The organism is Roseburia sp. CLA-AA-H209, assembly GCF_020687575.1.
In the GTDB taxonomy this organism is placed as follows: Bacteria; Bacillota; Clostridia; order Lachnospirales; family Lachnospiraceae; genus Roseburia_C; species Roseburia_C amylophila.
Window position 1 is genome coordinate 1 of the sequence record NZ_JAJEQU010000003.1, and the last position, 115,343, is coordinate 115,343.

105 protein-coding genes, 8 pseudogenes and 1 riboswitch (1 of these 114 running past the window's edge) are annotated in these 115,343 nt (G+C 40.2%); of the genes and pseudogenes, 87 read left to right on the top strand and 26 right to left on the bottom strand.

Features of this window, described 5'->3' with window-relative positions:
• Nucleotides 1-98: 98 nt before the first annotated feature.
• The 4 genes from LKD41_RS03725 to murC all read right to left on the bottom strand — a co-directional run bounded on the left by LKD41_RS03725 (nucleotide 99) and on the right by murC (nucleotide 5,075).
• Nucleotides 99-1,286, bottom strand: coding sequence for a ribose-phosphate pyrophosphokinase (locus tag LKD41_RS03725; protein WP_022243630.1), 1,188 nt, complete (start codon nucleotides 1,284-1,286; stop codon nucleotides 99-101).
• A 71-nt stretch (nucleotides 1,287-1,357) separates the two neighbouring features.
• Nucleotides 1,358-2,350 (bottom strand): ATP-binding protein, encoded by a 993-nt coding sequence (locus tag LKD41_RS03730; protein ID WP_022243629.1) that lies wholly within the window; start codon nucleotides 2,348-2,350, stop codon nucleotides 1,358-1,360.
• A 33-nt stretch (nucleotides 2,351-2,383) separates the two neighbouring features.
• A complete protein-coding gene (locus LKD41_RS03735; RefSeq protein ID WP_022243628.1) occupies nucleotides 2,384-3,412 on the bottom strand; it encodes a DnaD domain protein in 1,029 nt (342 codons plus the stop codon).
• 283 nt (nucleotides 3,413-3,695) lie between these two features.
• Entirely contained in the window at nucleotides 3,696-5,075 is a 1,380-nt protein-coding gene (murC, locus tag LKD41_RS03740) for a UDP-N-acetylmuramate--L-alanine ligase (RefSeq protein ID WP_227700436.1), read from the bottom strand.
• 292 nt (nucleotides 5,076-5,367) lie between these two features.
• Here murC and LKD41_RS03745 point away from each other — a divergent pair, with 292 nt between their 5' ends.
• From LKD41_RS03745 to LKD41_RS03790, 10 genes are all read left to right on the top strand, one after another.
• Entirely contained in the window at nucleotides 5,368-6,642 is a 1,275-nt protein-coding gene (locus tag LKD41_RS03745) for a glucose-1-phosphate adenylyltransferase (protein ID WP_022243626.1), read from the top strand.
• On the top strand, nucleotides 6,639-7,757 hold the full coding sequence (gene glgD, locus LKD41_RS03750; protein WP_227700437.1) for a glucose-1-phosphate adenylyltransferase subunit GlgD: 1,119 nt from the start codon (nucleotides 6,639-6,641) through the stop codon (nucleotides 7,755-7,757). Before LKD41_RS03745 ends, glgD begins: the two co-directional genes overlap by 4 nt.
• 39 nt (nucleotides 7,758-7,796) lie before the next feature.
• Nucleotides 7,797-8,066 (top strand): septation regulator SpoVG, encoded by a 270-nt coding sequence (gene spoVG / locus LKD41_RS03755; protein ID WP_117698655.1) that lies wholly within the window; start codon nucleotides 7,797-7,799, stop codon nucleotides 8,064-8,066.
• A 436-nt stretch (nucleotides 8,067-8,502) separates the two neighbouring features.
• Nucleotides 8,503-9,255, top strand: coding sequence for a sugar phosphate nucleotidyltransferase (locus LKD41_RS03760; RefSeq protein ID WP_227700438.1), 753 nt, complete (start codon nucleotides 8,503-8,505; stop codon nucleotides 9,253-9,255).
• Complete coding sequence (gene pth, locus LKD41_RS03765) at nucleotides 9,243-9,803, top strand: aminoacyl-tRNA hydrolase (RefSeq protein WP_117698657.1); 561 nt, start codon at nucleotides 9,243-9,245, stop codon at nucleotides 9,801-9,803. The genes LKD41_RS03760 and pth overlap by 13 nt, the downstream gene beginning before the upstream one ends.
• 12 nt (nucleotides 9,804-9,815) lie before the next feature.
• Complete coding sequence (mfd, locus tag LKD41_RS03770; protein WP_227700439.1) at nucleotides 9,816-13,364, top strand: transcription-repair coupling factor; 3,549 nt, start codon at nucleotides 9,816-9,818, stop codon at nucleotides 13,362-13,364.
• A gap of 75 nt (nucleotides 13,365-13,439) precedes the next feature.
• Nucleotides 13,440-14,537: a peptidyl-prolyl cis-trans isomerase gene (locus LKD41_RS03775; protein ID WP_022243620.1), complete on the top strand. Its 1,098-nt coding sequence runs from the start codon at nucleotides 13,440-13,442 to the stop codon at nucleotides 14,535-14,537.
• Between the two features lie 89 nt (nucleotides 14,538-14,626).
• The gene (locus LKD41_RS03780) at nucleotides 14,627-15,130 is read left to right on the top strand and encodes a shikimate kinase (RefSeq protein WP_117946148.1); all 504 of its coding nucleotides are present in this window, start codon (nucleotides 14,627-14,629) and stop codon (nucleotides 15,128-15,130) included.
• A gap of 3 nt (nucleotides 15,131-15,133) precedes the next feature.
• Nucleotides 15,134-16,765, top strand: coding sequence for a M23 family metallopeptidase (locus LKD41_RS03785; RefSeq protein ID WP_227700440.1), 1,632 nt, complete (start codon nucleotides 15,134-15,136; stop codon nucleotides 16,763-16,765).
• Nucleotides 16,766-16,915: 150 nt separating this feature from the next.
• On the top strand, nucleotides 16,916-18,208 hold the full coding sequence (locus LKD41_RS03790; protein WP_227700441.1) for a UDP-N-acetylglucosamine 1-carboxyvinyltransferase: 1,293 nt from the start codon (nucleotides 16,916-16,918) through the stop codon (nucleotides 18,206-18,208).
• 274 nt (nucleotides 18,209-18,482) lie between these two features.
• On the opposite strand, the gene LKD41_RS03795 is transcribed toward LKD41_RS03790, so the two are convergent.
• Nucleotides 18,483-19,613: an HD-GYP domain-containing protein gene (locus LKD41_RS03795; protein ID WP_022243617.1), complete on the bottom strand. Its 1,131-nt coding sequence runs from the start codon at nucleotides 19,611-19,613 to the stop codon at nucleotides 18,483-18,485.
• 249 nt (nucleotides 19,614-19,862) lie between these two features.
• Nucleotides 19,863-19,964: riboswitch (SAM riboswitch) on the top strand.
• Nucleotides 19,965-20,118: 154 nt separating this feature from the next.
• On the opposite strand from LKD41_RS03795, the gene metK reads away from it, so the two are divergent.
• From metK to LKD41_RS03825, 6 genes are all read left to right on the top strand, one after another.
• Entirely contained in the window at nucleotides 20,119-21,306 is a 1,188-nt protein-coding gene (gene metK / locus LKD41_RS03800) for a methionine adenosyltransferase (protein ID WP_022243616.1), read from the top strand.
• Between the two features lie 336 nt (nucleotides 21,307-21,642).
• On the top strand, nucleotides 21,643-23,130 hold the full coding sequence (locus LKD41_RS03805) for a sensor histidine kinase (protein ID WP_022243615.1): 1,488 nt from the start codon (nucleotides 21,643-21,645) through the stop codon (nucleotides 23,128-23,130).
• Entirely contained in the window at nucleotides 23,123-23,812 is a 690-nt protein-coding gene (locus tag LKD41_RS03810; protein WP_022243614.1) for a response regulator transcription factor, read from the top strand. The genes LKD41_RS03805 and LKD41_RS03810 overlap by 8 nt, the downstream gene beginning before the upstream one ends.
• A gap of 117 nt (nucleotides 23,813-23,929) precedes the next feature.
• A complete protein-coding gene (locus LKD41_RS03815) occupies nucleotides 23,930-24,070 on the top strand; it encodes a hypothetical protein (RefSeq protein WP_227700442.1) in 141 nt (46 codons plus the stop codon).
• A complete protein-coding gene (locus LKD41_RS03820; protein WP_227700443.1) occupies nucleotides 24,063-24,845 on the top strand; it encodes an RluA family pseudouridine synthase in 783 nt (260 codons plus the stop codon). The genes LKD41_RS03815 and LKD41_RS03820 overlap by 8 nt, the downstream gene beginning before the upstream one ends.
• 18 nt (nucleotides 24,846-24,863) lie before the next feature.
• A complete protein-coding gene (locus LKD41_RS03825) occupies nucleotides 24,864-25,940 on the top strand; it encodes an AI-2E family transporter (RefSeq protein ID WP_227700444.1) in 1,077 nt (358 codons plus the stop codon).
• A 132-nt stretch (nucleotides 25,941-26,072) separates the two neighbouring features.
• Here the strand turns inward: LKD41_RS03825 and LKD41_RS03830 are convergent, their stop codons facing one another.
• The gene (locus LKD41_RS03830) at nucleotides 26,073-27,413 is read right to left on the bottom strand and encodes a butyryl-CoA:acetate CoA-transferase (RefSeq protein ID WP_022243611.1); all 1,341 of its coding nucleotides are present in this window, start codon (nucleotides 27,411-27,413) and stop codon (nucleotides 26,073-26,075) included.
• A gap of 78 nt (nucleotides 27,414-27,491) precedes the next feature.
• The gene (locus LKD41_RS03835) at nucleotides 27,492-28,520 is read right to left on the bottom strand and encodes a glycosyltransferase family 2 protein (protein ID WP_227700445.1); all 1,029 of its coding nucleotides are present in this window, start codon (nucleotides 28,518-28,520) and stop codon (nucleotides 27,492-27,494) included.
• Between the two features lie 163 nt (nucleotides 28,521-28,683).
• Between LKD41_RS03835 and LKD41_RS03840 the strand changes: the two genes are divergently transcribed.
• From LKD41_RS03840 to LKD41_RS03895, 12 genes and pseudogenes are all read left to right on the top strand, one after another.
• Entirely contained in the window at nucleotides 28,684-29,637 is a 954-nt protein-coding gene (locus LKD41_RS03840) for a DMT family transporter (RefSeq protein ID WP_227700446.1), read from the top strand.
• Between the two features lies 1 nt (nucleotide 29,638).
• Nucleotides 29,639-30,838, top strand: a complete 1,200-nt coding sequence (locus tag LKD41_RS03845) for a class I SAM-dependent rRNA methyltransferase (protein WP_227700447.1) — start codon at nucleotides 29,639-29,641, stop codon at nucleotides 30,836-30,838.
• Between the two features lie 136 nt (nucleotides 30,839-30,974).
• Nucleotides 30,975-32,267, top strand: coding sequence for an ATP-binding protein (locus LKD41_RS03850; protein ID WP_227700448.1), 1,293 nt, complete (start codon nucleotides 30,975-30,977; stop codon nucleotides 32,265-32,267).
• 250 nt (nucleotides 32,268-32,517) lie between these two features.
• The gene (locus LKD41_RS15650) at nucleotides 32,518-32,730 is read left to right on the top strand and encodes a hypothetical protein (protein ID WP_255669441.1); all 213 of its coding nucleotides are present in this window, start codon (nucleotides 32,518-32,520) and stop codon (nucleotides 32,728-32,730) included.
• Between the two features lie 245 nt (nucleotides 32,731-32,975).
• Nucleotides 32,976-34,220, top strand: a complete 1,245-nt coding sequence (rlmD, locus tag LKD41_RS03860; protein ID WP_227700449.1) for a 23S rRNA (uracil(1939)-C(5))-methyltransferase RlmD — start codon at nucleotides 32,976-32,978, stop codon at nucleotides 34,218-34,220.
• Between the two features lie 297 nt (nucleotides 34,221-34,517).
• Nucleotides 34,518-34,784, top strand: a complete 267-nt coding sequence (locus LKD41_RS03865; RefSeq protein ID WP_227700450.1) for a type II toxin-antitoxin system Phd/YefM family antitoxin — start codon at nucleotides 34,518-34,520, stop codon at nucleotides 34,782-34,784.
• Nucleotides 34,785-34,787: 3 nt separating this feature from the next.
• Nucleotides 34,788-35,102, top strand: a complete 315-nt coding sequence (locus LKD41_RS03870) for a type II toxin-antitoxin system RelE/ParE family toxin (protein WP_227700451.1) — start codon at nucleotides 34,788-34,790, stop codon at nucleotides 35,100-35,102.
• A gap of 388 nt (nucleotides 35,103-35,490) precedes the next feature.
• Entirely contained in the window at nucleotides 35,491-35,730 is a 240-nt protein-coding gene (locus tag LKD41_RS03875) for a transcriptional regulator (RefSeq protein WP_227700452.1), read from the top strand.
• A complete protein-coding gene (locus tag LKD41_RS03880; protein ID WP_227700569.1) occupies nucleotides 35,717-35,863 on the top strand; it encodes a hypothetical protein in 147 nt (48 codons plus the stop codon). The genes LKD41_RS03875 and LKD41_RS03880 overlap by 14 nt, the downstream gene beginning before the upstream one ends.
• A pseudogene (locus LKD41_RS15920) lies at nucleotides 35,809-35,946 on the top strand (DUF4186 family protein); the annotation flags it as partial. The gene LKD41_RS03880 and the pseudogene LKD41_RS15920, both read left to right, overlap by 55 nt.
• A 57-nt stretch (nucleotides 35,947-36,003) precedes the next feature.
• Entirely contained in the window at nucleotides 36,004-37,449 is a 1,446-nt protein-coding gene (locus LKD41_RS03890; protein WP_227700453.1) for an alanine/glycine:cation symporter family protein, read from the top strand.
• A 78-nt stretch (nucleotides 37,450-37,527) separates the two neighbouring features.
• Entirely contained in the window at nucleotides 37,528-38,883 is a 1,356-nt protein-coding gene (locus LKD41_RS03895) for a sodium-dependent transporter (protein WP_227700454.1), read from the top strand.
• A gap of 263 nt (nucleotides 38,884-39,146) precedes the next feature.
• On the opposite strand, the gene LKD41_RS03900 is transcribed toward LKD41_RS03895, so the two are convergent.
• Nucleotides 39,147-40,793, bottom strand: a complete 1,647-nt coding sequence (locus tag LKD41_RS03900) for a SulP family inorganic anion transporter (RefSeq protein ID WP_227700455.1) — start codon at nucleotides 40,791-40,793, stop codon at nucleotides 39,147-39,149.
• A 416-nt stretch (nucleotides 40,794-41,209) separates the two neighbouring features.
• Between LKD41_RS03900 and LKD41_RS03905 the strand changes: the two genes are divergently transcribed.
• From LKD41_RS03905 to LKD41_RS03925, 5 genes and pseudogenes are all read left to right on the top strand, one after another.
• Complete coding sequence (locus LKD41_RS03905) at nucleotides 41,210-42,787, top strand: RNA polymerase sigma factor (RefSeq protein ID WP_227700456.1); 1,578 nt, start codon at nucleotides 41,210-41,212, stop codon at nucleotides 42,785-42,787.
• A gap of 63 nt (nucleotides 42,788-42,850) precedes the next feature.
• On the top strand, nucleotides 42,851-43,234 hold the full coding sequence (locus LKD41_RS03910) for a hypothetical protein (RefSeq protein ID WP_227700457.1): 384 nt from the start codon (nucleotides 42,851-42,853) through the stop codon (nucleotides 43,232-43,234).
• A complete protein-coding gene (locus LKD41_RS03915) occupies nucleotides 43,231-43,476 on the top strand; it encodes a hypothetical protein (RefSeq protein ID WP_227700458.1) in 246 nt (81 codons plus the stop codon). Before LKD41_RS03910 ends, LKD41_RS03915 begins: the two co-directional genes overlap by 4 nt.
• Before the next feature lie 30 nt (nucleotides 43,477-43,506).
• Nucleotides 43,507-43,950, top strand: a pseudogene (gene mscL, locus LKD41_RS03920) (large conductance mechanosensitive channel protein MscL).
• 59 nt (nucleotides 43,951-44,009) lie between these two features.
• Complete coding sequence (locus LKD41_RS03925; protein WP_227700459.1) at nucleotides 44,010-44,957, top strand: tRNA dihydrouridine synthase; 948 nt, start codon at nucleotides 44,010-44,012, stop codon at nucleotides 44,955-44,957.
• Between the two features lie 78 nt (nucleotides 44,958-45,035).
• On the opposite strand, the gene LKD41_RS03930 is transcribed toward LKD41_RS03925, so the two are convergent.
• The gene (locus LKD41_RS03930; protein ID WP_118088131.1) at nucleotides 45,036-45,488 is read right to left on the bottom strand and encodes a metallophosphoesterase family protein; all 453 of its coding nucleotides are present in this window, start codon (nucleotides 45,486-45,488) and stop codon (nucleotides 45,036-45,038) included.
• Between the two features lie 836 nt (nucleotides 45,489-46,324).
• Here LKD41_RS03930 and LKD41_RS03935 point away from each other — a divergent pair.
• Both LKD41_RS03935 and LKD41_RS03940 read left to right on the top strand, forming a co-directional pair.
• Complete coding sequence (locus LKD41_RS03935; RefSeq protein WP_117946193.1) at nucleotides 46,325-47,158, top strand: deoxyribonuclease IV; 834 nt, start codon at nucleotides 46,325-46,327, stop codon at nucleotides 47,156-47,158.
• A gap of 89 nt (nucleotides 47,159-47,247) precedes the next feature.
• The gene (locus LKD41_RS03940; protein ID WP_022244210.1) at nucleotides 47,248-47,910 is read left to right on the top strand and encodes a hypothetical protein; all 663 of its coding nucleotides are present in this window, start codon (nucleotides 47,248-47,250) and stop codon (nucleotides 47,908-47,910) included.
• Here LKD41_RS03940 and LKD41_RS03945 read toward each other — a convergent pair.
• The gene (locus tag LKD41_RS03945; RefSeq protein ID WP_227700460.1) at nucleotides 47,889-48,749 is read right to left on the bottom strand and encodes a pyridoxamine kinase; all 861 of its coding nucleotides are present in this window, start codon (nucleotides 48,747-48,749) and stop codon (nucleotides 47,889-47,891) included. The genes LKD41_RS03940 and LKD41_RS03945 overlap by 22 nt on opposite strands.
• Nucleotides 48,746-49,345, bottom strand: coding sequence for an ECF transporter S component (locus LKD41_RS03950; RefSeq protein WP_227700567.1), 600 nt, complete (start codon nucleotides 49,343-49,345; stop codon nucleotides 48,746-48,748). The genes LKD41_RS03945 and LKD41_RS03950 overlap by 4 nt, the downstream gene beginning before the upstream one ends.
• Before the next feature lie 276 nt (nucleotides 49,346-49,621).
• Between LKD41_RS03950 and LKD41_RS03955 the strand changes: the two genes are divergently transcribed.
• On the top strand, nucleotides 49,622-51,073 hold the full coding sequence (locus LKD41_RS03955; RefSeq protein WP_227700461.1) for a methyl-accepting chemotaxis protein: 1,452 nt from the start codon (nucleotides 49,622-49,624) through the stop codon (nucleotides 51,071-51,073).
• Between the two features lie 31 nt (nucleotides 51,074-51,104).
• Nucleotides 51,105-52,322, top strand: a complete 1,218-nt coding sequence (locus tag LKD41_RS03960; RefSeq protein WP_227700462.1) for a deoxyguanosinetriphosphate triphosphohydrolase family protein — start codon at nucleotides 51,105-51,107, stop codon at nucleotides 52,320-52,322.
• Here the strand turns inward: LKD41_RS03960 and LKD41_RS03965 are convergent, their stop codons facing one another.
• The gene (locus LKD41_RS03965; protein WP_227700463.1) at nucleotides 52,323-52,676 is read right to left on the bottom strand and encodes a helix-turn-helix domain-containing protein; all 354 of its coding nucleotides are present in this window, start codon (nucleotides 52,674-52,676) and stop codon (nucleotides 52,323-52,325) included.
• Between the two features lie 119 nt (nucleotides 52,677-52,795).
• Nucleotides 52,796-53,524: an elongation factor P 5-aminopentanone reductase gene (gene ymfI / locus LKD41_RS03970; RefSeq protein WP_117946201.1), complete on the bottom strand. Its 729-nt coding sequence runs from the start codon at nucleotides 53,522-53,524 to the stop codon at nucleotides 52,796-52,798.
• A gap of 274 nt (nucleotides 53,525-53,798) precedes the next feature.
• Between ymfI and hpf the strand changes: the two genes are divergently transcribed.
• The 4 genes from hpf to LKD41_RS03990 all read left to right on the top strand — a co-directional run bounded on the left by hpf (nucleotide 53,799) and on the right by LKD41_RS03990 (nucleotide 57,975).
• The gene (gene hpf / locus LKD41_RS03975; RefSeq protein ID WP_117698857.1) at nucleotides 53,799-54,326 is read left to right on the top strand and encodes a ribosome hibernation-promoting factor, HPF/YfiA family; all 528 of its coding nucleotides are present in this window, start codon (nucleotides 53,799-53,801) and stop codon (nucleotides 54,324-54,326) included.
• Between the two features lie 207 nt (nucleotides 54,327-54,533).
• Complete coding sequence (locus LKD41_RS03980) at nucleotides 54,534-55,421, top strand: helix-turn-helix domain-containing protein (RefSeq protein ID WP_227700464.1); 888 nt, start codon at nucleotides 54,534-54,536, stop codon at nucleotides 55,419-55,421.
• Nucleotides 55,422-55,521: 100 nt separating this feature from the next.
• Complete coding sequence (locus LKD41_RS03985; RefSeq protein ID WP_022244201.1) at nucleotides 55,522-56,577, top strand: D-alanine--D-alanine ligase family protein; 1,056 nt, start codon at nucleotides 55,522-55,524, stop codon at nucleotides 56,575-56,577.
• 21 nt (nucleotides 56,578-56,598) lie between these two features.
• Nucleotides 56,599-57,975, top strand: a complete 1,377-nt coding sequence (locus LKD41_RS03990) for a UDP-N-acetylmuramoyl-tripeptide--D-alanyl-D-alanine ligase (protein ID WP_227700465.1) — start codon at nucleotides 56,599-56,601, stop codon at nucleotides 57,973-57,975.
• Nucleotides 57,976-58,102: 127 nt separating this feature from the next.
• Here LKD41_RS03990 and LKD41_RS03995 read toward each other — a convergent pair whose 3' ends face one another.
• Nucleotides 58,103-58,837, bottom strand: a complete 735-nt coding sequence (locus LKD41_RS03995; RefSeq protein ID WP_227700466.1) for a lysophospholipid acyltransferase family protein — start codon at nucleotides 58,835-58,837, stop codon at nucleotides 58,103-58,105.
• Between the two features lie 143 nt (nucleotides 58,838-58,980).
• Between LKD41_RS03995 and LKD41_RS04000 the strand changes: the two genes are divergently transcribed.
• The 7 genes from LKD41_RS04000 to LKD41_RS04030 all read left to right on the top strand — a co-directional run bounded on the left by LKD41_RS04000 (nucleotide 58,981) and on the right by LKD41_RS04030 (nucleotide 64,783).
• Nucleotides 58,981-59,421, top strand: a complete 441-nt coding sequence (locus LKD41_RS04000; RefSeq protein ID WP_022244198.1) for a protease complex subunit PrcB family protein — start codon at nucleotides 58,981-58,983, stop codon at nucleotides 59,419-59,421.
• 83 nt (nucleotides 59,422-59,504) lie between these two features.
• Complete coding sequence (locus tag LKD41_RS04005) at nucleotides 59,505-59,747, top strand: Veg family protein (protein WP_022244197.1); 243 nt, start codon at nucleotides 59,505-59,507, stop codon at nucleotides 59,745-59,747.
• Between the two features lie 61 nt (nucleotides 59,748-59,808).
• Nucleotides 59,809-61,368, top strand: a complete 1,560-nt coding sequence (locus LKD41_RS04010) for a DUF3794 and LysM peptidoglycan-binding domain-containing protein (RefSeq protein WP_117698852.1) — start codon at nucleotides 59,809-59,811, stop codon at nucleotides 61,366-61,368.
• A gap of 49 nt (nucleotides 61,369-61,417) precedes the next feature.
• Nucleotides 61,418-62,644 carry a C40 family peptidase gene (locus tag LKD41_RS04015; protein WP_022244195.1) on the top strand — a complete coding sequence of 409 codons (1,227 nt, stop codon included), beginning with the start codon at nucleotides 61,418-61,420 and terminating at the stop codon, nucleotides 62,642-62,644.
• 134 nt (nucleotides 62,645-62,778) lie between these two features.
• Nucleotides 62,779-63,216: a GatB/YqeY domain-containing protein gene (locus LKD41_RS04020; protein WP_022244194.1), complete on the top strand. Its 438-nt coding sequence runs from the start codon at nucleotides 62,779-62,781 to the stop codon at nucleotides 63,214-63,216.
• Between the two features lie 8 nt (nucleotides 63,217-63,224).
• Nucleotides 63,225-63,890, top strand: a complete 666-nt coding sequence (locus LKD41_RS04025) for a hypothetical protein (protein ID WP_227700467.1) — start codon at nucleotides 63,225-63,227, stop codon at nucleotides 63,888-63,890.
• Nucleotides 63,891-63,907: 17 nt separating this feature from the next.
• Nucleotides 63,908-64,783 carry a methionyl aminopeptidase gene (locus LKD41_RS04030; RefSeq protein ID WP_022244192.1) on the top strand — a complete coding sequence of 292 codons (876 nt, stop codon included), beginning with the start codon at nucleotides 63,908-63,910 and terminating at the stop codon, nucleotides 64,781-64,783.
• A 16-nt stretch (nucleotides 64,784-64,799) separates the two neighbouring features.
• Here the strand turns inward: LKD41_RS04030 and LKD41_RS04035 are convergent, their stop codons facing one another.
• Nucleotides 64,800-65,432: a glycerol-3-phosphate acyltransferase gene (locus tag LKD41_RS04035; RefSeq protein WP_227700468.1), complete on the bottom strand. Its 633-nt coding sequence runs from the start codon at nucleotides 65,430-65,432 to the stop codon at nucleotides 64,800-64,802.
• Between the two features lie 571 nt (nucleotides 65,433-66,003).
• Complete coding sequence (locus tag LKD41_RS04040; protein ID WP_227700469.1) at nucleotides 66,004-67,119, bottom strand: MGDG synthase family glycosyltransferase; 1,116 nt, start codon at nucleotides 67,117-67,119, stop codon at nucleotides 66,004-66,006.
• A 198-nt stretch (nucleotides 67,120-67,317) separates the two neighbouring features.
• Between LKD41_RS04040 and LKD41_RS04045 the strand changes: the two genes are divergently transcribed.
• The 5 genes and pseudogenes from LKD41_RS04045 to LKD41_RS04065 all read left to right on the top strand — a co-directional run bounded on the left by LKD41_RS04045 (nucleotide 67,318) and on the right by LKD41_RS04065 (nucleotide 72,835).
• On the top strand, nucleotides 67,318-67,842 hold the full coding sequence (locus tag LKD41_RS04045; protein WP_022244188.1) for an adenine phosphoribosyltransferase: 525 nt from the start codon (nucleotides 67,318-67,320) through the stop codon (nucleotides 67,840-67,842).
• Between the two features lie 79 nt (nucleotides 67,843-67,921).
• Complete coding sequence (locus tag LKD41_RS04050) at nucleotides 67,922-69,280, top strand: NCS2 family permease (protein ID WP_022244187.1); 1,359 nt, start codon at nucleotides 67,922-67,924, stop codon at nucleotides 69,278-69,280.
• Nucleotides 69,281-69,464: 184 nt separating this feature from the next.
• Nucleotides 69,465-70,973: pseudogene (locus LKD41_RS04055) on the top strand (alpha-galactosidase); the annotation flags it as partial.
• A gap of 62 nt (nucleotides 70,974-71,035) precedes the next feature.
• The gene (locus LKD41_RS04060; protein ID WP_118639036.1) at nucleotides 71,036-71,443 is read left to right on the top strand and encodes a hypothetical protein; all 408 of its coding nucleotides are present in this window, start codon (nucleotides 71,036-71,038) and stop codon (nucleotides 71,441-71,443) included.
• Between the two features lie 15 nt (nucleotides 71,444-71,458).
• Nucleotides 71,459-72,835 (top strand): MATE family efflux transporter, encoded by a 1,377-nt coding sequence (locus LKD41_RS04065; RefSeq protein ID WP_227700470.1) that lies wholly within the window; start codon nucleotides 71,459-71,461, stop codon nucleotides 72,833-72,835.
• Here the strand turns inward: LKD41_RS04065 and LKD41_RS04070 are convergent.
• Complete coding sequence (locus LKD41_RS04070) at nucleotides 72,828-73,595, bottom strand: MerR family transcriptional regulator (protein ID WP_227700471.1); 768 nt, start codon at nucleotides 73,593-73,595, stop codon at nucleotides 72,828-72,830. The two genes, LKD41_RS04065 and LKD41_RS04070, sit on opposite strands and share 8 nt — an antisense overlap.
• Before the next feature lie 646 nt (nucleotides 73,596-74,241).
• On the opposite strand from LKD41_RS04070, the gene LKD41_RS04075 reads away from it, so the two are divergent.
• Together LKD41_RS04075 and spoIIID are read left to right on the top strand one after the other, a co-directional pair.
• Nucleotides 74,242-76,017 (top strand): hypothetical protein, encoded by a 1,776-nt coding sequence (locus LKD41_RS04075; protein ID WP_227700472.1) that lies wholly within the window; start codon nucleotides 74,242-74,244, stop codon nucleotides 76,015-76,017.
• Between the two features lie 82 nt (nucleotides 76,018-76,099).
• Nucleotides 76,100-76,360 (top strand): sporulation transcriptional regulator SpoIIID, encoded by a 261-nt coding sequence (gene spoIIID / locus LKD41_RS04080; protein WP_022242357.1) that lies wholly within the window; start codon nucleotides 76,100-76,102, stop codon nucleotides 76,358-76,360.
• Here the strand turns inward: spoIIID and LKD41_RS04085 are convergent.
• Nucleotides 76,342-76,917, bottom strand: coding sequence for a putative ABC transporter permease (locus LKD41_RS04085; RefSeq protein ID WP_227700473.1), 576 nt, complete (start codon nucleotides 76,915-76,917; stop codon nucleotides 76,342-76,344). The genes spoIIID and LKD41_RS04085 overlap by 19 nt on opposite strands.
• A gap of 162 nt (nucleotides 76,918-77,079) precedes the next feature.
• On the opposite strand from LKD41_RS04085, the gene guaA reads away from it, so the two are divergent.
• The 3 genes from guaA (at nucleotide 77,080) to LKD41_RS04100 (ending at nucleotide 80,638) form a co-directional block, all read left to right on the top strand.
• Nucleotides 77,080-78,654, top strand: a complete 1,575-nt coding sequence (gene guaA / locus LKD41_RS04090) for a glutamine-hydrolyzing GMP synthase (RefSeq protein ID WP_227700474.1) — start codon at nucleotides 77,080-77,082, stop codon at nucleotides 78,652-78,654.
• A gap of 139 nt (nucleotides 78,655-78,793) precedes the next feature.
• A complete protein-coding gene (locus LKD41_RS04095) occupies nucleotides 78,794-79,570 on the top strand; it encodes a Cof-type HAD-IIB family hydrolase (protein ID WP_117946275.1) in 777 nt (258 codons plus the stop codon).
• Nucleotides 79,571-79,591: 21 nt separating this feature from the next.
• On the top strand, nucleotides 79,592-80,638 hold the full coding sequence (locus tag LKD41_RS04100; RefSeq protein ID WP_227700475.1) for an HAD-IA family hydrolase: 1,047 nt from the start codon (nucleotides 79,592-79,594) through the stop codon (nucleotides 80,636-80,638).
• 412 nt (nucleotides 80,639-81,050) lie between these two features.
• Here LKD41_RS04100 and LKD41_RS04105 read toward each other — a convergent pair whose 3' ends face one another.
• The gene (locus LKD41_RS04105) at nucleotides 81,051-81,590 is read right to left on the bottom strand and encodes a helix-turn-helix domain-containing protein (protein WP_227700476.1); all 540 of its coding nucleotides are present in this window, start codon (nucleotides 81,588-81,590) and stop codon (nucleotides 81,051-81,053) included.
• Between the two features lie 165 nt (nucleotides 81,591-81,755).
• Between LKD41_RS04105 and LKD41_RS04110 the strand changes: the two genes are divergently transcribed.
• The 11 genes and pseudogenes from LKD41_RS04110 (at nucleotide 81,756) to LKD41_RS04160 (ending at nucleotide 90,547) form a co-directional block, all read left to right on the top strand.
• Nucleotides 81,756-81,947, top strand: a complete 192-nt coding sequence (locus tag LKD41_RS04110) for an ICEBs1 excisionase (protein ID WP_116444116.1) — start codon at nucleotides 81,756-81,758, stop codon at nucleotides 81,945-81,947.
• 18 nt (nucleotides 81,948-81,965) lie between these two features.
• Nucleotides 81,966-83,027 (top strand): site-specific integrase, encoded by a 1,062-nt coding sequence (locus LKD41_RS04115; protein ID WP_227700477.1) that lies wholly within the window; start codon nucleotides 81,966-81,968, stop codon nucleotides 83,025-83,027.
• Nucleotides 83,024-83,413, top strand: coding sequence for a plasmid mobilization protein (locus LKD41_RS04120; protein ID WP_022057082.1), 390 nt, complete (start codon nucleotides 83,024-83,026; stop codon nucleotides 83,411-83,413). Before LKD41_RS04115 ends, LKD41_RS04120 begins: the two co-directional genes overlap by 4 nt.
• 107 nt (nucleotides 83,414-83,520) lie before the next feature.
• Nucleotides 83,521-84,501, top strand: a complete 981-nt coding sequence (locus tag LKD41_RS04125) for an AAA family ATPase (RefSeq protein WP_227700478.1) — start codon at nucleotides 83,521-83,523, stop codon at nucleotides 84,499-84,501.
• 123 nt (nucleotides 84,502-84,624) lie between these two features.
• Complete coding sequence (locus LKD41_RS04130; protein ID WP_227700479.1) at nucleotides 84,625-84,858, top strand: complexin-2; 234 nt, start codon at nucleotides 84,625-84,627, stop codon at nucleotides 84,856-84,858.
• 266 nt (nucleotides 84,859-85,124) lie between these two features.
• Nucleotides 85,125-85,817: pseudogene (locus LKD41_RS04135) on the top strand (plasmid recombination protein); the annotation flags it as partial.
• A gap of 267 nt (nucleotides 85,818-86,084) precedes the next feature.
• Nucleotides 86,085-86,744: a hypothetical protein gene (locus tag LKD41_RS04140; RefSeq protein WP_227700480.1), complete on the top strand. Its 660-nt coding sequence runs from the start codon at nucleotides 86,085-86,087 to the stop codon at nucleotides 86,742-86,744.
• Between the two features lie 153 nt (nucleotides 86,745-86,897).
• Nucleotides 86,898-87,542: a hypothetical protein gene (locus LKD41_RS04145; RefSeq protein WP_118321676.1), complete on the top strand. Its 645-nt coding sequence runs from the start codon at nucleotides 86,898-86,900 to the stop codon at nucleotides 87,540-87,542.
• Nucleotides 87,543-87,554: 12 nt separating this feature from the next.
• A complete protein-coding gene (locus LKD41_RS04150; RefSeq protein ID WP_118192707.1) occupies nucleotides 87,555-88,715 on the top strand; it encodes a helix-turn-helix domain-containing protein in 1,161 nt (386 codons plus the stop codon).
• A 33-nt stretch (nucleotides 88,716-88,748) separates the two neighbouring features.
• The gene (locus tag LKD41_RS04155) at nucleotides 88,749-89,612 is read left to right on the top strand and encodes a hypothetical protein (RefSeq protein WP_227700481.1); all 864 of its coding nucleotides are present in this window, start codon (nucleotides 88,749-88,751) and stop codon (nucleotides 89,610-89,612) included.
• Nucleotides 89,609-90,547 (top strand): DNA-processing protein DprA, encoded by a 939-nt coding sequence (locus tag LKD41_RS04160; RefSeq protein ID WP_118321678.1) that lies wholly within the window; start codon nucleotides 89,609-89,611, stop codon nucleotides 90,545-90,547. Before LKD41_RS04155 ends, LKD41_RS04160 begins: the two co-directional genes overlap by 4 nt.
• 320 nt (nucleotides 90,548-90,867) lie before the next feature.
• Here the strand turns inward: LKD41_RS04160 and LKD41_RS04165 are convergent, their stop codons facing one another.
• The 3 genes and pseudogenes from LKD41_RS04165 to LKD41_RS04175 all read right to left on the bottom strand — a co-directional run bounded on the left by LKD41_RS04165 (nucleotide 90,868) and on the right by LKD41_RS04175 (nucleotide 92,303).
• Complete coding sequence (locus LKD41_RS04165; RefSeq protein WP_227700482.1) at nucleotides 90,868-91,086, bottom strand: hypothetical protein; 219 nt, start codon at nucleotides 91,084-91,086, stop codon at nucleotides 90,868-90,870.
• 81 nt (nucleotides 91,087-91,167) lie between these two features.
• Nucleotides 91,168-91,239 (bottom strand): annotated as a pseudogene (locus LKD41_RS15925) (hypothetical protein); the annotation flags it as partial.
• A 143-nt stretch (nucleotides 91,240-91,382) separates the two neighbouring features.
• Entirely contained in the window at nucleotides 91,383-92,303 is a 921-nt protein-coding gene (locus LKD41_RS04175; protein ID WP_181968746.1) for an aldo/keto reductase, read from the bottom strand.
• Between the two features lie 524 nt (nucleotides 92,304-92,827).
• Here LKD41_RS04175 and LKD41_RS15775 point away from each other — a divergent pair.
• From LKD41_RS15775 to LKD41_RS04205, 6 genes and pseudogenes are all read left to right on the top strand, one after another.
• Nucleotides 92,828-92,995 (top strand): hypothetical protein, encoded by a 168-nt coding sequence (locus LKD41_RS15775; protein WP_227700483.1) that lies wholly within the window; start codon nucleotides 92,828-92,830, stop codon nucleotides 92,993-92,995.
• Between the two features lie 437 nt (nucleotides 92,996-93,432).
• Nucleotides 93,433-93,660: pseudogene (locus tag LKD41_RS04185) on the top strand (hypothetical protein); the annotation flags it as partial.
• Between the two features lie 583 nt (nucleotides 93,661-94,243).
• Nucleotides 94,244-95,095: a BglG family transcription antiterminator LicT gene (licT, locus tag LKD41_RS04190; RefSeq protein WP_227700485.1), complete on the top strand. Its 852-nt coding sequence runs from the start codon at nucleotides 94,244-94,246 to the stop codon at nucleotides 95,093-95,095.
• A 123-nt stretch (nucleotides 95,096-95,218) separates the two neighbouring features.
• Nucleotides 95,219-97,105, top strand: a complete 1,887-nt coding sequence (locus tag LKD41_RS04195) for a beta-glucoside-specific PTS transporter subunit IIABC (RefSeq protein ID WP_227700486.1) — start codon at nucleotides 95,219-95,221, stop codon at nucleotides 97,103-97,105.
• Nucleotides 97,106-97,175: 70 nt separating this feature from the next.
• Entirely contained in the window at nucleotides 97,176-98,603 is a 1,428-nt protein-coding gene (locus LKD41_RS04200; RefSeq protein WP_227700487.1) for a glycoside hydrolase family 1 protein, read from the top strand.
• Between the two features lie 181 nt (nucleotides 98,604-98,784).
• Nucleotides 98,785-99,612 carry a hypothetical protein gene (locus LKD41_RS04205; protein WP_227700570.1) on the top strand — a complete coding sequence of 276 codons (828 nt, stop codon included), beginning with the start codon at nucleotides 98,785-98,787 and terminating at the stop codon, nucleotides 99,610-99,612.
• Here the strand turns inward: LKD41_RS04205 and LKD41_RS15930 are convergent.
• Nucleotides 99,572-99,955, bottom strand: a pseudogene (locus LKD41_RS15930) (plasmid mobilization protein); the annotation flags it as partial. The gene LKD41_RS04205 and the pseudogene LKD41_RS15930 sit on opposite strands and share 41 nt — an antisense overlap.
• Before the next feature lie 23 nt (nucleotides 99,956-99,978).
• On the opposite strand from LKD41_RS15930, the gene LKD41_RS04215 reads away from it, so the two are divergent.
• The 5 genes and pseudogenes from LKD41_RS04215 (at nucleotide 99,979) to LKD41_RS04235 (ending at nucleotide 103,736) form a co-directional block, all read left to right on the top strand.
• Complete coding sequence (locus LKD41_RS04215) at nucleotides 99,979-100,332, top strand: AbiH family protein (RefSeq protein ID WP_117946309.1); 354 nt, start codon at nucleotides 99,979-99,981, stop codon at nucleotides 100,330-100,332.
• A gap of 384 nt (nucleotides 100,333-100,716) precedes the next feature.
• A pseudogene (locus LKD41_RS04220) lies at nucleotides 100,717-100,812 on the top strand (IS200/IS605 family transposase); the annotation flags it as partial.
• Nucleotides 100,813-101,244: 432 nt separating this feature from the next.
• The gene (locus LKD41_RS04225) at nucleotides 101,245-101,736 is read left to right on the top strand and encodes a GNAT family N-acetyltransferase (RefSeq protein ID WP_227700488.1); all 492 of its coding nucleotides are present in this window, start codon (nucleotides 101,245-101,247) and stop codon (nucleotides 101,734-101,736) included.
• 99 nt (nucleotides 101,737-101,835) lie between these two features.
• Nucleotides 101,836-102,510 (top strand): nucleoside phosphorylase, encoded by a 675-nt coding sequence (locus tag LKD41_RS04230; RefSeq protein WP_227700489.1) that lies wholly within the window; start codon nucleotides 101,836-101,838, stop codon nucleotides 102,508-102,510.
• A 320-nt stretch (nucleotides 102,511-102,830) separates the two neighbouring features.
• Entirely contained in the window at nucleotides 102,831-103,736 is a 906-nt protein-coding gene (locus LKD41_RS04235) for a hypothetical protein (protein WP_227700490.1), read from the top strand.
• A 146-nt stretch (nucleotides 103,737-103,882) separates the two neighbouring features.
• Here the strand turns inward: LKD41_RS04235 and LKD41_RS04240 are convergent, their stop codons facing one another.
• The 3 genes from LKD41_RS04240 to LKD41_RS04250 all read right to left on the bottom strand — a co-directional run bounded on the left by LKD41_RS04240 (nucleotide 103,883) and on the right by LKD41_RS04250 (nucleotide 106,419).
• Nucleotides 103,883-105,076 carry a site-specific integrase gene (locus LKD41_RS04240; protein WP_010775275.1) on the bottom strand — a complete coding sequence of 398 codons (1,194 nt, stop codon included), beginning with the start codon at nucleotides 105,074-105,076 and terminating at the stop codon, nucleotides 103,883-103,885.
• Between the two features lie 78 nt (nucleotides 105,077-105,154).
• A complete protein-coding gene (locus tag LKD41_RS04245; protein WP_002610247.1) occupies nucleotides 105,155-105,358 on the bottom strand; it encodes an excisionase in 204 nt (67 codons plus the stop codon).
• Nucleotides 105,358-106,419, bottom strand: coding sequence for a replication initiation factor domain-containing protein (locus LKD41_RS04250; RefSeq protein WP_267489472.1), 1,062 nt, complete (start codon nucleotides 106,417-106,419; stop codon nucleotides 105,358-105,360). The genes LKD41_RS04245 and LKD41_RS04250 overlap by 1 nt, the downstream gene beginning before the upstream one ends.
• Nucleotides 106,420-106,915: 496 nt before the next feature.
• Here LKD41_RS04250 and LKD41_RS04255 point away from each other — a divergent pair, with 496 nt between their 5' ends.
• The 7 genes from LKD41_RS04255 to LKD41_RS04285 all read left to right on the top strand — a co-directional run.
• Complete coding sequence (locus LKD41_RS04255; protein ID WP_004847061.1) at nucleotides 106,916-107,587, top strand: helix-turn-helix domain-containing protein; 672 nt, start codon at nucleotides 106,916-106,918, stop codon at nucleotides 107,585-107,587.
• Between the two features lie 440 nt (nucleotides 107,588-108,027).
• Nucleotides 108,028-108,921, top strand: coding sequence for a Rossmann-like and DUF2520 domain-containing protein (locus tag LKD41_RS04260; RefSeq protein ID WP_009306604.1), 894 nt, complete (start codon nucleotides 108,028-108,030; stop codon nucleotides 108,919-108,921).
• Nucleotides 108,896-109,723 carry a 3-methyl-2-oxobutanoate hydroxymethyltransferase gene (panB, locus tag LKD41_RS04265; protein WP_004847068.1) on the top strand — a complete coding sequence of 276 codons (828 nt, stop codon included), beginning with the start codon at nucleotides 108,896-108,898 and terminating at the stop codon, nucleotides 109,721-109,723. Before LKD41_RS04260 ends, panB begins: the two co-directional genes overlap by 26 nt.
• 11 nt (nucleotides 109,724-109,734) lie before the next feature.
• Complete coding sequence (gene panC / locus LKD41_RS04270; RefSeq protein WP_004847070.1) at nucleotides 109,735-110,580, top strand: pantoate--beta-alanine ligase; 846 nt, start codon at nucleotides 109,735-109,737, stop codon at nucleotides 110,578-110,580.
• Between the two features lie 13 nt (nucleotides 110,581-110,593).
• Nucleotides 110,594-110,974 carry an aspartate 1-decarboxylase gene (panD, locus tag LKD41_RS04275; RefSeq protein WP_004847071.1) on the top strand — a complete coding sequence of 127 codons (381 nt, stop codon included), beginning with the start codon at nucleotides 110,594-110,596 and terminating at the stop codon, nucleotides 110,972-110,974.
• Between the two features lie 636 nt (nucleotides 110,975-111,610).
• On the top strand, nucleotides 111,611-112,585 hold the full coding sequence (locus LKD41_RS04280) for a hypothetical protein (protein ID WP_227700491.1): 975 nt from the start codon (nucleotides 111,611-111,613) through the stop codon (nucleotides 112,583-112,585).
• Between the two features lie 209 nt (nucleotides 112,586-112,794).
• Nucleotides 112,795-115,343, top strand: the 5' portion of a protein-coding gene (locus LKD41_RS04285) for an AAA domain-containing protein (RefSeq protein WP_227700492.1). Its footprint extends 463 nt past the window's final position; only the first 2,549 of its 3,012 coding nucleotides appear in the window; it begins with the start codon at nucleotides 112,795-112,797; its stop codon lies off the right edge, out of view.

Sequence of the window (115,343 nt, forward strand, 5' to 3'; positions counted from 1 at the left end):
CCATAAAAATAACCTCCAAACTGAGTAATTTTATCTTACATCAGTTTGGAGGTTTACACAAACTTTGGGATACTCCCAGCCATTTTTGCTGCCGTTATTTATTTCTTTTTCTGATTAGCTTTATATTTCTTTATAAGCTTCTGGATACGCTCGTTTGGATCTAAGAGCTCACTGATAGAAGCATCATGATTCAATGTATCGATAATATAAGCAATATATTTGCTCATGTCACAGTTGATATAATATGGACGGCTTAAAAGCTCCGGAGTCTGATAAGTCAGGTTGGTGGTAACTACACGGTAGATAGTTCCATCTTCTACAGCTTTATCGAATTTTTCCAGACCATTGGTGAAAAGTCCGAAGGTTGCAACAACAAAGATTCTGTTTGCTTTTCTCTTTTTTAATTCGGTTGCAACGTCAATCATGCTTTCTCCGGAAGAAATCATATCATCGATAATCAGAACATCTTTTCCTTCTACGGAAGAACCTAAAAATTCATGTGCGACAATAGGGTTACGTCCGTCAACAATTCTGCTGTAATCACGGCGTTTGTAGAACATACCCATATCCAGACCAAGTACACTGGAAAGATAAATTGCACGTCCGGTACCACCCTCATCCGGGCTGATAATCATCATGTGGTCAGAATCAATCTGTAAGTCAGGAACGTTCTTGCAGATACCTTTGATAAACTGGTATGCAGGCTGAACAGTTTCAAAACCACCCTTTAAAGGAATTGCATTCTGGACACGAGGATCATGTGCATCAAATGTAATAATGTTGTCAACGCCCATGGCAACCAGTTCCTGTAAAGCCAGTGCACAGTCCAAAGATTCCCTGGTGCTTCTTCTATGCTGGCGGCTTTCATAAAGGAATGGGATGATAACAGTAATTCTTCTTGCCTTGCCGCCAATTGCAGCAATAATTCTCTTTAAATCCTGGTAATGATCGTCTGGGGACATATGGTTTGTCTGACCACACAGAGAATAAGTAAGGCTGTAGTTAGTAACATCAACCATAAGATAAAGGTCATAACCACGAACAGTTTCTTTGATCATTCCCTTTGCCTCGCCTGAACCAAAACGAGGGGTAACAGCTTCGATGATATAAGAATCACGTTTGTAGCCCATAAAAGCTGCATCATTCTGGTGCTGATGCTGTCTTTCGTCTCTCCATTTGACAAGGTATTTGTCAACTTTTTCTCCTAATTCCTGGCAGCTCTGTAATGGAATAATTCCAAGAGAACCAGTAGGAAGGGTTTCTAAGTTTCTTTCACTGTTTGACATGAATAGGTTCCTCCATAGAAATAATTTATCTTATATAGTTCAATAGATATAGCATCTAATTGAATGCGTAATTAATGCAGCTTTTTCTTAAGACGGATATCGTCTCCAAAAAGCTTAATCATCGTATAGCTGCTGAAGATGCGGGAGCAGATACGCTCGGAATATACATCAGCAAGCTGGTCGATACTTAAATTCGTAGAAATCAATGTTGATTTCTGACGCAGCATACGTTCGTTCAGACACAGGAAAAGCCGGGATGCCGTAAAGGAGTTGGCAAGTTCGGTTCCAAGGTCATCAATGATTAAAAGATCACAGTCGAAGATATTCTGTCCGGCAGCAGAAGCTGCAGCGTCCTTCTGGAAAGTGTCCTTTTCAAATATATCAAATAATTGGAAGGCTGTAAAATAAATAACGGAATGTCCTTTATCTAAAAGCTCTTTGGCAACGCAGTTTGAAAGAAAAGTCTTACCGACACCGGTTGCTCCATAGAAAAAGAGATTTTCAAAAGAGGTATCAAAATGCTCGATAAAGGACTTGCAGTCTGCAACAGCTTTTTTTACAGTATCATAAGCAGATAATCCGGTTGTGGGATTTATCTGCTCTTTGGAATAGTATGCATAAGAGAAATTCGAAAAATTCTCTTTGGCTAAAATATCTTTTACATTAGACTGCGTATAGACTAAATCAATGGCAGCCTGTACAAAACAATGACAGCGTTCATTTCCAATATAACCGGTATCCTTACAGTCCTTACAGGTGTAAACCGGTTCCAGATAATCAGCCGGATAACCCAGAGAAGCAATCAGATTCTGTTTCTCCCTGCGAAGAGCAGCAAGCTGTTCTTTTAATGAAGAGAGAACAGAGGAATCTTCTGCTCCATCATCAGATAAAAGCTGTTTTGCACTTGCTACTGAGATGGAAGAAATCTCGTTGTCTATTTCTGTAAGGCGCGGACATTTTCCGTAGACTTCCTGAATGCGTTCATCCAGAAGATGCTGATTGTGAAACTGTCTGGCATTATATTGCCGGATTAAAGTATCGTATTGTGAATTATTAAGAGACATGAAATGCTCCTTTAGTATTCCTGAAAAAGTGTCTTAATTATTTAAGAGCTGTTTTTCAAGCTGTTCAAAATTATAGGTACGCTGTGAAAAATTGTTAAACCGGTTGGCGGCAGTCTTGTTTACGGTGACATTGCGGGAAGAAGATGCCTTGCTTTTTTTGTAAGCAGTGTCTAATATAGCAATATCCTCTAAATGGTGGATATTACATTTATGCCAGTTCTCTAAGATGGTATCGGCATACTGGAAGCTTGGCTGATTTGTCGCCTGCAGTGTCCGTTTGCATGCCTCGGAAATGATATCCAGTGTAAATCCAAACTGGCTGGTCCATTTATCTACCAGTTCAAGTTCGTATTCGGCCAGCTTTCTGCCGCTGATTCCAAATGCCTTCATGACACCATAATGTGTCTGCTTATAGGCACTGGAAGAACGTCTGGCATCTTCCGCAGTACGGATAGAAGAAGCAGACCAGGAAAGGGCAATCTTGTCCATATAGCGGATGCTCTTATGACCGTTGTCCACACAGGATTCTACCAGATATTCAATCAGGTCTGTGGAGAATTTCAATTCATCTGACCAGTAAAGAATGGTTTCATAATCCTTGATGGACAAAGGATGTCCGATATAGCGTTCAATAATGAATAATAAATCGCTGGAAGCCTCATCATTCTGGAAAGACAGAATCTGGTCTTTTGTATAAGATGGACGGATATCTACAGAAGATGCTTCCGTAGGCTTTTCTGCATGTTCAGAATCCTGCGTAACCGCAGAAACAGGCTCGCACAGGCAGATGCCGGTAAGCTGTTCGCCGGAATTATATTCTAACTGGAGTAAGTGTTTTTTCTCCCAGTATTTTAAGGCACGTTTAATATCCTTTTCTGTATGGTCGAATTTATCAGCCATCTTAGAAATGGAAAAATTCTCAGCCGCGTTGATGCAGCGGAGTAAATATAAATAAATTTTTACAAATTCTCCATTGGCATCTGCCATATACTCATCAATAAAGGTATTGGATACGCAGGTAACCGTGGATTTGCTTTTCGTATGTAATGTTATGTCTGTCATAAGAACTCCCTCTTTCACCGACCACATTATAGCATATGAATCTAAAATTGAGAAGTCTTATTTTAACCAAAAATCCAGTAAAATCAAGGGTTTCCACATTTGCACAGAATTGTGAATAATGTGGATAACTTTCTTTTGAAAGTGCATTATGGTAACTGAAATGGGAGCAGTTTGGCGGTTAATACAGATAGAATGGCGATTTTCAAAAATACATTATGTAAACAAAAAAATCCACATCCATAATTCACAAAAATGTGAATTACGATGTGGATAATGTGGATAACTACTGTTGGAGAAGGTGTTCGCCTATAAGATACACGTCTCCGGCTCCCATAGTTATCAACAAATCATTGTTTATGCATTTTTCTGATAAAAATTTTTCAATCTCATCAAAAGACGGGAAATAATAACTTTCCTGACCGTTTTTCTGAAGCTCTGCCAAAAGGTCTTTGGAAGAAATCCCAATCGTATTTTTCTCTCTGGCGGCATAGATGTCTGCAAGGACTACAATATCTGCCATGGAAAGCACCCGGGCAAAATCACTTAAGAATGCCTTGGTTCTGGAATAGGTGTGTGGCTGGAAAACGCAGATAATCCGTCCGTGTGGATAATTCCGGGCTGCGGTTAATGTAGCAGCTACTTCGGTCGGATGATGTGCATAATCATCGATAACGGTGATACCGTTCTTTGTTCCTTTGTATTCAAAACGACGTTTGGTGCCGCCAAACTGAAGCAGTCCCTTTTTGATAACATCCAAAGGAAGACCGAGATTTAAGCAAAGTGCAATGGCAGCCAGTGAATTGGAGACATTATGCCTGCCTGGAACGCTTAAGGAAACGGTTCCTAAGTCTTCGGTTTTGTGCATCAGAGTATATGTGCCGCAGGCATGGTCATTATAAGTAATATTTTTAGCATAAAAGTCATCGTTTTCGCATAAACCATAAGTAGTGACGCTACAGGACAAATTGTTGGTAATCTGATCTAAAGCTGCAATCTGGCCGTTGATGATTAATACACCATCATGTGCAGTATTTCCGGCAAATTCATGGAAAGAACGGCGGATATCATCGATATCTTTGAAGAAGTCGAGATGCTCAGCTTCCACACTGGTGATGATACTGTATTTCGGATGAAAATGCAGGAAACTGTTGGTATATTCGCAGGCCTCGGTAATGAATACTTCTGAACCACCTACGCGGATATTTCCACCGATTGCTTCTAAGATACCACCAACACTGATTGTAGGGTCAGCCTTTGCAACAAGAAGAATCTGTGAAATCATGGATGTGGTAGTGGTTTTTCCATGGGTACCGGCAACTGCAATGGATTTCTCATAGTTATCCATAATCTGTCCAAGCAGTTCTGCACGGGAAAGCATTGGAATACCGGCATCTACGGCTGCTTTAAATTCCTCATTGTCCTCGCGGATGGCAGCAGTATAGACAACCAGTGCAGGACGGATGGATAAGTTAGATGCTTTCTGACCAATGTAAATGGTTGCGCCTTTTTTGGCAAGGCTGTCGGTAAGCGCAGACTGCTTTGCATCAGAACCGGAAATGGTAAAACCTTCTTCCAGCAAGATTTCTGCAAGACCACTCATACTGATACCGCCAATACCGATAAAATGTACATGAATAGGTTCTTCAAAATTTAATGAATACATAATTCTTTACCTGCCTGACTTATAATTTCGTTTCTTGAGAAAAGATTTCTTCCTAATATTATAACCATATGCAGGGAATTTGCAAATCTATTTTGTCTGTCAGGAAAAAAGAATGCAAAATAATGGAGGTGATTTTGTAAAAATGACAAGAAATGTTCAAAAATTGTCTAAAATGACTAAAATATGCGAAAAAAGATAAAATAATTATACAGAATGCTGTACAACATATGGGCAGTGTGTTATACTTTTGTTATACCAAAATGACCTGATTTTATGACGAGAGGTGAATGACGTGATTAAGAAAGAAATGATAGCCATGCTTTTGGCGGGCGGACAAGGAAGCCGTCTTGGAGTATTAACTTCCGGTGTAGCAAAGCCTGCAGTCGCATTTGGAGGAAAGTATCGTATTATCGACTTTCCATTGAGCAACTGCATCAACTCAGGTATTGATACCGTTGGAGTGCTGACACAGTATCAGCCATTGAGATTAAACAGACATATTGGAATTGGAATTCCGTGGGACTTAGACCGTAATAACGGAGGAGTAACGGTTCTTCCTCCATATGAGAGAAGTGATAACAGTGAATGGTATACTGGTACAGCAAATGCGATTTACCAGAATCTGAAATATATGGAGACTTATAATCCGGATTATGTGCTGATTTTATCAGGCGACCATATTTATAAGATGGATTATGAAGTAATGCTTGATTTCCATAAGGAAAATAATGCAGACGTAACAATTGCAGCAATGCCTGTTCCAATAGAAGAAGCAAGCCGTTTTGGTGTGGTTATAACAGACGAAAATAAAAAAATTAAAGAGTTCGAGGAAAAACCGGAACATCCGAGAAGCAACCTCGCATCCATGGGAATATACATATTCAACTGGAAAGTATTGCGTGACAGCTTAATTGCTATGAAGGATCAGAGTAATTGTGACTTCGGAAAGCATATTATTCCGTACTGCCATGAGAATGGAAAGCGTTTATTTGCTTATGAATTCAATGGTTACTGGAAGGATGTTGGAACACTTTCCTCCTATTGGGAAGCAAATATGGAATTGATTGATCTGATTCCGGAATTTAACCTTTATGAAGAATACTGGAAGATTTATACCAAGAGCGATAATGTAGCTCCGCAGTATCTTGCGGCAGAGTCCAAGGTTGATACCAGCATTATCGGAGAAGGTGCTGAAATTTATGGAGAAGTGCAGAATTCTGTAATTGGTGCAGGAGTTCGGATTGAAAAGGGTGCGGTGGTACACAATTCCATTATCATGAAAGAATGTGTGATTGGAGAGAATACTGTGGTGGAGAAATCCATTATTGCAGATAAGACCATTGTTGGAGCAAACTGCCACTTAGGCGTAGGCGAGTATGCACCAAGCACATTGAATGAAAAAGTATATGCATCTGATCTGGTTACTATCGGAGAAGATTCTGTAATACCAGACGGAGTTTCAATTGGAAAAAATACAGCGATTTCCGGAGTAACGGAACCGTCAGATTATCCAGATGGAATGTTAGCAGGCGGTGGAGCTATTATTAAGGAAGGTGACAGAATATGAAGGCATTAGGATTAATTTTAGCAGGTGGAAACAATCATCGTATGCAGGAACTTTCCAGCAAGCGTGCAATTGCAGCAATGCCAATCGGCGGAAGCTACCGATGCATTGATTTTGCATTGAGTAATATGAGCAACTCACATGTTCAGACCGTTGCAGTGCTGACTCAGTATAATGCACGTTCTTTAAATGAACATTTAAGTTCATCCAAATGGTGGGATTTTGGAAGAAAACAGGGAGGTCTTTATACCTTCACTCCTACCGTAACCGCTGACAACAGCTGGTGGTACAGAGGAACTGCAGATGCAATGTACCAGAACATTGATTTCTTGAAAAAACGTCATGAGCCATATGTAATTATTACAGGTGGTGATTGTGTATACAAGCTGGATTACAATAAGGTATTGGATTACCATATTGAAAAGAAAGCTGATATAACTGTTGTGTGCAAGGATATGCCGGAAGGCGCAGATATCAGCCGCTTTGGTGTAATCCGCATGAATGAAGAATCCAGAATCACAGAGTTTGAAGAGAAACCTATGGTATCCAGCTCTAATACAATTTCTACCGGTATTTATATCATCCGCAGAAGACAGCTGATTGAAATGTTAGAGCGGAGCGGTCAGGAAGACAGATGGGATTTCGTTACAGATATTCTGATTCGTTATAAGAATATGAAACGAATTTATGGATATAAAATGGAAGATTACTGGAGCAATATTGCAACAGTAGATTCATATTACAATACCAATATGGATTTCCTGAAACCGGAAGTGAGAAATTACTTCTTCCGTGAGACACCGCATATCTATTCGAAAGTAGATGATTATCCACCAGCAAAATACAATGCAGGTTCTGATGTGAAGAACAGCCTGATTTCCAGTGGATGTATCATCAACAGTAAAATAGAAAATTCTGTATTGTTTAAAAATGTGTTTGTAGGAAAGAATTGTGTAATCAAGAATTCCATTATTCTCAATGACGTATATATTGGAGATAATACGCATATTGAAAACTGTATCGTGGAAAGCCGTGGAACGCTGAAAGCCAACACGTATTATTGCGGTGACGACGGAGTAAAGGTTGTACTTGAACGCAATGACAGATATGCACTGTAGGCAGAAGACTTAAGAGAAAGGCGTGAAGGGGGTAACATAATGCAGATTACAGATGTAAGAATACGTAAAGTTGAAAAAGAAGGTAAAATGAAAGCTGTGGTATCCATTACCATAGATGAAGAATTTGTTGTACATGATATCAAGGTGATTGACGGAGAGAAGGGACTCTTCATTGCAATGCCAAGCCGCAAGGCTGCTGATGGGGAATACAGAGACATTGCACATCCAATTAACTCAGATACCAGAAATAAGATACAGCAGATTATTTTAGAAAAGTACGAAAGTGAAATCGCAGCTGAGGAGGCGTAACACGTACATAGAATAAGGAAGACGAGCAGGCTGTCACAGAAATGTGGCAGCCTGTTTTTCACACTTCTTTTTTTGAACAATTGATAGAATGAAGTATAAATATGCCGTGGGACAAATGAGAAAGCATGAAAAAGACTGTTAGGAGCACTTGGAATTTCGGGCGAAAACAGACAACGCCGGCACAGGGAAGTGCCGGCGAGGCGCAAGCAACATGGATGTTGATTTGCGCCGGTTGTCAGAACTGATAAAAATTTTTTTCAAAATTCTTAGTGCTCCTTATAGTCTTTTTCGCTTTTCCATTTGCCCCACGGCAGATTTACATTGTCATCTATTTCATATTGTGGAAAAAAGGATGACAAATTTCTAGGAAAGAAGTATACTAAAATATAACAGTATTTTTGGCAGAAAGCCGGAGAGGAATAAAGAGGATAAAAATATGGAAGCATTAAAAGCGGTAATATTGGCAGCTGGAAAGGGAACCAGAATGCAGTCAGACCTTCCGAAAGTAGTGCATACAATAGACGGAAAGTGTCTGGTAGATTATGTAATTGAAGCGGCAGAAGGAGCAGGAGCGGAGGATATCTGTCTGGTGGTAGGCTATAAGCATGAAGAGGTAGAGAATACCATTTCACATAAAGATGATGTAACATTTGTACTGCAGGAGCAGCAGCTTGGAACTGGTCATGCGGTAAAATGTGCCAAGGATTTCCTGGGAAAAGAAGGAAATACACTGATTCTTTTTGGAGATGCACCACTGATTACATCTGCAACCTTAAAGCAGCTTTTGGAGCATCATATCCAGCATAAAAATGCAGTAACCGTATTGTCAGCAACGATAGATGACCCGACCGGATATGGAAGAATTATCCGCAATGAATCCGGAGAATTTATAAAGAGCGTAGAACATAAGGATGCAAACGAGGAAGAGTTGAAATCCCATGAGATTAATTCCGGAATGTATGTATTTAATACCTGGGAATTATCACAGGCATTGGATAAGATTCAGCCGAATAACGCACAGGGTGAATATTATCTGCCGGATACGCTTACGATATTAAAGGAAAAAGGACTTCGTGTAGATGCATTTGCACTGGAAAGCCCGGAAGACATCAATGGAGTAAATGACCAGAAGCAGTTAGAATCAGCTGCAGAAATCATCAGAAGAAGGAAGAAAGAATGTACATTATAGCGGGACTTGGAAATCCTGGAAAGAAATATGAACATACCAGACATAATGTTGGCTTTGATGTCATGGATGTACTGGCAGAAAAATATAATATAAGGATGGACGAAAAAAAGTATAAAGCAATCTGCGGCAAAGGAATGATCGGAAGTGAAAAAGTTGTTCTGGTGAAGCCACAGACTTTTATGAACTTAAGCGGAGAAAGCATCGCTGAAGCAGTAAATTTCTATAAAGTGGATCCGGCCAGTGAACTGTTAGTGATTTTTGATGATATCAGCCTGGCACCGGGAAGAATACGGATTCGTAAAAAAGGCAGTGCCGGCGGACACAATGGAATTAAAAATATCATTGCGCAGGTGGGAACAGAGCAGTTTGCTAGGATTAAGGTAGGTGTCGGTGAGAAACCACAGGGCTGGGATTTGGCAGACCATGTCCTTGGCCATATGGATAAGGCAGACCGGAAACTGGCAGAGGAAGCATTTTTAGATGCGGTATCTGCGGTAGAACTGATTGTCGATGGAAAAATCGAACAGGCAATGAATGACTATAATTAAAGGAAGAACATTATGAATGTATTTTTGCAGCCCCTTTCGGAACTGGAAGAATTGCAAAATGCCTTAAAGCAGCTAAAGAGCAATCAAGGTATCGTTCAGATATCCGGATGCATGGATGCGCAGAAGGCACATATGGTATTTGCGGCGAACGATGGTTTTAGAAATAAAATCATCGTTACTTTTAACGAACAAAAAGCAAGGGAAATCTTAGAAGATTATCGTTTTTTCGACAGGGAGACTCTCTATTTCCCGGCGAAGGATATTTTATTTTATCAGTCGGATATCAGAAGTAATCAGCTTACCGGAGAGAGGATTGCCCTGTTAAAACGTTTATCCGAAAAGAAGCCGGTTACAGTGGTATTGACTTTTGACGGACTGATGAACCGGATGGCAGGACTGGAAGCCTTTAAAGAAGCGGTGCGTACTTATAAGGTGGAAGACGAATTAGACTTTGAAGCAGAGACAAAGCGGCTTTTGCAGATGGGGTATGTGCGCAATTATCAGGTGGAAATGCCGGGAGAATTTGCGGTGCGTGGAGGAATCCTTGATATATATCCTCTGACGGAAGAAAATCCGCTGCGCATTGAAATGTGGGGAGATACCATTGATTCCCTGCGAAGCTTTGAGGCGGAGAGCCAGCGTTCCATAGAGAATTTGGAAGAAATTACGTTGTATCCTGCAACGGAACTGGTGCTGACGGAAGAACGGAAGCAGGCAGGCTTGAAGAAAATTCGACAGGAAGCGGTAAAGGCAGAAAAGAAGTTCCGCGACCAGATGAAAAATGAAGAAGGCCATCGCATCAAACAGACGGCGGCTGCTTTGGAAGAAGAGATAGAAGAATTAGGTGGTGCAGCTAATTTGGACAGCAGCCTTGCATATTTCTTCCCGGAGGCGGTAAGCCTTTTGGATTATTTTGGCAAAGACGAGACTCTTTTAGTCCTGGATGAACCTGCCCGGCTGATGGAAAAGGGCAGAGTGACAGAGCAGGAATTTGAAGAGAGCATGAAGCAGCGCTTGGAGAAGGGTTATATCCTGCCGGGACAGGCAGAAACGCTCTTTACCGGAAAGGAAATTACTGCGAAGATGCAGAGTTTCCACGGACTTGCACTGGCAGCACTGGATATGAAGGTGCGGGAGTTAGACATTACGAACCGTTACCATATTCAGGTGCAGGGTGTGAATTCCTATAATAACAGCTTTGCAACGCTGGTGAAGGATTTAAAGAATTATAAGAAAAACGGATACCGGGTCGTTGTATTATCCGCATCTAAGACAAGGGCAGAGCATCTGGCGAAGGATTTACAGGAAGAAGAGGTAAGCTGTTATTATGCCAAAGATTTTGAACGGGAATTGCAGCCGGGAGAAATCTTAACTGCCTATGGAAAAGTAAAACGTGGATACGAATACCCGCTGATTAAATTTGCGGTTATCACAGAAAGTGATATATTCGGGCAGGAAAAGAAGAAACGGAAGAAACACCGCCTCTATGAGGGAGAAAAGATACAGAGCTTTCGTGACCTTCATGTAGGTGATTATGTGGTACATGAAAATCACGGCCTTGGCATTTATCGTGGAATCGAGAAAATCGAAGTCGATAAAAAAGTCAAGGATTATATCAAGATTGAATATGCCAAGGGAGGCAATCTTTATATTCTTGCAACCCAGCTGGAACTGATTCAGAAATATGCCGGTTCCGATGCCAAGAAACCAAAACTAAACCGGCTGGGCAGCCCGGACTGGGATAAGACAAAAACCAGAGTGCGTGGTGCGGTAAAAGAAATTGCCCACGAACTGGTGGAACTCTATGCTATCCGGCAGAACAAAGAAGGCTATGTCTATGGTCCGGATACTGTATGGCAGAAGGAATTTGAAGAGATGTTTCCATTTGAGGAGACAGAAGATCAGGAACTTGCCATTGAAGCAACCAAGAAGGACATGGAAAGCACCAAGATTATGGATCGTCTGATTTGCGGAGACGTAGGATATGGCAAGACGGAGGTGGCAATCCGTGCTGCCTTTAAGGCGGTGCAGGAGGGAAAACAGGTAGTTTATTTAGTACCGACCACAATCCTGGCGCAGCAGCACTATAATACCTTTGCCCAGCGGATGAAAGATTTCCCGGTAAGAGTAGATTTGCTTTGCCGTTTCCGCAGCCCAAAAGAGCAGAAGAAAACCATCGAAGATTTGAAAAAAGGCATGGTGGATATTATTATCGGAACCCACAGAGTGCTTTCTGAGGATGTGAAATTTAAGGATTTGGGACTTCTCATTATCGATGAGGAGCAGCGTTTTGGTGTGGCTCATAAAGAGAAAATCAAGCAGATGAAAAAGGATGTGGATGTGCTGACTTTAACGGCAACACCAATTCCAAGGACATTGCATATGAGCCTTATCGGAATCCGCGATATGAGTGTTTTAGAGGAGCCGCCGATGGATCGTGTGGCAATCCAGACTTATGTCATGGAATATAATGAAGAAATGGTGCGGGAGGCAATCTGCCGGGAATTAGCAAGAGACGGACAGGTTTATTATGTATTTAACCGGGTAAACCAGATTGCAGAAATGGCAGCGAAAATTTCAGAACTGGTGCCGGATGCCAATGTGGCATTTGCCCACGGACAGATGAAGGAACGGGAACTTGAGGATATTATGTATCAGTTTATCAACGGAGAGATTGATGTGCTGGTATCCACAACGATTATCGAGACGGGGCTTGATATTTCCAATGTAAATACCATGATTATTCATGATGCGGATAATATGGGACTGTCACAGCTCTATCAGCTTCGCGGAAGAGTAGGGCGTTCCAACCGGACGGCATATGCGTTCTTAATGTATCGCCGGGATAAAATGTTAAAAGAAATCGCAGAGAAACGTCTGGCTGCAATCAAGGAATATACAGACCTTGGAAGCGGCTTTAAGATTGCCATGCGGGATTTGGAAATCCGTGGAGCCGGAAACCTGCTGGGTGCGCAGCAGAGCGGACATATGGAGGCAGTCGGTTATGACCTTTACTGCAAGATGCTCAATGAGGCTGTCAAACAGGAGAAGGGAATCGGAGTGGAAGAAAGCTTCGATACAACAGTAGATGTGGAAATGGATGCATTTATCCCACCGTCCTATATTCCAAACGAGACACAGAAGCTGGATATTTATAAACGAATTGCAGCCATTGAAAATGATTCAGAAAGTGATGAGATGCTTGATGAGCTGACAGACCGTTTTGGAGACCCGCCAAAATCAGTAACAAACCTTCTTTCCATTGCATTGATAAAAGTGCTGGCGCATCAGGCGTATATGAAGGAAGTGGTAGAGCGTGGCAATACAGTGCGCTTTGTCATGTATGAAAAAGCTGCGGTGAATCCGGCAAAAATACCGGAACTTCTGTCAAAATATGATCATGCGTTGAAATTTATACCGGATCAGAAAGGACCGTATTTTGTGCTGAACCGGGGAACCAACAGCCGGACAGTATCAGGCAGCAGTATCAACTATATCCGCCAGTTTGTGTTGGATGTGCAGACGATTCTGGTAGAAAAAACCATAAAAAAGGATGCTTAACTGCATAAAAATCTTGCGGCATGTACGAAAAAGCACTATAATAGAACGATGATAAATATTTTGGAGGAACGTGATATGAGATTTAAGAAATTCACAGCACTTGCATTGGCGGTTGTTACTGCAGCTTCCGTAGCTATGACAGGATGTGGCAGCAGAATCGATGAAGATGCAGTTGTTGCTACATTAGGAGATAAAGAGATTTCACTTGGACTTGCCAACTTTATGGCACAGTATACAGCAGTATCCTATGACAGCTATATTACCATGGGATATGCTAAGGAAAATATGTGGTCACAGGATTTATCCGGAAACGGTAAGACTATGCAGGATAATGTAAAAGATGGAATCCTGACACAGATTCAGACCAATTATCTCTTGGAAGACCATATGAAAGACTATGGTGTGGAAATAACGGATGAGGAGCTTTCTGATATTGATACTGCAGCACAGCAGTTCATGGATGACAATAGCAAGGAAGCAATCAGGACCATGGGTGCCAAGAAAGAATATGTAGCAGAAATGCTTCGACTGAACCTGATTCAGAAGAAGATGCATAATGCAATCATTGCAACTGTAGATACCGAAGTTTCTGATGAAGAAGCGGCACAGAGAACATTCAGTTATATCAAGGTTTCTACCGAGGCACATTATGATGACAGCAAGAATTATGTGGAATATACCGATGATGAGAAGGCAGAATTAGAAAAAACTGCAGAGAAAATCGCAGAAGAAGCGAAAACTGATTTTGATGCAGCAGCAACAGACAACGGATATACTGTAAGCACTTATTCATACGGCAGTGATGAAATCGGTGAAGATGGAACAGCAACAGGAAGTATGGATGCATCCATTATTACAGCAGCAGATGCGTTAAAAGAGGGAGAAGTTTCTTCCATGATTTCCGTAGATGGAAAAGGATATTATGTTATCCGCTTAGACAGTGAATTTGACCGTGATGCAACCGACAAAGAGAAAGAAACAATTGTTTCCCAGCGTCAGTCCGATAAATATACTGAAGTATGCGACAGCTACAAGGAAGAAAAAGAATGGACGGTAAATGATGATGTATGGGCAGCTGTTAATTTTGATAAGCTCTATACCATCAAGAAAACAGATACAGAAACAGAATCTGTAAGTGAGACAGAGACAGCATCAGAGGCAGCAACAGAATAATTGCAGAAATTATAAAGTGACAAGAATATAGAGAAGCAGAAAATTTATTTTTCTGCTTCTTTTCTATCACATAGATACAGGAGTATGGAATGAAAGACAATATCGTATTAATCGGAATGCCGGGCGTAGGAAAAAGTACTGTAGGTGTCGTATTGGCGAAGGCATTAGGCTATAATTTTGTGGATGCAGATTTAGTCATTCAGCAGCAGACTGGAAAGCTTTTGTGTGAGCTGATTGCAGAGCATGGAACAGAAGGATTTCTTGAGATTGAGGATGAGGTAAACAGCAGCATAGAAGGACATAAAGCAGTTATTGCCACAGGAGGCAGTGCAGTATATTGTGCAAATGCCATGGAGCATTATAAAGAAATTGCAACCGTACTTTATCTGAGTGTATCTTATGAGACATTAGAAGAGCGTCTTGGTGATTTGAAAAACCGCGGTGTGGTATTGAATGATGGTCAGACGCTGAAAGATTTGTATGATGAGAGAACTGCATACTATGAAAAATATGCGGATGTAACAGTAAACGAAGAGGGATTGTCAATTCGTGAAACAATCGATGCAGTAAAAGAAAAACTCGGGATGGAATAAAAGATGCAGATACCAGGGAATGCACAGGAACCTGTGAAGATGCAGGAATCAGATAAAATGAAGAAGTCAGATAAGATGCAGGAGCAGAAAAAGAAATCAACAACTTTAAATAGAATTGGAAAAGTCGATAAAAAGATTCGTATCCGCATGTGGGCAGCAGGCATATTTTTCGTCTGTCTGGTACTGGTGGTACTTTTGCAGAAATTTTCACTGGGACAGAATTATTTTGTGGTAACCGTAAATAATAAAGTGGTAGGCTGTGTCAGCAGCAAGACAGATGTGGAAAAGGCAGTACACGAAAGCCGGCGGCAAATGGCAAAAGAGAGTGAAGGCTATCTGATGCAGGAGATTTCTTATGAGACAACAGAAAGCCATAAGCCATTTCAGAAGCTGTTAAGTGAAACTGCATTAAAAGAAAAGATTACAAAGGAGCTTAAGAAAGAAAATTCCGGAGAAATCTTTGCATATACGGTAAGTGCCGGTGAAAACCAGCTTTCTTTTGCAACTTTAGATGAAGTAGAAACGTTTTTAGGACGTTTGAAAGAAGAACAGGATACGGACAATCGGTTTGAGATAGAGTTCAAAAAGGAAACAGATCATCAGGAGGGAATGCTTCTTGCAAACTTAAAAGAGGCAGGCGTTTCAGAAAAAACAGAAGCTTCTGCGGATGCCGGTATTGCGCAGCAGCTTGGAATCTATCTTTCCGATGCACAGGAGAATCCCGGGGAAAATAATTATGAAACCGGAATTCTTTCGATGGAATTTGCACAGGATGTGGAAGTGTTCACCAATCTGGTAGCAGCGGACACTCTGACGGATATAGATGCCGCGGTGGAAGAAGTAACAAAAGAGAAAGAAACGAATAAAATATATGAGATACAGCCGGGAGACTGTCTGTCGGTTATTGCACAGGAGCATGATACATCGGTGGCAGCAATCATAGCACTCAATGGATTGTCCGGGGAAGATGCAGTAATCAGTGCCGGTGAAGAACTGATTCTGTCGGTGCCTCAGCCGGACATCAGCTTACGGATCAGCGAAGGCGTAGTATATGAAGAGGATTATACCGCAGAGCCAGAGATTGTACCGAATGATTCCTGGTATACGACCGACGAAGTGGTGCTTGCAGAGGGAACTACCGGACATCGCGAGGTTAATATGGTGGTGACAACAGAGAATGGAATTGAGACGGAGCGGAGTATGATCCACCAGACCATACTGACAGAGTCAACGCCGGCAGTTATTGAGCGTGGAACCAAGATACCGCCAACTTACATTAAACCGCTGATTGGCGGAAGAGTTTCTTCCGGTTTTGGAAGAAGATGGGGCAGAATGCATAAAGGAATTGACTGGGCATGTCCGACCGGAACCAAGGTATTTGCATCCAGCAATGGTGTAGTAGTCAGTGCCGGCTATGTTTCCGGATATGGCAACTGCGTCTTAATCAGCCATCCGGATGGAAGAATGACACGTTATGCACATAACAGTAAATTACTGGTAAAAGCAGGGCAGAGCGTATCACAGGGTGAAGTAATCGCATTAAGCGGAAGTACGGGACGTTCTACAGGTCCGCATGTGCATTTTGAGATATTAATTAATGGTTCCCAGGTAAATCCGGTGAACTATCTGAATTAATTTCGATTTACAAGTCAGTGAATATATAATATAATAATACTATTGTAGATAATTCTTTTGAGGTACGAGAAATACTTGACAAAAGAGGAAATAAGTTACTATAATATTTTGTTTGTAATTTTGTAGGGAATCTAAGCATAGAGGTGCGAGATGGAACAGTATGTGATTAAAGGTGGAAATCCTTTGGTTGGCGAAGTTGAGATTGGTGGAGCTAAGAATGCTGCACTGGGAATTCTTGCGGCAGCAATTATGACGGATGAGACCGTAATAATAGATAATTTACCAAACGTTCGTGATATTAATGTGTTATTAAGTGCCATGGAGGGAATTGGTGCTAAGATAGAGCGTCTTGGAGAACATAGGGTAAAGATTAATGGTTCACTGATTCATGATTTGAGCGTGGACTATGAATATATTAATAAAATCAGAGCTTCTTACTATCTGTTAGGAGCATTACTTGGCAAATATAAGAAAGCAGAAGTGGCTTTTCCGGGTGGCTGTGCAATCGGAACCCGTCCGATTGACCTTCATCTGAAAGGTTTTCGCGCGTTAGGAGCCGATGTTGATATTCAGCATGGGTTAATTTCTGCTACTGCAGAACATCTGGTGGGAAACCATATTTATTTAGATAAAGTTTCTGTAGGAGCAACCATTAACATTATGATGGCGGCATCCATGGCAGAGGGAAAGACGATTATTGAAAATGCAGCTAAGGAGCCACATGTCGTAGACGTAGCAAACTTCTTAAACAGCATGGGAGCAAATATCCGTGGTGCAGGAACAGATGTCATCCGTATTGTGGGTGTAGAGAAGCTTCATAAAACAGAATATTCTATTATTCCGGATCAGATTGAAGCAGGAACTTTTATGTTTGCAGCGGCTGCAACCAAAGGTGATGTAACTGTTAAAAATGTTATTCCCAAGCATTTAGAGGCAACCACAGCAAAATTAATTGAAATTGGTTGTGAAGTGGAAGAATTTGATGATGCAGTACGTGTGGTATCCAGCAAGCCATTGCATCATACCCAGGTAACTACTTTACCGTATCCTGGCTTTCCAACAGATATGCAGCCACAGATGTCGGTGCTTTTAGCATTAGCAGAAGGAACAAGTACCGTAACGGAGAGTATTTTTGAAAACCGTTTCAAATATGTAGATGAACTGACCCGTATGGGTGCACAGGTGAAAGTAGAGAGCAATATTGCAATTATTACCGGTGTTGAAAAATTCACAGGTGCAAGAGTCAGTGCTCCGGATTTAAGAGCAGGTGCAGCCCTTGTAATTGCAGGTCTTGCAGCAGAAGGCATCACCATTGTAGATGATATTTATTATATTGAACGTGGATATGAACATTTTGAAGAGAAATTAGCTTCCCTTGGTGCAATGATTGAAAAGGTAAGTTCCGAGAAAGAAATCCAGAAATTCACATTGAAAGTATCATAAGATAAGAGCATCACAATATAGAAAGTTTTGAATATAAATACTAATATGAATATTGCAATGAGACAGAAGTGTTAAAAAGCGTTATCATAACCAAAAAAGATATCTGGTAAATATGCTACAAATGAGGCATAGTTATCAGATATCTTTTATACTTTACAGGAAATTGCTTTCCTGTAAAGTATAAAACGCTCCGCAAGGATGCGCACTGCGGCGTATAAGGCAGATGTCGCAAGCGACCGCCGCAGGCGCTAGAATGTGCCAAGGCACATTCTTTTTATATGATTGCTTTGATATATAAAGGACTTTTCTCAAGGTCAATACAGGCTCCATCATCTAACTGAACCAGTGGCTTGGAAAGACGACGATGATTCAATAAAACAATGCGGGCGGAAGTACCATCACTTAACATAACCCGGTTGTTCTGGTATGCATTGGCAATATTCTCTAAGAAGGTCAGAATATACTTTGGCTTATATTTCTGCAGACCGTCTTTTTCAAATTCGGCGATTACCTCAAACGGACAAAGGGGAGCACGATAGGAGCGTGCTGCTGTCATGGCATCGTAAACATCGGCAATCGCAATGATGAGTGCATAGTCATCGATTTCTTCCATGGTAAGCCCCATTGGATAACCGGAACCATCGCAACGTTCATGGTGCATGAGAGCTGCCTTTTTAATATGGGAATTTAATGGCTGGGATTTTAAAATATCGTAGCCATATTTCGGATGATTACGAATCATCTGGAATTCTTCATCTGTTAATTTTCCGTCTTTATTTAAGACCTCATCCGGAATTTTTGTCTTACCGATGTCATGAAGCAGACCGGCAAGGGTGAGAGTGTCTAATTCTTCATTGGAAAAATGCAGCCATTTTCCGATAATACGGGAGATGATGGCAACATTCAGACTGTGTGCATAGGTGCTGTCGTTGACCTGACGCATATTATGTAACATATCAAAGACATCCAGAGTGGTCTGCTTTGGACTTACTAAAGAAATGGTCTTTGATAAAAGCTCTTCTTTGTTTACGGTTCCTCCATCGGAAAGATAAGCATCAAAACAGTTCTTTAAATCCTGGGAACGCAGGGTGAAATCTACCTGAAAACGCTGGAATTCCGGAGAACTTTTGAGCTTCTGTGAGTAAGAAGCATCAGAAACCGGACTTGGTGCAGAAACAGGACTTTTGGCAGGAAAATATGCCGGATCTTTTGGCGTTTCCATTGGAGTAGCGACCTGTTTATTTTCTGTAATCTGCACACTGGCGATGCCATAAAATTCCAGTCTGGAAATCAGGGTACGCGTAAGTTCTACATTCGGATTAATAATAAGCTGTCCACGCTTGGTGCGGACAGGAATTGCTGTAACCATACCTGGTAACAAATCTTTTGTCTGATATTCTTTCATGCATGTGGTCCTCATTCTGGATGGATTTTATAATTATGATAGAACAAATCACAATTATATTCCTATTTAAGTATATTCTTTTTGCTAAAAATGTCAATCTTAACAGTAAAAATCGGCAAAATTTGTCAAAAGGATACAAAAAGTAATAAGGAATGTTTTCTCTGTTGATGAGAAAATATGGTGCTTGACATTTCGATATAATAGGTGTATTCTCTCCCATAGAGATTTGAAAATTCAATATTGTAATTTCTCTTATTCAGAGTGATGGAGATACATAGGATCAATGAAGTCACGGCAACCCCACAACATAAGGAAGGTGCCAACCTGAGCGAGCAAGTCGAACAATAAGAGGATTTGATTATCTTTACCATTATCGGGTCCGCTTATGATGTAAGCGGTTTTTTTTATTTTACGCGAGCAGCGAAAAAAGGTCTGGAAGAAAGAGGAGCCAAGCGCATCCACCAGATACTTAATAAGGGAATCAACAAAACGAGAGGAGAAAACGATGGAAAAAAGATTATTCACATCAGAGTCCGTAACAGAAGGACATCCAGACAAAATGTGTGATGCGATTTCAGATGCAATTCTTGACGCATGTATGGCAGAGGATCCAATGAGCCGTGTTGCCTGTGAGACAGCAAGCTGTACCGGATTTGTACTTGTAACAGGAGAGATTACTACAAAGGCAAAATTAGACATTCCTGCAATTGTAAGAAATACTGTAAATGAAATCGGTTATGACCATGCAGAAACCGGATTTGACGGACATACCTGTGCTGTTATGGTAGCATTAGACCAGCAGTCACCGGATATTGCAATGGGTGTTGACAAGGCTTTGGAAGCAAAAGAAAATAAAATGACCGATGAGGAGATTGAAGCAATCGGTGCTGGAGATCAGGGTATGATGTTTGGTTATGCAACCAACGAGACACCGGAATATATGCCTTATCCGATTTCTCTAGCTCACAAACTGGCATTACAGTTAACCAAAGTTCGTAAAGATGGTACTTTAAAATACTTAAGACCAGACGGAAAATCACAGGTTTCTGTAGAGTATGATGAGGCTGGAAAACCAAAGAGATTAGAGGCAGTTGTACTTTCTACACAGCATGACGAAGATGTAACTCAGGAACAGATTCATGAGGATATTAAGAAATATGTTTTTGACCCAGTCCTTCCAAAGGAATTAGTTGATGAGAATACTAAATTTTTCATCAACCCAACCGGACGTTTCGTAATCGGTGGACCACACGGTGATGCAGGTCTTACCGGACGTAAAATTATCGTAGATACATACGGTGGATACGCCCGTCACGGCGGTGGAGCATTCTCCGGTAAGGATTGCACCAAGGTTGACCGTTCAGCAGCATATGCAGCACGTTACGTTGCTAAGAACTTAGTAGCAGCAGGTCTTGCAGAGCGTTGTGAGATTCAGTTATCTTATGCAATCGGTGTAGCACAGCCTACTTCTGTTATGGTTGATACTTTTGGCACCGGAAAAGTTTCTGATGAGAAATTAGTAGAAATTATCCGTGAGAACTTTGACCTTCGTCCGGCAGGAATTATCAAGATGCTTGATTTACGCAGACCGATTTATCGCCCGACAGCAGCATATGGTCACTTTGGAAGAACCGATGTTGCACTTCCATGGGAAGCGTTGGACAAAGTTGATGAATTAAAGAAACACTTATAATATTGGAATAGATTCCAGAATAGTATAAAGAAGAAAGACCTCTTTTCGGAAAAGATTTATTTCTTAAGGGAAATGATTGAAATGCCGGAAAGAGGTCTTTTGGCATTTACGCGAGTAGCGAGAAAAATCGCATGCTTGCATGCAGATTTGGCGAGCACCGCGATAACTCGAGAAACTCGCAAAGCGTGTTTCTCGTAGTTTTAATGAGAAAACCAGCAAAGAGTTTTGGTTGGTTGGAAAATAATTTATAAATTCTTTAGAATAATTCTCAGAATTTTCATGGGAAAAGAGACTGCATGTGGTATACTATGATTATGAAAAACTGGAGGCTTGAGAATGAAACTAAGGACAAAGCTGATTATATCATTTTGTATTATCATATTTGTGCCGGTGACATTGGCCGCGTTGGCAATGTGCGGATTCCGTTATTTTCAGTTAAGAGATATTGCCAACACCTATCAGGTGGAAGATGGAAATATTAGTTATCTGACCAATACGGTGCAGATGTGGAACCGGGTGACAAAGGACAGTTGTCAGAAGTTACTGGATACAGCGGAAAGCGACCCGGACAAATTCCTGGACATGAAATATTTAATGCAGGTTAATGAGACTCTGCAGGGGAAAAACTCCTACCTGATTGTCATGAGGGATAATGAAGAAGTCTATGTGGGAACGAATGATTTGAATACGGTTCCGGAAAATCTGCCGGATTACATGGATACAAAGACAGGGGGAGAGACCGGCTATTTCATTGACAGTGATAAACAGGAAATGATTAAGCGGATTGACTTTGATTTTTCGGATGGTTCGGAAGGAACGTTGTTTGTAATTACATCTATTAAATCACTTGTGCCGGAAATGAAGGAACTTCTGATAGATATTATTATTTCTGTGTTATTGATACTTTTGTTGACGGCAGGTATGCTTACCATATGGAATTACCGGAGCATCATTACTCCGATTAAGAAGTTAGAGATGGCAACCCAGAATATCAAAGAGGGAAACCTTGATTTTACTTTGGAAATAGACAGCAATGATGAAATTGGTGAGCTGTGCCAGAACTTCGAAGAGATGCGGCAGAGACTGAAAGATTCTGCAGAAGAGAAGCTGGCATCAGAGAAAGAAAACCGTGTTTTAATCAGTAATATTGCCCACGATTTAAAGACCCCGATTACTGCTGTGAAAGGTTATTCGGAAGGTCTGATGGATGGTGTGGCAGATACGCCGGAAAAAAGGGATAAATATATCAAGACCATTTATAATAAAGCCAATGAGATGGATTTACTATTAAATGAGCTGACACTTTATTCAAAGATTGATACTAATCGAATTCCATATAATTTTAGCAAGATAAATGTAATGGAATATTTCGATGACTGCGTAGAAGAAATCGGCCTGGATTTAGAGGCAAAAAATATTGGTTTATCGTATTTTAATTACGCTGGGGATGATGTGCAGATTATTGCAGACCCGGAGCAGTTAAAGCGTGTCATTCATAATATTATTAATAATTCCATCAAATATCTGGATAAGCCGAAGGGCTTTATCAATATTCGTGTAAAGGATGTGGGTGATTTTATCCAGGTAGAGATAGAAGATAATGGAAAAGGAATTGCAAAGAAAGACCTGCCATATATATTTGACCGGTTCTTCCGGGCAGATACTTCAAGAAATTCCGCAACCGGTGGAAGCGGTATTGGTTTATCCATTGTCCGCAAAATTATTGAAGACCATGGCGGAAAGATATGGGCAACCAGTAAAGAAGAAACAGGTACAATCATGTATTTTGTACTGAGAAAATATCAGGAGGTTCCAAATGAGTAAAGTATTGATTATTGAAGATGAAGTTTCAATTGCAGAACTGGAGAAGGATTATTTAGAGTTAAGCGGTTTCGATGTCGAAATCGAAAGTGATGGAGCAAGGGGCTTAGAGAAAGCACTGGCATCTGATTTTGACATGTATATCTTAGACCTGATGCTTCCGGGCATGGACGGCTTCGAAATCTGCAAACGTATTCGTGAAGTAAAGAATACACCGATTCTTATGGTATCTGCCAAGAAGGATGATATTGACAAGATTCGCGGACTGGGACTGGGTGCAGATGATTATATCACAAAACCATTCTCCCCAAGCGAGCTGGTAGCAAGAGTAAAGGCACACCTTGCCCGTTATGAAAGACTGATTGGCAGCAATGTGCAGGAAAATGATATTATCGAGATTCGTGGAATCAAGATTGATAAGACAGCCCGCCGCGTCTGGGTAAATGGCGAGGAAAAGGCATTTACCACAAAGGAATTTGATTTACTGGTATTCTTAGCACAGAATCCGAATCATGTATTTACCAAGGAAGAACTGTTTAAAGAAATCTGGGATATGGAATCCGTTGGTGATATCGCAACCGTAACGGTACATATCAAAAAGATTCGTGAGAAGATTGAAATGGATACCGCAAAGCCTCAGTATATCGAGACAATCTGGGGGGTAGGATACAGATTTAAATTATAGAATGTGTAGCCCCAGATTGTCTATAGATGCGCATGCGCGCGTCAGCCAGCAAAGCTGTCTGAGCTGGGGGGTAGGTTACAGATTTAAATTATAAATGGTCTGGTAGCAGCTAATCCGGTGGCATTGTTATTTGCTTTACTTATTGCGGCAGCTATTATTGTTGACTTTATATGTATTAAAATTTATGTAAAAACAAATTCAGCTTTATTTTTACAATTAGAAAATGCACAGGAGATGCAGGAAAAAGTATATGTATAAGATTGCAGAACATATTTTATATGAGGATGACAAGCTGCTTGTCTGTGTAAAACCGGCAGGGATTGCAGTGCAGACGAAGCGTATGGGCGAGCAGGATATGGAGAGCCTGCTTCGGAATTATCTTGCTGCAAAAGGAGAGACTCCCTTTATTGGAATCATCCATCGCTTAGACCAGCCGGTGGAAGGCGTAATGGTCTTTGGAAAGACCAAAGAAGCCACAGCAGAGCTGAACCGGCAGATGCAGAAAAACGGTTTTGGAAAATATTATCTGACAGTGGTATATGGAAAAGCAGAACCGAAAGAAGGACAGCTTATTGACTTTCTTAAGAAGGATGGCAGAAGTAATACTTCTTCTGTCGTAAAACAGGGAACCGCAGATGCAAAGCGGGCGGCGTTAACCTATCGGGTGCTGGAATGTAGTACGCTTGATGATAGAGATGATAGAGATGGCAGAGATGGTAAAGCTGCTTCAGGAGCGGGTACAGCGGATGGAACATTGGAAAAAACTGAAGCTGCGGAAGAAATCAGTCTTCTTGAAGTAAAATTAGAAACCGGGCGGCATCACCAGATCCGTGTGCAGATGTCGCATCATGGCTGGCCATTGGTGGGAGATAGAAAGTATGGAAGGAAGAATGAAAGTCTGCCGGGAATGAGGTCGATTCCACTGGCACTTTGTTCTTATCGGCTGGAATTTCTGCATCCCACAAGCAAAAAGAAGATGCAGTTTCAGATAACACCGGAAGGTCAGGCATTTCATTTATTTTCAGATTTATAATACATAAAAAAGTCCGGGATGCCACATACTGATGGTATGACTGAAAAAACAAGACAACTTATAAAAAAGATTATATATTTAGCAGGGATTACAGTTGCAGTATATTTGGGAATGCGTTTCGCACTGCCGATTGTAATTCCTTTTTTACTGGCAATCCTTATTGCAAGAATATTATGTAAACCAGTAGCTTTTCTGTCAGAGAAAACAAAGCTTCCCAAAGGAATTGTAAGTACGGCTGCAGTGCTGTTGCTGCTGGCAGTGATTTTTCTGCCGATGGGCTATCTTGTATACAAGGGAATCTGCGAACTTGCATCACTGATAACGAATTATCCGGCATTATTTGGAAAAGCAGATACACTCTGGTGCAGTTGTTGTGAGCGGGTTGCGGAAATCACCGGCATGAAAAAAGAGACAATGGTGCAGTGGGGAAAAAACTGCGCGGCATATGTCAGCAGTCAGGCAGAAACGAAGCTGATTCCGGCAATGATGAATGGCTCGCTGGCATCTTTGCGGGGACTGGCAGCATTCTTTGGCATCTGCATTGTAACTGTTGTGGCGGCAGTACTGATACTCTGTGATTATGATAATCTGGTGCAGCGTTGGAGAAAAAGCAGTTTTTATTCCTGGGGCGGACGGATATTTCAAAATATGTGTCATGCCGGTGGAACATATCTTAAGGCACAGCTTATTATATTGGCATTAATCAGTGGCGTATGTATAGCAGGTCTGTTCCTTACCGGAAATTCGTATGCCATTCTGGCGGGAGTGCTGATTGGCATGAGTGATGCACTGCCTTTTATTGGCACAGGACTTGTCTTTATTCCATGGCTGATTATCGATTTATTTCGTGGAAAGTATTTTGCGGCAGTGATATATGGTATACTGTTTATATTGAGTACCTTTATCCGGGAATTTATGGAGCCAAGGCTCATGGGAAGAGGGCTGGGCGTGCATCCGCTGGCGGTTATCATCAGTATTTATGCAGGTCTGAAAATATATGGAACAGCCGGTGTTATTTTAGGCCCGCTTTCCGGATTTTTAATCTGGGAAATTTATCACAGTATCTGTGGAAGAGAGGAAAAAGAGATAACATGAAAATTGTGCGCATTTATGGACAGAATCATAAGGGTTCCATCTATTATATTGCAAAAATCCCATGGGATTAGGTCAGATTCACCAGTGGTGAAATTATGACGTATTCCCATGGGATTTTTAAAAGTTACGTAGTTATTTGTTGCTTCTTCTCCAGATATGCATTTTCTCTGCATCTGCGATTAATTCATCACGGAAGTCCGGATGTGCGACAGAGATAATTGCTTCACATTTCTGCCAGGTAGAAAGTCCCTTTAAGTTGACTTTACCATATTCTGTTACCAGATAGTGGATGTTGGCACGGGTATCAGTTACGATAGATCCTGGATCTAAGGTAGGAAGGATACGGGATTTTAACTGACCATCTCTGGTTGTAAAGGTAGAAGAACAGCAGATGAAGCTCTTACCACCATTAGAAAGGTATGCACCCAGAACGAAGTCTAACTGTCCGCCGGCACCACTGATGTGTTTGATTCCAGCAGACTCTGCATTTACCTGACCGTAGAGGTCTACATTTACTGCATTGTTAATGGAAATAAAGTTATCCAGTGCGGAAATGGAACGGATATCATTGGTATAGCTTACCGGAGCACTCATAAGTTCCGGGTTTTCATCTAAGTAGTCATACATTTTCTGAGTTCCTGCACCGAAACCATATGTCTGACGGAAACGGTCGATGTTTTTCTTGGAACCGTTGATTTTTCCTGCTCTTGCAATATCAACGAATGCATCAACGTACATTTCGGTATGTACACCTAAATCTTTCAAATCAGATTCTGCAATCATGGAACCAACAGCATTTGGCATTCCACCGATACCAAGCTGGAGACATGCACCATTTGGAATCTCATCTACGATTAATTTTGCAACTGCCTGATCGATTTCAGTAGCAGCTCCGCCGCCGCCTAATTCACCGATAGCCGGATTCTCGCCTTCTACGATGAAATCAACATCGGAAATATGGATGCTGTTTTCAAATCCGCCTAAGCAGCGAGGCATATTTTTATTTACTTCAACGATAACTTTCTTGGAAGTCTCGCAAACTGCCATCATATGAGAGGCGTTTGGTCCAAAGTTGAAATATCCATGTTTGTCCATTGGAGCAACCTGGAACATTGCTACATCATCCGGAGTAGCGGAGTCACGATAGTATCTTGGAAGCTCGGAATAACGGATTGGAGCGTAGTAAGAAAAACCACGGTTGATATATTTACGCTCGATTCCGGACATATGCCAGGAGTTCCAGGTAAAGTGTTCGCCGGCATCTTCACGTTCGAAGACAGCTAACGGTTTTAACAGAATACCACCTCTTAAGTTGACATCCTTTAATTCATCCGTACGTTTTGCAAGGGCTTTATCCAGTGCATCCGGAGTTCCGGTACACCATCCATAATCTACCCAGTCACCGGATTTGATGACTTTGACAGCCTCATCTGCGGAGACTAATTTCTGTTTATATTCCTGTGTGTAATCCATGAAAAACCTCCTGTATATTTTGTTTGTTAAATTATTATCATAGTACCACTTCGTACATGATTATTCAAGTCGAAGGGACTAAGAATTATCATCTGGGAGCTGCCATTGTCTGGCTGCATTTCTATATTCTTCCGCCTGGGCTGCATTTCCGGATTTTTCATAGCAGTCAGCCAGTCCGTTCAGCGGAATATTTCCACTGGTATGGACATCAAGAATGCTGGCAGTTTCAAAGGCTGCGTTGTAGTACCACACGGCTGCTTCATCATAATCTTCTGCGTCAAAAAAATAATTTCCCAATTCGCAGCAGATTTCTGCACAAGGGGTAGTAATCATATCCTTCAGTGCCAGCTTGAAAAATTCATTGACATTTCCGGTAATCCGGTAGCAGCGGCTTAAGATACAGCCGGCTTCCTTGCGGGCATCCCCAGAAGCGGTTTCATCCTGCAGGGTAGCAAGAAATACTTTTGCGGCGGCAATGAAATCTTCTTTCTCCCCGGTCATGAGGAGCTCTTTGGCATACATCCGGTGCAATTTTTCAGAAAGCCGTCCGTCCCGGTCAAATGCCAGTAAGAAGCCTTTGAAATCACGGCTGCTGTGCAGGGACTGCGGAAGATGCGTAATAGCAATATCACTGTCAAAGACAACCGGGTCTAAGCGCACCGTTTCGTGAATCGGGTCAATCCAGGTAAAGGTACGGAGTCTCCGGTAGAGCTTCGGACGGTATTCTTCTTTAAAGTTAAGCACCGTATTAAATTCATTTTTGGTCACATATTTCATCTGTACAATTTCGACCTCCGGAACCATGGCTTCTTTTAAAAGCCGGAACTGTTCCCGGTTCTCATCATCTAAGACTTCATCTGCATCTGCGGTATAAATGTATTCCATGGAAGTTTTGGAAAAAGCAAAATTTCTGGCATCTGCAAAGTCATCCTTCCAGATATAGTCATAGATTTTATCGGTATAGCGGGCAGCAATTTCCCTGGTGCGGTCGCAAGAGCCGGTATCCACGATAATGATTTCATCCATCAGATCGGCGAGTGAATCCAGACAGCGGGAGAGAACCTGCTCCTCGTTTTTTACAATCATGCAAAGGCTTATTGTTATCATCAAATTATCTCCTTTCGCAAGCACCTATACAAACATATTTATTATCGCATATTTCAGGGAAAAAGTATATCAGTAGGGACAGAATTTATTTGACAGAGCCGGTACTGGTGTCTATGATGAAATGAGACAAGAATGAGAAGAAAAGCGAAAGCTTGAGAAAAGGATGAAAGCAATGGAAACAAAAGAAAAATTCATGCAGAAAACCATAGTAGTCTGGCTGGGAGCATTGGTGTGCTGCCTGTTGTGGGGCAGTGCATTTCCGTGCATTAAAATCGGCTATCAGATGATGCACATTGCATCGGATGAGGTGGCGTCCCAGATTCTGTATGCTGGCTATCGGTTTACGCTGGCGGGAATTTTAACAATATTATTGGGAAGTATTGGAAGTAGACGGTTTCTGCGTCCGACAAAGAGCTCCATTGGAAAAGTTTTTAAATTAAGCAGTCTGCAGACTGTGGGACAGTACCTGCTTTTCTATATCGGACTGGCGCACACCTCCGGGGTAAAAGCATCCATCATCGAAGCATTAAATGTATTCGTGGCAATTCTGGTAGCAAGTCTTTTATTCCATCAGGAAAAATTATCGGCGCGGAAAATAGCAGGCTGTATCATTGGATTTGCAGGCGTGGCACTGGTAAATATGGGAAGCAGCGGATTTGATTTTCATATGAGCGTGACCGGAGAAGGATTTATTTTCCTGTCAACGGTAGCGTATGCATTTTCTTCCGTGTTGTTAAAGTGGTATTCCAAATCCGAAAATCCTGTCATGCTGAGTGGATACCAGTTCCTGGTGGGTGGAATTATTATGGCATTGTGCGGCTTTGCAGCAGGTGGACGGGTGAGCGGATTTACGGCGTCATCCTTTGGACTGCTGTTTTACATGGCATGCATTTCTGCTGTTGCATACACGCTGTGGGGCATTTTATTAAAATACAATCCGATTTCCCGTGTAGCGGTATTTGGATTTATGAACCCGGTGTTTGGTGTGATTCTTTCCGCATGGCTTCTGGGAGAAAAAGAGCAGGCAGCAGGCATCAAAAGTGTGATTGCCCTGATACTGGTATGCATTGGTATATTTGTGGTAAATTATAAGAAAGAGGTTACGAAGGAGGACTAACATGAGTGCAGTTGTAACATTGAAAAAAGGCGAAGGAAGAATGGTAAAATCCGGTGGCATGTGGATTTTCGATAATGAAATAGAAAGTGTCATGGGAACATTTGAAAACGGAGATCTGGTGCTGGTACACGATTTTGACGGATATCCGATGGGCATTGGCTTTATCAACCGCAATTCCAAAATCCGGGTGCGCCTTTTCAGCAGAAAAGAAGATACAGTTATTGATGAAGCATTTTTCCGGACACGATTGCAGCAGGCATGGGAATACCGGAAAAAGACGGTAGACACCTCATCCTGTCGCGTGGTATTTGGAGAGGCAGATTTCCTGCCGGGACTGGTTATTGATAAGTTTTCGGATGTGCTGGTAGTGCAGTCCTTAGCACTTGGCATCGATCGTTACAAAGAGCTTATTGTAAAGTGTTTAAAGGAAATTTTGGCAGAGGATGGCATTACAATCCGCGGCGTATATGAGCGGAGTGATGCAAAAGTCCGCAAGCAGGAAGGCATGGAGCTTAAGAAGGGCTTTATCGGAGAAGCATTTGATACCAATGTGGAAATTGTAGAAAATGGTGTGCATTATATTGTAGATGTAAAGGATGGTCAGAAGACCGGATTTTTCTTAGACCAGAAATACAACCGTCTTGCCATTCAGAAATTATGTGAGGATGCAAGAGTGTTAGACTGCTTTACCCATACCGGCTCCTTTGCATTAAATGCCGGAATTGCCGGAGCAAAAGAAGTCACCGGAGTGGATGCTTCGGAACTTGCCGTACATCAGGCAGAAGAAAATGCAGCATTGAACGGTCTTTCCGGCACGGTAAAATTCCTGTGCAGGGATGTCTTTGAACTGCTGCCGGAATTAGAGGAAGCAGGCGAAAAGTATGATGTGGTAATCTTAGACCCACCGGCATTTACCAAGTCCAGAAATTCTGTTAAAAATGCCATCAAGGGCTATCGTGAGATTAACCTTCGTGCCATGAAGCTTGTGAAAAATGGCGGATTTCTTGCGACCTGCTCCTGCTCCCATTTTATGACGTATGAGTTGTTTACCAAGACAATCGGACAGGCAGCTCACAGCGTCCACAAGCGTCTGCGTCAGGTGGAATTCCGCACCCAGGCACCGGATCATCCGATTCTTTGGGCAGCGGACGAATCCTATTATCTGAAGTTCTATGTGTTCCAGGTTGTTGATGAGATGTAAAAATTTTTGAAAGTGGCAGGTCCTAAGTGGATTTCCACTTTTTTTGTGTGTAAAAACACGTTGATTCGTACGGAAAAATGTAATATAATACATTAAAAGACGCGATGATATTTTAAAGAAGGGAGAGAGCACACACATGAAGCGTAAAATAACTGCTAAATTATATGAATGGAAAAATATGAAAAAAGGCAGAATGCCGTTACTTATTTATGGTGCAAGACAAGTTGGAAAAACGTTTGAAATGCGTGAATTTGGAGCATTATATTATAAAAATACAGTCTATGTAAATTTTGAAACGGACGAAAGAATTGGGAAGTATTTTGATACAGATATTCATGCAGATTATATCATTGCCATATTAGAAAAATATTATCAGGTAAAGATTGTACCGGAAAATACGCTCATTATTTTTGACGAGATACAGATGTGTGAAAGAGCATTAACTTCTTTAAAATATTTTTCAGAAGAGACACCGGAATACCATGTAATAGCTGCCGGAAGTCTGCTGGGTGTAGCAGTCAACCGTGAAAAATATTCATTTCCGGTAGGAAAAGTTCAGATGGTTACCATGTACCCGATGGATTTGGAAGAGGTATTGTGGGCTAAGGGAAAGCAGATGCTTTCGGATACCATACGGGAACATTATGAAAATAATCAGCCGTTAGATGAGATATTGCACGAGGAAGCTTTGCAGGAATTTTATCATTATTGCATCGTGGGAGGAATGCCGGCAGCAGTAAAGGCAGACCTTGCAAAAGACAGTCCATTGGAGCAGACGGAAATTCGTCAGATGCTGTTAAATTCTTATATTGCAGACATGACAAAATATGCAAATCAGACGGACACCGTGCGTATTTTTGAAGCGTATGATTCCCTGCCGGCACAGTTGGCAAAAGATGCAAAAAAATTTCAATACAAGCTGATAAAATCAGGAGCACGGGCATCTCAATATGGAGATGCAATTGATTGGCTGATTCGGGCTGGAATTGTGAATAAATGCATGAAGTGCAGTCAGGGATTTTATCCGGTTGCGGCATATCAGGATGTAAGTGCATTCAAATTATATTACAGTGATATGGGTATTATGTCTGCAAGAATAGGAATGACGTTGGAAGCATTACAAAGCATGGAAACAGAGCATTTTCGTGGCATACTGACAGAAAACTATGTTGCAATTGCTTTGAAAACAAATGGTTATGATCTTCATTATTGGGAGTCTGATAATACGGCGGAAGTGGATTTCCTGATACAAAAAGAAAGTCACGTTATTCCGGTAGAGTGTAAGGCTGGTAACCATGTAAAAGCCAAAAGCATGATGGTTTATATGGAAAAATATAATCCTTCGTATGCAATCCGGATTTCAACAAGAAATTTTGGGATGGCAAAAGGAATAAAATCAGTTCCGCTATATAGTGTATTTTGCATCTAAAGTTTTAGTTGCCTTATCGTACAGCAACAGTAAGTTGCTTTTCCAAAACTGAATTTACCGGTATGATATGGATAAAGGAGGTAGCAACGATGGAGACAAAAAATATTATTCTGGAACTTCGTACACAAAGAGGAATGTCCCAGAATGAGCCGACGGAACATATACCTATAACGATATGGATGAATTAATCGACATATGCGTTAAAAACATGGTAAGCGATGATTTTACAGAGGAGCAGGCGCGCGCATATATGAAAGAAATGCTCCCAAAGTTAGATTATTGGAAAAGATATGATGAACTTAGTGACAATGGCGAGTTTGAGGAGTTTAAGAAACAGCTAATAAAGGAAATAAATGAACTTCACATAGACGGGCTTCCTAAGGTTGAAAAATTAAATGCACTGGTAGGAAAATGGCGAAAATCCGGAATTACTTCTTTACAAAAAGAGATGATTGCAGTTTGATTGCAAAAATTAAATAGTGTGAAGTGTTGAAGGAACGTCGGTACAGCCTGTATCGACGTTTTGTATATCCGTAAGAAACTGCCAGTGGCAGGCTCAGCAGGTGTCATTATTTCGCATTTTATTTTAATTCATTTATGAAAATTTAGGTATGAAAATATTTCTGCAATAACCATAGAAAAAGGCTGCTAAATGCGTTAAACTAAAAAATAGTATAGTATTTGAAAAAATAAGGAACGGTACAGGAAATGAGAAAGTCAGAAGAGAACAATAAATTTAGAAAAAAGGAAAATGCAAAAAAGCAGCATGCTTCGAAATCGGAACGTCCGGAAAAACACATCTGCCCACCGGGAGAATGTGATCTTGCAAAAAAATGTGGCGGCTGCCAGTATCAGGGAATGGATTATGAAAAGCAGCTCAACAAGAAACATCGGGAAGTAAAAGAGCTTTTAGGCAGCTTTGGAAAAGTGGAGCCGGTTATCGGGATGCAGGAGCCATTTCATTATCGGAACAAGGTCAATGCTACGTTTCAGCGGCTGAAAAATGGAACAGTGATTTCAGGGGCATATCAGCAGGGAACACATTCGGTGGTAAAGATTGATGAATGTCAGATTGAGGATAAAATTGCGGATGGCATCATTTATGATATTCGTGGAATGCTTCGCTCCTTTAAAATAAAAGTATATGACGAGGACAGCGGATATGGATTACTGCGCCATGTTCTGGTAAGAAGAGGTTTCCGTACCGGCGAAGTTATGGTTGTTCTGGTGCTGGCATCCCCAATTCTGCCGTCAAAAAATAATTTTGTAAAAGCACTTCGTGAAAAGCATCCGGAAGTTACAACGGTGGTGGTAAATGTGAATGACCGGCGCACCAGCGTTGTCTTAGGGGAGCGGAATATTACCATTTATGGAAAAGGATTTATCGAGGACGAGTTGTGTGGACTCCGTTTCCGCATTTCTCCATCCTCATTCTACCAGATAAATCCGGTGCAGACAGAAATCCTTTATGGCAAAGCTATCGAGTTTGCCGGATTGACCGGAAAAGAAAAGGTAATCGACGCGTATTGCGGCATTGGTACCATTGGCATGGCAGCAGCAGGAAAAGCCGGCTCTGTCATTGGTGTGGAAGTGAACCGTGATGCGGTGCGTGATGCCGTGATCAATGCGAAGCGCAATAACATGAAAAATATTACATTTTACAATGAGGACGCCGGAGAATTCATGGTCAAGATGGCAGCACAGGGCGAAACTGCCGATGTGGTATTCATGGATCCGCCTCGTGCCGGAAGTGATGAGGCTTTCCTATCTTCACTGCTACGGCTTTCTCCAAAGCGTGTGGTCTATATTTCCTGCAATCCAGTCACCCAGGCACGGGACCTGAAGTATCTTATAAGCCACGGCTACCGGGTGGAGCGGTGCCAGCCGGTGGATATGTTCCCGTGGACGTATCATATAGAAAATATTGTATCGATGACACGAAAAGATAAATAAGTGCCAGGTTGTGACTTCAGATTAGATAGCGCAAACTGAGTGAGAGGATTAAATGTTATGGAAGGAGTGGTGCAAATCCCTTAACTTTTCGGTATAGAGCAGGGAATTTTCTTGTTTTTGCTGGAGAGAGTGTATCATTCAGACAATTCTTATAGCGTTGCTTTAATCGGACTGTTTTAAGTATGAGAAAGGGCATTTTGAAAAAACTTTATAAGTGAAGACATTGACTCCATTGTATAAAATGAGTAAAATATAGTTAGAATATTACTATCGCAACAATTCCAGGGAGGTGGCAATATGAATATTCGTCCGTCTGCAGCAATTCGTCAAAATTATAATGAGATTGCTGATATGTGTCGTGAAACGGCAGAACCGGTATTCCTGACAAAGAATGGCGAGGGAGATTTGGTTGTTATGGATATTGAAACTTACAATCGCCGGGAAAAAATGCTGAAATTACGGGAAGAGTTGCTTGCTGTTGAGGAAGACAGAATGGCAGGAAGAGAAGGCTGTACTCTTGATGAATTGGATATATACCTTGATGATGTGATGAAAGAGGTATAGTGTATGGCAGATAAAAAATATAGAGTAATTGTTTCTGAACGGGCAAAGAGAATGTTAGGGACGCACATACGTTTTGTGGCACAGGTTAATAAGGAAGCTGCAATTGCAAAAAAGAAAGAACTGATGACAGCGATGCGTTCCTTAGAAAGTATGCCACAGAGATTTCCTTTCTTTGAAGTAACTTACATACCACCAAATAAATATCATAAGATGTTTGTGGCAAAGTGGTATCTGGTTCTTTATCAAATTGAAGATGACACAGTGTATGTGGATACAATTCTTGACTGCCGCAAGGATTACAGTTGGCTTATCCGGTAAAATAGAATAATCGATATATATAATTGACTTATAGGAAAAAACTCCGTTTTCCATCATTGACAACCACCCCACCCTGCCGTGTACCAACCCTGAATTTGATCTTGAAGGGAGAGTGTCTAATGAGAATATAATCGACTTTTGAGAGCATGAAGATTTTAATTGCAGTAAACATACCGCTAATTCATGTTGCCAAAAGTGGATTATGTTCTCATGACCACTCTTTTTTGTTGCAATTAATAAGCATATGATAAGAAATTGCTGCTGACAGGACATAACCACTATTTGGCGACAGATAGGAGGCTATATGTTACTCGAAAATGTTTCTTTCACTATTGATACGGACTGGAAACTTGGATTTATCGGAAGAATTCAAGGCAAATCTTGAACTGTGGAGAGATTATGTGGAGCTTTCGAAGCTGCAGGCAAGAGTAAAGGTTTATTTATCAGTGGAAAAAATGGAAGCGGCAAGACCAGTCTGGTTGTAAAAACACGCATTCCTGTTCGTACTCTTGAGGATTGGGAGGCTGCAAGACGGACTCCACCGGAATATATTCCAAGATTAATCGATTATCAGTTAAAATATGAGAAATTGATGCAGGAGAAGGAAGTTAAAAATGCCGAAGAATAGAATTATCAAAGTACAAAATATACCGATTACCATAGCAGAAGCTGATATGGATGATTATATATGTATTACCGATATGGCTGCTGCCGGGAATGCATTCGAAAGTGGCACAAGATACAGCCGGGAAAAGAACTGAGCCAGGTGCAGAAGGAATACTTGGTGGATGTGATTATGACCTGGATAGAAAAAGAGTTGTCATATTATGATAGCCAAATGTGAAATTAAATGTTAAAATACCACAATAGGGTTATTACGGAGAGAGAAAGGTATTTTATAATGGTAGTTTCAATTATTGAAAAAGTGTATTCATTTTTATGGGGAGACTGGATTAAAATTCCGCTTCCGGGGGGAGGCAGTCTTGGCATTTCACTGCTGATTATTTTGTTAATTCCAACAGGAATTTATTTTACGATTCGGACAAAGTTTTTACAGATAAGACTGTTCCCGGATATGGTGCGGGCACTGGTAGCAAAGAAGGAACATAAAGACAGTCTGTCAACTTTTCAGACGCTGATTGTGTCCACGGCAACCCGTGTGGGAATGGGAAATCTGGTAGGTGTAGTTGCAGCAGTGTCGGCAGGTGGAGCCGGAGCGGTATTCTGGATGTGGATTACAGCGCTGATTGGTTCTGCTACAGCGTTTATTGAAGCAACACTGGCACAGCTGCATAAGGAAAAAGATCCGCTGTATGGCGGTTACCGCGGTGGTCCGGCATATTATATCCATCATTTTTTTGAAGAAAAGTCAGGAAAGAAGAAAAAACATGTGCTGGTGGCAGTGTTATTTGCCATATCCGGTCTGATTTGCTGGTGTGGAATCAGCCAGGTAATCAGTAATTCAGTGGCATCTTCTTTTGAAAATGCATTTCATATTCCACCCTTGTATACAACAATTGTGCTGGTGGCAGTTGCGGCAGTGATTGTATTGCGGAAAAATGCAACTGTAAAAGTACTGGATATGATAGTACCGATTATGGCAGTGTGTTATTTCTTTATTACATTATTTATTATTATCGTAAATTTCCACAGTATTCCGGGCGTATTTGGCAGGATTTTTGAAGAGGCATTTGGTATCCGGCAGGTAGTATCCGGTGGATTTGGAGCAGTGCTTATGAATGGAGTTAAGAGAGGACTGTTTTCTAATGAAGCAGGTTCCGGTTCTGCACCTTGTGCAGCGGCAGCAGCGGAATGCGATAATCCGGTACGTGCGGGACTGACACAGGCATTGGGCGTATTTATCGATACGATTATCATTTGCAGTTGTACCGCTATGATTATGCTTATTGCACCGGAAAAGATAATTGCAGGAAAAGCTGGTATGGATTTGCTGCAGTCTGCCATGCAGTATCATCTGGGCAGATTCGGAGTTATCTTTATTGCACTGACCTTATTTCTGTTCAGCTTTTCCACATTTCTTGGAATATTGTTTTATGCCAGAAGCAATGTGGCATATTTATTTGGAGATAAATGGATCTGGCAGACCCTTTATAAAATCGTTGCACTGATTATGCTTTTTATCGGCGGAATTGCAACCTATACTTTCGTATGGGATTTAGGCGATGTGGGAATCGGACTGATGACGATATTTAATATCGGAATGCTGTATCTTATGGGGGGACAGGCATTGAAGCCACTGTCGGAGTATGGGAAAGAGAAAAAGACCGAAAGAGACAGTAATCAAAATCCAGCAGCGGGAATTATTTTTTTTGAAGAAGAGAAATAGTAAAAAAGAAGTAGTTATCAAAACCGGTGATTCCATGTTATACTAGGGAGAAAACTACAAAAGGAGAAATTTATAGTTATGGGTCGTGAATCATTTAAGTCCCGTATGGGATTTATACTAGTAAGCGCAGGATGCGCAATCGGAATTGGAAATGTGTGGAGATTTCCGTATGTGGCAGGACAGAATGGCGGAGGAATTTTTGTACTGTTTTATCTGATATTCCTGATTGCAATGGGGCTTCCGGTACTGACAATGGAATTAGCAGTCGGAAGAGCCAGCAGAAAAAGTGCAGTTTTAGGATATAAGGCATTGGAGAAGCCAAATAGTAAATGGCATATTCATGGCTGGGTGGCAATTTTCGGTTGTTATATGCTGATGATGTATTATACAACGGTTTCCGGCTGGATGGTAACTTATTTCTATAAGTTTGTAAAAGGTGAATTTACCCCAAGAATGGATGCCGAGCAGACCGGAGCTGTGTTCAGCAATCTTTTAGCAGATCCCAAACAGATGGCATTCTGGATGATACTGACTGTTGTGGTTGGATTCTTTGTATGCAGCCGCGGCTTGCAGAACGGATTGGAAAAAATCAGTAAAGTTATGATGAGTGCACTGCTGATACTGATTATTGTCCTTGCAGTACATAGCCTGACACTTTCCGGAGCCGGCGAGGGATTAAAGTTCTATCTGGTGCCAAATATGGATAGTGTCCGGGAAGTCGGTTTGAAAAATGTAATAACCTCTGCCATGAATCAGGCATTCTTTACTTTGAGCCTTGGCGTGGCAGCAATGGAGATTTTCGGAAGCTATATGGGAAAAGACCATACGCTGGCAGGAGAAGGAGTACGTATCTGTGCACTGGATACCTTTGTGGCGATTATGGCAGGATTGATTATTTTTCCGGCATGCTTCAGCTATGGCGTGGAAGTAGGCGTAGGACCAAGCCTTATCTTTGTGACACTGCCAAATGTCTTTGTAAATATGGGTGGCGGCAGAATCTGGGGCGCACTGTTCTTCCTGTTCATGACATTTGCAAGCTTTTCTACGGTAATTGCCGTATTTGAAAATATCATGTCCTTCTGCATGGATATGTTTGGCTGGAACCGCAACAAAGCTGCACTGGTAAATGGAATCATTATTCTTATTGCCAGTCTGCCATGTGTTTTAGGATACAATGTGTGGAGCAATCTCCACCTGATTGGCGGAAGGGATGTGCTGGACAGCGAGGATTTTATTGTAAGTAACCTGCTGCTGCCAATCGGTTCTCTTGTTTACCTGCTGTTCTGTGTGACGAAGTGGGGCTGGGGATTTGATAACTACTTAGAGGAGGTAAATACCGGAAAAGGCATTAAGATTGCAAGAAGATTAAAGCCATATTTCCAGTTTATCCTTCCGATACTGATTCTGTTTATTTTGATTCAGGGATTGTTATAAAAATGGAAAAAGAGTGTAATTGCAGGAAGCATATGCGATTGCATTATTAAAAATAAAGTGTGCATTTTACCACGAATTTTAACAGAAACTGTGAAAATCTGTTAAATGCAGTTGGTAGAGTGCACACTTTTATACTTTACAGGAAATGCTTTCCTGTAAAGTATAAAACGCTCCGCGAGGATGCGCACTGCGGCGTATAAGGTAGATGTCGCAAGCGACCGCCGCAGGCGCGAGAATGTGCCAAGGCACATTCTTTTTAATTTTTATTTTACCAGTGCTTCTGCATAATCCAGTGCATCCACAATATTGTGATGGAAATTTTCTTTTCCAACTAATCCAATAAAACCATCTTTTTCCATCACGCACATTGGCTGCTCATTGACATGGGAGAATACCAGCGTGATATTTTTGCGTTTTGCACGGTTGGCAAGCTCATGGAGAGAACGCATTGCGCTGGCATCAATGGCAGGAACGCTACGCATACGGATGACAACAACCTTCGTATGATGGTTACTGTTAATATTAAGAATCTGGTCTGCTGCGGCGAAAAACATCGGACCGCAGATTTCAAAAACACTGATGGAATGCGGGATGTCACGCAGTTTTTCCGCTTCACCCGGTGTAATGTCAGGAGAATCTGTGTATTTCCATGCTTTGATATCAGCTGTTTCTGCCATACGTTTCATAAAGAGCAGAGCTGCTAATACAACACCGATTTCGATGGCAACCACAAGGTCGAAAAATACCGTTAAGAAAAAGGTTGCAACCAGAACGATGATGTCACTCTTAGGTGCCATCTTACAAAGGCGGAAGAAAGAGGACCAGTCTGCCATGTTGGCGGCAACTACTAAAAGTACGGCAGCCAGTGTTGTCATAGGAATCAGTGCAGCCAGCGGCATCAACACCAGAAGAATAATGGTTAAAGTGATGCAGTGGGTGATTCCGGCAATCGGAGTACGTCCACCGTTTCGGACATTGGCAGCAGTTCTGGCAATGGCTCCGGTGGCAGGAATTCCGCCAAAGAGACCGGAGAAAATATTTCCAAGCCCCTGTCCCACTAACTCAGCATTGGATTTATGGGTATCGCCAATCATACCATCGGAAACAACAGCAGACAGTAAGGACTCAATTCCAGCTAAGATTGCAATGGTAAATGCCGGGGACAACATTTCCTGTACCAGCTTCATGGAAAGGGATGGAACATGAAAACCTGGAAATGCAGAATTTAATTCCCCGTAAACACTTCCGATGGTATTGACCGGAAGCTTGGCAAAATAAACCACTGCTGTTGTTACGATAATCGCAATCAGAGACCCAGGAATCTTATCGGTAACCTTCGGCCAGAGCAGCATAATTGCAACAGCCGCAATGCCAATCAGGGTTGCAGTCAGGTTGATGGATCGGATATTTTTGGCATATACAATTACTTTATCTAAGAATTCAGAAGGAACAGAGGCAATATCCATACCGAAGAAATCCTTTAACTGTCCTACAAATAAAGTAACTGCGATTCCACAGGTAAATCCGGTGGTAATGGTATAGGGAATGTATTTAATCAGGGAGCCAAAACGGCAGATTCCCATAATCACTAAGATAATACCGGCAAGAATGGTAGCAACAATCAGACCGTCGGTTCCATACTCTGCAACGATGCCATAGATGATAACAACGAAAGCGGCAGTCGGACCGCCAATTTGTACACGGCTTCCACCAAAGAATGAAATAAAAAATCCTGCGATAATTGCAGTATAAAGCCCCTGTTCCGGACCAACACCGGATGCAATCGCAAGGGCAATCGATAGTGGCAGAGCGATGATGGCAACAATGATACCGGAAATGATATCCTTCATCAGCTGCTCTTTCGTGTAGCCCTTTATGACATCAAAGAGCTTTGGACGTAGTTCGTTCATAATAAAATCTCCTCATTTGTTTCTTTGTTTATGGTGGAAGATGAAATTTCTGTTTTGTCAGGATATCTGCGCAGATATTCCAGAATACAGCGAAAACTTCACCTTCCCCCACTAAACACGCAATTCAAAAGTTTAGCACTCTTATAGTCTTATTTCAATGACAAAATCCAATGTTCAGCCATTTGGTCAACAAATTTGAAAAAAATAAAATTTTTTTGGAATTTTTAAAACCTCATGTATTTTTATTCCGTCTGATAAGTGAAAGGAGGAAGAGCAATGCATGAGATGGAAACTTTTATAACGATGGCAAAGGAGGATATCAAAAATCAGAAGTTCACATTGCAAAAGGTAAGAAGGCTGTTCTACAATATAATGAAAGGATTAAGACGAAAATGAACGAAAGAGGAGTAATTTATATGACATGGAAAGATGCGGTAGGTCTTGCATTGGAAGGTCGGGAAGAAGGATATAATTTCCTGTATCAGCAGACATACCAGAAGAGCTATTATGTAGCTTTAAAATATATGAAACAGGAGGAAGAGGCTGCAGATGTATTGCAGGATGCATATATCAAGGCATTTCAGAATCTGGACCAGCTTCAGGAACCGGATAAATTTCCGGGATGGTTTTCGAGAATTGTAGCAAGTAAGGCATTAGATGAATTGCGGAAAAAGAAGGCAGTGCTGTTTTCACAGATGCAGACAGAGGATTCCGAAGAAGTCAGCATGGAAGAACTTCTTGTGGATGAACGGGTGGAAAACAGACCGGAGCTGGCAATGGACAGAGAAGAAACCAGCCGTCTGGTGCAGGAAATGATAGCCGGTTTATCAGACGAGCAGAGAATGTGCGTGATGATGTTCTATATTGAGCAGATGTCGGTAAAGAACATTGCAGAAGTAACCGGTGTTTCGGAAAATACCGTAAAGAGCCGGTTAAAATACGGACGTAAGAATATCGAAGAAAAGGTATTGGAATTAGAAAGAAAAGGAACCAAACTTTATGGTATTACACCATTCCCATTCTTCTTATACTTCCTGCTTCGGGATACCTATTCAGCTGGTGTATTTCAGATTCCATTGCGGAATATTCTGCAGACAGCAGGCATAGCTACCTTTCACGGCACTGGAGTTGGAAATGGCGCAAGTGTTGGAAGCGGTGCAGGAGCGGGAAGTGGAACCGGTGTCGGAAGTGGTGCAGGAATGGGCACTGCAGCATCGGCAGCAGCTAAGACTTCATCCGTTGCAGCAGGAAAAATTATTGCCGGAGTGATTGCAGGAATTGTGGTTACAGCCGGTGTAACAACAGCAGTGGTAAGTCTTGCCAGCAGACAGCCGGAGAAACCGGAGGCTGCAGATACCATAGAAGAAAGAAAAGAAGAACCAGTTGTAGAGGTAGAAACCGAGACTGAAACGGAAACTGAAACGGAAACTGAGACAGAAGTTGATGAGGACAAAATCTGGCAGGATGCTTATCTTGCATTTGCAGAGAGTCAGAATTCTGTTGATAATGGCTATGCAGTGATAGATGTTGCAAACTATGATATTCCACTTCTTATTGAACAGCCGGATGTATTTACGGCAGAAAGCAATAGCATAACATATTCTACAGATGGAGCAAGCTGTACCAATGAATATCTGTATGAAGTGAAGATTTATTACTATGACAGAACGACAGAGACCGTCCAGCCGGTGGACAATGCCATTAATGAAAATAGCAGCAATGGAGCAATGATATCTGGTTATATGGAGTTTGGATATTATTTATCTTATATCCCGGAGCGGCAGCTTCTGTTGGGAGATATTATGGGAAGTGGAGACACCGCATTGGAATCCTATTCCTTTGATGCCTCAAGAGCGAGTCTCGTAGCAGAAGATACTTATTTGGGAACAGACATAAATAATACCGGCCGTAAAAATATTGTTTATTACCGGACGGTAGAGAAGGCACTGGAAAACAGGGATGCTGTGAAGGATAAAACAGCAGAATATTATTAAAGAAAAACGAGAGGAGAATGAAGATGAAAGACACAATTAGAAAAAACAACATTACGGTTGTGCATGTTTCTGGCAGTATGTTTTACATTTCTGATATTTGGAAATGTAAAATCGGTATCTGTAGCTGATGCAAGTGCAATACTTTATAAGAATGGAACCAAAGTACAGTCTTATGCCACAATGGATGAAGCATTTAATGCAATGACAGATTCAACTGCAAAATATTCTGTGAATTTAAAAGGACAGCATGTAGTAGCAAGAACAAGCTGGCCGAAGGTAAAATCCATTACGATTGATGGTGGAGAAAATAGTGCGCAGTTGATACTTCCGGAGGGAACCACAACATTAAACAGTAATGGAACAGGTACTGTGGATATTAAGAGTGACTGCCAGATGCTGGGAACATTCCATATGCCAAATGTAACGCAGAAAGATGAAATGACTTGAAATCTTACTATATGCATTATATTGCAAGTGGTAAGAAAGAGGGTAGAGCAGGAACCGGATGTAAGACATTACAAGGAGCTGTAACTGTATATAATGGAGTAGACTATAGTGCGGTTTTTGATTATAATTATTATATTAGTAACAATGGTGATATAAAGGCAGCTTTTGGGGATGATGATGTAGCTGTATTGGCACATTTTGTAAATTATGGAATGTCAGAAGGCAGAAGGAAGAACTGCTAAATAGTGTGCCAGGAACAAAGGAGAATGAAGATGTGGAAAGAGTTTAAGAAGTTTGCAGTAAGAGGAAATATGTTAGACCTTGCAGTCGGTGTGATTATCGGTGGTGCTTTTAATTAACTGGTAAGCTCGCTGGTAGACAATGTAATTATGCCGATTCTTAGTCTTGTAGTTGAAAGACTGGATTTCAGTAACTGGTTTATTGCACTGGATGGAAAGCATTATGATACATTAGCACAGGCACAGGCGTCCGGAACTGCAACCGTGAACTTTGGAATGTTCTTATCCGGAGTGCTGAACTTTATCATCATGGCATTTGTGGTATTTCTGATTGTAAAAGTGATGAACCGCCTGTTCCATGGAAAAGAAGAGCCTGCTGCACCGACAGAGAAGACCTGTCCATTCTGCAAGAGTAAAATTCCACTGGAAGCAACACGCTGTCCACATTGTACAAGCATGCTTGAAATTGAAGAGTAAGATAAAAAGCAGAATTTGAAAACAGAATTGAGAAATGAAATAAAAAACAGGATGTACCCATGAAACTATATTTAGCTCCCTTAGAGGGAATTACAGGATATGTATACCGGCAGGCTTACCATGCATGCTATGAAGATGCCGACAAATATTTTACACCATTTTTAGCACCGCATACGAAGCGGAGCTTCAATGCCAGAGAAAGAAATGATTTAATCCCGGAGCATAATGCCGGCATGTATACCGTGCCACAGGTGCTGTCAAAGAGCGGAGAAGATGTGGCAGCAATTGCAGAAGAGCTGAAAGCGTTTGGCTATCAGGAAATTAATATCAACGCCGGATGCCCTTCCGGAACGGTAGTATCGAAGGGAAGAGGTGCCGGACTTTTAGATGATGAAAGAGCCTTGCTTCATTTCCTGGATGAAATGTTTGAAAAGACGGATGCAGAGATTTCCATTAAGACAAGACTTGGCATGGAATATCCGGATGAATTTGAAGGCATTTTAAAAATATACAATCGTTTCCCGATAAAGGAGCTGATTTTACATCCCCGTGTCAGAGAAGATTATTATAAAAATAAGCCGGATTGGACGATGGTAGAGTATGCACTGGAGTACAGCAGGAATCCGCTGGTTTACAATGGAGATATTTTTACAGTGGAAGATTATGAGCGGTTTACAGAACGTTTTCCAACGATAGATGCCATTATGTTAGGGCGTGGTGTTATAAGAGACCCGGCACTCATAGAGAAAATCCGCTCCGGCGGCATAATAGATAGGGCTGCTGAATTAAAGCGGCTTTATGCATTTCACAATAAGCTGGTTACCGGCTATCAGGAAGAAATGTCCGGGGAGAAAAATGTCCTCTTTAAAATGAAAGAATTGTGGTTTTATCTTGGCACACAGTTTACCGGAATTGAAAAACCGTTGAAGAAGATAAAGAAAGCAAACAGCCTGATAGAATACCAGGCTGCTGTTTCAGAGATATTTTCAACTGGTGCTGGAAAATAACCGAAAGAGTCAAATGACATAGAATCATGATGTAATATCAATTGATATGCAATAAAAATTATCACACGATATAAATTGCTATTCGGTATAAATGGGTGAAATAGAAACATCGTCCCCATCCAAAGTCAGAATAGCGATAGTACAGGAGGAACCACTGCGGCTTCGACCGGCACTGCCCGGATTGATGAAAGTAGTGGTTCCTCTTTTACTTACTTCATAATGGTGGGTATGCCCGGTAATAATAAAATCTGCTTCCGGTTGTGGATAAGGCAAATCGCTTTTCTTATGGATGAGATAGAAAATCTTCCCACCAATGGGTGCTGCCAGAGTCTCCGGCAGATATTTCGTCCATTCGCCTTTGTCACAGTTCCCCTTGATGATATAAAGCGGAACATGCAGATCTTTTAAAGTCTCATAACATTTGAGACTTCCAATATCTCCTGCGTGCAGAAGATAATCACAGCTTTGCAGCTCGTCTAAAAATGTATCCTTTAATACACCATGTGTATCTGATAAAATTCCAATTTTCATAAAGTTCCTTTTCTGTTTGTACCCTGTTGAGTTGTCGGGGCGGATTGCTGGTTTGGGGTTACTTTTTCATTTTATAACGGTTATAATGAAATAACAAGTGTCCGGTGATTGGGAGAGGGGAAAAGACATCGATAAATCATTGGAATAGAAAGAGAATTTGATTTACTTTAAAATGCCGTAGTTCTAAGACACAAGTTTTTCTTTTGACGATAAGAACAGTCTTTCCAATGTTTGACAAAAAACACTGTATTGTTCGCCGGAACGCGGATACCTTATGATGCTTGCTAGGGGCACTTGGAATTTCGTCTGGTAATAGGTAACGCTGGCACAGGGACGTGCCAGCGAGGTGCATTTGAGCATGGATGCGAATATGCACCGGTTGCCGGACAATATATATAATCATGCCGAAATTCTTAGTGCCCCTTCCAAGCATCATCTGGCATCCGTCTCCGACGGACGATGCAGTGCTTTTGGTCAAAGCAACGGAAAGACAGTTTCCCCATCAAGAAAAACCTGTGTCTAAGAACTACTGGCATTTCAAAGAGAAAAACAAAATTCTCTTTCTATTCCAATATTTAGAAATCCATTTCCCCATTTCCCAATCACCGAACCACAAGATAATTAGAATTTTTAGAGTCATTATAAGGATTATAATTTTTGGAACCCGTGCCAGCCTGTCCATTAAAGGAAGATGCATAACAAAAGTCTGTTAGTGGCACTTGCAGACGTTGTATCGCATCTGGCTTCAATGGACGGGCTGACACGGATGAAAAAGATAGAATAGTTATTATGACGTAACATTAAGTGAACGTAGGAAAAGGAAAAAGGAGAAAAATATGTTTCGAATCGGTTGCCATTTATCATCATCAAAAGGCTTCCTTGCTATGGCAAAGCAGGCAGAGGAAATCGGAGCCAATACATTTCAGTTTTTTACCAGAAATCCAAGAGGCGGCAAAGCAAAGGATTTAGATGTGAAAGATATAGCTGCATATCAGCAGTATGCTGCGGAGCATGGCATCGGGCAGATTCTTGCCCATGCACCCTATACAATAAATGCCTGCGGCAAAGATGAGCGGGTACAGGAGTTTGCCAGAGAAACCATGGCGGATGATTTGCGGCGTTTAGAGGAGATACCGGACTGCAAATATAATTTTCATCCTGGCAGCCATGTGCAGCAGGGAGCGGAAGTTGGAATTGAAAAGATTGCAGGAGTCTTAAATGAAATCATGTGGCAGGAGCAGAAAACAACAGTGCTGCTTGAGACCATGGCTGGAAAAGGAACAGAAGTAGGAAGAAACTTTGAAGAACTGCAGGAGATTTTAAGCAGGGTAAAATATCCGGAGAAAATGGGAGTCTGTCTGGATACCTGCCATGTTTTTGATGGCGGCTATGATATCAGCGGACATTTAGAGGAAGTATTAGAAGAATTTGACCGCATTATCGGACTGGATAAGCTGTGTGCCATTCATTTGAATGATTCGAAAAATGTACTGGGCAGCCATAAAGACCGTCATGAATGTCTGGGTGCAGGCAATCTGACCATGGATGCCATTGTGCGGATAATCAACCATCCGGCATTGAAAAAACTGCCATTTTACCTTGAAACACCGAATGATTTAGAAGGATATGCCAGAGAGATTGCCATGTTAAAAGCGGCAAGAAAAGATTAGCTTAAAGGTTAAGTTTTTCGGAAAAAAGAACGATATATCAGGTATAAGATGGATGGAGGCAATTTTGTCTTAAAATTAGGAGGAGAAATATGATTCGTGTAACAGGAAATAACAGCCTTTTGATGAGTTCGCTGAATACGGACACAGACAATGATACAAAAGTGGTGGACTTGTTAAAAAAGAGCAGTGAGACAGAGAAGAGCAGCAAAATAACCGGGAAAAAGAGTGAAGAATATGACAGTGTCAAGAAGTCTGCATCCTCACTCAAAGCAAGTGCAGCAGTATTAAGTGAAACAGGAGAGGATTCCATTTTTGCCAAGGCAGAAGAAAGCGGAGATTATTCCGATTTGATTTCACTGATAGAGCGTTTTACCGGAGATTATAACAGTCTCTTAGAAAGCCTGTCAGACCTTGATACAGACAAATCTGCAAATTACAGCAAGGAATTAAAAAGCATTATTTCCGGTCAGAGTGAAGCGTTACAGAAGGTCGGCATTACCGTAGACAGTAATGGAAAACTTGTAATAGATGAGGTAACTCTGAAAAATGCAGATAAGAAGGAATTAAAAGACCTGTTCCAGGGAGAAAATTCCGTTGCAGGAAAAGTTGCTGATAAAAGCATATACATCGGAGCAAATGCTGCAGCTGACCAGTATGTGGACAGTTGTGCCAACTATACAGCAGGTGGAACATCCGCAGAATATGTCCAGATGGCAAATCTGATAGGCAGTTACTTAGACTCTCTTTCTTGAGATGAAAGTGTCACTAAGTCAGAAAGAAGCGGTTCAAAAATAACACCCTGCAAAGTATCATCCGAAAGCGACTGCGAATAGGAAATACAGGAAGCAATAAAATGAGCTGCCTGTGTGGTACATTCTTGTAAGGAGAAGCCCCGTAAGGTAAGTGCAGATACAATACTGACGAAGATGTCGCCGGTTCCGGGATACCCCGGACCGGCTTTTTTCGTGGAAACAGTATCCACATTTCCGCTGCTATCGGAAATATAGTTAAGGAAAGTGTCGCCTTTTGGACAGCCGGTAATAATACATTTTTTCACACCCAGTGCATGAAGCTTTTTGGAAATGGCAGAAAGCTCCGAATCGGTGCAGTCATGCTTCGGATAAGGCGTATCTGTTAAAAGGCAGGCTTCCGTCAGATTTGGTGTGATAATATCACCCCGGGATACAAAGTCTTTCATGTGATTGCAGAATTCCGGTGTAATATGCTGATAGGCTCTGCCGTGGTCACCCATTACCGGGTCTATAATAAAAAGAGGTTTTTCGGTGAGAGAATCATAGTAATGGGAAATGGCATGGAGCTGTTCTTTGGCACCAAGGTAGCCGCAGTAGATACCGTCCCAGTTCATGGAAAGAGTATTCAGTGCAGCAAAATAATCCTTAAGCTGTCCGGTTAAATCAATTTTCAAGTGGGTAGGGAAACCGGTATGATTGCTGAAAACAGAAGTAGGCACAGGGATTCCCTGTACCTTACATGCACTTACCACCGGGAGAGACACGCTCATGGAGCAGCGTCCCACACCGGATATATCATTGATAATCAGAAGTTTTGGTGGTAAAGTATTTAATTTCATGCGCATGCGCTTTCCTTTCCAAGACGTGGCAGCATATTAGATTTTGCCAGTACCGGACGCAGTGCCATGTATACAGCAGTTGCTACGATAACGGATAATACTGCATTAATGCTGGTTGCTGCAATGTTAATAGAAAGTGTAACTTCTGCTGCCGGTTTTCCTAAGATAACCAGTTTGTAGAAGTAGCCGAACAGTGGGTCAAAAACAACGTTGAATAACAGTCCGCAGATACTTGCGATAACAACCCATTTGAAAACGTGCCTGCTATCTTTGGAAGTGGAAATTTTACCGATTTTGTGTGCAACCAGACCGGTAATCAGACCGATGCAGAATTTTAAGATAAAAGTCTTTGGTGCGTATACAATGTAAATCGGGTCTAAAAGGTCGCCGATTGTCATACCGATGGCACCGCCAATTCCACCATAAACACCGCCTAATAATAATGCACCTAATACACATACCGCGTTCCCAAGGTGGAGAGATGTGGCATCTCCGCCAGGAAGTGCAATTTTAATCTGTAAGAATGTGAATACCACATAGGAAAGTGCTGCCATAAGAGCAGTCAGTACAAGTTTGTAGATTCTTTCGTTTTTCATCATAAAGTCCTCTTTTCTTTCTCTTTGTTTGCGGTTTATCATAAAACAGAAATGGCATTATAAAAACATCCAATTTTGATAAAAATGACCATGCCAGTTTAAAGATGAAGAGCAAGTTTTTTATGAACGTAATAATAAAAGAGTCCAATGGAAAGGCATATGGTAAGGCGTATAAATAAAAGTCTTTTCAATTTATGTAGAGAAAGGTATAATAAAATTGCTGGTAAAGTTCAAAAATTACAGTTTATATATGTTATATATGGGAGGATGAAAGAATTGACAGAACAAGGAAGAGTAAATAAGACTGCAATGACAGGGCATACAATTATGGGAATCTTATTGGCACTGGTTAATTTTTTGGAAATTTTCAAAACTTCCAAGAATGTAGTTTATGTGGCGGTGCTTATTGTGCTGGCACTTGGACCGGTGGTGGCAGAATGGATTTGCTATAGGAAAGATCAGGAGACAAAAGCAATCAAGCATCTTTTGGGGATTGGATTTGCAGTATATTATACGGTGGCACTGATAGGTGCCGGCGATCAGTTGGTTTTTGTATATGTAATACCGATGTTTATTTTGATTTCTGTATTTTCAGATTCGAAATATGCATTGGAACTTGGAATTGGAGCAATTATCGTAAATCTTATTTCTATTGTAGTACATACCATGAAAGGCCAAGGTGAGGGACCTGCTTTCTATGGAACAGAGATTATTATACTGATTTTGACAACAGCATTTTCTTATTGCAGTTCTGCTGTTTTACAGAAATCGTTTTTATCACGGCTGGGTGAAATGAATCAGGCGAAGGGACAGTCTGATACCATGCTTCAGAAAATTTTAGAAGTATCTGATGCCATGACAAAGAAAATTAATGGAATGTCTGATGAAGTAGAATTACTTGGCAGTGGTGTCAGTGATACCAGAAATGCCATGGAAGAGTTGACCGGCGGAACAACAGATACAGCGGAAGCGGTGCAGAATCAGTTAAGTCAGACAGAAGCAATCCAGGAAAAAGTAATGCAGGTAACCAGGGCATCTGGCAGCATTGCTGAGAGCATGGCAGTTACAGCAGAGGCGTTGAACGCTGGTAAGAAAAATATTGAACAGCTGGTATCACAGGTGAGTGTGACTGAGAAGACGAACAGTCAGGTGGCAGCAGAACTTACTTCTTTAAAAGAGTATATGGATAAAATGTATTCCATCATTGAGATTATCAATAATATTACTTCAGAAACCAGCCTGCTTTCATTAAATGCGTCAATTGAAGCAGCCCGTGCCGGTGAAGCAGGAAGAGGTTTTGCTGTAGTAGCATCTGAGATTTCCGGTCTGGCAACTCAGACACAGGAAGCAACGGTCAGTATTGAAGAACTGATAAGAAATGTATCGGAAGAACTGGAAAAAGTAGTGACCATCATCGAAAGCATGATTTCACAGGTTGAACATCAGAATGTAACAGTCAATGAAACTGCCGGAAGCTTCCGTACGATAGAGGATAATTCGGGCCGTGTACAGAGCCAGTCGGATGCATTGTCTGGTATTGTGAAAGAATTAGAAAGTGCCAATGCAGGTATCATGGATAGTATCCAGACAATTTCCGCTATTTCAGAAGAAGTAGCGGCACATACAAATAATACACTGACAACCTGCGAGAAGAACCAGAAGAGCGTAGAACATCTGATGGCAGAGACTGAAAATTTAATTGAACTGACGCATCAGCTTCAGCAGTAAAGATATTTATTATATGAGCAGGGAGCAGAAAATGGGAGCATATCATAATCTTTCAGAAAAATTACAGCAGAGAATCATAGAAGACAGAAAAGAGCATAGGGCAAATCCATATGCTTTTTCCGAAGAACAGGTTTTGCGCCGGGAGATGAATCATGACAGGGCGAATCTCTGGAGACCTCCCTTTGTCCGGGACATTGAGAAAATCATGCATCTGCCTTATTATAACCGTTATGGAGACAAGACGCAGGTATTTTCCCTTTACAGAAATGATGATATTTCAAGACGGGCGCAGCATGTGCAGCTCGTTTCAAGGATTGCAAGGAATATTGGAAATGTATTAAATCTCAATCAGGATTTAATAGAAGCAATTTCCCTGGGACATGACATCGGACATGCACCATTCGGACATGCCGGTGAGAGAATTTTAAGTGCACTTTTGCGGGGAGAGACCGGACGATATTTTAACCATAATGTGCACAGTGTGCGTGTGCTGGATGTACTGGGACAGAGAAATATCAGTCTGCAGACTCTGGATGGTGTCCTATGTCATAATGGTGAAATGGAACAGCAGGAGTATCAGCCGAAAAAGGCAAAAACCTTTGCAGATCTGGATACAGAAGTAGAAATGTGTTATCAGAAGGAAGATGGAATTAAACATCTTGTGCCGGGAACCCTGGAAGCCTGTGTAATGCGAATTTGTGATATTATAGCCTATCTTGGCAAGGACAGACAGGATGCTGTACGCCTGCATCTTCTGCCGGATGACAGAGGTTTTAACGGAGATACTATAGGCAGCAGCAATGCGGAAATCATCAATAATATGGTAGTTAACATCATTGAAAACAGCTATGGAAAACCATATCTTTCCATGGATGAAGCATATTTTCAACAGTTGAAGCTTGCAAAGACTGAAAATTATGAGTATATCTATCACAATGAGAAAATCGAAAAAGTCATCCGGGAAAATCTGAATCCGATGTTTGAAGAGATGTACTATCAGTTATTGAAAGATGCAAAGGATAAGAATGAAAAATCCTGGCTCTACCGCCACCATATTGCATATGTGGCAGAAAACAACCGGTTCAGCAGAACCTTTTCGAAGGAACAATACATGGAGACAGAACCGAACCAGCTTGTGGTGGATTATATCGCAAGCATGACGGATGACTATTTTGTAGATTTGTACCATGAAATGTTCCCGAAAGGAAAGTATGATGTAAAATACATCGGCTACTTTGATGAAGATTAACTATTTTAATGGCGAGGCTGTTGTCCGGGAAACCATCCGGTCAACAGCCTTCAATTCTTCTAAGAAAAGCCGCTGGTTATAGCTGGAAAGAGTATGATAGATACTTAGCAGTTCACCTTCACAGCTGTTGAGATGCGTCAGACTGGCATTGCGGATGTTACTGTGACCGAGCAGATAGTCGGTGGAAGTATGAAAATAGTCGGCTATTCTTACTAAAGTTGCATAGTCAGGTTCTTTCCCCTGATTGATATATCCATTCAGAGCAGAGGGAGAGATATGTAGTGCATCTGCAAGCTGCCGCTGGGTAATGTTAGCTTCTTCAATCAGGTATCGTAACTTAGAACCGATATTCATATACAAACCTCATCTTTCGTAAATAATACCTCTATTTTAAAACATGTTAAAAAACCAGTGGCAAAAATAAACGAAAGATAAATTGCATCAACGGAGCACAAACTATTCATATATATAAATTAACACCAGCCACCATCTAAGGTAATAATCTGACCGGTGAGATATGGACTTTGTGATACGATAGCATAAGCAAGTTCAGCTGTTTCCACAGGTGTACCATATCTGCCGCAGGGAATTTCGGATTCTAAGTCAGCACGCTCTTCGGCAGAAAAACAGGCGTTCATGGAAGTATCAATGGTGCCGCAGGCAATGGCATTGACAGAGATTCCACTGGGTGCGACCTCTTTGGCAAGTGCCTTTGTAAAGGAATTAACAGCTCCCTTGCTGGCGGAATAAGCAACCTCACAGGAGGCACCTACATTTCCCCAGACAGAAGAAATGTTAAGAATCCGACCTGATTTTTTGTGCAGCATATCTGGCAGAGCATATTTGCAGCAGGAAAAAACAGAAGAAAGATTGGTGTTTATAACGTGCTGCCATTGTTCATAAGTCATATCCTGCAGCAGACCGATGTGGGAGATTCCGGCATTGTTGATCAGAACATCAACCGAAAGGGACTGCTGGTGAATCATGGCAAACATATTGGCAATAAAATCCGGATCACTGACATCTCCGATAACCGGAAGAACCGTGACATGATATTTGTCCGAAAGTTCATCAGACAAAGCCTTAAGAGCAGTTTCGGAATGACAGCAATTTAAAATGAGCTGATAACCGTGGCGGGCAAATACTTCTGCGATAGCAGCACCGATGCCCCGGGAAGCTCCGGTAATTAAAACAGTATTCATAAGAAACAAATCCTTTCTGGTTTTTATCTGCATTAGAAAATGATAGCACAGATGAAAGCGTTAAAAAATACAGTTATATTTTAGACTTATTTTAGAATACAGGCAATCCCTTTTGAAAAATCCTGCAGATTTCCCGCTTTCAGAAAGATATTCGAAAAATTCTCTAAAAATACAGTAAATATTGCACAAAAAACTTGTAAATATTCGTACAAAATAGTATAATAAAACCATGATATCAGTCTGTATCAAATAAATGGCAAAGGGGTTGGACATCATGCGTATTACTATTTCAGGAAGAAACATCGAATTGACAGACGGTCTTAAGGCAGCAGTTGAGGACAAAATTGGAAAACTGGAGAAGTACTTTACTCCGGACACAGACGTATTTGTAACTTTGAGTGTAGAAAAGGAGAGACAGAAAATCGAGGTTACGATTCCTGTACCTGGACACATTATCCGTTCAGAGCAGGTAAGCAATGATATGTATGTATCAATTGATCTTGTAGAAGAGATTATTGAGAGACAGCTTAAAAAGTATAAGAATAAGATTATTACAAAACAGCAGAGCAACAGCAATTTCCGTAAGGAATATATTGAAAAAGAAGTGGAAGCAGATGATGAAATTAAAATCATCCGTACCAAGAAATTCGATATGAAACCAATGTATCCGGAAGATGCATGTGTTCAGATGGAATTATTAGGACATGATTTCTTTGTATTCGTAAATGCAGAGGATGACAATGTAAACGTTGTATATAAGAGAAAAGGTAACACCTATGGTCTGATTGAACCGGAATTCTAGATATATAACGAAAAAGACTATCACCGGCAGTTCCTTATGGATAACTGGTAACAGACAGCGGTATCGCAGTTAACGTTTTGACAACAGGCTTGACAAAACGCCAATAGCGGTACCGTTATTTTTATGCTACAGTAGTTATAATATATCGATAAGACATTTCTTTGGAACAGTCAATACGATGGGTTATGAGAAAAGGGAGGTTAGGAATTGGCTTGTTACAATCTTGGGGATTATATATGTGAATCCCGCAAACAGCTTGGCATTACACAGGAAGAACTTGCTTTTGGCATCTGCTCAACTGGAACTTTATCAAAAATTGAAAACGGATTTGTGGTACCAAAGCGGAAAAATTATGAAGCTATTATGCAGCGTCTTGGAAAAACAATGGGTATATGCAATATTCATGCAACGGCGGAAGAAATGGAATTATATGCCTATATGCGACAGCTGGTGCATGCAGTAGCAAATAATGATATGGAAGGCAGCAGGGAACTCTGGCAGAGACAACCGGAACATAAACAAGAGGATAAACTGACCAGACAGTTCTTTTCATACATAAAGGCGGTGCTGGACAGTAAGGAAGGAGTCCATCCGGAACTTGTATATGCAAAGCTGGAAGAAGCGTTACATCTGACACATCCGGCGGGGCTGGCAAAGCTGGTGCAGAAGCGGATGTTTACCTTTGAGGAAATCAACATTATCAACAGTATGGCGGTACAGAAACAGCGGCTTGGTGAAAGAAAGCAGGCACTCCGCATCTGGATGCAGTTATCTGATTATCTGGAAGTAAGAAAAGTAGATGATGAAGAAAAAGAAAAGGTATATCCGATGATACTTTACAATGAAGCTAATCTTTTGTATGAGATGGAAATTTACAGAGAGGCGCTGGAATTATGCAATAAGGGTATCGATTATTGCACAAGGAGCAATAAATATATGGTATTGCCATATCTTTTGCTCTGCAAGTCCGGAATTTTAAAATGGATGGAGCAGCCGGAAGAAGCCATGGATGTACAGCAGTGTGCAGAGCATCTTTTTCAGGTGTTTGAAAATCATAATGCAAAGCCCGGAGAACCAATCTTGATTGCTTTGTGAGATTCTCTTGTCATTCTAAGAAAAAAAGGTATAATATACATATTGAAAAAAGAGATGTAATATACATATTTGAATCTGAAAGAAAGAAGGATATTAGAGAATGAATATCGTAGTTTTGGCAGGCGGCTTGAGCACAGAGCGTGATGTGTCTTTTAAAACAGGAGATATGGTAACAAAGGCATTGCGGAAGAATGGACATCAGGTTATTCTTCTGGATGTGTTTATGGGATATGGAGAAGAAGAACAGGATATTACTGGAATTTTTGAACATTCAGAAGAAGCAAGTGTAAAAGTAACGGATATACCGGAGACGGCTCCGGATCTTGATAAGGTAAGAAAGAGTAGAAAAGACCAGTCTGCCTGCTTCTTTGGACCAAATGTAATCGCAATGTGCCGTATGGCAGATATTGTATTTATGGCATTACATGGAGAAAATGGAGAGAATGGTAAGATTCAGGCAGCCTTTGATTTGTTTGGAATCCGTTATACCGGAAGCGACTATTTAAGCAGTGCGATTGCCATGAATAAAAATATGGCAAAGCAGTTTTTTGAAGCCAATGGAATCCCATGTCCGAAGGGCATTTATATGAAGAAAAAGGACAGAAAAGACAGCCTGGCTGAAATCGGAATTACGCTGCCTTGCGTGGTAAAGCCATGCTGTGGTGGTTCCAGTATCGGTGTTTCCATTGTAAAAGAAGAAAGCAATTTTACAAAAGCGTTGGATGATGCATTCTTCTGGGAAGATGAAATCTTAATTGAAGAATATGTAGAGGGAAGAGAATTTTCAGTAGGTGTCATCAAAGGAAGAGCATTGCCGGTTATCGAGATTGCACCAAAAGAAGGATTTTACGATTATAAAAATAAGTATAAGGCTGGAAGCACAGTGGAAACCTGTCCGGCAGATATTAAAGACAGTGTGGCAAAAGAGATGCAGAAGCATGCAGTAAAAGTTGCGGAAGCGTTAGGCCTGGACACCTATTCCAGAATCGACTTCTTAGTCAATGCAAAAGATGAAGTATACTGCTTAGAGGCAAATACATTGCCTGGTATGACAGCAACCAGCTTACTGCCGCAGGAAGCCAAGGTAGAAGGAGTAAACTTCGAAGAGTTATGCCAGCAGCTGGTTGATATTTCCATGGAGAAATACGGAGCATAAGGAAGGGCAGAGAAGGCAGATATGAAGGAACTGACATTAGCACAGATTGCAGAAGCCTGCGGTGGAACATTAATAGGTGGGAATGAAGCAAAAGAATATACCGTAACCGGAGTAGAGATTGACAGCCGGAGAGTAAAGGCAGGAGATTTATTTGTTGCCATTCCGGGAGAAAAGGTCGATGGTCACAAATTTATTCCGGATGTATTAAAAAAAGGAGCATATGCACTGTCCCAGCAGAGTCTTGATGTAGATGGAGCTTATATTCTGGTGGAAGATACCGTAACTGCCATGAAGCGTCTGGCACGTTTCTATCGGAGTACTCTTGACGTTAAAGTAGTGGGAATTACCGGAAGTGTTGGAAAGACCAGTACCAAAGAAATGATTGCATCTGTACTAGACACAAAATTCCGGGTACATAAGACACAGGGGAATTTTAATAATGGAATTGGTCTGCCACTGACTATTTTTCAGATTGAAAAAGAGCATCAGGTTGCAGTTCTGGAAATGGGAATTTCTGAATTTGGCGAGATGCATGAACTGGCAGATATGGCGCAGCCGGATATTATGGTTATTACCAATATCGGTTTATGTCATCTGGAGAATTTGAAAACCAGAGATGGAATCTTAAAAGCAAAGACAGAAAGCTTTGCCCATTTGAAACCGGATGGTGTTGTGATATTAAATGGAGATGATGACAAACTTTCAACTGTAGAGCAGGTGGCAGGAAGAAAGCCTGTATTTTATGGAATCAAGGGAAGGAATCTCTGCGAGACTTCTGTCTGTGCAGATGCAGTTACAGAGCATGGCTTAGAAGGAATGACAGCAGAATTCCACACTCCACAGGGAGACATGGAAGTATTTATTCCAATTCCGGGAGAACATAATGTATATAATGCACTGGCAGCAACCTGCGTGGCAGAACAGTTAGGCCTTTCCATGGATGAAATTAAATGTGGAATTGCAGCCGCTTCCACCATCAGCGGAAGAACTAATCTGATTCACACAAAGGGCATGACGGTTATTGATGACTGCTACAATGCGAATCCGGTTTCCATGAAGGCATCTTTGGATGTCCTGTCTAAGGCAGGGGGACGAAAGATAGCGGTTCTTGGAGATATGGGTGAATTAGGCGAGGATGAAAAACAGCTTCATTATGAAGTGGGAACCTATGCCGGAACACTGCCGATTGATTTGTTATTCTGTGTTGGAACATTATCCGGGAAACTGGCAGAAGGAGCGAAGAAACAGAATCCGGCTCTGACCGTAAAACATTATGCAACCCGTGAGGAGATGACAGAAGAACTTCTTGCTACCGTAAAAGAAGGAGATACTGTTTTAGTCAAGGCATCCCATTTTATGGAATTCCCGAAAGTGGTGGCAGCATTAACCGAAGCATAAGAAAATGTTTTTTTAAATGGTAAATACAGGAAGTGTTTGATAATAATATAGAAAAATGAAAAAAGAAACTGTAACTTTGAAGTATAGTCATCAAAGCTACAGTTCCTTTTTTATCAATATTTGCGGTTTAAAGATATTTCCGGTTATCTGCCAGCAGCTCATGTACCGTATTCTGTGTATAGGTAGCAAGATGTTTGCGGTCATCAGCAGAAAGCTGATCTAAATAAATCGGAGTACCATACTGCAGGATAACATGGGTAGGTTTTACCTTTGGAAAATGATTTTCCAGAATATCAGCAGAATTGGTGATTGCCATAGGAACAATCGGACATCCGGTTTTCTCAGAGAGCTTTAGGCTTCCGGCTTTGAAAGGAAGCATTTCGTCCTCAGTCTTGTTTCTGGTACCTTCCGGGAAGATACACATGGAAATACCGGCTTTAATCTGGTCGATACCGGTCAGGATGGTTTTTAAGCCCTTCTTCATATCGGTACGGTCTAAGAAGAGGCAGTAGAGCCGCTTCATCCAGATGTTTAAAAGAGGAACTTTTCCCATGGTGTCTTTGGCAATGTAACCGGTGAGTCTCGGACATCTGGAATAAGTGATAATAATGTCAAAATAACTTCTATGATTTCCGATATAAAGAACTGGAACATCTTTTGGAACATTTTCTTCCCCGATTACAGTCAGCTTAACGCCACAGATAAACATAATCACACGGAATGCCCACTGCACCATGCGAAGACTGCTGATATCGGCGGCATGGCGGTTGCATTTACGGATAATCCATTCTACAAAGAGAACTGGAATACCAAGAATCAGGTAAAGAACAGCAAATAAAAGTGCAAGAATTGCTCGTATCATAGAGATAGAATTCCTTTCTGGATATAAATTTCAAAAACAAAATACTGATTTCTTTCCCTATTATAGCGGTAAAGCTTAAGAATTACAACATGATAATCCGGATTTTGGAATAGAATGAAAAGAATAAAAACAGGGAGAAGAAAGTGAAACGGAAAACAATAGAAGCAAGGAAAGCTGTCCGGAGTGTCACCGGTCTGCTTGCGGTAGCATGGATTGGACTGGCAGCAGCAGGCTGCGGTATCGAAGATACCAATGGCAGTAAAATAGAAGACGTGGAATTTACCGTGTTAGAAGAGGAAGCAGTGCCGGAAGAATTGAAGCAGGAAATTGAAGAACGAAAGGAAATGGATTTCAAGCTGACTTATGAAGATAACGGAAAACTCTATATTGCAAGGGGTTATGGAGAGAAGGAAACGGGAGGCTACAGCATTTCCGTAAAAGATGTTTATCTGACTCAGAATGCCCTCTGTTTTGTTACAACGCTGATTGGCCCGGGGGAGAATGAGACGGTGGCAAAGGCACCAAGTTTCCCATATATTGTGGTTGAGATGACAAAATGTGACAAGAACGTGTTGTTTGAGTGAAAAAATGGTACTTTTTTCCCTTTGACAGCATTTTAACACGGTGATATACTAAAGAGCGTGGATAAAAAAGGAGGAACTGGTATATGCAGAGAGCAGATATTAACAGAGTCCGGGCATCCGTGCATCAGCAGTGCGGTAGCAGTGTAATGATTCAACTGGACAGAGGTCGTAATAAAGTAGATGTACAGCGTGGTGTAATACAGAATGCTTATCCGAGTGTATTCACGATTCTTGTAGATGATGAAAGAGAAGGCAATCCGCCACAGTTATTATCTTTCAGTTATACAGATATCATCACAAGAGATATCCGAATGAAATTATGTTAGAAGAATAAAGTCCCTTTTTCCTGAATAAAATGAAATAACATTCAGGAAGGGGATTTTTTTAGTGGAAATAAAGAAACAGAACATACATATGAATTATGAAAAAGCCAGTGCCATGAGTCAGATTACTCTGGATGATGATTACAATCTACCGGATTATCGGCCGGATATTGTAAAAGTACTGAAAGAAAAAGGTGAAATCCGCTTTGATGAGATACAGGTAAAAGAAGGACGTATTTATGTGAAGGGGAATCTTATCTTTCATGTGCTCTACCGCAGCGATATGGAGGAGCATAAATTAGACTGCCTGCGGGGACAGATTCCATTTGAAGAAACCATCAGTATGGATGGAGTGAATGAATTAGATCCGGTGGACGTCACAGCAGAACTGGAAGACATTAATATCGGGATTATTAATTCCAGAAAATTAAGTGTTCGTGCACTGGTGATGCTGAAGGCAGAAATGCGGATGCGCAAGGAGACGGAACTGATTACGGGAGTAGCCATGGAACATCCGTTGGAAATCCTTCAGAACAGGCATAATATTCTGGAATTGGAAACCTGTAAGAAAGATAATTACCGGTTGAAACAGGAAATAGAGCTGCCCCAGAGCAAGCCAGATGTAGAACAGATTTTATGGAAAAGTGTGCAGCTTCGGGGTGTGGAAACGAGGTTACGAGAAGAAAAAATCCAGCTTACCGGAGAAATAAGACTGTTTTTGCTATATTATGCCCAGAAAGAAGAACGCCGGTTAGAATGGTTAGAAGAGACGATACCACTGAACGGAGAACTTGCCTGTGAGGGATGCAGTGAGGAAAAAATCTATCGGATTCAGGTAACACCTGCCAGTGTGGAAGTAGAGGTCAGACCGGATTATGATGGAGAAGACCGGAAAATCAGTCTGGATATGACGTTAGAATTAGATATCTGTATCTGGAAGGAAACAGAGGCAGATGTGGTAGAGGACGTATATTCGCTGAGGGAAGAGATGACACCAGCTTATGAAGAAGTTACCATGAGCAGGCTGCTGGCAAAGAATTATGCAAAATGCCGGTTGACAGACCACATGAATTTAAAGAAGAATCAGGAGAATATCCTTCAGATTTGTTCCTGCGAGGGAATGGCATTTATTGACCATGTGGAGCCACAGGCAGACGGTCTTAAAGTGGAAGGAAGCCTGAATGTGGAAATCCTTTATGTAACCACGGACGATGCCATGCCGATTGGAACCTGCCGGGAGACATTTCCTTTTGAACAGCTGATTGAAGTCCCGGAAATGACAGACGATATGAACTATGAACTGGAAGCGGGAATCGAGCAGTTGTCAGCGATTCTTTTAGACAATACCCAGATTGAGGTAAAGGCAGTACTGAATCTGAATCTGATTGCATTTTCACAGGAGAACATCCAGAAAATGGATGAAATCAGAATTACAGAACGGGATATGGAAGAATTACAGAGACAACCAGGAATTACCGGATATATTGTAAGAGAGGGGGACAGTCTCTGGAAAATTGCCAAGGCAAATCATACGACTATTTCCCAGTTAATGGAAACCAACGACTTAAAGAGTGAAGAAATTCAAAAAGGCGATAAATTGTTAATTGTAAAGATGGTATCATGATGTTATACTAAGATGATAGGAAATACACAAAAGTGGAAGGAGCAGAAATATGCACAGAAAAAAACATATGTGGAAAATGCGGTTGGTTGCAGCAGGACTGGTAGCAATTCTTGGAATTTCATGTTTTCAAAGTGCGTCAGCAAGCGCTCTTTCAAAGGCTAAAAACAAGAAGAGTGAAGCACAGACCGCATTGGATAATGCCAATGCAGATATAGAGAATATACAGAGCCAGCAGCAGGAACTGCAGTCCCAGATTGATGCACTGGATGCAGATCTGGTAAATATTATTATGAACTTAGATATTCTGGAAGGGGAACTTTCGGATAAGCAGACTGAACTGGATAATGTGACAGCACAGCTTGCACAGGCGCAGGAAGATGAACAGAACCAGTACGATGCTATGAAAAAGCGTATCGTATATATGTATGAGAATGGGGATGACAGTTATATTGAGGCACTGGTGGGCGCAACAGATTTCTCCGATTTACTGAATCGTCTGGAATATGCCCAGCAGATTTATGATTATGACAGAAATCTGCTGACGCAGTATCAGGAGACAGTGCAGCAGGTAGCTGACCTTAAGAGTCAGGTGGAGACAGAGAAGGCAGAGTTAGAGGAAGTGCAGCAGTCTTATCAGGAACAGCAGGCTTCTTATGAAAGCATGATTGCAGAGAAACAGTCTCAGATGTCTGATTTTGATACCCAGCTTGCATCAGCCCAGAGTCTTGCAGCCCAGTATAAAGCTACTGTTGATGAGCAGAATGAAATCATAAGACAGGAGCAGGCAGCTGCAGCAGCTGCCGCTGCTCAGAATAATAATAAAGGCAATAATACAACAACTGCTAACAATAATAATGGCAGCAATACCGGAGGTGACAGCACTACTGGTGGCAGTACAGGGGGAGGTGGATTGAATCCTCCTTTTAGTACATCAGTAAGTGGAAGCGATGTAGTATCTTATGCCTGTCAGTTTATTGGAAACCCGTATGTATGGGGCGGCGAGAGTCTCACCAATGGAGCGGATTGTTCCGGATTCATTAAAAGTGTCTATGCAAACTTTGGAATCAGCCTGCCTCACAGTTCGGTAGCATTACAGCGGGCAGGAAGTGAAGTAAGCTATGAGAATGCCCAGCCAGGTGACATTGTCTGTTATGCCGGTCATGTGGCAATTTATATGGGCGGAGGACAGATTGTCCATGCAAGTTCACCGTCTACCGGCATTAAGACAGGCTCAGCAACTTATCGAAGCATTATATCTGTCCGGCGTGTATTGTAAAAAGTTATCAATAAAGAAGAAAAATGATAAAAATTCCCCGCAGTAAGTAAACTACTGCGGGTTTTTAAGAACTTGTAAAATCTTTCAAGTTGCGTATAATGAAAAAGTAGAAAATATTTTAGGAGGAATAAGAAATGCAGATAGAACAGTTACAAAAAGAAATGATAGCAGCAATGAAGGCAAAAGATAAACCAAGAAAAGATGCAATTTCTTCTCTGGTTTCTGCAGTGAAGAAAACAGCAATTGATGAAGGCTGTCGTGATGACATAAAAGAAGAATTAGTAAACCGTGTGATTTTAAAAGAAATGAAGACCGTAAAAGAACAGATTGATTCCTGTCCGGCAGAAAGAACAGATTTACTTGCGGAATATCAGCAGCGTTATGACATTATGAGCGAATATGCACCGGCAATGCTTTCTGAGGAAGAAGTACGTAAGATTCTGACAGAAAAATTTGCAGATGTCATTGCAACCAAAAATAAAGGTCAGATTATGAAAACAGTTATGCCGGAGTTAAAAGGCAAGGCAGATGGAAAATTAATCGGACAGGTTGTAGCAGAGCTTTGCAAATAGGATAGTGTATGAGTGAAAATAAATCACAGAAGAAGCGCATATGGTTCATTACAATACTGATTCTACTGGTACTGTTATTAATCAGTCTCTTTGCTTCCGAACGAAGGGGGAAGATTGTATACAGGGAGTATCTTTCCGAAGATATCCTGACAGTAGATGGAGAAAAACTGCAGCTTGGGGATCTGGCAATGTATATCGCTTATGAGGAACTGAAGGTAGAAGATGAGGCAGCAGCCTATGATTATTATGATACGAATAAGTATTGGAATCTTCATACCAGTGGAAGGTTTGTAAAAGAAGTAGCAAAGACCCATGTCATCGAAATGGCAGTACATGATGAAATCTTTTACCGGCAGGCAATGGCAGAGAAACTGACGCTGGATGAAAAAGAAGAAGAACAGCTTCGTAGCCGTCAGGAGGATTTCTGGACGGATATGACAGAGGAACAGCAGGAAAGACTGGGCGTTGATAAAGCAGAGATGGATCGTCAGTTAGAGAAAGCTGCATTGGCACAGAAATATCAGAATCAGATAGCAGCAGAGAATAACAGTGATTTTGACGGTTACAGTGCCGGGGCAGAGCCATATGAGCAGATTTTAAAAGAACATAAGTATAAACTGAATGAGAAACTCTGGGACAGAGTGGATTTTGGGAATATCATATTGAATCATTAGAATGGAAGGAAATAGAAATGTCTGTAAAAATAGGTAGAAATGATCCCTGCTGGTGTGGCAGTGGAAGAAAGTATAAGACATGCCATCAGTCATTTGATGAAAAGATTGAAAAGTATCGTGAGGCAGGCTGTATTGTACCAACCCATGATTTGATTAAGACACCGAAGGATATCGAAGGTATCAGGGAAAGTGCCAAAATTAATGTGGCAGTACTGGATTATGTGGCTGAGCATATCAAAGCCGGCATGAGTACAGAAGAAATTGACCGTATGGTATATGAGAAAACAACAGCCATGGGTGGAATCCCGGCACCGCTTAATTATCAAGGATTTCCGAAGAGCGTCTGTACGTCAATTAATGAAGAAGTATGCCATGGTATTCCATCGGAGGATATTATTTTAAAGGATGGCGATATCATTAATGTGGATGTTTCCACAATATTAGATGGATATTTTTCTGATTCCTCCAGAATGTTTCTGATTGGAGATGTCAGTGAAGAAAAGAAGCGTCTTGTCCAGGTAACGAAAGAATGTGTGGAAGAAGGCTTAAAAGCGGTAAAACCATGGGGCTTTTTAGGAGATATGGGGCAGGCAGTACATGACCATGCTTATGAAAATGGCTATACTATCGTAAGAGAAATCGGTGGACATGGTGTTGGAAAAGAATTCCACGAAGAGCCATGGGTTGGCTATCACAGCAAGAGAGGAACCGAGATGCTCTTAGTTCCGGGCATGATGTTTACGATTGAGCCAATGGTAAATATGGGAAAAGAAGCTATCTACATAGATGATGAAAATAACTGGACCGTGTATACAGAAGACGGACTTCCAAGTGCCCAGTGGGAGATTCAGGTTCTGGTAACCGAAGAGGGAACCGAAGTTATTTCCTGGTAGGTATCTCTTAAAAAAGCTATTTTTGAAAGAAAAACCGGATGGAAAGTTTCTCATTCTGGTAAGCGCAAAGATGCTTATAGATAACAAGCAGTGCAATTCCAAGGCAGGCAAAGTCAATGGAGAGAACCGGCACAAAGAGAAAGACCAGAAGGCAGAATACGCCAAAGGTAATAATGGACCGGAAAAGATGTGGCCGGATAATTAAGACCACAGAAAAAAGAATATAAGCAGCAGCAAGGAAAAGAACCGGAAGAACAACCGGAAAGATTCCAAGCAGTACACCAAAGGAGACGGCAATGGCTTTGCCGCCTTTTTTGTTACTGTTTTTCGGATGAAACTGCAATGGGAACGCATGTCCGAGAACCGGTGCTATCAGAATCGGAATCATGTATGGAGTGTCAATATCCAATGTCCGTAGGGCGAGTACAACCGGGAAAAAGCCCTTGAAAAGTTCCAAAAGGAGCGCAAGAATACCAGCCTGGAATCCGCCGTACACAAAGGCATTGGCAGTGCCGGGATTTCCATCCGGACTTAATGTACAGATATCTTTCTGGAATAATATCTTCGGAATCCAGTAGGCATAGAGTATGCTGCCGCTGAGATAGCCGGCGATGGAAAAAAAGATGCAGGTGATAATTGACTGGTTCATATAAAGGCTCCTTTTCTTTTCGATAAACAGGTGATTGCGGAAGGGGATAGCGTTTGTATAAAGGAATTTTGCAGTATTCCATATGCATTGATTTTCCGATGATGAAATACCACCGTTCTAAGTAGTTCATTTTTCTTTTTCTGATAAAAACAGTCTTTTCCATGTTTAACAGAATCCTGGTACTGTTCGTCAAAGTACGGATGCCTGGTAAGGACTGTTAGGGGCACTTGGAATTTCGTCTGGCAACAGGCAACGCTGGTACAGGGATGTACCAGCGAGGCACAGTTGAACATGGATGTGAATTTGTGCCGGTTGCCAGATGAAAATAGCATGATGTCGAAATTCCTAGTGCCCCTTGCAGGCTTTATGTGGCATCCGCTTTTGACGGACAGTGCCGAGATTCTGTCAAAGCAAGCGAAAAGACAGTTTATAATCAAGAAAAATGAACCACTAAGAATGGTTGGCATTTCACATCCAGGAAAATCAGATGTACATAGAATGCCACAAAATTTCCTATTAAAATCTTTTCGCCTGCTTCCGCAATCACTTGTTTGAATAAAAGCAATTGTCGTTATTTTTCAGACAGTGATTCTAACAGGTCTACAATGCGTTCTGCTGCATCGGATTTCTGCTCCCGGAGCTGTGCGGTATGCATTTCCTCCTGTAAATCATGGCTTCGCATCAGCAGCTTTCCAAGGCGAATCTGTTCTATCATGTATTTAGAGGCATAGGAAATGCCACGGTCTACGAAAAATGCACTGTTTGCGGTTTCACAGCCTGGAATCGGTGCGGTATGGATAGTTGGGATTCCCTTTACCAAAGTTTCGGTAGAGGTAAGTCCGCCCGGTTTGGTAAAGATGACATCACAGGCATCCATATAAAGGGAGACATGTCTGGTGTAGCCTAAGACATGAACCCGCGGGCAATGTCTGAATTCTTTGGTGAGAACTGACTGTAATTTTTTATTGTTTCCGCAGATAATTACAATGTGTTCGTCATTTTTACACTGCTTATAAAGTGCCATGGCAAAGACTGCCAGTTTTCCAAATCCCATACTTCCACTCATAATGAGAAAGGTAGGAGCATCAGCATCTAGGTGGCATTTGCGGCGGGCAATGTCCTTTGGTGTATGCTTGGCAAAGGCGTGGCGTACCGGAATACCGTAAGGCAGTAATTTTTCCTTTGGAACACCACGTTTTATATATTCGTCTACTAAATCCTCATGGGGAATAACATAGTAGTCGCAGTTGGTTTCCTCCCAGAAAGGGATGCAGGTATAATCGGTTCCGATAGCGACTGCTTTTACCGGCAGCATGTTGTGTTTCTTCATATAAGTAATGGTCTCTGCCGGGTAAAGGTGCGGCATCACCACAATGTCATAATTTCCTTCTTCGATGAGGGATGCAAGCGGTTTCGCCAGCTTTGCATTTGCCCAGTAAACCGGAGATTTGAAATGGCGGTTACTGATAAGCATTCCCAGTTTATAAATGAAACCGAAAAACCACGGCAGATGCTTTACAATCCCAATATAAAGTCCGCTGATAAGGCGTGAAGTATGTCTTTTGCCAAGCTGCATGGCATCAACGAAATTTACTTCGTGTCCCCTTGCTAAAGCTGCTTCTTCCACGGCATGACCGGCGGCGTTATGTCCTTCTCCTGTGTTGCAGGATAAAATCAGAATTTTCACAAAAAATCCCCTTTCCGAACTTTTCTTTCGTATAGAACATCTTAATATATTTGCAACAAAATAGCAACTTTTCATAAAATTTTATAACCAAAAACGAAACATTTTATAAAAAATTGCTTGTATTTCTGGCAGTATAAATTTATAATAAAAAAGTGTTTTTTAAAACAGAGGGCAGTAAATAGAAAGAAGGGTATTAAGATGAAAAAAATAGAAGAATATGTAAGAAGTATACCGGATTTTCCAGAGCCGGGAATTATTTTCAGAGATATTACTTCCGTATTGCAGGATGCAGACGGACTTCAGCTTGCAATAGATTCCATGATCAAGCTTTTAGATGGTGTGGACTTTGATGTAGTTGCCGGTACAGAATCCAGAGGATTCATTTTCGGAGTACCAATTGCTTATGAAATGCATAAACCGTTTGTACCGGTTCGTAAAAAAGGAAAATTACCATGTGAGACCATTTCACAGTCTTATGATTTAGAGTATGGACAGGCTACCATTGAGATGCACAAGGATTCCATCAAACCGGGGCAGAAGGTTGTTTTAGTAGATGACTTAATCGCAACCGGCGGAACCATTGAAGCTGCTATCAAATTAGTAGAGCAGCTTGGCGGAGAAGTAGTTAAGGTCATTTTCTTAATGGAACTGGCTGGATTAAAGGGAAGAGAGCGTTTGAAGGGTTATGATGTTGCTTCTGTAATTACATATGAAGGAAAATAATTTACAGAAGAGAAGTTTAACATGACTTATTGCCAGAGAGGCTGGCTTTAGGTATAAAAAACAATTTGGAGGAAGAAAAATGTTAGAGAAAATGTTCAAATTCAAAGAGAACAACACTAACGTCAAGACAGAAGTAATTGCAGGTCTTACCACATTTATGACAATGGCTTACATCCTGGCAGTTAACCCGAACCTGTTATCTGCTGCTGGTATGGATCCTACTGCAGTTTTGATTGCAACCTGTCTTGCATCCTTTATCGGAACACTTGCAATGGCTTTGATGGCTAATTATCCATTTGCATTAGCTCCTGGTATGGGATTGAATGCATATTTCGCATTTACAGTATGTGGAAATATGGGTTATGACTGGAGAGTCGCATTAATGGCAGTGTTCATTGAAGGTATCATCTTTATCGTACTTTCACTGACCAACGTACGTGAGGCAATTTTCAATGCCATTCCTGCTACACTGAAAAAAGGTGTAAGTGCCGGTATTGGTTTGTTTATCGCTTTCATCGGTTTACAGGGTGCTCACATTGTTGTTGACAACAGCTCTACTTTATTATCTTATGTTAAATTTACAGAGAACTGGCATACAGAAGGAATCTGTGCTTTGCTTGCACTGATTGGTTTACTTCTTACCATTATCTTATATGTAAAAAATGTAAAAGGTTCCATCCTTATCGGAATCCTTGCTACATGGATTCTTGGTATGATCTGCCAGGCAGCAGGTATCTATCAGATTGATGCAGAAGCTGGATTCTATTCTTTATATCCTACATTTGCAATGACAGACTTCACCAAAATCGGAGAAACCTTTGGACAGTGTTTCAAAGCTGACTTTACCGGTGTAGGTATTGTTAACTTTATCGTAGTATTATTATCCTTCTTATTTGTAGATATGTTTGATACTATCGGAACATTAATCGGTGTTTCTGATAAAGCTGGTATGTTAGACAAAGAAGGAAAGCTTCCAAGAGTTAAAAATGCGTTATTAGCTGACGCTATCGCAACATCCGCTGGTGCTGTTCTTGGTACTTCTACAACCACAACTTTCGTAGAGAGTTCTGCTGGTGTAGGTGCAGGTGCCAGAACCGGTTTTGCATCTGTTGTAACCGGATTCATGTTCCTGATTGCAATCTTATTTGCACCAATCTTTACAGCAATCCCAGGATTTGCTACCGCTCCTGCATTAATCTTCGTTGGATTCCTTATGGTATCTGCAATCGTTAAGATTGACTTCAACGATGTTACAGAAGCAGCTCCTGCATACCTTTGCTTAATTGCTATGCCTCTTATGTACAGCATTGCAGAAGGTATCGCAATCGGTGTTATCTCTTACGTTATCATCAACTTAATCTGTGGTAAAGCTAAGAAAATTACTCCGCTGATGTATATTCTTGCAGTATTATTCATTTGTAAGTATATCTTCCTGTAAGAGGAAATTAAATTAAATAAAACAATTTGAAGCAGACATTTATTACCATTTAAGGTGGTGATTTATGTCTGCTTTTTTTGTGCAAAAAACTTCCGAAGAACATTTGGCATCATTGAAATCCCCTTCTCGTCAAAATCCACAAATTCAGGAAACCAATTTTGGTAATTCAGTTTCTTGTAACGGATATGCAGAAAACGGATTTAACCAGATGAGCCAGAGGCTGCATCATTTTATCCGGGAGCATATTGTCCGTGGAACCTGGCAGAAGAAGGAGCGGCCGATACTGCTTAACAGTTGGGAGGCTTCCTATTTTGACATCAGTGAGAAGAAGTTACTGAAGCTGGCAAAGGAAGCAAAAGAAGTTGGCATAGAATTATTTGTAATGGATGACGGCTGGTTTGGCGAACGGATGGATGACAGCAGTTCCTTAGGAGACTGGGAAGCAAATGCGAAGAAGCTGCCGGGTGGGCTTAAAGGTTTATCCGATAAGATTCGCGGACTGGGACTGCAATTCGGTATCTGGGTGGAGCCGGAAATGGTCAATGTGAAAAGCAAACTTTATGTGGCACATCCGGACTGGACCATTGAGATTCCGGGACAGCCTCATTCGGAAGGAAGAAACCAGCGGATTTTAGATTTGGGAAGAAGAAAAGTACAGGATTATATTATTGAGAGCATGAGTAAAGTCTTTTCTTCAGCAGACATTTCCTATGTGAAATGGGACATGAACCGGACCTTCAGTGATTATTATTCCACAGCACTTCCACCGGAACGGCAGGGAGAAGTGGCACACCGCTATGTGCTGGGATTATACCGCTGCATGAAGGAGCTGACGGAACGGTTTCCGGAGATTTTATTTGAAGGCTGTGCAGCAGGCGGCAACCGCTTTGACCTTGGAATCTTATGCTATTTTCCGCAGATCTGGGGCAGTGATGATACGGATGCATTGTGCCGGGCGGAGATAGAAGAAAATTATAGTTACGGCTATCCGCTGTCAGCAGTCAGTGCTCATGTGTCTGCCTGCCCGAATCACCAGACGCTGCGGAATACGCCATTAGAGACAAGATTTCAGGTGGCATGCTTTGGAAGCTTCGGCTATGAATGCAACCTCTGCGATATGAAAAAAGAAGAAAAGGAAGCCATGAAGGAGCAGATTGCATTATATAAGAAATGGCGGAAGGTGTTGCAGCAGGGAACCTTTTACCGGGGCAGAAGCTTTTACGATGGAACACAGAGTGGAATGGGCGGCAGCGTTTTAGCGGATGAAGCCGGTAATCAGATGGAATGGACCTGCGTATCGGAAGATGGCACGAAGGCAGTGGGTATGCTGATGCAGAAATTGGTGGTGCCGAATATGCAGCAGCAGACCTATTATCCGAAGGGATTGCTGCCGGATGTCCGTTACCATTTCTACAACCGGAAATTAAAATATAATATCAAAGAATTCGGTGATCTGGTAAATACGGTTTCGCCGGTTCATATCAAACAGGATTCCCTGACCCATCAGGTGCTTTCGAAATTGGTAAAAATGGATGGCGAGACGGAAGACTTCCATGCATATGGAGATACCTTAATGTATGGCGGCGTTCATGTCAGTCCGGCATTTGGCGGAACCGGATACAATGATAAGGTAAGGCACTACCCGGATTTTGCATCCCGTTTATATTTTATGGATGGAGAAGTAAAAAAGTAGGGAGACAGAAGTCCATGTTTGTGCTAAGATGAATATATCTATAAACACAAACAGGAGCGGATATGAAGAATAAATCAAAGTTAAAGAAAATAAGAGAAAAGAAAGCAGGCACAGCCACCGTTACCAAAGAGTGGCTTTATATGAATCCAAATTCCATCACAGTAGCAGAGATTGAAAATGCATTAGAGGGAATGGATGGCATCGAAACAGAAATCTGGAAAGAAGCCGGAGTGTTGGAAGTGGAGGTTCCGGAGCATCATTCCATGGATATCGAGGAGATTGCAGTCAATTTAAAGGATGAATATGCCAATGCTTATTTAAAAGAGCATGATATTCATGCTCTTTTTGCTGTCACAATTGACACAGAAAACTATGCATTTATGCAAAAAATCATGCAGAAAATCATCGCCGGTGCAGGAGGCTTTTTCTGCGGTGATACAGAGGATTTTACACCGGTAGTAAAAGAGTAAGAAGTGAAATAAAAAATGCGAAAGATAAGATTATATGATGCAACAAAATTAGACCGGAAGCATATGATGTTTTCCAATAAGCAACTCCTTACGCTGCTTCTGCCGATTATGGTAGAGCAGCTTTTGAATTCCTTTATGGGAATGGCGGATACCATGATGGTAAGCAATGTGGGAAGTGCGGCAATCTCTGCGGTATCACTGGTGGATTCCATCAATGTACTGGTCATACAGGTATTTACGGCATTAGGAGCAGGAGCAGCAATTATCTGTTCCCAGTATCTTGGAAGGGGAGACAGGGAGTCCAGCAATGAGGCTGCAAGACAGGTAACTTTAAGCGTCCTGACGATTTCTACGGTATTGTCTATATTTTGTATTATATTTCGTGGACCACTGCTGCATCTGATTTTTGGCCAGGTAGAAGAGGCTGTTATGGATAATTCCATGATTTACTTCCTGCTGACTGCAATTTCCTTTCCGTTCATTGCACTTTTTGATGCCGGTGGAGCTTTTTACCGGGCAGCAGGAAACAGTCGTTTTCCAATGATGATTTCTGTCCTTTCCAATGGACTCAATATTGCAGGAAATGCAGTGCTTATCTTTGGATTTCAGATGGGGGTGGAAGGAGCAGCCCTTTCTACATTATTTTCCAGAATCTTTTGTGCAGTAGTCATTTTCTGGAATCTGCGGAAACCGGATCAGGTGATTGTGGTAAATCATTATCTTAAGATCCGTCCCAATTTCCCATTGATTGGAAAAATTCTTTCTATCGGAATTCCATCCGGAATTGAAAACGGAATGTTCCAGTTTGGTAAACTGGCAATCCAGTCCAGCGTATCAACCCTTGGAACGGCAGCTATTGCCGCACAGGCAATGACCATTATACTGGAAAATTTAAATGGAATCGGAGCCATTGGAATCGGAATCGGCCTGATGACAGTAGTAGGACAATGTATTGGAGCCGGAAAAGTGGAAGAGGCGCGTTATTATATGGTGAAACTCTGCGGCTATGCAGAAATTGTTATTCTGATTTCCTGTGCAGTGGTATTTTTATTGACAAAGCCGGTTACATTTTTAGCTGGAATGGAAGCAGAAAGTGCCTCCCTCTGCATGGAAATGATAATAGCAATTACGATTGTAAAACCGATTGTATGGGTACTGGCATTTATCCCGGCTTATGGCATGCGTGCCGCTGGAGATGTGAAATTCTCCATGATTTTATCCAGCCTTACCATGTGGTTCTGCCGTGTGGCACTGTGTGTATATCTGATCCGCAGCTGTGGTTTCGGACCAATGGCGGTGTGGATTGGCATGTTTGCCGATTGGACGCTTCGTGCTATCGCATTCAGCGTCCGGTATCTAAGCGGCAGGTGGAGCCGGATACATGTCATTTAGAACATGCTAGCGGAAGCAGTACCTGGGTAATAAATTTGCTTTTGTCTTTATGCTGTGGCGGTCCCTCTAAATAGCAGTGACGGAAGATACCAACCGGTGTAAGTTTTTGCTCTCTGGCATAGGAAAGCAGGGTATCATGAACCGATGGCAATTCTTCATACGCTCCATGATGATAGAGGCAGACTGCTTTCTGGGCAGGGAGATTTAAAATGTGCTCACCCTTGCTTCCTGCCGGGACAACAGCAAAAAAGGACATATCCTTTGCATCCGTAATGGGAGCTTCCGTAAAATAAATCTGCCCGGTATGTGCCGGACCATAGTTCTGCAGTGCTTCCAAGGCAACCTCTCTTAAAAGATTCGTCTTTTCTGCGATGCTGTCACTTTCCGTTTTGCGGCAGTACACCGTCTGTGGTGGAATTGTAATGATTTCCATTGATTCAAATCCCTGATTGATTCTTTCGTATAAGGCTTTGATATTGGCATTTAATTCATCCCGCAAAGCTTCCAGCCTTCGAACCATGGATAAAAGGTCGTTGGAGTTGTCGAAGTAGCCATGGATTTCTTCCAGTGACAGCCCAAGATTCTGCAGCGAGCGGATGGTTCGAATCTTCGTCAGTGTATCAATGGTATAGTAACGATTGCCGGATGGGTCTTCTTTTTTATCCGGAAAAACCAGTCCATGAGCTTCATAATTTAAAATAATTCTTCTTGTGATGCCCACAAAGTCTGCGGCATCTCCAATTGAAAACAGTTCTTTCAAAATGTTCCCCCTTTTTATTTATTCGGTGATTGTGAAAAGAATGGATTTAGAAATTTTTGGAGAAATAAAGTCGGCTGCACCACTTCAAAACACCGTAGTTCTAAAATGTATGTTTTGCTTTTCTCTATGAAAGCCAGTCTTTCCAATGTTTGACAGTCTGCACCGGTTGTCCGCCTGCATACAGATACATAAACAAGCCTGTTAGGAGGTCTAGGCATTCTGTTATGCAACCGGCAATGCAGGCACAGGGATGTGCCTGCAAGGCGCAGTTGAATATGGATATGAATTTGCGCCGGTTGCCGGAATCATAAACTTATTTGCCAGAATGCCTAGACCTCCTTACGGGTTTGTGAAAGTATCTGTAGCAGACGGACAACCGGGCAGCCGGTCAAAGCAACGGAAAGACAGCTTACAAACAAGCAAAACATACATTTAAGAACTGCTGGTGTTTTGAGGCAAACCAGCCGGTCTTTATTTCACACAAAATTTTCATATCATATATTTTTTCACAATTACCGGCAAAATTTGTAAAATGATTGCATCGTACATTGATGTGCGGTGTAAAATAACAGTGTCATTGTAACACAGCATTGAGAGTGTGAAAAGTGAAAAAAGAAAAAAGTAATTTAAGAAGGGAAGGATGTACATGAAACAAAAGAAGAAAAGTTTATTTTCCTTGTTACTTGCGTTGATGATGATGGCAGGTCTTATGCAGGGGATGACAGTTGAGACAAAGGCAGCTACAAATTCGGTTCAGGCAGGACCATTTACGTTGTCAAGGGATTCGGGGACGCTTGTAGAAGGAGTCGATTATACCTATGTAAAATATGGATCTGGAAATAGAAATTCGCTTACCATTTTGACGGATGACATTACGATTGCAATGGATGAAAACGCAGAACCTACATCAGATATTATTGAGCTGGGAGAATTTAATAACCCCCCACTTGACAGTTTTTCTAAGGTAACATTTTCAAATTTAAAAATGAAATCTTATTATAATAATATATACAGTAATGTAGACCATATTCATATTACATTGGTTGGAAGCAATGAACTGGTCAGCATAAAAAGAGACTCTGAAACTTATGGTAGTTTTGCAATTTTTGGACATGGAAGTGTAAGCATTGAGAATAGTCCAAACGGTTCTCTTTATGCAACTGCAGATGGACTCGGCTGGGGTGCCATTTCTGTATCAGAAGGATATGGAAAAAGTGATGCATGCATTACAGTTGGAGATGCCATGTCAATGAAAAGTTCTACAGCTATGATGGCAGATATTTCGGAATTGACAGATACGCCACAAGTTTGGAGAGATTATATTGGAGTAGGTCAAAATTATATGGATATTAAATCTGCCAAAACACTCCTGATTGGTATGTGGAAGCACAGTCACACATGGAGTTATGCCGTAGATGAAAACAAAGATGGAAGCCGTATTCTTGCCACCTGTAGTGGATTGGGAGATTGCAATGAGAAAGATGCATCTTTATGGTTATCCTTATCAGCTGAGAATACAGACTATGATGGAACAGCAAAAGCTGCCAATATAACAACATCCGAAGACTGGAAGAGACTTAATCTTCCGGTTCCGGAAATCGTATATTATCTGAGTGGAACAGACACAAAGACCAACAGTGACAACAGCGGAGCAGAAGCCGTTGGAGGTGCACCAAAGTTACCGGGCAGTTATAAGGCACAGATTACAGTTGGAACAGATACGAAAGCAACAAAAGAATTTACAATTACATGCAAGCATGGTGAATGGGTGGAAACAGTATCAGATTCCTATCTGAAAACAGCAGCAACCTGTACGGCACCGGCAGTTTACTACAAATCCTGTAAGCTGTGTGGGGCAAAGGGAACAGAGACATTTACCAGCGGAAATCCATTAGGACATGACTTTAGCAACAATGCAGAAGCCTGCAGACGGGAAGGCTGTAATGAGAAGAACCCGGATTATAAACCGGCAACACCGGTCATTATTGAAGGTGCCGGTGGAGAATGGACAAAGAAAAGTGGTGCAACGCTTCGTTTCCGCAGTGACGCCGGTATCAGCAGCTTCCTTCGTGTAGAAGTGGATGGCACCGTAGTAGATGCGAAAAACTATACGGTAACAGAAGGCTCTACCATTGTCACCTTTACTGCAGAATACTTAGAAAGCCTTGCTACCGGAAAGCATACGGTTGCGATTGTGTCTTCTATCAGTGGGGAAGAAAAGAAAGCAACCGCCGAATTTACCGTTGCGAAGAAAGCTGATACAACAAGTGGAAATAGCACTCCAAATACTGAGCAGACCACAGCACAGAAAACAAAAGCATTGAAAACGGGCGATGAATCACCGGTTGGATATCTGCTTGTACTCTTGGCATTATGCGGAGCGGTAGTAGTGTTCACAGGGAAAAAGGGTTATTTAAAATAGAATATAGATGAGATAAAAAAGCCATACATAAAAGCAAATCCTCTGCATACAATGTAAAAACAAGTATTGCAGGGGATTTTCTTTGAAAAGCTATATAGAAGAAAGAGCCGTAGAAATAGCCAAATACATTATAGATAACAATGCGACAGTGCGTCAGACCGCAAAGCAGTTTGGAATCAGTAAGAGCACGGTACATAAGGACGTAACAGAACGTTTATCCCAGGTGAATCCGACCCTGGCGCGGGAAGCAAGGAAAGTGCTGGATGTCAATAAGTCGGAGCGTCATATCCGTGGGGGACTGGCAACGAGAGAAAAATATCTTCATCAGCATGTGACTGGTTGATATGTTTGAAACAAAGAAAACGTAATATTGTGCCCGGCGTTGGGAAAAATCAGTGCGGCGGCGCAATCAAAAAGAAATGTCAGTATCAGCAGCGTAAGAAAAATGCGTTGTAGGGGTACTGGCATTTTTTTCCATAAATGGGAGGCAATCCGCGCAAACACACAGACCCAGAGCACACCGGCAATGCCAAATCCCAATGCAGAATAAAGACAGATATAACCGCCAAGTTGCAGTGGATAATCGTGATAATCCCAGTAACGCAGGTGGAAAACTTGGGCGAGGAACCATCCGATAAAAAGTTCTACGAAAGAGCCGAGAAGCACTGCAAGAAAAAAGACTTTGACCGGATGCTTCTGAAAGCGTCTTAAAATAAGCAGCATCAGGACAGCCCCTACACCATAGACCGGAAGCCATGGACCATAGAGAAAGCCACGGTTACAGAAAACCCCATCCTGTACATAAAAAAGCAGCACTTCCCACAGGTATCCAAGGAATGCTCCCAGAAAGAAAAAGAAAATATATTGTGTGATGGATTTAATCAGATAATCTTTACGCATACAGGGAGTATTTCCATATAATAAAGAATTATGTGCTGCCCCAAATAACAACTCAGAATATCTTGCGAAAACAAAATAGGGCTTGTCTTTCCAGGGTGGCTCAACTATAATAAAATTTAGACGCTGGGCGAGTCTCAGCAAAAATTAGGAGGAAAAACGTCCATGGATAAGGAAAAAGTTATTGTCATTGATTTTGGCGGACAGTACAACCAGCTGGTTGCAAGACGTGTCCGTGAATGCAATGTATATTGTGAAATATATTCTTACCGCACGGATATCGAGACAATCAAAGCGATGAACCCGAAGGGAATTATCCTGACCGGAGGTCCAAATAGTTGTTATGAGGCAGATTCACCAACTTACAGCAAAGAGCTTTTTGAACTTGGTATCCCGGTTCTGGGACTTTGTTACGGCGCACAGCTCATGATGCATGTGTTGGGCGGCAAGGTAGAAAAAGCACCGGTTTGTGAATATGGTAAGACAGAAGTAATGGTAGATAAGAATTCACCATTATTCCAGAATGTAGAAGAAAAGACCATTTGCTGGATGAGCCATTTTGATTATATTTCAAAGACAGCACCTGGTTTTGAAATCGTAGCACATACTGCAGACTGCCCGGTGGCAGCCGCAGAAAACCGTGAAAAAAATCTCTATGCCATCCAGTTCCACCCGGAGGTACTCCATACCAAAGAGGGAACCAAGATGCTCCACAACTTCGTGCGTGGTGTCTGTGGCTGTGCCGGAACATGGAGAATGGATTCCTTTGTGGAAAATACCATCAAGGAAATCCGTGAAAAAGTCGGTAACGGAAGAGTGCTTTTGGCATTGTCCGGTGGAGTGGATTCTTCTGTGGCAGCAGGTCTTTTATCCAGAGCAATCGGAAAGCAGCTTACCTGCGTATTTGTTGACCATGGCCTTCTTCGTAAAGACGAGGGAGATGAAGTGGAAAATGTATTCGGATCGAATGGTCAGTTTGACTTAAACTTCATCCGTGTAAATGCCCAGGAGCGTTACTATAACAAGCTTGCCGGAGTAACAGAGCCGGAAGCAAAACGTAAAATTATCGGTGAAGAATTTATCCGTGTCTTTGAAGAAGAAGCAAAGAAAATCGGAGCCGTTGATTTCCTGGCACAGGGAACCATTTATCCGGATGTGGTAGAAAGTGGTCTTGGCGGAGAATCCGCTGTCATCAAATCCCACCATAACGTAGGTGGTCTTCCGGAATATGTTGATTTCAAGGAAATCATCGAGCCATTGCGTAACCTCTTCAAAGATGAGGTTCGTAAAGCCGGTCTTGAGCTTGGAATTCCGGAGCATCTGGTATTCCGTCAGCCATTCCCAGGTCCGGGTCTTGGTATCCGAATCATCGGTGAAGTCAATGCTGAGAAAGTCCGCATCGTACAGGATGCCGATGCCATCTACCGAGAAGAAGTGGACAAGGCAGTAGCTGCTTACAAGAAAGAAAATGGCAAAGCTCCATCCTGGATGCCGAACCAGTATTTCGCAGCCCTGACCAATATGCGTTCCGTTGGAGTAATGGGCGACGAGAGAACCTACGACTACGCAGTTGCACTGCGCGCCGTAAATACCGTCGATTTCATGACCGCCGAAAGCGCAGAGATTCCATTTGCAGTACTGCAAACAGTAATGAGCCGAATCATCAACGAGGTACGCGGGGTAAACCGTGTATTCTATGATTTGACGAGTAAGCCACCTGGAACGATTGAGTTTGAATAACGGATTAAAATGCCGAAAGCCTGTATTTATGCGGGCTTCCGGCATTTGTTTTATCAAATGGCTCTAGTTTGGCTCTATTTGTGGGGAGAGTAATTGATGCAAATGTAATTATTCAGAAGAATGAAAAGGAAAAAATGATATGAAGAAATGCAAACTTCTTTTATTTGATTTAGACGGAACTTTATTACAGAGTGACAAAACAATATCAACCAGAACATTATCAGCTCTAAAAAAATGCAGGGGAAATGATATATTGATAGGTGTTTCCACCTCCAGAAGTGAGCAAAACTCTTTGGTATTTTTAAATGAATTGATGCCCGATATTTTAATATCGAGTGGAGGTGCATTAGTAAAATACAAAACAGAATATATTTATAGGGCAGAATTTTCCGAAGAAGAAACGAATGTGATGATTGACATGGCAAGAAATATTTGTGGAAATGATTGCGAAATTACGATAGACACAATAGATGCACATTATTGGAATTATAAAATAGATCCTAAGAAGTTAGATAAGAGTTGGGGAGATAGTATTTATACAGATTTTTCAGATTTTAACGAATGTTCATTAAAAATGTGTGTTGAGATATTTAATCAAGATAAGGCAGATAAGCTGACTCGAAGTCTCTCTGATTGTGATTGTATTCGTTTCTCTGATGGATTTTGGTACAAGTTTACAAAAAAGAATGTGACGAAAGAAAACGCAATTATGAAGATTACGGAAGTATGTGGATTTAGTACAGATTCAATTATTGCATTTGGAGATGATTATGCAGATATCGGAATGCTTGAATTATGTGGAACAGGTGTTGCAATGGGGAATGCGATTGATGAGGTAAAAGAGAGAGCTGATATTGTAATTGGTTCAAATGATGAAGATGGTATTGCGGGTTTTATTGAAAATGAAATATTATAGATATGTACATGGAGAGGAAATATGGTGGAAGTAAAATTTTATGATACGGTTAATGATGAACTATTGAAATTTGCAGTGATTATCTCACAGAGTAACGGCAAGTGGGTATTTTGCAAGCATAAAGAAAGAGATACATATGAAGTGCCGGGAGGGCATAGAGAAGATGGTGAGGATATTCTTGAAACAGCCAAACGAGAACTATATGAAGAAACAGGAGCAATAACTTTTGATATTACTCCAATTTGTATATATTCTGTGACTGCACCAGATAATTTCGATGGAATGGAGACTTTTGGAAAATTATTCTTCTCAGATATATATACATTTGAAAAAGAGCTTCACAGTGAAATTGAAAAAATAGCAATTATGGATGAACTACCGATTAATTGGACTTATCCGGAAATTCAACCCAAACTGCTGGAAGAAGCAAGGAAAAGAGGATTTCTGCCCAAGAAGGAAGAAATAAAATGGCTGTTTTTTGATGTTGGCTCGACGTTGGTTGATGAAAGCAAAGTTTATGAAGACAGGATGAAAAGGATAGCGGATTTATCAGGTTTAACTTACGAGCAAATTAATAAATATGCCATGTCGTTTTATAAAGAAAACAAAAAAGGAGACTTAGAGGTAGCAAGGCAATTGGGCGTGAAACTACCTAAATGGGAATCGCAATACGAAAGGCTGTATACAGATACCAAAGATTGTCTGAAAAAGTTAAGTAGAATTTATAAAATTGGTGTAATTGCAAACCAATCACTAGGAACTTCTGAGAGATTAGAAAATCTTGGAGTACGAAAATATCTTGATTTGATCATCGCATCAGCAGAAGAAGGTGTTTCAAAACCAGATAGGCGAATATTTGAAATTGCATTGGAAAGAAGCCGTTGCAGACCAGAGAATGCAGTTATGATTGGTGACCGTATTGATAATGATATTGTACCTGCAAAACAGTTGGGTATGAAAACTATATGGGTAAAACAGGGATTTGGAAGTTTGTGGAATATAACAGATGAGAGTGAAAAAGCTGATATTGAAATTAATAACTTATCTGATATATTAAAATATTTATAGGGAATGAGTCTATGAAATAAGATTCAAATTACAATTGTTCTTGCAGAACATATGATATATATGCTAGGGTACTCTTTAAGGAAAGTACCCATGACAGGGCGTTAAGCATCTGGGGGCACTTGCTTAGTACCGATGACGGCTTATGAGATCATTTCGATTTTCATTGGGATATTAGCATTGCTGATGTCCTTTGGTAGCTTGATTGTAGCGTTGCTTGCCTTTCTCGATAAAGAGAAAAGATCTTCGAGGAAGATCAGGCGAAAATAAAAATGCCTATCCTGTCTGATCCACAGGATAGGAGGTGTCCTTAAGGACATTCATTAACCTAAACTCGGAGCATCCACCTTTGGAGTGGGTACTTTTTGTTTAATTAGATATTATTATCTTATGTCCAATAATTCAAGAGGTTTCACTAATTTGGAAAAATTTTTACAGTAAGGCGGTCAGTGCCTTTTTTGACAACCATACTGTCATCAAGCAGGTGTTGCTTGATTTCTTCGATATTTTCATTGATATGTTGCAAATTGTCAGCATACTCTTCTTCTGAATATTCATCTTTAGAATTTATCATATTTTCACGAATTTCCAAAGCTTTTATATAGGTACAGAGTTTTTTATTGATGAGATTGTTCTTAAAGGACAGTTTAACAGTAGCAGGTTTGAAATTGCCCTCATCGTCCTTATCTGCCTCAAATTTCATATCAATCTGATCATCCAGTTTAAACAGTAATGATAATACATCAGAAACTGTTTCTATATCAAAATCCATGAAAATGTTAATGCTGATGCCTAGCGCATTGGCGATTTTTAAAAGCTGGTCAGGCTTTGGATTACGGATTCCGTATTCATATTTTTTTATTGTTGCGGAGTTTATGCCGGACAACTGACCAAGCGTTTCCTGCGATATTCCACGCATATTGCGAAAGTATTTAATCTTTTCTCCAGTAGTCATAAAAATGCTCCTTTATGATTTATTACCCCTATTCTATCACAACGGGACACATTTGTGTATAAAAATTTGATTAAATTGCTTGACAGACACAAATGTGTACTATATAATACGAGCAAACAAGGTCACAAAAGTGTACTAAAATAAAAACAGGAAGGAGAACACAATATGGAGAATACGATGAAGATGTATGTAACAGCAGATGAAGCTGCACAGATTCTTGGAGTATCAAGAGGATATGCTTACAAAATCATTCGTGGTCTTAATAATGAATTGAAAGAAAAAGGCTATCGAGTGATTTCAGGCAAGGTACCTACAAAGTATTTTGAAGAAAAGTTTTATGGTATGGCAGTTGGTTAATGGAAAGGAGATGATGATATGCCAGCTACACGAGATGGTAAAACATGGCGCAGCCAGTTCTATTATGAGGACTGGCAGGGTGTACGCCATAAAAAGAACAAAAGAGGCTTTAAGACAAAAGCTGAAGCAGAGGAGTGGGAGCGTAATTTCCGGCAACAGCAGAGAAAAGATTTGGATATTAACTTTGAGAATTTTGTTGAAATCTATTTCGCTGATGTGGAGAATCGGCTTAGAGAAAGCACAATCAGGAATAAAAGATATGTGTTTGATTTGAAAGTTACACCTTATTTCAAAAAGAAAAAAATGTGTGAGATTAAGACTTCAGATATCCGGGCTTGGCAGAATGAATTGATTAAGCAGGGGTACGCACCAACTTATCTTAAAAGTATTAATAACCAGTTGGCAGCACTTTTCAATTATGCGGTCAGATATTATGACCTGAAAGATAATCCCTGCAGGAAAGCAGGAAGTATCGGGAAAAGCAAGGCTGATGATATGGAGTTCTGGACAAAACAGGAGTTTAAGCAGTTTCTTCCGTCTATGGACAAGAAACCGGAGGCGAGAATGGCATTTATGCTTCTGTATTGGACAGGAATGCGTATAGGAGAATTGCTGGCACTCACTTATGCAGATATTGATTTAGAAAAACGAATTATAAGCATTTCTAAATCCTATCAGAGATTGGATGGAAAAGATGTAATTACACCGCCTAAGACACCAAAGAGCAATCGTAAGATTACAATACCACCATTTCTGGCAGAAGAATTAAAAGAATATTGCAGTCATTTATATGGAATTATGCCAAATGAAAGAATGTTCCGATTTACAAAATCTTATATGGAGCATGAGATTGTACGAGGCATAAAGGAAACAGGAGTTAAGAGAATCCGTATTCATGATTTGCGTCACAGCCACGCATCACTTCTGGTGGAACTTGGATTTCAGCCATTGGCAATAGCGGAGCGGTTGGGACATGAAAAGATAGAAACAACATTAAATACTTATTCACATTTATACCCGAATAAGCAGGCAGAACTGGCAGACAGGCTAGAACTGGAGAATGAGGAGGAAGATTTATGAGCGGAGTACACAAACATCCAACAATCAGCTTTCGTGTATCGGACAGAGAGCGGGAAATGATTGAAGCCAAGATACTTGCAAGCGGTATGCAGAAGAAAGATTATTTTGTACGTTCCTGCATTTATAACAGAATATGTGTTGTAGGAAAGAAAGAGGTCATTTACCAGCTTGTAGAGGAATTGCAGAATATGCAGACAAATCTTTCCGAACTGGTAAAACAACTGGGACAGCAGGAGGTAACACTTACTGCTGAGGGGTTGGAAGATATGCGAAATGACTGTATGGATATGTTACAGGCGATTATTGCAATGCTGGATGGTGCAAAGTATCTCTGGCAGGGAGTACAGATTGATAAAGAAAAAAGTCCTGACAGCGGCAACTGTTAGGACTTGCGGTAACAAAAGAAAACCTCTGTTACACCTGTAAATACAACTAGAGTATAGCAGAGGTTCTTCTTAGGAGCAAATAAAAGATTTGAAAATGGAGGACTTTTATGGAAGGACAGAAGACAGAATTAAAGATAATACGAATGTCGGAGGTTGAGTCACAAGAAGTGAAATGGCTGTGGTATCCGTTTATACCATATGGGAAGCTGACAATTATTCAGGGAGATCCGGGTGATGGAAAGACAACATTGGTGTTAAACATAGCAGCAAAGCTGTCAAAGGGAGAATGTCTCGACAGTGATATGGATGTGCAGGAGCCGGCAAATGTCATTTATCAGACAGCAGAGGATGGACTGGCAGATACAGTAAAGCCGAGGCTTGAACTTGCCGGGGCGGACTGTGAAAAGATACTGGTTATTGATGAAAGTGATAAATCTTTATCTATGGCAGATGAAAGACTGGAAGAGGCACTTGCAAAGACAGGGGCAAAAGTATTGATATTAGACCCGATACAGGCGTATCTCGGTGGTGGCATGGATATGAACCGGGCAAATGAGGCAAGAGATATGACGAAGAAGCTGGGAGCATTAGCAGAGAAATACCAGTGTGCAATTCTTCTTATTGGTCATATGAACAAGGCATCTGGTAATAAAGCTGCATACAGGGGCATGGGTTCCATTGACTTCTTTGCTGTGGCGAGGAGTGTGCTTCTGGTCGGCAGAATAGAGGGAGAACCTAATACAAGAGCAGTTGTTCAGATAAAGAATAATCTTGCGGCATTTGGACATCCGAAGGCATTTATGTTATCAGAAACGGGCTTTCGTTGGTTGGGAGATTATGAGATTACAGCAGATGAAGTACTTGGCGGTATTGCACCAAAGGCAAATAAGCTGGAACAAGCAAAGCAAATGCTTCGTGAATTGGCAGAAACAACTAATATGGTGCAGAGTAATGAAGTTTTTGAAATGGCTAATGAACAGGGCATTTCAAAAAGGACATTGGAAAATGCAAAGAAAGAATTGGGCATCCGGGCAAAGAAAATCAATAACTCGTGGTATTGGGAATTGGATGCAGTAAAGCAGAGATAGAGCAAGAACGCAACATTGCAGGCTATATAGAAATTGCGGAGATAAACTTTGCAAGGTTGCAAAGCATATAGACTTTGCAGTGTTGCGGTCTTGAATGAATTAGGAAAGGGATGGTGGATTGATATGAAAAGTGTACAGATTTCAGAAGAACTTTTCGTTGCGATAATGAGATATTTTATGTTGGAACAGGAAGAACTGTTGCCTCAGATAAAACAGGGGCTGGAGAAGAAATTGGATGCAATGGTAATGAGAGAATTATATACAAAATATAAGACTGCACCAACAGAGGAAGAAAAGGAAAAGGCTCGAAAGGAATATTTGGATAGACGAGGTGTTCCGGAGAGTTTTCGGTGGTAGTTTTTCGTAAACATATAACGGCTGCGTGTCACGCTTCCGTTAGAATAGATAAGGAAAATGTGGTGTGCTTGACACAGTGGAGGCTTGTGTACATTGACTGCCGTAGGCAGAAAAGCTCCCGGCAGGGCGCAAAACCTGACTTGTCAGGTTGCATTTTTGATGGCGTAGCTGTCAAAAGTGCTTTTGCGTTACTTTCGACGAAAGTAACAAAGCCTGCGCCGTATTCGGCGCTAATATGACAGATAAAAGAAAGGGGAAGATTGCCTATGGAGAGAACGATAAGTGCAATGATCGGAAAAGGTTCTGTGAACCATAATACCTGAGCATTTACAGCTAAGAATGTAGATAAAAACAGAAGTGCTGATAATGTGGAATTTTGCCAGGAAGATATTAAGCAGGTTTATCATAAATTGTTTGATGAAGCACGGGAACGATATAATGCAAAACAGAAACGAAAAGATCGCATGATTGATAATTACTATGAAAAAATCAGGAGGGGTAAGCAGGAAAAGTTATTTCATGAAGTGATATTTCAGATTGGAAATAAAGATGATATGAATGCCAAAAGTGAAGATGGATTGTTGGCAAAAAGGATTTTAACGGAATTTATGGATGAGTTCCAAGATAGAAATCCGAACTTATATGTATTCTCGGCACATTTGCATATGGATGAAGAAACACCGCATCTGCACATTGATTTTATACCATATATTACAGGAAGTAAGCGAGGACTTGATACAAGGGTATCATTAAAATCTGCACTAGCGGCAGAAGGCTTCACCGGTGGCACTAGAGGTGCTACCGAATTAAATCAATGGATTGCATCAGAGAAGAAGAAACTTGCGACAGTCATGGAGCGATATGGTGTGGAATGGCTGCAAAAGGGTACACATGAGAAACATTTGTCGGTGCTTGAATTTGAAAAGAAAGAGCGGGCAAGGGAAGTAGCTGAATTGGATAGCCAGAAGCGGGAAATATCTTCGGTGGTTGCACAGCTTGGAGAAGAGGTTTCTGTAAAGAAACAGGAATTGCAGAATGTCACTATTGAAAAGGAACTGGCTGAGGAAGCTACACAGAAGGCAAATGAAGAGAGAACTATAGCACAACAGGAGAAGGAAGTACTGCTTGCAGGTAATCAGAATTTGAGGATGGAGAATACAAGGCTTGAAAGCCACAAGGACAGACTTCGCATGGAAAATCATGATTTGAAGTAAAAGCAGTTACAGTTGCAGACAGATAATGAAGAACTGGAACAACGGCATGAAGATTTACAATATACGAATAGTAAATTGAAGAATGTGAATGATCAGTTATCTGCTGACAATCACACTCTGGAGCAAAGGAATGATTCATTGAAATCTGATAATCAGGCATTAAGACAGAAATATAATGATTTGCAACAGAATAATGTTCAACTTAAAAAGCAACAGAATGAGCTTAAGAGCCATATAGAGCAGATGGTGCAGTCGGAGCAGTTATTACAGCGTGATGTAAGAAAGTATGATGAAGCACCGGAGTGGCAATTGCCGGAACCGGGAGCATTTGCAAGTGCTAAGTCATTTCGGGATAAGGTAGTCATGCCATTTGTGAATAAGCTTAAAACACTGATAAAGAATCTGACAATCCAGTGTGTAAGGCTAAAAGAGGAAGTAATACAGCTTCGAAAGGAAAAGAAGAGATTGTCAGATGATGTGGAGTTTTACAAGGGAAAGATTAAGGATATGAGTGATAGGACAGAACTGTTGCAGGAAAAGGCTGATGATCTGGAGCGTGTGAAGAGATATGCCGGTGCAGAGCAGATTGATACGATTATTCGTAAGGTAAAGGAACAGGAGCGTACAGAGCAGCAGATAAGGCGGTATGACAAATGGGCGGATGCTAGATGAGAATTTCGTAATCTATATATTGATTGGAATAAAAGCATGATAATAAATTTAAAGATGAAACTAGACAAAAACAAGAAAAAAATAAAAAAATATTGACATATATGCGAATAGAATATATAATTCTTTATATAAAAAATGTAAAGGAGGGTTTATATGGAGATAAAAAAGTTATTTGATGATAATTTTGACTTTGCATTTAAAGCGACAACTTATAATAATATGAAAGTTGCAATACAATCTTTTGAACAGTTTAAAAAAAATAATGAAGATTTTTTCTCTTTTGATAAAAGAGAAACTTTATTTGGATATTTACTAACATATGCTATAGAAAAGCAATTCAATGATTCCGCATTTAATCCCAAAGCTAATTATGCTGTGTCAATGAAACAAGTTAATAACTATAAATATAAGGCATTATGTATAGAAACAAACGATTTTATTGTAAATGTTGGACGTACTAATGGGGAGTTTAAGCTATTACCTGTATCAGCCTATAAGAAGGAACTTGCAAAAGCAAATAATGGATTAAGTATGCAGTTATCATTTGATTTTTTCAGTGATGTTCAGAATGTGGTTGAAGCTAAGAAATATGCTGAAATTACATATGGATATCGTTATGGCGAAATGACACATTTAAATATTGTACTTCCAAGCGGTGATTATAAGACAATTGAATATTCAACAAATCTCCTAGAGAATATAAGTATTTATGAAAATTATATTCCACAAGATTTAGTTGAAGAATCAATTGTATCTTTAAAGAAATCTATATCAAAAGAAATTGAAAAAATTATATAATAAGGTGATGAAATGATGAACGATGAAAGAAAGGTAATCCCATACAGAATTAAGCAGGCAAGAGTATCAAGAGGATTATCAATGGTGGAGTTATCAGAGCTGGTTTCGGTTAGTAAACAAGCTATATCACAATATGAAATGGGGAAAAATGCGCCTAGTAAAGCTATTCTTAATTCAATCGCAATGGTATTAAGGTATCCGATAAGTTTTTTTTATAAACCAGTTCCGGTTAACGAGAATGCTAGTAGTGCAGTGTTTTTCAGAAGTAGAAAAACTGCAAGGGTTAAGGCATTGAGTGCTGCCAGAGAAAAAATCGAGATATTTAGAGAGATTAATGATTATTTAGAGCAATATGTTGATTTTCCAATACTGAATTTGCCTAAGATAACTTATGAAGATGAAGGCATTAATCCAATAGACAATGAACAAATAGAGCAGTATGCTTTAATTTTACGTGAATATTGGGGATTAGGAAAAGGACCTATTGATAATCTAATAAGCATAGTACAAAAAAATGGAATAATGGTTTCAAAAATGCAATTGCGTTTAAACAAACTAGACGCATTTTCTGTTTGGTTTGATAATAAACCATTTATTTTTCTTAGCAGTGATAAAGATACGAATGTTAGAATCAGATTTGATATTGCACATGAGTTAGGTCACCTCTTAATGCATGCGGACTATTATTCAGAGGAGGATTTGAAAAACTCAGCAATTCATGAGAAATTGGAGAATGAAGCTGATAGATTTGCAGGAGCTTTTCTTTTGCCGAAGGAATCTTTCTCTAAAGATGTTTTTTCGACATCTATTGATCATTTTATTCAAATGAAGGCAAAATGGATGGTATCAATAGGATGCATGATTTATAGGTGTGATACACTGGGTATACTATCTTCTAATCAAATAAAATATTTAAAAGATCAAATGACAACACGTGTATATTGGAGAAGGGAACCTTTAGATAGAGAGATGCCTGTAGAAAAACCTTTCGCACATAAACAGGCAATATTATTACTATTAGAAAATGGAATTATAACGTCTGGGCAATTAGTAGAAGAAACTGGGTGCTCAGCAGAAGAAATAGAGCAATATTGCTATTTGGATAAAGGAACATTAACGACAAAGAGTGATTCAAAGATAATAGCATTAAAGGAAAGTAAATACTTTGCATAATGTGTTATCGTATTCAAACAAAGGGGGAAAATTATGAAATACCAGTTTGGCAGGAATAGAAGTGAGTTTTGGATTACTGTTTATGAAAATGAGGACTGTTATAGCATATCAACGAATGAAAGATATATAGATATTATTAATTATGCTTTTCCTAATTTGGTAGCAAACAGTCCGACAAAATGGAAGAAAAGTGAAAAATATAATAATATGAGTAATTTATGGATTCCAGAAGGGTGCTATACTCAAGAAGTCATGAATGATTTTTTAGAATGGTGTAATGAGGTAACGCAGAATGTATTATGGATACACTTAAATAAAAATATTGAAGATTATTTTTACGATGAACTGGATTATTGCATAGCTTCAGATTTTAATATTGTTTATGGGGAAGGTCGAACAGAAATAGGAGAGGCAGAGTACCAGTTAAAGTATAATATTGATAATCTAAGTGAAAAAGAACAAACTCAATATGCTGACCTTATTATGCATAGAATGTTGGATAACTGTAAGTATATTCCTATTTATAATACATTAGATTGGTGTATATCTCCTATGCCAGCTAGTAATGAGGGAAAGACAAAAATGGCATGGCAAATGGCAGAGGCTATGTCTAGGCAGCTGAATTTTTCTTTTATTGCTCCCACTTTAAATTGTGATAAGCCGCAAATGAAGCAACTTACAGTAGAAGACAAAATTGCGATTTGGAAGAAAATATATGATAATAATAATGTAGTGCTTAATAGTCATGTTAGAGGAAAAAATATTATTGTGGTGGATGATTTGTATCAGTCAGGTGCAACAATTTGGGAATATGCAAAGTATCTAAAAAAAATGGGAGCAAAACAGGTTTGCGGTATAGTATGTGTGAAATCTTTAAGGGATAGTGATAATACATGATTAATAGAGACGTATTAAGAATAATAATAGCTAAAGGTTCTGGAGATGGAAATCTGAAAAAAATAAGTAAATATATTGCCAATGAGCCATCTTGTATATTAAGTGATGTTTGTAATGATATTGCATTGATGTGTTCATTGGGTATTAATCAAGATATTGCAAAAAATATTTACGATAGTAGAGAAAATGCACTTTTTTTGGAAGAGCAATTGTATCAAAATCATGTAGAGATGTGTTGGATTGGTGATGAGTGCTTTCCAGTAGGATTAAAGAAATTGAATGTAGGAAATATTCCGGCAGTTCTCTTTTATCAAGGCAATTATGCATTGTTACAGAATAAGTGTGTTGGATTTACTGGTTCGAGAAAAGTATCTGATTCAGGAATAAGGATAGCTGATAGTTCGGCAAGACAATTATCAACAGATGGTGTTTCTGTAGTAAGCGGATATGCTAAAGGGGTGGATCTTACTGCGCATAAGGCCGCACTTCAGGCAGGTGGAAGTACAATTTTTGTAATTGTTGAAGGTATATTGAAAAATAGGATTAAGAGAGAAGTAAAAGAATTACTTAGTGATGACAATCATTTATTTATATCTCAGTTTTTGCCAAATTTAACTTGGTCAGCATCAAATGCTATGAAAAGAAATAATACAATAGTTGGAGTGTCTGATGCTATGATTTTAATTGAGGCTGGCATGGATGGAGGAACTTTTAATGCAGGAGAGCAAAGCATTAAAAATAAGAAACCATTGTTTGTTGTGGAGTATGGTGTAAGCAAACCAACAGCAGAAGGAAATAAATTCTTTTTACAACATGGAGGAATGCCACTTAGAGGAGATAAGAATGGAAATCCAATATTAAAGAGAGTTTATTCTTCCTTGCAGGATAATAAAATAAAAGAAAACTATGAGCAGCTTAGTTTAAACTTGAGTTAGATTATTAACAAAAAATTTTTATTATTGGCTCCATTTTGGCTCTAAAAATTTTAGACGAGGTACACAAAAATGCAAAATAAGATAAATATGAAGAATAAAACGTACAAATGTGTACCGAGAAACAGCCAGATAAATCTCTCCGCCCAAGAGTTTGAATAGAAGTCACAAGTCTTGGAACCCGCTAAACAAGCGGATTCCGAGACTTTTTCTTTTGCACTGCTACTAATTTGCTACTAATAGCAACTACTCTTTTTCTATCGTTTTCAGTTGGTTGTCATTAACTTTAATAGCAAGAAACCCTGATGACTGCGGGATTTCTACTATATGATCTTTCGCTGTGGCATCTGGATGATTCCCCCTGATGCGGTATTTGATGGTACTAACGCAGGTCCAAACTGAGGTCGGATTGTTACATCTGAGCCGTTGCTCTGAGTCTGAGGCACTTCACATGTGATACCTGCTGCTTCAAGCAGAGGGTTATCAGATGGTGGTTCAGGTGTTGGCGAATCTATTGCCTGCAATGATTCCAGACTATGCACAAGCTCCTGCTGTTTATGTGGAAACAGATGGGAGTATGTGTTAAGTGTTGTGGATACCTTTTCATGTCTGAGCCTGTCTGCTAACATCAAGGCATCACAGCCCTGATTAATAAGTAAGCTGGCGTGACTGTGTCTGAGGTTGTGTACTCTGATCTGCTCAACACAAGCTCTGCATCTGCCAGAACCTTTATCTCGTTTATGAGACCAGACTTCGTAAAAGAGAAGATTCTTTTGTACAACTTGCTAATTCTAAGGATTACCAGCATTTTGAAAATAATGCTGGTAATCGATAATCCCTACGGAAGCAGATGACCTGCTGCCAGGTACAGCTCATACCATTCCTCACGAGTCAGAGTAATATCGCACGCCGCGATAATTTCTTTCAGGCGGCTTTCACTTGCAGTGCCGGTAACAATCTGCATATTTGCCGGATGACGTAAAATCCACGCAGCCGCAATAGTAGTATCGCTGACATTATATTTTTCGGCAATCACATGAAGTTTTTTATTCAGTTCAGGGTATTCGTCGCTTCCGAGAAAGCAGCCTTTCCATGCCGGCATCTGAAACGGAGACCATGCCTGGAGAGTGATATTGTGGAGGCGGCAGTAGTCGAGCAGACTTCCATCGTGATCGATTGAACCTGGGGTTTCCATATTGACTTCCATGCCATTTGCAACAAGATTGGAAACAGGGATGCTGAACTGAACCTGATTGACAACGAGTGGTTGGCGGACATATTTCTGCAGCAGTTCAATCTGCATCGGCTTATGGTTTGAAACTCCAAAATGGCGTACCTTTCCGCTTTCATAAAGAACATCAAATGCAGCAGCAACATCTTCCGGTTCTACGAGTGTATCCGGACGGTGAAGAAGCAAAAGATCAAGATAATCTGTATGGAGCCTTTGTAAAATGCCATCGACAGATTTCAGAATGTGCTCCTTTGAGAGATCATAGAAGCCTTGACGGATGCCACATTTTGACTGAAGATAAATATCTTCACGCTTTATGGATGAATCATCTGCGAACGCTTCGCCGAATATGCTCTCGCTCATACCATCACCGTAGATATCCGCGTGATCAAAGAGATATGCACCTTGTTCCAGAGCTGCATGAATAAAACGATTCATCTCATCCTTCGATTTTTCAGAAAGGCGCATGCATCCAACAGCAACTGAAGGAACCTTTCGTATGTGATTTCCTAAAATTATTTCTTTCATAGTAAAAATCTCCTTTGCAGTTATTTTCTTATTCCAATAATGAGTGAGGCATATCCCCAATCCCACATGAGTTGTTCTTTATTTATACAGAATTGTGAATAATGAAGAATGGTACCCAGCAGATTGGCTTGGTAATTGTGATAAAGGGAACCGTCTCAAAGCAGAGATTTGCACTGGCAGGTTCCAATGAGAGATGCTAAAAGCTGCTCTATTATAATCGGAACCAAAAGTTTTCGAAACATTACCTTTATTGAAATATATTCTACGAGTTTAGGTTAGTACGATAAATTCATAATGTCAATAAGAAACATTTAAAGCGTTAATGAAAGACTGCGTAATGAGTTGGAGCGGGTGGGACTAAAAGATCCTGTTTATCATACAAATGCTTTTATGTTGCAGTCAATAAGTCGTCGATTGATTACCAAAAGCCGGCGATTGGAGAAGAAAAGTCGGCGATTGACAATAAAAAATCGGCGGTTGAGCAACAAAAATATAATGAACCTTCGAAAGCAAATATTCTTAAGGTGTATGATGAAATAGAGAAAAATCAGATTTTTGGAACAAAAGAAATAAAAGAAATTCTTGATTGCTCACCATCCACAGCAAGAGCAGTCATGACAAAACTTAGAGATATGAAAGTTGTTAAAGTGGTAAATGGTAAAGGAAAGGGAAAGTATGTATTCATAGAATAAACATCAGGTATAGACTATTGATGAAAGTAAAAGCTCTATGTATGGAAGTAGGGAGAAGGTAAAAATTGAATTGATTAAAGGCACAAATTTGTTTTAGGTAACGCTTATAATGAAGATGGGAAATGTCACAGAAAATGTCGTAGAAATGTCATAGAAAATGTCATAGAAATTTTGAGAAAAATCAAGTGGTTAAAATCAGAATATTCTAAGAAAAAGCTTTCTAAAGAGAGACGATTAAAGAGCTTTCTGAAAAACGAATATTTCAAAGTTAGTCTCAACGAAGTCTCACGAGATTTGAGACTGAGTGAGACTCTATGATATAGCAAAACGCGATAAAACCGGGATTTGCAGGTAAATTATAAAGTTGTAGTTTCAAGTCAGTCTCATTTATGAAATTGTTTGTTGAGACTAACTTGAGACTGAGGAGGTTCAAAATCATGGACATAAGCAAAAAGGATTGGAAATTATTTCGAGAAAGATTATCAGGCTGGCAGGAAAATTATATGGAAGGTCTTGTTAAAGAGTATGCAAATTTTCTGAATGATGATAAAAAGCCTGCATCAGAGAGATTCTGGGAACTAGAAAAACGGATAAAAGAAGATAAACGTCATCCGGGAGTTGTCGTGGAACTGAAAAAATCAGAGGTAATATGGGATATTGTTCGTTTTTAGTAGTAAAAGTAGATTATATCTGCCATGGATTTCGTGGAAGTAATATTGAATAATTGCAACTAATTTGCTACTAAAGTTTTTGAAAACGATATGAAAAGAGTAACATAAGATGAAACAGATGCGGTGGAATGCCGCATAAAATCAGCATTTTTGATTTGATGATACTTCCCTTGGGAAGAGTTTGAATAGTAAACTGTAAATTAGCAAACTCTATTATCCTGAAATTAGTAAACTTCATTATCCCGTCATAGGTAGAGTCCTAAACATATTTTTTGGTATGTTTGGGGCTCTTTTTTTAATGGAGAAAGAGGGTACATATCATCCGTATGGCAGGATCATCAGGGGATTTTGTCAAAGTTCACAAAAATATTATAAATATTTTATTAAATATTCCAGATAGACAACATATATTTTTTCTGATACTATTACATGCAGTTATTAAATAGTTACGAATCAGAAGGATTGTTACTGAAATATTTATTTATCGTCAGGCAAGACCTTATAGTAGTATAGGAATAGGTTTTCTATATACTGTAATGGCCTTTTTTTATTTGTCTGGCAGCGGGGGAACAGGAATATGGTTATCTATAAGATTTTGAATAATAATCTGATACTGTCCAAGGATGGACAGGGACATGAAGTTATTGTAAAGGGCTGCGGAATTGCCTTTCAGAAAAAGAAAGGACAGCAAGTGGAGGAGTCCAGGATCGAGAAGATCTTTACTGCGGAAAATGCCCAGATCAGCAAGGAGATACAGGGTTATCTGACTGCTATTCCGGAAAAATATCTGGATTTTGTGGGAGCTTTTGTAAATGAAGTGAAGGAAAAAGAGGGGATGAAATTAAATGACAGTATTTATTTTTCCCTTAGCGACCATATCATGGGTGCGATCTCCAGACTTGAAAACGGGATCCGCCTTCAGAATATGCTGCTTCTGGATATCAAGCAGCTTTATCATAAGGAATATGAGATCGGCTTGGAATTACTGAAAAAGGTAAATGAGATGTTCGAGGTAGATCTTTCTGCAGATGAAGCAGGATTTTTTGCATTGCATTTTGTGAATGCGGAAGATGGCGGCAAGACGGACAGCTATCAGATTTCCATTATCGTACATCAGATCCTGGACATCGTGGAGAAGTATTATGACAATATGGAATTTCAGGAGGATAATCTGTATTATCAGCGGTTTCTCACGCATCTGAAATATTTTGCCCAGAGATTCCTTCATAAAGAACTTCACTATGATGAGAATCAGGAGCTTTTCAAGATCATTAAGGAGCAGTACAGAGAAGCTTACGGCTGTGTAAAAATGATCTATCTTATGATGGAAGAGGAATATAAATACGCTATGACTGAGGACGAAATGCTGTATCTGACGATTCATATCCAGAAGATCACAGAAGACCATAAACGTCTGAAAAATCTGTGAAAAGAGATTGTTTTATAAATTAGGTGTTAATGGATTGTTACTGAAATACGTGCCATGTGCGTATCTTTTCAGGCAAGACCTTTAATATAAATTTCAATATTTATTATTAAAGGAGGTCCCCAAATGAAAAAGGACTATGCAAAAACTGCAGACACACTGATTGCAGCGCTGGGCGGAAAAGATAATATCACCCGTCTGTTCCACTGCATGACAAGGCTTCGTTTCTATGTGAAAGACAGATCGAAAATCAACGAGAAAGAGATCTTAAAGCTTTCTGAGATCTCCGGCGTTAACTGGCATGAAGATCAGTTCCAGGTTATCGCAGGAAACGAAGTAAACGCTGTTTACAAGGCATTGGAAGACAAAGGCGTTCCTACCGATGATGCACCGGCAGCGAACTCTGACAGCTCAAAGAGTGTTGTTTCAAAAGTTATCGATGCCATCACCGGATGTATGACCCCGATGATTCCTGCCCTGACTGCAGCCGGTATGATCAAAGTTGTACTTACCCTGCTGACAACTTTTCATCTGGTATCAGAAACAAGCAGTACCTACCAGGTGATCAGTTTTATCGGAGATGTTACTTTCTACTTCATGCCGTTCCTGATCGCAGCAAATGCTGCCAAGGTTTTCCGCGTGAACCAGTCACTGGCGCTGTTTATTGCCGGTGTTTACTTAAGCCCTACCTTTGTAACTATGGTAGCTGGTGATGCGGCCATCACACTGTTTGGTCTGCCGATCACAAAAGCAACTTATTCTTATTCCGTTATTCCGGTTATCCTGATGGTATGGATCACACATTATATTGAGATTCTGGTTGATAAGATCACACCGAAAATGGTAAAACTGATCCTGAACCCGACACTGGTAATTCTGATCAGTGCACCGATCGCCCTGATCGTAGTTGGACCGATCGGAACAATTATTGGTAACGGACTTGCGGTAGCCATCAACTTCCTGTCCGTAAAACTTGGTTTCATTATTGTAGGTATCCTTGCAGCAACCTTCCCGTTCATCGTTATGACCGGTATGCACCATGCGCTGACACCGATCGGACTGAATGCCATTGCAACCGGTGGTAGCGATACACTGATCTTTGTATCTCAGGTATGCTCTAACCTTGCACAGTCCGGAGCTTCTCTTGCAGTAGCTGTAAGATCCAAGGACAGCAACATGAAACAGCTGGCAAGTGCAGCCGGTGTTTCCGCTCTTATGGGTATCACAGAGCCTGCTCTGTATGGTGTTACACTGAAACTGAAAAGACCGGTTGTAGCAGCTTCCATCGCAGCCGGAATCGGTGGTATCGTAGGAGGACTTCTTCAGGTTTCTCTTTACATTGCACAGAATTGTATCATGGCAATCCCGGCGTTTATCGGCGAGAAGGGATTAAGCAATCTGATTTATGGAATCATTATGATCGTGGTATCTTTTGTAGCTGCTTTTGTTCTTACACTTATCTTCGGATTTGAGGATGTAAAGGCTGAGACAGAGGATGAAGTACAGAACACAGATACAGAAAAACAGCCGGCACAGCAGAACGCTCCGCTTGTAGATAAGATCGAGCTTTGTGCACCGGTAGCAGGAACTGTAAAAGCACTTTCCGATGTTCCGGATAAAACTTTTGCTGATAAGGTTTTAGGTGACGGAGCAGCGATCGTTCCATCAGAAGGAAAGGTTTATGCACCGGCAGATGGTACGGTGGCAAATATCATGGAGAGCAAACATGGAATCATGTTTGTGACAGAAAGTGGAGTAGAAATTCTGATCCACATCGGACTTGATACTGTAAATTTAAATGGTAAATATTTTAAATCCCATGTTTCTGAGGGAGATAAGGTAAAAAAAGGAAAGCTTCTTGTGGAATTCGATATGGATGCCATTAAGAAAGAAGGATATGATCTGATCACACCGGTTGTTGTGACCAATATTTCTGATTATATCAAAGCAGTATGCATGGAAAAAGAAGATGCAGCTGTAAATGCAGGAGATAAATTTCTGACTATTGTATAAGAATAACAACGAAACATCAGGCGGAGATAACAAATCCGCCTGATGTTTGTAAAAAGGAGAAAATTAAAAAATGAAAAATTATAACCGTATGCCGGAAAAATTTCTCTGGGGCGGAGCAACTGCTGCAAACCAGTATGAAGGCGGTTGGGATGAGGATGGCAGAGGCCCGTCCATTGCAGATATCCTGACAGGAGGAAGTGTGGATAAGGAACGTCGTCTTACACCGCCGGCACCGTTACCGGAAGAATTTTATCCCAATCACCAGGCAACTGATTTTTATCATCACTGGAAAGAGGATATTGCTCTTTTTGCAGAGATGGGATTTAAGGTATATCGTTTTTCTATTTCTTGGTCCAGAGTGTTCCCAAATGGGGATGAGGAAACTCCAAATGAGGAAGGCCTTAAGTTCTACGACAATGTGATTGATGAGTTGAGAAAATATAACATTGAGCCGCTGATAACGATCTCTCATTATGAGAATCCCCTTCATCTTTCTCTGGAGTATGGCGGATGGAAAAACCGTAAGATGATCGATTTCTATCTTCGATTTGCAAAGGTTTTATTTGAGAGATATAAAGGTAAGGTAAAATATTGGCTGACTTTTAATGAGATCAATATGCTGACGCAGGACTTTGGTGCGGTATTCTGTGCAGGAATGCTGGATCCGAAGGATGTATGTGAGCAGAGCCGTTATCAGGCAATGCATCACCAGCTGGTAGCAAGTGCACTTGCAGTTTCCATGGCTCATGAGATCGATCCGGAGTTTATGCTTGGCTGTATGCTTGCTTATCACAATGGTTATCCATATACCTGCCATCCGGATGATATCTTATATGCACAGCAGTTTGGGCAGATCCACAATTCCATTGCCGGTGATGTTCATGTAAGAGGATATTATCCGGGATTTGCAGCGAGATACTTTGAGGAGCACGGAATCCAGCTGGAGGTTCTTCAGGAGGATAAAGAGATCCTCAAGAAGGGTACGGTGGACTTTTTCACCATCAGCTATTATTCCAGTAGCTGTGTCAGCGTGACAAAGGACGGAGAGAAAACGGCCGGAAATGGAAGTGACAACCTGAAAAATCCATATCTGAAAGCTTCCGACTGGGGCTGGCAGATCGATGCAACTGGTCTTCGCTATGTTCTGAACCAGATCTATGACCGCTATCAGATTCCAATCATGATCGTGGAAAATGGTCTTGGGGCGGTGGATCAGCTGACAGAGGATGGAAAGATTCACGATGATTACCGTATTGAATATATGCGCCGCCATATAGAGCAGATGAAGGAAGCAATCCATGACGGAGTAGATCTGATCGGCTACACCTGCTGGGGCTGTACAGATCTTGTCAGTGCCTCCACCGGAGAATTCAAGAAGCGTTATGGTCTTATCTATGTAAATAAAAATGATGACGGGACCGGAGACTTTTCCAGAATCCGCAAAGATTCTTTTTACTGGTACAAAAAAGTGATTGAATCCTGCGGGGAAGAGTTTTAACTGAATCAGCTGCGAAGCAGTTATCTGCTGTAGAATTATGTAGCGAATGCGGTTGCTTTTATCCGGTTGACGACAAAATCCTGGAGTATGACAATGTACTCCGGGATTTTTGGGGAAGGTTGACTTTTACACGGTAAAGTGTAACACTTATTGTAAGTGACGAATGTGAGGAGTGTTTTTTATGCCGGATGAAAAAGTACTGCAGGTAGCGATACTTATATGGGGATGTGTATTTTGTGCCATAGCTGCATTATGTATATTTCTGAGCAGTAATTATGACAGGGAAAAGCGTCGGTATCTTATCCTGATGGAGAGTTTTGCTTCCCTGTTATTGCTGATGGATGCCATGGCGCATATTTTCAGCGGATATCCCGGAGTTCCGGGCAGTGTGATGGTCTGTATTTCGAGTTTTCTCGTATTCCTTTTAAGTGACGTATTCCTGCTGTGTTTTCACATTTATGTGTGTGTTTATCTGTTTTCGAAGAAAGAGCGGAGAACATTAAAAAGAGTAAAAGCCGGATATGTTATTGCTGCCGCAGGGGCTGCTTTTGTGGTGATCTCGCAGTTTACTCACTGGTATTATTACATAGATGGGGATAATTGTTATCATCGGGCACCGTTATATATTATGTCAATTCTTCTTCCGGCAGCAGGCTTGCTCCTTGATCTTACGCTTCTGCTCCAGTACAAAAAGAGAGTCAGTCGGAAGCTCCTGTTCTCTATGCTGTCATGCGTTGTACTTCCGGCAGTGGCGGCAGCTGTGCAGGCATTCTGGTATGGAATGTCGCTGATCGAGTTTTCTGTTGGTATCTCCATGATCATTATGTTTATCGTGACGATGACGGAGCCGAATCAGGAAATGTATCAGCTGATAAGCAGAGAGGGCAAGATAAAGGAAAGACTTGAGATCGCAACGATACTGAATAAATGCATTGCTGAGCTGATATCAGGAGAAGATGAAGATGCGGCGATTTTGTTTCATGGTGTTCTCCTTCCCAAAGATACTTAGCACTATCAAGCAGATCAATGATAGCTGTAAGCATATTGTTATAGTCGGTCTGTAGTTCCTTAATTTCATCATTGGTAGGAAGATTGCTTAAATTTTGTTGATTACAGCAATTAGTAAATGCTTTCTGTATTTCAAGTAATTGCAGATATAATGCATTAACAGTCTGCACAAGAGGATATATAGTTTCTTTCTTGCCGACAACGCAGATGCGGTTATAGATGCAGGAACGGACAAAGTAATCTTTCTTCATCATGCCACTGGCAAGAATGCGGGCTTCGATTTATTTGCGTTCAGCATCGCTGATTCTAAAACTTATAGTTGGATGTTTGTGTTGATTGCTCATGGTAAAGCTCCTTTCATAGTGGGGTGACAGCAGGTACAGTTAAGCACCCGCAAGCCATATTTGATTATTCTGAAACGCTTGAAAGGATATATGGGGTATGCAAACATAATATCTGTCATATACATGGGATAAGAGAGATAAATTATGAAGAACAAAAACGTAAGGATATGGTTTCAATTGGCAAGGATTATAGTAAACTGATTATTGGATATGAGGAAAAATTATTAAATTTAAAAGAGCATAATTTACTTTATAATGATGAAAACATAAGAAATGCTATTCATATTGCTAAAACGGGATTAATAAAAGATACGAATCAAAATATATTTCATGAAAAAGAATTTTTTGAAGATATCGAAAAAGCAGATATTCAGTAGGTTTATCATATTCAGATGTAGATATGCCATATGTTAAGGAAATATGTGATAGACTTAGAAAATCGAAAAAAATGAGAGCGAGTAGGTGGTATCTTGAAGAATATGATTCAGTTGAACGCAGAAATGAATTTAAAAGAAAAATTACAAAAGTAGGATATAGTGGTAATTTCGCAGAATTTAAAATGTAGATGTATTAGAGTATATGTTAAGACTTTAAACCAGTCTCTTATGTAAAAGTGAGACTGGTTTATTCGTATAAGATATAATTGAATCATCAGCTGTGCAGGTGTGCCAACAAACGTTTTAACTTACAATAAAAAATCGCCAATGTTATACTAAGTATAGGTTTGCCAACTATATTAAAAACAAAGGAGACTATCATAAATGAATGTTAATAGTTTGGCACATACAAAGTGGAATTGTAAGTATTATATTGTATTTGTGCCCAAATACAAGAAGTCATATCTATACAGCAGAGTAGTATGCATGGAAGAAAAACAGAGTATGGTGAAATAATATTTAAAAATATATTGTTGCCTATTGTTGACATGAATTGCCAATAATGGTATATTTACCAACAAAAAAAGGAGAACATACACATGAATCAGAACTTATATTCAAGACGTTATATGTACATGTATTACGGACGTACACAGCTATAAATATGCAAGGTTAGTGCATTAGTTTATGGCTTGTAGGTCTTTTAGTCTAGTGCATAAAACCAGAATATAAGAGATGATTTAACACATTTTATATCTTAGATTGGAAATATCGCACTGGACTTTGAGGGTTTAGTGCGATTTTTTTATGCTACCAGGCATCTGGAAGGAGCTGCCGGTGGAAGGTTTTGTAGGTGAAAGAGCATTTGTAAAGAACTGTTGGAAATAGGTTTACAAGAAGGAGAGATAAAAAATGAATGATGTAATAGAATTGGAACTCATAACAAGTGGAGAAGCAGAAGGTTTGCGTAAATTGCAGGTAGAAGCATTTATAGCGTTATATGAAAAATATCGGGATGATATTACAAGCCCGGCAAAAGAAAGTCTTGAAAAAATAACACAGAAGATAATTGAAGACAATTCGGATTTCTATTTTATTTTGTTTAATGGTAAGAGAGTAGGTGGTGTAAGAGTTAAATGGCATAATGGGAGAAATGTAAAATGGATTTCCCCTATTTTTGTTATTCCGCAATTTCAAAATAAAGGAATAGCAAGTGCTGTAATAGAACGATTATTTGAAGTGTATTCTTTTGATACAATAGAATGGCGGTTAGATACTATTAAGCAGGAAGAAAAAAATTGCTATTTATATGAAAAATGTGGATTTGTCAGAGTCGGCAATGAAACAGTTATAAACGAAAAAATGACTTTAGTTGAGTATACAAAAACTTGTAAAAAATCATGAGGCAGAGTGACCTAAGGAGGCAGAAAAATAATAACAGAGGCATTTGATAATTCAGAGGCAATAATTAGACTGGAGGATTTTTATGGGGAGAAAAAGCAGTTGTGTGATAAGTGTATTATTATTTTTTCAGAGCAGATATTTGACTATATGCTGAAAACATATGCACATGAGCAGGCTGGTACAATAAAGTGCTGCAATGGAATTACAAAGGTATATGTTTTTGAAATAGATAATATGAAAATTGCGGCATACTTAAGCCATATAGGTTCTTCAATGGCAGGGAGTGATGTGATAGATGCAAATTGGCTGACGGGCGCAAGCAGGTTTGTTATGCTTGGTTTAGCAGGTTCGCTGGATAGTGACAAGACAATAGGAAAGTTTGTTATTCCAATAGAAAGTTACCGGGAAGAAGGAATGAGTTATCACTATGCAGAACCATCAAATTATATGAAAATTAGAAATTATCAGATTGTGAAATTCATATTTGATAATTTAGGACTTCCTAATGTGGTAGGAAAAGTCTGGACAACGGATGCAATATATCGGGAAACTAAAACGAAGCTTGACGCAAGGAAAAAGGAAGGATGTATTGCCGTGGAGATGGAATTGGCTGGAGTTCAGGCAGTCTGTGATTTTTATGGTTGGGATTTATATAATTTTCTGGTTACAGGCGATGTGCTGGATCGGGCAATTTATGATGCAACTGGACTGGCGGAAGCAAACCATGACGTGGACAAATTATATATCGCAATTGAACTTGCCAAGAGAATTTGACACGTTGATATTTATTGATGAATCCAGTAGTAAAATATTATTTATAGATAGAAAAATCAGACAATTTGCCAATAAAAGGGTTGCAATTTGTAAAAAATAGTCGCATAATATCTATATCATATTTGGGAGAGTGAGTTATGAGAAATGAGCGCAGATATTATAATAAGAAAAAAATTAGAAGTTCACAAAAGAGACAATGCTTAGGGTGTTGGCTTTTTTGTGGACTTTTTTGTTTTTAAAATTTGAAAAAAACAATTAGAGAAAAATTTCAAAAAGTCATAATTGGTTTTAGATACTACTAGAATTGCATTGGAGGTACAATGGATAAAATAGAATATTGGGTACAAATAATAAGGGAATATATTTTGAACAATAATTTAAATGTTGATAAAGCAACTTTTTTGACCATAGTAATTGGACAAATTACAATATATGGAATATTACTAACATTTTACCAATTTGTGGCGTCATATCAGGGAAGTGAAATAGGAATAAATAGGTATTTAGGGATTAATATAAAAGAATTTTTTGTAAAGAAAAAGATAAAAGTTTTTAATAATTTTATATCAAAAAAAGGTTTTGGCATTATAGTTATATTGGAAATTTTGTATAAGCCTTTTATAACGATTTATAGGGCAGTTCTTCCTATAAAAACCATTAGTATAATGAATTTTATTTGGTTTGGATTTGCAATTACATATTTTGTTTTATTTGTAATTATTTTTTATCAATGCACGAAAAGTGTACTAGTAATAAAAATGTTATCTGATGCAAAAACGCAAGAGTTTGTGATGGAGGATATTAATAGAATTTTTTTGAAAAAAACAGTAAAAGATAGAATTAAATATACAAATATAGAATTATTATGTAAAGACTTTAGATGTTTATATTATGCCATTAAAGATGATGATAATTATGGATTACAAGAGAAATATGACAAATTGATTTCGTTTATTTTTGAAGATTATAGGAAACAAAAAGAACATGAATTCTCTTTGGGAAAAAAATATAATATAGAATTCAAAAATCAAAAAAATTGGATATATAATACAAAAAAGGAAGTATCTCTATTACAAGAGATTATAGATGAAAAATATTTTCGGGTAGATAAGGAAAATATAGAAAAAATTATGAATTTTTATCTGGATGTATGTAAACAAAATATTTCGAGAGCTGAATTAGAAGGATATGATCAAATTAATTATAAATTATATATGTCTTTTTGACTATCTTTTTATATCTTCTTAAATGTCCGCAAAGCCTTATTTTATCGGCTCTACGGGCATTTTGCTTTTGTGGTAAACCTCACATATCTAGGTCTATCTTCTTATATTTTCGCTATCAATCGTGGTTAAAATCGTGGTAAATACTTCTATGCAATTAGACGCTGAACCTCTGATTTTGCGGTATCTATGGACGCATGAGCGTACCAGTTCATTGTGATACTAATGTTTGAATGTCCCATGATATACTGTAAATCTTTTGGGTTCATGTTCTTGCTTGCCAGCCTTGTGCAGAATGTATGGCGTAGCGTATGCGGTGTGATATGTGGCAAGGGGTTGTCCTTATGGTGCTTGTTGTATTTCTTTACCATACGGACAAATAAAGTGCTGTAATCAATCGCAACTTTTGGCTTGCCTTTCTGATTGACAAATAGGAAGTTGCTCCGTCCGTCTATCACAAATGGTTTTGCCTTTGGGCGTTTCTTTATCACTCGTTGAAATGCTTGTATCGTTTCCTTGCTTAATGGCACTTGCCTTGTTCCACTCTTTGTCTTAGGCGTTTCAATATAATAACCTTGTTCCTTACTCTTTAGTAACTGGTGGTCGATAACTACAACCTCATGGATAAAATCAACGTCCATGATTGTCAGTCCGCACAGTTCCGAGATACGAAGTCCAGTTTTCAACAGTATCAGCACATCATCATAATACTTATGATACACGTTATCTGTTTTAATGAATGACAATAAGGCTTGTTCTTGTCCCTCTGTCAATGCCACTTTCTCTTTGGTATCATTTTCTAGGACTTCACTCAACTTGAAATCAAAAGGGTTCTTCCTTACACAATCGTCTTGTATGGCGATATAGAATGACGCTTTTAACGAGCGTTTATGGTTGTTAATGGTGTTATAGGAAAAGCCTTTGTCTTTCATGCGTAACGCCCATTCTTTAGCGTCAGAGGGTTTTATCGTATCAATGCTCCTAGCACCTAACTTGTCCTCTTTCAATAACCGCATGAGTTGTTCCCGTTGTTTTATTGTGCTTTTCTTCACATTTGCCCTCTGTGCGTTCTGTTTGGCGTAGAGTTGGCAAAGCGTCATTTTCTTGCCTGTGCTGTCGATACCGTCCTCAATATCCCGTCTTATCTGCTGTTCCAGTTCTCGAAGTGAGGGTTTTTCCCGTTTTCCCTTTGGTGTCGGGTCTGTGGGTGTCAATCTCCAAGCGTACACATATTTTGTGTTTCCAAATGCGTCTACATATTTATATAAGTATTTTCCGTCTGTTCGTTGGCTCTCTCCAGTATGCAGGATACGTCCTTTGCTATCCCGTCTTTTTTCTTTCATGATGTCTGCTCCTTTCCTTGTTGGAAAGAGCCTTGATATGACTTGTGTTCATCATAACACATACAAGGCTCATTTGCATTAGATTGCGTCCAATTTGTCAATGACCTTTTCAAACTGTCGGCGTTTAATCTGTATGCGGTTGCCATTCATAATGAGCCAGCCAGCGTCCTTGTTTTCCTCTGCCAATCGTCTTAACTTGTTTTCTCCGATACGGAAATACTTTGACGCTTCTTCAATGGTAAGGGTGTATTTTTCCCATACAGGAATATCGTTGTTATTCATCAGATACCCCCTTTCCCATGTTTCGTGTCATACTGGATATAGGGGATAAGGTCGGTGCGGTCTATCCTCTGTAAGTGGGCGGTTAGTTTACTGGAAAGGGAATTGCTGTATCTTGCCTTATCAAGCATAGTTCCCACTTTTTCCAGTCCACCTAATGCGTCATGTTCTTCCAAGAAGTAAAAACTTTTCACAGCGGAAATCACGCCACCCTCTGTGAGCCATTGCTGTGTTTCTTCAAGAGAATTATGTAGTTTCGGTACTTGCAGTTTTAAGACTTCCACAGCCCCTAAAAAGCGTTCCCAAAACCGACACGTTTTCCATCTGCTCTTATTACTTTCATTTCTGTTTGGCACGACAAAGCGTAGGTTGTTTGCCAATAGCCCGAAAGCCAGTTCCCCAAGTTCCAGCGGTCTGTCCTTGAATGTCATGGCAAAAGCATGAGCCTTATCATCACGCAGTTGCATTTCTGTCCGTTTCCAACTGCCGACTTCATCAAGTGTCTTATTATGTTTTGAACAGACTTCCTTATCTTTATCATAAAAGCGGTAGGACAATCCCGATTTACCAGCACCGATATAAACAGTCTTTGCGGTGTCGAAATCATCAAACTTGCTTTCGTCAAAGTGGTAGCCCTCACTATTCGAGATAAATTCCTCTTTTTCGCATTTCTTCTTTATCTGCTCTATGGTAAAGAATGGCTTTTCGTTCTTATCATCAATGGCAATATCAAGTCTTGTGAAATGGAAATTATCCAGTCCGTATCTTCGCTCACAGCGTCGGAACATATCTCCAAAGGTACTATTCCTACTGTCGAGAATACGGAAAATATCATCACAACCTCTGCCAGTCATAACAAGATAACAGCCTAGCCCTTGTTGGTTGTCCTCTGTCTTTCTTGCGTCCCCCGATACATAAATATCTCCAATCTGCCAGCGTGCTTGATAAGTCTTGAATTTTATCGTTGCTGGATAAACATTGAAAATGTCAGTCGGTAAATCTAAAATGTGCATGATTACATCTTCAGCGGTTGCCGTTTCAAATACAATGCTGATGTAATCAATCTTAACGGATAAATTTTTGTGTGCAGTTATAGTGCATTACTCCTTTCGTACTTCCCGTTTTTTTGCGGGGTAAAAATTGTGTTTTTTCCTTTATTTATCACAGTTTCTAGGTACTATGACATGTATACGCAGGGCGGTGTTACATATACGCCCTTTACGAGCGCCTAAAGGCGTTCCCTTTCTTCCTGTGTCTGTTCCGTTCTTAACGCTCACGAGCCTTGAGAGGCTCGTGGCTAAACGAAACAGCCCCAGTCAGAAACCCTATTTTTAGTCTGATAGTCCATGCTCATTCATGCTATCAAAGTGAAAACATCTCTTATATATGCTTACTCAAGTGTGTGATTGACCCTAGCGTGCTTAATCACTCTGTCTGATAAGATAATAACGCCACTAGAATTACTTGTCAAGAAGTTTCGATTGACTTTTCGATATATATTAAGTATGATATGCTTATAAATGACAATAAAAGCAACGAAAGGAGCGGTTATACTAAGTTATGGAGTATTATGAAAAGAAAATCAGTTTCTTAGGAGAAAACATACAAATCATAAGAAAACACAGGGGAATGAAACAACAGGAACTTGCCAATAAAATCGGTATCAATATGCAGAGCCTTTCCAAGATTGAACGAGGTGTGAATTATCCTACCTTTGATACATTGGAAAAGATAATGGACGTGCTGGGAGTAACACCGAATGAATTATTGTCGGGGGAATGGAAATATATTGACCACACCGAGCCATATATCATGGACGTTATCAAACGAGAACAGGATTTTAATGTTTCCTTAGATTATTTGTCTGAAAATGAATTTTTCAATGACGAAAAAGAATGTAGATTTTACATGGAAACTACATTGATTAGATACATTAGCAATTATCTTTCTAGTGAGGTAGTAGAGTTGGAAGAACTTATGGAAATCAAGCAGTTGATACAGCGTCAGAAATTGGAACGCATGATGAAAGTACATAAGGAAATGCGAGGGTTAGACCGATACAGAGAACAGCCCAAAGAGTATAAATATCACGACCCTTATGATGATTGGATATTCCGTCAGCTTGCAGATATAGACAACAGAAACAACATTCCCAACACTTCGCCACAATTAGATTTTAATGAAACGGACTATGAAGATTATCTAAAAGAGAAATGGAATAGAGGACTTTAATTTTCCTCTTGCATGAAAGATACAGCAAACAAAAAGCCCAATCAAGAGTGCAAAGCACCACCAATGGTGGTAAGGCTCTTTACAGGGTTCTTTCTTTTCTGTGGTGGGTAATCAAGCGAAAAATGAAGAAGTGTTTTGTCATGCTTTATATTTTTATCCCGACTTTGATAATTCAGATTGTGAAAATGATTAAATACAGAAAAGCTAAATAACACGATTTATATTAGCATCACTTTAATGATAAATTAGTTAGAGTGGTGCCTTATTTTTTTCTCTGTACAATCACTTAAATAGGTGCTATAGTAATGGGTAGATAGTATTCGAACAGAAACTATACCACATATTTTTTATTTTTAAACCATGAGGATTATATCAGTTTGAACGAGACCTCATCCATGCAGATTTTCATGATTGTCACTTCCCAGAAAGGAGTGATCGATATGAGAGCAGGATTTATCGGAGCGGGGAAAGTAGGATTTTCCCTTGGAAAATACCTGAAGGAAAACGGCGTAGAGATTACGGGTTACTTCAGCAAATCACCGGAATCAGCTAAATCAGCAGCAGATTTTACTAACACAAAACTATATAAGAGTATAGAGAATATCTTAAGTGACAGTGATACCCTGTTTATTACTGTGCCTGATGGACAGATAAGCAAAGTATGGGATTATATGAAGAATCTGGATATTAAAAATAAAAATATTTGTCATTGCAGCGGTTCGATTTCATCAACCGTTTTTTTTGATGGTGAAAACCTCGGTGCAAATATCTATTCGGTACATCCCCTATATGCAATAAGTGATAAGTGCGAATCATGGAAACACTTGAATAAGGCTTATTTTACTGTGGAGGGTTCGGCAGAGAATCTAGATGAGATTAAGAGTATCTTTGAGCGAGCAGGAAATAAGGTAATCGCAATGGGAGCGGAAAATAAATCTCTTTACCACTGCGGTGCAGTAGTTGTAAGCAATCTCGTAAACGGACTTTTTCAAGTGGGGGCTGAAATGCTTGTAAAATGCGGCTTTGATAAAAAAGATGCAAAGAAAGCCTTAGTGCCTTTGTTTACTGGAAATGCCGACACATTGGCAGAAAAAGGGGTTGCGGCTGCCCTCACAGGTCCTGTTGAGCGAAATGATTTGTCGACTATCACAAAACACATTGAAGCTATTAAGGCAGCATGGATAAACGAGTCTGAGGAAAAGGTGGGATATGAGATGATATATCTTTTGCTTTCAGAAAAGCTTCTCAGTATTGCACAGGAAAAACATTTAGACAGTGACTATTTGAAGATGACGGAGGTAATTAAAAATGAAAAACACAGTATCCACTTTTAAAGAACAGAAGGTTAAGGGCGATAAGATTACAATGCTGACAGCCTATGACTATTCGACAGCTAAATTGATGGATCAGTCAGGTATTAACGGTATTCTCGTTGGAGATTCTCTTGGCATGGTTATGCTCGGATACGAAAATACTTTGCCGGTAACAATGGAAGATATGATTCACCATACAAGAGCAGTTACAAGAGGTGCCAAAGATGCCTTAGTAGTTGGAGATATGCCGTTTATGTCATATCAAGTTTCAGTTGAAGAGGCCATGTATAACGCAGGAAGACTTATGAAAGAAGGAAGATGTCAAGCAGTAAAGCTAGAAGGTGGAGCCTCTGTTTGTCCACAGATTAAAGCTATTACAGCTGCTTCAATTCCTGTTATGGCACATATTGGACTTACACCTCAGTCAGTGAACGTTTTTGGAGGCTTTAAAGTTCAGGGAAAAAGTGAAGAGGGAGCAAAGAAACTCATTGAAGAGGCAAAAGCTGTTGAAGAAGCAGGAGCATTTGCGATTGTTTTGGAATGCGTACCTGCAAAATTAGCGGAAATTATTTCTGAAAGCATTAATATTCCTACAATAGGAATAGGTGCAGGATCTGGCTGCGATGGACAGATTCTCGTTTATCAGGACATGCTTGGAATGGTCTCTGACTTTACACCTAAATTCGTAAAACAATTCGCAAAGGTAGGAGATGTAATGAAAGAAGCCTTTGCTGCATATATAGAAGAAACTAAACAGGGAAGCTTTCCAGCACCTGAACACACATTTAAAATTTCAGAAGATGTAATTAACAAGTTATATTAGGAGATAGAACGATGAAAATAGTAAAAACCGTAGATGAAGTGAGAGTTATAGTCAAAGAATGGAAGAAAGAAGGTCTTACAGTAGGTCTTGTTCCTACTATGGGATTTTTGCACGAAGGACATAAGAGTTTAATTACAAGGGCTGTTTCAGAAAACGATAGAGTTGTTGTCAGTGATTTTGTAAATCCGACTCAATTTGGAGTAGGGGAAGATTTGGAAAGCTATCCGAGGGATTTGGAAAGGGATACTATGCTATGTGAGGAGGCAGGTGCTAATTTAATATTTAATCCTGAGCCGGAAAATATGTATTTTGACGATTTTTCAACATATGTAAACATAGAAAGTCTTTCAGAGGAACTTTGTGGAAAATCACGACCAATACATTTCAGGGGTGTAGGCACAGTAGTATCTAAACTTTTTAATATTGTAAATCCCGACAGAGCTTACTTTGGTCAAAAGGATGCACAGCAGCTTGCGATTATAAAAAGAATGGTTAGAGATTTGAACTTTGATATCGAAATTGTGGGCTGCCCTATAGTTAGAGAAGAGGATGGTCTTGCAAAGAGTTCAAGAAATACATATCTAAGCAAAGATGAGAGAAAGGCGGCACTAATTTTAAGCAAAGCAGTTAAGCTCGGAGAAGATATGGCAAAAGCAGGAGAAAAAGATACAGATAAAATTGTATCAGAAATGATTAAGCTTATTGAAACTGAGCCTATGGCGAAAATAGATTATGTTCAGGCTGTAGACGCTGTTTCAGTTAAACCGGTCAAGGAGATGACAGCACCAGTACTAGTTGCCATGGCAGTTTATATCGGCAAAACCAGATTGATTGACAACTTTATTTACGAAGGTTAAACGGGGGTTAAATATGACATTTGAAATGTTAAAGGGGAAGATACACAGAGCTACAGTAGTTCAAGCAGAACTTGATTATGTAGGAAGCATCACTGTAGACGAAGACTTACTTGACAGTGCCGGAATTTTGGAGTATGAAAAGGTAAGTATCGTAGATATAAATAATGGGAACAGATTTGAGACATACACAATTGCAGGAGAAAGAGGCAGCGGAATGATATGTCTCAATGGAGCTGCTGCAAGATGTGTTCAGACAGGTGATAAGATAATCATAATGTGCTATGCACAGATGACTCCAGAAGAGGTAAAGAAAAATCCACCTAAAGTAGTATTTGTAGATGAGGATAACAAAATATCAAGAGTCGCAAGATACGAAAAACATGGTAAGCTATAAGACATGTAATTTGCAAATAAAAAAGGGCATTTCGGTAATTAAAAAATGTAAAAGGTGAAGAATATGTCATCTGCCCTCGTTGTGAGCAAGAAGTTTATAAAGAAGTAATAATTTATCCATTTTGTAACTTTGGCATAATGGCATGGCTTGAAGGAGAAAATGATGAAAATAGCAAACCAGTGAAAGATAAATCTAAGTAAAATCTCAGCTTAACAATTTAATATCTATATTTACAAAGCAGTTGGTCTTATGATTGACTGCTTTTAAAAAAGACACCGTTTAGGTGTGAGGTCTTTTTAGTGTTATTTATAGTCATATCAAGGCTCGTTTAATTATGGTAAATTCGTGGTAAAATGAGTGCTTTTCTATACTTCAAAATATTTGAAAGTATAGTGTTTATACGGATAATCAAAAATTAGATATAAAATTTAAATCAATAAGTATATTAGTTTGTCGTTGAACGAGAATAATAGTATATTTGATGCCAGTGGGTGGAAGGAAGTATTATTAGAAATATATATAAAAATGGATGATGAAAGAAGACAATCATTGATACATCGCTTATATATAGAAATATGTAATAGACAAGAATTATATGCATCATATTGTGACGAGTGCCTTAAAAGTTTTATTACAATGGAAGTAAACGATATATTTAAGGAGAAAAGAAAACAAAAAGATGTTATTGATTTATTTGGAACAATCATAAATGAAGAAAATTTTAATGACTATTTGACAGAAATAATAAGAGATAGAATTGATTATTATAATAAAATTGATATAGAAGAAATATTAAAACAGTTAAGCAAACAAAATTGTACATATTTATTTACATATATTGTTATGTATTATTCTTTGTATAGATTCCGATTGGAGTGGGAATTTTTTAATATAAAGATGTTAAGAGTATTATGGAATTATCATGGTGATATGAAAAGTGATGAAGAAGCAGTGATACAGAAGATAAAAAATACAAACATAGGGCATCGGTTTGAAAAGAAAATGTATACAAAGTTGATGGAGTATATTGACGCCAGTCCAAATGGAAATTTATTTAATACTGTTTGTAAAGACGGGATATTAGATGCGTTTTATATTTGGACAATAAAAAGCAGTGTTACTAATTCAGATGAGGTGATGTATTGTATATATCAAGATGATTATGATATGGCGTCACAAATAGCAATTATAAATGAAGTGTCAAAGCATGATGAATTATTAGAATGCCAGACTATTGCCGAGTGGCTCCAATATATGAAATACAAAACATTTGCAGGACAAACTAGTTTTCCTGAAAAATTAGAGATTTCACTTAGATGTCTTTTGTTAACAGGCATGCATGTATTGGTTGTTATAGCATTTATGAGGGAAAAGAGTTATTTACGTGCGGATATTTTTGGAATATATATTTTAATTAAGATAAATGAGTTGTCGCATAAGGTGCAAAATCAGGATGATATAAAAGGAATTGTAAGAAACGCATTTATAGCAAGAAATATGAATGTAGATGAATATATAGATATGATAGAAAGGGAGTGCAGCATATGCAGGAGTGAAATTAATTATGTTCAAAAGGAGAAGATGAAAGAATATTTGTTGAAAACTTTTTGACAGAAATGAAATAAAACTTCTGAAAGAATAGTTTATGAACAAATTCTTGATGCTAAAGAACTGATTTATTTTCCATATAAAGTTCCCGCCGCCTCTATTCCAAAACGCTTCCCAAGACCCTGCTATGAACTACCCACCAAGATTTCAGCCATACTTGAAGCAAAGCAACCTATCGACCCGAAACATTACAAAACAAACAATTATAAACCATGAACACAATTTGCAGAGATATCTTCCGGGCCATTCATGAGAGAAAATGGCTCAGTATAGAGTACAAAAATGGAAAAGATGAAGTAACAAAATATTGGATTGGAATTATGGAGATAGACCCTATCCGGAAATCCATGCATGTAATGGGACTGCATTTGGGGCAGTATACCACAATGAGCCTTTACATTTATATTGATTCCATACTGTCATCGGCAGTAATAGAAGGCTCTTATTTTGAAACAAAGCAGGAGCTGATAGATGATATTACATATAACCAGGGAAAATACCGGAGAATCTTTGATAATATTGCAAATCTGAAGGTGCTCAATTATCTTGTTGACTGCAATAAAATGGATTCTGTACCTTACAAAACAGATTATGCACTCATTGAGCATCTGGATGGTGAATGGCAGGGAGCTTATAAGCTCGCACCGGAGCAGTTTAAGCAGATTGTATCGAAGTTTCAATATGGAGCAAAGGATGCCGCTTCCAAGAAGAAAATGAAGCAGCTGGCAATAAATGTATTAAGTATACATACGCCCAAAGGCGTATATGTGCTGGTATACCGAAAGCTGCGGCTGGATGTGCAGAAGAAGACCTTAAGGCAGGATGAAGAAATAACCGTCTGCATGGAGTTTGCATTGGAGAAGAATAAGCCGGAAGCAAAATTTGGAATCCGGAAATTTTTAGATGCAGATGACTATGAACTTTTAAATGATTTTGAAAAGAATCAGGAACTGATAAAAGATAAAATAACGAAGTCCAATCCCCAGATAAACGGCGTGGATGATATGCCATATGTAATTGCAATCGGCAGGGATTTGCTGGTGGATCTTCATCAGGAGTATGAAGCAATTCATAAAATGTATGAAAAAGATGAAGTGACCATTCCGATAAAAGCATTTTTCGGAGAACTGTTAAAACAGGTAGACCGAAGGAAAAATTATCCGATAACACTTTTAGACCGGAAAATCAATCTGGACCAGTTACTGGCAATTCATAATGCCATGAAATATCCGCTGGCATATATCCAGGGACCGCCGGGAACCGGCAAAACAAATACCATCGTAAATACTATGGTGACTGCTTTCTTTAACGAGAAAACGGTCTTATTTGCGTCTTATAACAATCATCCCATTGATGGAGTGTGCGATAAATTAAAGTCCATTCCTTATCGGAATAAGGGGATGATACCATTTCCGATTATCCGCCTTGGAAATGATAAATGCGTGCTGCAGGCACTGGATGATATTCGGGATTTGTATAAGCGGACAAAGGATATTTCCATATTTGACAGTACCCTTGAGAAGAACAAGGACGATAAGACGAGAAGGACGGAGAAGCTGACCAAGCTTTTACAGAGGCATGAAGAGAGAATCGAATTAAAGGAGCGGGAAGAAGCGATTCTTAAAATGATAGAGACTAATCAGCATCTGACTTTTCAGACAGAATTGCAGGGTGTTCAGCTTCAGGAGGTACGGAAAAAATTAGCAGAAATTGGTGAGATTACAGATGAAGAAGCATTGAAACTTGTAGTGGAAGATGAGGAGCTGTTTAAGAAATATCTCTACTATACGTCTGCAAAATATATTCAGCGTCTGAAGGAACCGAAAAATCAGGATTTGATGGAGATTGTAAACTGTCCGGATGAGGAAAAGAAAGTCAAGCAGTTTAATACCTATATCCGTCAGGAAGAAAATTTGAAGAAGTTCCAGAGAATTTTTCCGATTATTGCAACGACATCCATATCGGCACACAAGATTGGTGAGCCGGGGACGTATTTTGATATGGTTATTATGGATGAAGCAAGTCAGGGAAATATTGCCATGTCATTAGTACCGATTATCCGGGGCAGAAGCCTTATGCTGGTAGGTGATCCGCAGCAGTTGAGTCCGGTAATCCTGCTGAATCCGGTGGACAATGAGAAGCTTAAGCGGATTTATGGAGTGACAGATGAGTATGATTATATAAAGAATTCCATTTATAAGACCTATCTGGCATGTGATGCAGTCAGCGAGGAAATTCTGCTCAGCCACCATTACCGCTGCAATAAGAAAATTATTTCATTTAATAATAAAAAATATTATAACAACAAGTTGATTATCAACAGTCCGGATAAAGAGTCTAATCCGCTGATTTTTAAGAATATTCCAGCAAATACCACCAACTATAAGAATACAGCGCCGCAGGAAGTGGAAGAGATTATTTCGTTTATCAAAGAACATCCGGATAAGAGCATTGGTATCATTACTCCGTTTACCAATCAGAAAGAGCTGATTAACAAGGCGTTGAAAGACAATGGGATGGAAAATATTCCCTGCGGAACGGTTCATGCATTTCAGGGAGATGAAAAAGATGTTGTGCTTTTTTCGCTGGCAATCACCCAGCAGACTTATCAGGGAACTTATGACTGGCTGAAAAATAATAAAGAACTGATTAATGTGGCAACCTCCCGGGCAAAAGACCAGTTGGTAATATTGTCGGATATCAAGGAACTGAAGCGTTTGCATTCCGCTGGGGATGATGATATTTATGAGCTGGTAGATTA

Coding starts and splice junctions, on each gene's coding strand:
- LKD41_RS04065 (WP_227700470.1), top strand. CDS start 71,459: ATGCGAAAGATAAGATTATATGATGCAACAAAATTAGACCGGAAGCAT.
- LKD41_RS04120 (WP_022057082.1), top strand. CDS start 83,024: ATGAGCGGAGTACACAAACATCCAACAATCAGCTTTCGTGTATCGGAC.
- LKD41_RS03820 (WP_227700443.1), top strand. CDS start 24,063: ATGTATAAGATTGCAGAACATATTTTATATGAGGATGACAAGCTGCTT.
- LKD41_RS04035 (WP_227700468.1), bottom strand. CDS start 65,432: ATGAACCAGTCAATTATCACCTGCATCTTTTTTTCCATCGCCGGCTAT.
- murC (WP_227700436.1), bottom strand. CDS start 5,075: ATGTATTCATTAAATTTTGAAGAACCTATTCATGTACATTTTATCGGT.
- LKD41_RS04110 (WP_116444116.1), top strand. CDS start 81,756: ATGGAGAATACGATGAAGATGTATGTAACAGCAGATGAAGCTGCACAG.
- licT (WP_227700485.1), top strand. CDS start 94,244: ATGGTTATCTATAAGATTTTGAATAATAATCTGATACTGTCCAAGGAT.
- LKD41_RS04225 (WP_227700488.1), top strand. CDS start 101,245: ATGAATGATGTAATAGAATTGGAACTCATAACAAGTGGAGAAGCAGAA.
- LKD41_RS03950 (WP_227700567.1), bottom strand. CDS start 49,345: ATGAAAAACGAAAGAATCTACAAACTTGTACTGACTGCTCTTATGGCA.
- rlmD (WP_227700449.1), top strand. CDS start 32,976: ATGAGAAAGTCAGAAGAGAACAATAAATTTAGAAAAAAGGAAAATGCA.
- LKD41_RS04105 (WP_227700476.1), bottom strand. CDS start 81,590: ATGACTACTGGAGAAAAGATTAAATACTTTCGCAATATGCGTGGAATA.
- LKD41_RS03810 (WP_022243614.1), top strand. CDS start 23,123: ATGAGTAAAGTATTGATTATTGAAGATGAAGTTTCAATTGCAGAACTG.
- LKD41_RS04200 (WP_227700487.1), top strand. CDS start 97,176: ATGAAAAATTATAACCGTATGCCGGAAAAATTTCTCTGGGGCGGAGCA.
- LKD41_RS03865 (WP_227700450.1), top strand. CDS start 34,518: ATGAATATTCGTCCGTCTGCAGCAATTCGTCAAAATTATAATGAGATT.
- LKD41_RS03945 (WP_227700460.1), bottom strand. CDS start 48,749: ATGAAATTAAATACTTTACCACCAAAACTTCTGATTATCAATGATATA.
- LKD41_RS03935 (WP_117946193.1), top strand. CDS start 46,325: ATGTTTCGAATCGGTTGCCATTTATCATCATCAAAAGGCTTCCTTGCT.
- LKD41_RS03880 (WP_227700569.1), top strand. CDS start 35,717: ATGCCGAAGAATAGAATTATCAAAGTACAAAATATACCGATTACCATA.
- panB (WP_004847068.1), top strand. CDS start 108,896: ATGAAAAACACAGTATCCACTTTTAAAGAACAGAAGGTTAAGGGCGAT.
- hpf (WP_117698857.1), top strand. CDS start 53,799: ATGCGTATTACTATTTCAGGAAGAAACATCGAATTGACAGACGGTCTT.
- LKD41_RS04085 (WP_227700473.1), bottom strand. CDS start 76,917: ATGCGTAAAGATTATCTGATTAAATCCATCACACAATATATTTTCTTT.
- panD (WP_004847071.1), top strand. CDS start 110,594: ATGACATTTGAAATGTTAAAGGGGAAGATACACAGAGCTACAGTAGTT.
- LKD41_RS03725 (WP_022243630.1), bottom strand. CDS start 1,286: ATGTCAAACAGTGAAAGAAACTTAGAAACCCTTCCTACTGGTTCTCTT.
- LKD41_RS03780 (WP_117946148.1), top strand. CDS start 14,627: ATGAAAGACAATATCGTATTAATCGGAATGCCGGGCGTAGGAAAAAGT.
- pth (WP_117698657.1), top strand. CDS start 9,243: ATGTACATTATAGCGGGACTTGGAAATCCTGGAAAGAAATATGAACAT.
- LKD41_RS04100 (WP_227700475.1), top strand. CDS start 79,592: ATGGTGGAAGTAAAATTTTATGATACGGTTAATGATGAACTATTGAAA.
- LKD41_RS04255 (WP_004847061.1), top strand. CDS start 106,916: ATGGAGTATTATGAAAAGAAAATCAGTTTCTTAGGAGAAAACATACAA.
- LKD41_RS03825 (WP_227700444.1), top strand. CDS start 24,864: ATGCCACATACTGATGGTATGACTGAAAAAACAAGACAACTTATAAAA.
- LKD41_RS04030 (WP_022244192.1), top strand. CDS start 63,908: ATGTCTGTAAAAATAGGTAGAAATGATCCCTGCTGGTGTGGCAGTGGA.
- LKD41_RS04060 (WP_118639036.1), top strand. CDS start 71,036: ATGAAGAATAAATCAAAGTTAAAGAAAATAAGAGAAAAGAAAGCAGGC.
- LKD41_RS03790 (WP_227700441.1), top strand. CDS start 16,916: ATGGAACAGTATGTGATTAAAGGTGGAAATCCTTTGGTTGGCGAAGTT.
- LKD41_RS04155 (WP_227700481.1), top strand. CDS start 88,749: ATGAAATACCAGTTTGGCAGGAATAGAAGTGAGTTTTGGATTACTGTT.
- LKD41_RS04095 (WP_117946275.1), top strand. CDS start 78,794: ATGAAGAAATGCAAACTTCTTTTATTTGATTTAGACGGAACTTTATTA.
- LKD41_RS03840 (WP_227700446.1), top strand. CDS start 28,684: ATGAAAGCAATGGAAACAAAAGAAAAATTCATGCAGAAAACCATAGTA.
- LKD41_RS03805 (WP_022243615.1), top strand. CDS start 21,643: ATGAAACTAAGGACAAAGCTGATTATATCATTTTGTATTATCATATTT.
- LKD41_RS03930 (WP_118088131.1), bottom strand. CDS start 45,488: ATGAAAATTGGAATTTTATCAGATACACATGGTGTATTAAAGGATACA.
- LKD41_RS04050 (WP_022244187.1), top strand. CDS start 67,922: ATGTTAGAGAAAATGTTCAAATTCAAAGAGAACAACACTAACGTCAAG.
- glgD (WP_227700437.1), top strand. CDS start 6,639: ATGAAGGCATTAGGATTAATTTTAGCAGGTGGAAACAATCATCGTATG.
- ymfI (WP_117946201.1), bottom strand. CDS start 53,524: ATGAATACTGTTTTAATTACCGGAGCTTCCCGGGGCATCGGTGCTGCT.
- LKD41_RS03985 (WP_022244201.1), top strand. CDS start 55,522: ATGAATATCGTAGTTTTGGCAGGCGGCTTGAGCACAGAGCGTGATGTG.
- guaA (WP_227700474.1), top strand. CDS start 77,080: ATGGATAAGGAAAAAGTTATTGTCATTGATTTTGGCGGACAGTACAAC.
- LKD41_RS03990 (WP_227700465.1), top strand. CDS start 56,599: ATGAAGGAACTGACATTAGCACAGATTGCAGAAGCCTGCGGTGGAACA.
- LKD41_RS03785 (WP_227700440.1), top strand. CDS start 15,134: ATGCAGATACCAGGGAATGCACAGGAACCTGTGAAGATGCAGGAATCA.
- LKD41_RS04240 (WP_010775275.1), bottom strand. CDS start 105,076: ATGAAAGAAAAAAGACGGGATAGCAAAGGACGTATCCTGCATACTGGA.
- LKD41_RS04160 (WP_118321678.1), top strand. CDS start 89,609: ATGATTAATAGAGACGTATTAAGAATAATAATAGCTAAAGGTTCTGGA.
- LKD41_RS04260 (WP_009306604.1), top strand. CDS start 108,028: ATGAGAGCAGGATTTATCGGAGCGGGGAAAGTAGGATTTTCCCTTGGA.
- LKD41_RS03760 (WP_227700438.1), top strand. CDS start 8,503: ATGGAAGCATTAAAAGCGGTAATATTGGCAGCTGGAAAGGGAACCAGA.
- spoVG (WP_117698655.1), top strand. CDS start 7,797: ATGCAGATTACAGATGTAAGAATACGTAAAGTTGAAAAAGAAGGTAAA.
- LKD41_RS03900 (WP_227700455.1), bottom strand. CDS start 40,793: ATGAACGAACTACGTCCAAAGCTCTTTGATGTCATAAAGGGCTACACG.
- LKD41_RS04195 (WP_227700486.1), top strand. CDS start 95,219: ATGAAAAAGGACTATGCAAAAACTGCAGACACACTGATTGCAGCGCTG.
- LKD41_RS15650 (WP_255669441.1), top strand. CDS start 32,518: ATGAAAGAAATGCTCCCAAAGTTAGATTATTGGAAAAGATATGATGAA.
- LKD41_RS04045 (WP_022244188.1), top strand. CDS start 67,318: ATGAAAAAAATAGAAGAATATGTAAGAAGTATACCGGATTTTCCAGAG.
- LKD41_RS03730 (WP_022243629.1), bottom strand. CDS start 2,350: ATGTCTCTTAATAATTCACAATACGATACTTTAATCCGGCAATATAAT.
- LKD41_RS04150 (WP_118192707.1), top strand. CDS start 87,555: ATGATGAACGATGAAAGAAAGGTAATCCCATACAGAATTAAGCAGGCA.
- panC (WP_004847070.1), top strand. CDS start 109,735: ATGAAAATAGTAAAAACCGTAGATGAAGTGAGAGTTATAGTCAAAGAA.
- LKD41_RS03775 (WP_022243620.1), top strand. CDS start 13,440: ATGAGATTTAAGAAATTCACAGCACTTGCATTGGCGGTTGTTACTGCA.
- LKD41_RS03870 (WP_227700451.1), top strand. CDS start 34,788: ATGGCAGATAAAAAATATAGAGTAATTGTTTCTGAACGGGCAAAGAGA.
- LKD41_RS03965 (WP_227700463.1), bottom strand. CDS start 52,676: ATGAATATCGGTTCTAAGTTACGATACCTGATTGAAGAAGCTAACATT.
- LKD41_RS03835 (WP_227700445.1), bottom strand. CDS start 28,520: ATGATAACAATAAGCCTTTGCATGATTGTAAAAAACGAGGAGCAGGTT.
- LKD41_RS03830 (WP_022243611.1), bottom strand. CDS start 27,413: ATGGATTACACACAGGAATATAAACAGAAATTAGTCTCCGCAGATGAG.
- LKD41_RS03890 (WP_227700453.1), top strand. CDS start 36,004: ATGGTAGTTTCAATTATTGAAAAAGTGTATTCATTTTTATGGGGAGAC.
- LKD41_RS04280 (WP_227700491.1), top strand. CDS start 111,611: ATGGAAGTAAACGATATATTTAAGGAGAAAAGAAAACAAAAAGATGTT.
- LKD41_RS03795 (WP_022243617.1), bottom strand. CDS start 19,613: ATGAAAGAATATCAGACAAAAGATTTGTTACCAGGTATGGTTACAGCA.
- LKD41_RS04235 (WP_227700490.1), top strand. CDS start 102,831: ATGGATAAAATAGAATATTGGGTACAAATAATAAGGGAATATATTTTG.
- metK (WP_022243616.1), top strand. CDS start 20,119: ATGGAAAAAAGATTATTCACATCAGAGTCCGTAACAGAAGGACATCCA.
- LKD41_RS04175 (WP_181968746.1), bottom strand. CDS start 92,303: ATGAAAGAAATAATTTTAGGAAATCACATACGAAAGGTTCCTTCAGTT.
- LKD41_RS04115 (WP_227700477.1), top strand. CDS start 81,966: ATGCCAGCTACACGAGATGGTAAAACATGGCGCAGCCAGTTCTATTAT.
- LKD41_RS03735 (WP_022243628.1), bottom strand. CDS start 3,412: ATGACAGACATAACATTACATACGAAAAGCAAATCCACGGTTACCTGC.
- LKD41_RS04205 (WP_227700570.1), top strand. CDS start 98,785: ATGCCGGATGAAAAAGTACTGCAGGTAGCGATACTTATATGGGGATGT.
- LKD41_RS03925 (WP_227700459.1), top strand. CDS start 44,010: ATGAAACTATATTTAGCTCCCTTAGAGGGAATTACAGGATATGTATAC.
- LKD41_RS03995 (WP_227700466.1), bottom strand. CDS start 58,837: ATGATACGAGCAATTCTTGCACTTTTATTTGCTGTTCTTTACCTGATT.
- LKD41_RS03940 (WP_022244210.1), top strand. CDS start 47,248: ATGATTCGTGTAACAGGAAATAACAGCCTTTTGATGAGTTCGCTGAAT.
- LKD41_RS03905 (WP_227700456.1), top strand. CDS start 41,210: ATGACATGGAAAGATGCGGTAGGTCTTGCATTGGAAGGTCGGGAAGAA.
- LKD41_RS03895 (WP_227700454.1), top strand. CDS start 37,528: ATGGGTCGTGAATCATTTAAGTCCCGTATGGGATTTATACTAGTAAGC.
- LKD41_RS03845 (WP_227700447.1), top strand. CDS start 29,639: ATGAGTGCAGTTGTAACATTGAAAAAAGGCGAAGGAAGAATGGTAAAA.
- LKD41_RS04130 (WP_227700479.1), top strand. CDS start 84,625: ATGAAAAGTGTACAGATTTCAGAAGAACTTTTCGTTGCGATAATGAGA.
- LKD41_RS04015 (WP_022244195.1), top strand. CDS start 61,418: ATGCACAGAAAAAAACATATGTGGAAAATGCGGTTGGTTGCAGCAGGA.
- LKD41_RS03850 (WP_227700448.1), top strand. CDS start 30,975: ATGAAGCGTAAAATAACTGCTAAATTATATGAATGGAAAAATATGAAA.
- LKD41_RS04245 (WP_002610247.1), bottom strand. CDS start 105,358: ATGAATAACAACGATATTCCTGTATGGGAAAAATACACCCTTACCATT.
- mfd (WP_227700439.1), top strand. CDS start 9,816: ATGAATGTATTTTTGCAGCCCCTTTCGGAACTGGAAGAATTGCAAAAT.
- LKD41_RS04020 (WP_022244194.1), top strand. CDS start 62,779: ATGCAGATAGAACAGTTACAAAAAGAAATGATAGCAGCAATGAAGGCA.
- LKD41_RS04025 (WP_227700467.1), top strand. CDS start 63,225: ATGAGTGAAAATAAATCACAGAAGAAGCGCATATGGTTCATTACAATA.
- LKD41_RS04005 (WP_022244197.1), top strand. CDS start 59,505: ATGCAGAGAGCAGATATTAACAGAGTCCGGGCATCCGTGCATCAGCAG.
- LKD41_RS04145 (WP_118321676.1), top strand. CDS start 86,898: ATGGAGATAAAAAAGTTATTTGATGATAATTTTGACTTTGCATTTAAA.
- LKD41_RS04125 (WP_227700478.1), top strand. CDS start 83,521: ATGGAAGGACAGAAGACAGAATTAAAGATAATACGAATGTCGGAGGTT.
- LKD41_RS03910 (WP_227700457.1), top strand. CDS start 42,851: ATGTTTCTGGCAGTATGTTTTACATTTCTGATATTTGGAAATGTAAAA.
- LKD41_RS03960 (WP_227700462.1), top strand. CDS start 51,105: ATGGGAGCATATCATAATCTTTCAGAAAAATTACAGCAGAGAATCATA.
- LKD41_RS04075 (WP_227700472.1), top strand. CDS start 74,242: ATGAAACAAAAGAAGAAAAGTTTATTTTCCTTGTTACTTGCGTTGATG.